Annotated in this window: 100 protein-coding genes and 2 riboswitches (2 of these 102 running past the window's edge); of the genes, 60 read left to right on the plus strand and 40 right to left on the minus strand. The window is 72.1% G+C overall.

The window, feature by feature from the left end; translation table 11 throughout:
- Positions 1 to 224: the end of a 30S ribosomal protein S9 gene (gene rpsI, locus C8250_RS25715; protein ID WP_138352923.1), read on the plus strand. The gene continues 325 nt to the left of window position 1, outside the view; only the last 224 of its 549 coding nucleotides appear in the window; its start codon lies beyond the left edge, outside the window; its stop codon occupies positions 222 to 224.
- A gap of 117 nt (positions 225 to 341) precedes the next feature.
- Complete coding sequence (gene glmM, locus C8250_RS25720) at positions 342 to 1,700, plus strand: phosphoglucosamine mutase (protein WP_138352924.1); 1,359 nt, start codon at positions 342 to 344, stop codon at positions 1,698 to 1,700.
- A 71-nt stretch (positions 1,701 to 1,771) separates the two neighbouring features.
- Here the strand turns inward: glmM and coaA are convergent, their stop codons facing one another.
- Positions 1,772 to 2,758 (minus strand): type I pantothenate kinase, encoded by a 987-nt coding sequence (coaA, locus tag C8250_RS25725; protein WP_244809352.1) that lies wholly within the window; start codon positions 2,756 to 2,758, stop codon positions 1,772 to 1,774.
- Positions 2,759 to 2,864: 106 nt separating this feature from the next.
- Between coaA and glmS the strand changes: the two genes are divergently transcribed.
- The 7 genes from glmS (at position 2,865) to C8250_RS25760 (ending at position 10,182) form a co-directional block, all read left to right on the plus strand.
- Positions 2,865 to 4,712, plus strand: coding sequence for a glutamine--fructose-6-phosphate transaminase (isomerizing) (gene glmS, locus C8250_RS25730; protein ID WP_138352925.1), 1,848 nt, complete (start codon positions 2,865 to 2,867; stop codon positions 4,710 to 4,712).
- Entirely contained in the window at positions 4,709 to 5,077 is a 369-nt protein-coding gene (locus C8250_RS25735; RefSeq protein WP_138352926.1) for a holo-ACP synthase, read from the plus strand. Before glmS ends, C8250_RS25735 begins: the two co-directional genes overlap by 4 nt.
- A gap of 37 nt (positions 5,078 to 5,114) precedes the next feature.
- Positions 5,115 to 6,578 (plus strand): NAD(P)H-hydrate dehydratase, encoded by a 1,464-nt coding sequence (locus C8250_RS25740; RefSeq protein WP_138352927.1) that lies wholly within the window; start codon positions 5,115 to 5,117, stop codon positions 6,576 to 6,578.
- A gap of 103 nt (positions 6,579 to 6,681) precedes the next feature.
- Positions 6,682 to 7,839, plus strand: a complete 1,158-nt coding sequence (gene alr / locus C8250_RS25745) for an alanine racemase (protein WP_138352928.1) — start codon at positions 6,682 to 6,684, stop codon at positions 7,837 to 7,839.
- A gap of 16 nt (positions 7,840 to 7,855) precedes the next feature.
- Positions 7,856 to 9,082: an alpha/beta hydrolase gene (locus tag C8250_RS25750; RefSeq protein WP_232484676.1), complete on the plus strand. Its 1,227-nt coding sequence runs from the start codon at positions 7,856 to 7,858 to the stop codon at positions 9,080 to 9,082.
- Positions 9,083 to 9,277: 195 nt separating this feature from the next.
- On the plus strand, positions 9,278 to 9,859 hold the full coding sequence (tsaE, locus tag C8250_RS25755) for a tRNA (adenosine(37)-N6)-threonylcarbamoyltransferase complex ATPase subunit type 1 TsaE (protein ID WP_138352930.1): 582 nt from the start codon (positions 9,278 to 9,280) through the stop codon (positions 9,857 to 9,859).
- Between the two features lie 119 nt (positions 9,860 to 9,978).
- Positions 9,979 to 10,182 (plus strand): hypothetical protein, encoded by a 204-nt coding sequence (locus C8250_RS25760; RefSeq protein ID WP_138352931.1) that lies wholly within the window; start codon positions 9,979 to 9,981, stop codon positions 10,180 to 10,182.
- A 52-nt stretch (positions 10,183 to 10,234) separates the two neighbouring features.
- Here the strand turns inward: C8250_RS25760 and C8250_RS25765 are convergent, their stop codons facing one another.
- Positions 10,235 to 10,792, minus strand: coding sequence for a hypothetical protein (locus C8250_RS25765; RefSeq protein ID WP_138352932.1), 558 nt, complete (start codon positions 10,790 to 10,792; stop codon positions 10,235 to 10,237).
- A gap of 185 nt (positions 10,793 to 10,977) precedes the next feature.
- On the opposite strand from C8250_RS25765, the gene tsaB reads away from it, so the two are divergent.
- From tsaB to C8250_RS25790, 5 genes are read left to right on the plus strand one after another with little or no spacing between them, the layout of a single operon-like run.
- On the plus strand, positions 10,978 to 11,640 hold the full coding sequence (gene tsaB / locus C8250_RS25770) for a tRNA (adenosine(37)-N6)-threonylcarbamoyltransferase complex dimerization subunit type 1 TsaB (RefSeq protein WP_138352933.1): 663 nt from the start codon (positions 10,978 to 10,980) through the stop codon (positions 11,638 to 11,640).
- Positions 11,637 to 12,173 carry a ribosomal protein S18-alanine N-acetyltransferase gene (gene rimI / locus C8250_RS25775; RefSeq protein WP_331284067.1) on the plus strand — a complete coding sequence of 179 codons (537 nt, stop codon included), beginning with the start codon at positions 11,637 to 11,639 and terminating at the stop codon, positions 12,171 to 12,173. Before tsaB ends, rimI begins: the two co-directional genes overlap by 4 nt.
- On the plus strand, positions 12,166 to 13,284 hold the full coding sequence (gene tsaD, locus C8250_RS25780) for a tRNA (adenosine(37)-N6)-threonylcarbamoyltransferase complex transferase subunit TsaD (RefSeq protein ID WP_138352934.1): 1,119 nt from the start codon (positions 12,166 to 12,168) through the stop codon (positions 13,282 to 13,284). The genes rimI and tsaD overlap by 8 nt, the downstream gene beginning before the upstream one ends.
- Entirely contained in the window at positions 13,284 to 13,535 is a 252-nt protein-coding gene (locus C8250_RS25785; protein WP_138352935.1) for a hypothetical protein, read from the plus strand. Before tsaD ends, C8250_RS25785 begins: the two co-directional genes overlap by 1 nt.
- 9 nt (positions 13,536 to 13,544) lie before the next feature.
- Positions 13,545 to 14,387: a polysaccharide deacetylase family protein gene (locus C8250_RS25790; protein WP_138352936.1), complete on the plus strand. Its 843-nt coding sequence runs from the start codon at positions 13,545 to 13,547 to the stop codon at positions 14,385 to 14,387.
- Positions 14,388 to 14,391: 4 nt separating this feature from the next.
- On the opposite strand, the gene C8250_RS43700 is transcribed toward C8250_RS25790, so the two are convergent.
- Both C8250_RS43700 and C8250_RS25800 read right to left on the minus strand, forming a co-directional pair.
- A complete protein-coding gene (locus C8250_RS43700) occupies positions 14,392 to 15,954 on the minus strand; it encodes a serine/threonine-protein kinase (RefSeq protein ID WP_138352937.1) in 1,563 nt (520 codons plus the stop codon).
- 94 nt (positions 15,955 to 16,048) lie between these two features.
- On the minus strand, positions 16,049 to 17,278 hold the full coding sequence (locus C8250_RS25800; protein WP_138352938.1) for a class I SAM-dependent methyltransferase: 1,230 nt from the start codon (positions 17,276 to 17,278) through the stop codon (positions 16,049 to 16,051).
- Between the two features lie 228 nt (positions 17,279 to 17,506).
- On the opposite strand from C8250_RS25800, the gene groES reads away from it, so the two are divergent.
- On the plus strand, positions 17,507 to 17,815 hold the full coding sequence (groES, locus tag C8250_RS25805) for a co-chaperone GroES (RefSeq protein WP_138352939.1): 309 nt from the start codon (positions 17,507 to 17,509) through the stop codon (positions 17,813 to 17,815).
- Positions 17,816 to 17,922: 107 nt separating this feature from the next.
- Positions 17,923 to 19,548 carry a chaperonin GroEL gene (gene groL, locus C8250_RS25810; protein WP_138352940.1) on the plus strand — a complete coding sequence of 542 codons (1,626 nt, stop codon included), beginning with the start codon at positions 17,923 to 17,925 and terminating at the stop codon, positions 19,546 to 19,548.
- A gap of 80 nt (positions 19,549 to 19,628) precedes the next feature.
- On the opposite strand, the gene C8250_RS25815 is transcribed toward groL, so the two are convergent.
- The 5 genes from C8250_RS25815 to C8250_RS25835 all read right to left on the minus strand — a co-directional run bounded on the left by C8250_RS25815 (position 19,629) and on the right by C8250_RS25835 (position 23,866).
- A complete protein-coding gene (locus C8250_RS25815; protein WP_138352941.1) occupies positions 19,629 to 20,330 on the minus strand; it encodes an ester cyclase in 702 nt (233 codons plus the stop codon).
- Between the two features lie 77 nt (positions 20,331 to 20,407).
- A complete protein-coding gene (locus C8250_RS25820; RefSeq protein WP_138352942.1) occupies positions 20,408 to 21,181 on the minus strand; it encodes an SDR family oxidoreductase in 774 nt (257 codons plus the stop codon).
- A gap of 9 nt (positions 21,182 to 21,190) precedes the next feature.
- A complete protein-coding gene (locus C8250_RS25825; RefSeq protein WP_138352943.1) occupies positions 21,191 to 21,841 on the minus strand; it encodes an MOSC domain-containing protein in 651 nt (216 codons plus the stop codon).
- Between the two features lie 10 nt (positions 21,842 to 21,851).
- On the minus strand, positions 21,852 to 22,517 hold the full coding sequence (locus C8250_RS25830; protein ID WP_138352944.1) for an MOSC domain-containing protein: 666 nt from the start codon (positions 22,515 to 22,517) through the stop codon (positions 21,852 to 21,854).
- 269 nt (positions 22,518 to 22,786) lie between these two features.
- Positions 22,787 to 23,866: an aminotransferase class V-fold PLP-dependent enzyme gene (locus C8250_RS25835; RefSeq protein WP_138352945.1), complete on the minus strand. Its 1,080-nt coding sequence runs from the start codon at positions 23,864 to 23,866 to the stop codon at positions 22,787 to 22,789.
- 84 nt (positions 23,867 to 23,950) lie between these two features.
- Between C8250_RS25835 and C8250_RS25840 the strand changes: the two genes are divergently transcribed.
- A complete protein-coding gene (locus C8250_RS25840) occupies positions 23,951 to 24,856 on the plus strand; it encodes a LysR family transcriptional regulator (RefSeq protein ID WP_138352946.1) in 906 nt (301 codons plus the stop codon).
- Positions 24,857 to 25,049: 193 nt separating this feature from the next.
- Here C8250_RS25840 and C8250_RS25845 read toward each other — a convergent pair whose 3' ends face one another.
- On the minus strand, positions 25,050 to 25,358 hold the full coding sequence (locus tag C8250_RS25845; RefSeq protein WP_138352947.1) for a WhiB family transcriptional regulator: 309 nt from the start codon (positions 25,356 to 25,358) through the stop codon (positions 25,050 to 25,052).
- Between the two features lie 508 nt (positions 25,359 to 25,866).
- On the opposite strand from C8250_RS25845, the gene C8250_RS25850 reads away from it, so the two are divergent.
- The 4 genes from C8250_RS25850 (at position 25,867) to C8250_RS25865 (ending at position 30,347) form a co-directional block, all read left to right on the plus strand.
- Positions 25,867 to 26,478, plus strand: a complete 612-nt coding sequence (locus C8250_RS25850; RefSeq protein WP_003948568.1) for a response regulator transcription factor — start codon at positions 25,867 to 25,869, stop codon at positions 26,476 to 26,478.
- A 397-nt stretch (positions 26,479 to 26,875) separates the two neighbouring features.
- Entirely contained in the window at positions 26,876 to 27,505 is a 630-nt protein-coding gene (locus tag C8250_RS25855) for a sigma-70 family RNA polymerase sigma factor (RefSeq protein WP_232484674.1), read from the plus strand.
- 113 nt (positions 27,506 to 27,618) lie between these two features.
- On the plus strand, positions 27,619 to 29,121 hold the full coding sequence (gene guaB, locus C8250_RS25860; RefSeq protein WP_138352949.1) for an IMP dehydrogenase: 1,503 nt from the start codon (positions 27,619 to 27,621) through the stop codon (positions 29,119 to 29,121).
- A gap of 104 nt (positions 29,122 to 29,225) precedes the next feature.
- Entirely contained in the window at positions 29,226 to 30,347 is a 1,122-nt protein-coding gene (locus C8250_RS25865) for a GuaB3 family IMP dehydrogenase-related protein (protein WP_138352950.1), read from the plus strand.
- A gap of 416 nt (positions 30,348 to 30,763) precedes the next feature.
- Here the strand turns inward: C8250_RS25865 and C8250_RS25870 are convergent, their stop codons facing one another.
- Positions 30,764 to 31,330, minus strand: coding sequence for a hypothetical protein (locus C8250_RS25870; protein WP_138352951.1), 567 nt, complete (start codon positions 31,328 to 31,330; stop codon positions 30,764 to 30,766).
- A 137-nt stretch (positions 31,331 to 31,467) separates the two neighbouring features.
- On the minus strand, positions 31,468 to 32,724 hold the full coding sequence (locus C8250_RS25875; RefSeq protein WP_138352952.1) for a nucleotide sugar dehydrogenase: 1,257 nt from the start codon (positions 32,722 to 32,724) through the stop codon (positions 31,468 to 31,470).
- A gap of 221 nt (positions 32,725 to 32,945) precedes the next feature.
- On the opposite strand from C8250_RS25875, the gene C8250_RS25880 reads away from it, so the two are divergent.
- From C8250_RS25880 to C8250_RS25915, 8 genes are all read left to right on the plus strand, one after another.
- On the plus strand, positions 32,946 to 34,652 hold the full coding sequence (locus tag C8250_RS25880) for a glycerol-3-phosphate dehydrogenase/oxidase (RefSeq protein WP_138352953.1): 1,707 nt from the start codon (positions 32,946 to 32,948) through the stop codon (positions 34,650 to 34,652).
- A gap of 26 nt (positions 34,653 to 34,678) precedes the next feature.
- Positions 34,679 to 36,325, plus strand: coding sequence for a serine/threonine-protein kinase (locus C8250_RS25885; RefSeq protein WP_138352954.1), 1,647 nt, complete (start codon positions 34,679 to 34,681; stop codon positions 36,323 to 36,325).
- Between the two features lie 71 nt (positions 36,326 to 36,396).
- Positions 36,397 to 38,160, plus strand: a complete 1,764-nt coding sequence (locus tag C8250_RS25890; protein ID WP_138352955.1) for a serine/threonine-protein kinase — start codon at positions 36,397 to 36,399, stop codon at positions 38,158 to 38,160.
- A gap of 116 nt (positions 38,161 to 38,276) precedes the next feature.
- Complete coding sequence (locus C8250_RS25895; RefSeq protein ID WP_138352956.1) at positions 38,277 to 40,235, plus strand: protein kinase; 1,959 nt, start codon at positions 38,277 to 38,279, stop codon at positions 40,233 to 40,235.
- A 2-nt stretch (positions 40,236 to 40,237) separates the two neighbouring features.
- The gene (locus C8250_RS25900; protein ID WP_138352957.1) at positions 40,238 to 40,585 is read left to right on the plus strand and encodes a hypothetical protein; all 348 of its coding nucleotides are present in this window, start codon (positions 40,238 to 40,240) and stop codon (positions 40,583 to 40,585) included.
- A gap of 49 nt (positions 40,586 to 40,634) precedes the next feature.
- The gene (locus C8250_RS25905; RefSeq protein WP_244809354.1) at positions 40,635 to 42,260 is read left to right on the plus strand and encodes a serine/threonine-protein kinase; all 1,626 of its coding nucleotides are present in this window, start codon (positions 40,635 to 40,637) and stop codon (positions 42,258 to 42,260) included.
- Between the two features lie 131 nt (positions 42,261 to 42,391).
- Positions 42,392 to 44,002: a succinic semialdehyde dehydrogenase gene (locus C8250_RS25910; RefSeq protein ID WP_138352958.1), complete on the plus strand. Its 1,611-nt coding sequence runs from the start codon at positions 42,392 to 42,394 to the stop codon at positions 44,000 to 44,002.
- A gap of 27 nt (positions 44,003 to 44,029) precedes the next feature.
- On the plus strand, positions 44,030 to 45,910 hold the full coding sequence (locus C8250_RS25915) for a GMC family oxidoreductase (RefSeq protein WP_138352959.1): 1,881 nt from the start codon (positions 44,030 to 44,032) through the stop codon (positions 45,908 to 45,910).
- Between the two features lie 534 nt (positions 45,911 to 46,444).
- Here the strand turns inward: C8250_RS25915 and C8250_RS25920 are convergent.
- Positions 46,445 to 46,756 carry a chorismate mutase gene (locus tag C8250_RS25920; RefSeq protein WP_138352960.1) on the minus strand — a complete coding sequence of 104 codons (312 nt, stop codon included), beginning with the start codon at positions 46,754 to 46,756 and terminating at the stop codon, positions 46,445 to 46,447.
- 307 nt (positions 46,757 to 47,063) lie between these two features.
- On the opposite strand from C8250_RS25920, the gene guaA reads away from it, so the two are divergent.
- The 3 genes from guaA to C8250_RS25935 all read left to right on the plus strand — a co-directional run bounded on the left by guaA (position 47,064) and on the right by C8250_RS25935 (position 50,320).
- Positions 47,064 to 48,659: a glutamine-hydrolyzing GMP synthase gene (guaA, locus tag C8250_RS25925; RefSeq protein WP_138352961.1), complete on the plus strand. Its 1,596-nt coding sequence runs from the start codon at positions 47,064 to 47,066 to the stop codon at positions 48,657 to 48,659.
- 137 nt (positions 48,660 to 48,796) lie between these two features.
- Positions 48,797 to 49,615, plus strand: coding sequence for a class II aldolase/adducin family protein (locus C8250_RS25930; RefSeq protein WP_138352962.1), 819 nt, complete (start codon positions 48,797 to 48,799; stop codon positions 49,613 to 49,615).
- Between the two features lie 159 nt (positions 49,616 to 49,774).
- A complete protein-coding gene (locus tag C8250_RS25935) occupies positions 49,775 to 50,320 on the plus strand; it encodes a DoxX family protein (protein ID WP_138352963.1) in 546 nt (181 codons plus the stop codon).
- 119 nt (positions 50,321 to 50,439) lie between these two features.
- On the opposite strand, the gene C8250_RS25940 is transcribed toward C8250_RS25935, so the two are convergent.
- Entirely contained in the window at positions 50,440 to 51,744 is a 1,305-nt protein-coding gene (locus C8250_RS25940) for a PspC domain-containing protein (protein WP_138352964.1), read from the minus strand.
- Positions 51,745 to 51,975: 231 nt separating this feature from the next.
- On the opposite strand from C8250_RS25940, the gene C8250_RS25945 reads away from it, so the two are divergent.
- Positions 51,976 to 53,256, plus strand: coding sequence for an ATP-binding protein (locus tag C8250_RS25945; RefSeq protein WP_138352965.1), 1,281 nt, complete (start codon positions 51,976 to 51,978; stop codon positions 53,254 to 53,256).
- On the plus strand, positions 53,253 to 53,924 hold the full coding sequence (locus tag C8250_RS25950; protein ID WP_138352966.1) for a response regulator transcription factor: 672 nt from the start codon (positions 53,253 to 53,255) through the stop codon (positions 53,922 to 53,924). Before C8250_RS25945 ends, C8250_RS25950 begins: the two co-directional genes overlap by 4 nt.
- 307 nt (positions 53,925 to 54,231) lie before the next feature.
- Here C8250_RS25950 and C8250_RS25955 read toward each other — a convergent pair whose 3' ends face one another.
- The 8 genes from C8250_RS25955 to C8250_RS25990 all read right to left on the minus strand — a co-directional run bounded on the left by C8250_RS25955 (position 54,232) and on the right by C8250_RS25990 (position 62,931).
- Positions 54,232 to 55,305: a C40 family peptidase gene (locus tag C8250_RS25955; protein WP_138352967.1), complete on the minus strand. Its 1,074-nt coding sequence runs from the start codon at positions 55,303 to 55,305 to the stop codon at positions 54,232 to 54,234.
- Positions 55,306 to 55,597: 292 nt separating this feature from the next.
- Entirely contained in the window at positions 55,598 to 56,227 is a 630-nt protein-coding gene (locus tag C8250_RS25960; protein WP_138352968.1) for a hypothetical protein, read from the minus strand.
- Complete coding sequence (locus C8250_RS25965) at positions 56,224 to 57,639, minus strand: DUF58 domain-containing protein (protein ID WP_346268772.1); 1,416 nt, start codon at positions 57,637 to 57,639, stop codon at positions 56,224 to 56,226. The genes C8250_RS25960 and C8250_RS25965 overlap by 4 nt, the downstream gene beginning before the upstream one ends.
- Positions 57,636 to 58,655: a MoxR family ATPase gene (locus C8250_RS25970; RefSeq protein WP_138352998.1), complete on the minus strand. Its 1,020-nt coding sequence runs from the start codon at positions 58,653 to 58,655 to the stop codon at positions 57,636 to 57,638. The genes C8250_RS25965 and C8250_RS25970 overlap by 4 nt, the downstream gene beginning before the upstream one ends.
- Before the next feature lie 220 nt (positions 58,656 to 58,875).
- Positions 58,876 to 59,361 (minus strand): hypothetical protein, encoded by a 486-nt coding sequence (locus tag C8250_RS25975; RefSeq protein WP_138352969.1) that lies wholly within the window; start codon positions 59,359 to 59,361, stop codon positions 58,876 to 58,878.
- Positions 59,358 to 60,353 (minus strand): DUF4129 domain-containing protein, encoded by a 996-nt coding sequence (locus C8250_RS25980; protein ID WP_138352970.1) that lies wholly within the window; start codon positions 60,351 to 60,353, stop codon positions 59,358 to 59,360. The genes C8250_RS25975 and C8250_RS25980 overlap by 4 nt, the downstream gene beginning before the upstream one ends.
- 4 nt (positions 60,354 to 60,357) lie before the next feature.
- Entirely contained in the window at positions 60,358 to 61,410 is a 1,053-nt protein-coding gene (locus C8250_RS25985) for a C40 family peptidase (RefSeq protein WP_306664929.1), read from the minus strand.
- Positions 61,408 to 61,573: riboswitch (cyclic di-AMP (ydaO/yuaA leader) on the minus strand. Its footprint overlaps the gene before it by 3 nt.
- A gap of 203 nt (positions 61,574 to 61,776) precedes the next feature.
- Complete coding sequence (locus C8250_RS25990; RefSeq protein WP_138352972.1) at positions 61,777 to 62,931, minus strand: C40 family peptidase; 1,155 nt, start codon at positions 62,929 to 62,931, stop codon at positions 61,777 to 61,779.
- Between the two features lie 6 nt (positions 62,932 to 62,937).
- Positions 62,938 to 63,111: riboswitch (cyclic di-AMP (ydaO/yuaA leader) on the minus strand.
- A gap of 233 nt (positions 63,112 to 63,344) precedes the next feature.
- Here C8250_RS25990 and pcrA point away from each other — a divergent pair.
- Positions 63,345 to 65,798, plus strand: a complete 2,454-nt coding sequence (gene pcrA / locus C8250_RS25995) for a DNA helicase PcrA (protein WP_138352973.1) — start codon at positions 63,345 to 63,347, stop codon at positions 65,796 to 65,798.
- Positions 65,799 to 65,852: 54 nt separating this feature from the next.
- On the opposite strand, the gene C8250_RS26000 is transcribed toward pcrA, so the two are convergent.
- Together C8250_RS26000 and C8250_RS26005 are read right to left on the minus strand one after the other, a co-directional pair.
- The gene (locus C8250_RS26000) at positions 65,853 to 67,376 is read right to left on the minus strand and encodes a M23 family metallopeptidase (RefSeq protein ID WP_138352974.1); all 1,524 of its coding nucleotides are present in this window, start codon (positions 67,374 to 67,376) and stop codon (positions 65,853 to 65,855) included.
- 128 nt (positions 67,377 to 67,504) lie between these two features.
- Positions 67,505 to 68,398 (minus strand): alpha/beta fold hydrolase, encoded by an 894-nt coding sequence (locus C8250_RS26005; RefSeq protein ID WP_138352975.1) that lies wholly within the window; start codon positions 68,396 to 68,398, stop codon positions 67,505 to 67,507.
- A gap of 302 nt (positions 68,399 to 68,700) precedes the next feature.
- On the opposite strand from C8250_RS26005, the gene C8250_RS26010 reads away from it, so the two are divergent.
- Positions 68,701 to 69,114 carry a cobalamin B12-binding domain-containing protein gene (locus C8250_RS26010; RefSeq protein WP_138352976.1) on the plus strand — a complete coding sequence of 138 codons (414 nt, stop codon included), beginning with the start codon at positions 68,701 to 68,703 and terminating at the stop codon, positions 69,112 to 69,114.
- A 67-nt stretch (positions 69,115 to 69,181) separates the two neighbouring features.
- On the opposite strand, the gene C8250_RS26015 is transcribed toward C8250_RS26010, so the two are convergent.
- Together C8250_RS26015 and C8250_RS26020 are read right to left on the minus strand one after the other, a co-directional pair.
- Complete coding sequence (locus tag C8250_RS26015; RefSeq protein ID WP_138352977.1) at positions 69,182 to 70,798, minus strand: DUF5691 domain-containing protein; 1,617 nt, start codon at positions 70,796 to 70,798, stop codon at positions 69,182 to 69,184.
- Positions 70,799 to 70,852: 54 nt separating this feature from the next.
- Positions 70,853 to 72,169 (minus strand): SWIM zinc finger family protein, encoded by a 1,317-nt coding sequence (locus C8250_RS26020; RefSeq protein WP_138352978.1) that lies wholly within the window; start codon positions 72,167 to 72,169, stop codon positions 70,853 to 70,855.
- Between the two features lie 127 nt (positions 72,170 to 72,296).
- Here C8250_RS26020 and C8250_RS26025 point away from each other — a divergent pair, with 127 nt between their 5' ends.
- The 5 genes from C8250_RS26025 to sucD all read left to right on the plus strand — a co-directional run bounded on the left by C8250_RS26025 (position 72,297) and on the right by sucD (position 79,378).
- Positions 72,297 to 73,439 carry an AAA family ATPase gene (locus tag C8250_RS26025; RefSeq protein WP_138352979.1) on the plus strand — a complete coding sequence of 381 codons (1,143 nt, stop codon included), beginning with the start codon at positions 72,297 to 72,299 and terminating at the stop codon, positions 73,437 to 73,439.
- Positions 73,440 to 73,453: 14 nt separating this feature from the next.
- Positions 73,454 to 75,916, plus strand: coding sequence for a DUF5682 family protein (locus tag C8250_RS26030; protein ID WP_232484753.1), 2,463 nt, complete (start codon positions 73,454 to 73,456; stop codon positions 75,914 to 75,916).
- Positions 75,913 to 77,088, plus strand: coding sequence for a VWA domain-containing protein (locus C8250_RS26035; protein WP_138352980.1), 1,176 nt, complete (start codon positions 75,913 to 75,915; stop codon positions 77,086 to 77,088). The genes C8250_RS26030 and C8250_RS26035 overlap by 4 nt, the downstream gene beginning before the upstream one ends.
- 210 nt (positions 77,089 to 77,298) lie before the next feature.
- Positions 77,299 to 78,474 (plus strand): ADP-forming succinate--CoA ligase subunit beta, encoded by a 1,176-nt coding sequence (gene sucC / locus C8250_RS26040; protein ID WP_138352981.1) that lies wholly within the window; start codon positions 77,299 to 77,301, stop codon positions 78,472 to 78,474.
- A 19-nt stretch (positions 78,475 to 78,493) separates the two neighbouring features.
- Positions 78,494 to 79,378: a succinate--CoA ligase subunit alpha gene (sucD, locus tag C8250_RS26045; RefSeq protein WP_138352982.1), complete on the plus strand. Its 885-nt coding sequence runs from the start codon at positions 78,494 to 78,496 to the stop codon at positions 79,376 to 79,378.
- 131 nt (positions 79,379 to 79,509) lie between these two features.
- Here sucD and C8250_RS26050 read toward each other — a convergent pair whose 3' ends face one another.
- Positions 79,510 to 80,382: an RNA polymerase subunit sigma-70 gene (locus tag C8250_RS26050; RefSeq protein ID WP_138352983.1), complete on the minus strand. Its 873-nt coding sequence runs from the start codon at positions 80,380 to 80,382 to the stop codon at positions 79,510 to 79,512.
- Between the two features lie 767 nt (positions 80,383 to 81,149).
- Between C8250_RS26050 and C8250_RS26055 the strand changes: the two genes are divergently transcribed.
- The 3 genes from C8250_RS26055 (at position 81,150) to purH (ending at position 86,360) form a co-directional block, all read left to right on the plus strand.
- Entirely contained in the window at positions 81,150 to 82,628 is a 1,479-nt protein-coding gene (locus tag C8250_RS26055) for a DUF6350 family protein (protein WP_244809840.1), read from the plus strand.
- A gap of 1,549 nt (positions 82,629 to 84,177) precedes the next feature.
- The gene (gene purN, locus C8250_RS26060; RefSeq protein WP_138359403.1) at positions 84,178 to 84,801 is read left to right on the plus strand and encodes a phosphoribosylglycinamide formyltransferase; all 624 of its coding nucleotides are present in this window, start codon (positions 84,178 to 84,180) and stop codon (positions 84,799 to 84,801) included.
- On the plus strand, positions 84,798 to 86,360 hold the full coding sequence (gene purH / locus C8250_RS26065) for a bifunctional phosphoribosylaminoimidazolecarboxamide formyltransferase/IMP cyclohydrolase (RefSeq protein ID WP_138359405.1): 1,563 nt from the start codon (positions 84,798 to 84,800) through the stop codon (positions 86,358 to 86,360). The genes purN and purH overlap by 4 nt, the downstream gene beginning before the upstream one ends.
- A 58-nt stretch (positions 86,361 to 86,418) precedes the next feature.
- Here the strand turns inward: purH and C8250_RS26070 are convergent, their stop codons facing one another.
- A complete protein-coding gene (locus tag C8250_RS26070) occupies positions 86,419 to 87,051 on the minus strand; it encodes an RDD family protein (protein ID WP_138359407.1) in 633 nt (210 codons plus the stop codon).
- A 206-nt stretch (positions 87,052 to 87,257) separates the two neighbouring features.
- Between C8250_RS26070 and C8250_RS26075 the strand changes: the two genes are divergently transcribed.
- The 5 genes from C8250_RS26075 to C8250_RS26095 all read left to right on the plus strand — a co-directional run bounded on the left by C8250_RS26075 (position 87,258) and on the right by C8250_RS26095 (position 91,272).
- Entirely contained in the window at positions 87,258 to 88,124 is an 867-nt protein-coding gene (locus tag C8250_RS26075; protein ID WP_138359409.1) for a bifunctional methylenetetrahydrofolate dehydrogenase/methenyltetrahydrofolate cyclohydrolase, read from the plus strand.
- A complete protein-coding gene (locus tag C8250_RS26080) occupies positions 88,114 to 88,551 on the plus strand; it encodes a DUF3017 domain-containing protein (RefSeq protein ID WP_138359411.1) in 438 nt (145 codons plus the stop codon). Before C8250_RS26075 ends, C8250_RS26080 begins: the two co-directional genes overlap by 11 nt.
- Positions 88,552 to 88,732: 181 nt before the next feature.
- Positions 88,733 to 89,722 (plus strand): malate dehydrogenase, encoded by a 990-nt coding sequence (locus C8250_RS26085; RefSeq protein ID WP_138359413.1) that lies wholly within the window; start codon positions 88,733 to 88,735, stop codon positions 89,720 to 89,722.
- Between the two features lie 183 nt (positions 89,723 to 89,905).
- Entirely contained in the window at positions 89,906 to 90,271 is a 366-nt protein-coding gene (locus C8250_RS26090) for a hypothetical protein (protein ID WP_138359415.1), read from the plus strand.
- 284 nt (positions 90,272 to 90,555) lie between these two features.
- Positions 90,556 to 91,272 (plus strand): hypothetical protein, encoded by a 717-nt coding sequence (locus C8250_RS26095; protein WP_187144985.1) that lies wholly within the window; start codon positions 90,556 to 90,558, stop codon positions 91,270 to 91,272.
- On the opposite strand, the gene C8250_RS26100 is transcribed toward C8250_RS26095, so the two are convergent.
- A complete protein-coding gene (locus tag C8250_RS26100; RefSeq protein ID WP_138352267.1) occupies positions 91,273 to 92,724 on the minus strand; it encodes a PLP-dependent aminotransferase family protein in 1,452 nt (483 codons plus the stop codon).
- 49 nt (positions 92,725 to 92,773) lie between these two features.
- Here C8250_RS26100 and C8250_RS26105 point away from each other — a divergent pair, with 49 nt between their 5' ends.
- Positions 92,774 to 93,247, plus strand: coding sequence for a carboxymuconolactone decarboxylase family protein (locus C8250_RS26105; protein WP_138352266.1), 474 nt, complete (start codon positions 92,774 to 92,776; stop codon positions 93,245 to 93,247).
- On the opposite strand, the gene C8250_RS26110 is transcribed toward C8250_RS26105, so the two are convergent.
- Positions 93,244 to 94,089, minus strand: coding sequence for a hypothetical protein (locus C8250_RS26110; protein WP_187144986.1), 846 nt, complete (start codon positions 94,087 to 94,089; stop codon positions 93,244 to 93,246). The two genes, C8250_RS26105 and C8250_RS26110, sit on opposite strands and share 4 nt — an antisense overlap.
- 270 nt (positions 94,090 to 94,359) lie before the next feature.
- A complete protein-coding gene (gene rocD / locus C8250_RS26115; protein WP_138352265.1) occupies positions 94,360 to 95,565 on the minus strand; it encodes an ornithine--oxo-acid transaminase in 1,206 nt (401 codons plus the stop codon).
- Positions 95,566 to 95,744: 179 nt separating this feature from the next.
- On the opposite strand from rocD, the gene trpS reads away from it, so the two are divergent.
- Together trpS and C8250_RS26125 are read left to right on the plus strand one after the other, a co-directional pair.
- The gene (gene trpS / locus C8250_RS26120; RefSeq protein ID WP_138352264.1) at positions 95,745 to 96,812 is read left to right on the plus strand and encodes a tryptophan--tRNA ligase; all 1,068 of its coding nucleotides are present in this window, start codon (positions 95,745 to 95,747) and stop codon (positions 96,810 to 96,812) included.
- A 184-nt stretch (positions 96,813 to 96,996) separates the two neighbouring features.
- Positions 96,997 to 97,581, plus strand: a complete 585-nt coding sequence (locus C8250_RS26125) for a 2'-5' RNA ligase family protein (RefSeq protein WP_138352263.1) — start codon at positions 96,997 to 96,999, stop codon at positions 97,579 to 97,581.
- Between the two features lie 38 nt (positions 97,582 to 97,619).
- On the opposite strand, the gene C8250_RS26130 is transcribed toward C8250_RS26125, so the two are convergent.
- Both C8250_RS26130 and C8250_RS26135 read right to left on the minus strand, forming a co-directional pair.
- A complete protein-coding gene (locus C8250_RS26130) occupies positions 97,620 to 98,375 on the minus strand; it encodes a decaprenylphospho-beta-D-erythro-pentofuranosid-2-ulose 2-reductase (protein WP_138352262.1) in 756 nt (251 codons plus the stop codon).
- A gap of 94 nt (positions 98,376 to 98,469) precedes the next feature.
- Positions 98,470 to 99,834: an FAD-binding oxidoreductase gene (locus C8250_RS26135; RefSeq protein ID WP_138352261.1), complete on the minus strand. Its 1,365-nt coding sequence runs from the start codon at positions 99,832 to 99,834 to the stop codon at positions 98,470 to 98,472.
- A 161-nt stretch (positions 99,835 to 99,995) separates the two neighbouring features.
- On the opposite strand from C8250_RS26135, the gene C8250_RS26140 reads away from it, so the two are divergent.
- The 4 genes from C8250_RS26140 to C8250_RS26155 all read left to right on the plus strand — a co-directional run bounded on the left by C8250_RS26140 (position 99,996) and on the right by C8250_RS26155 (position 102,978).
- Positions 99,996 to 100,556, plus strand: coding sequence for a phosphatase PAP2 family protein (locus C8250_RS26140; protein ID WP_244809356.1), 561 nt, complete (start codon positions 99,996 to 99,998; stop codon positions 100,554 to 100,556).
- 61 nt (positions 100,557 to 100,617) lie between these two features.
- Positions 100,618 to 101,520: a decaprenyl-phosphate phosphoribosyltransferase gene (locus C8250_RS26145; RefSeq protein ID WP_232484748.1), complete on the plus strand. Its 903-nt coding sequence runs from the start codon at positions 100,618 to 100,620 to the stop codon at positions 101,518 to 101,520.
- A 56-nt stretch (positions 101,521 to 101,576) separates the two neighbouring features.
- Entirely contained in the window at positions 101,577 to 102,017 is a 441-nt protein-coding gene (locus C8250_RS26150; protein WP_244809842.1) for a GtrA family protein, read from the plus strand.
- 34 nt (positions 102,018 to 102,051) lie between these two features.
- Complete coding sequence (locus C8250_RS26155) at positions 102,052 to 102,978, plus strand: YihY/virulence factor BrkB family protein (protein ID WP_138352258.1); 927 nt, start codon at positions 102,052 to 102,054, stop codon at positions 102,976 to 102,978.
- A gap of 24 nt (positions 102,979 to 103,002) precedes the next feature.
- On the opposite strand, the gene C8250_RS26160 is transcribed toward C8250_RS26155, so the two are convergent.
- Positions 103,003 to 104,277, minus strand: a complete 1,275-nt coding sequence (locus C8250_RS26160; RefSeq protein ID WP_244809358.1) for a D-alanyl-D-alanine carboxypeptidase — start codon at positions 104,275 to 104,277, stop codon at positions 103,003 to 103,005.
- 138 nt (positions 104,278 to 104,415) lie between these two features.
- On the opposite strand from C8250_RS26160, the gene C8250_RS26165 reads away from it, so the two are divergent.
- Complete coding sequence (locus C8250_RS26165) at positions 104,416 to 104,760, plus strand: hypothetical protein (protein ID WP_232484671.1); 345 nt, start codon at positions 104,416 to 104,418, stop codon at positions 104,758 to 104,760.
- Positions 104,760 to 106,028, plus strand: a complete 1,269-nt coding sequence (locus C8250_RS26170) for a metallophosphoesterase (RefSeq protein WP_138352256.1) — start codon at positions 104,760 to 104,762, stop codon at positions 106,026 to 106,028. Before C8250_RS26165 ends, C8250_RS26170 begins: the two co-directional genes overlap by 1 nt.
- On the opposite strand, the gene C8250_RS26175 is transcribed toward C8250_RS26170, so the two are convergent.
- The 4 genes from C8250_RS26175 to C8250_RS26190 all read right to left on the minus strand — a co-directional run bounded on the left by C8250_RS26175 (position 106,014) and on the right by C8250_RS26190 (position 110,899).
- Positions 106,014 to 106,928, minus strand: a complete 915-nt coding sequence (locus C8250_RS26175) for a TetR family transcriptional regulator (protein WP_244809360.1) — start codon at positions 106,926 to 106,928, stop codon at positions 106,014 to 106,016. The two genes, C8250_RS26170 and C8250_RS26175, sit on opposite strands and share 15 nt — an antisense overlap.
- A gap of 10 nt (positions 106,929 to 106,938) precedes the next feature.
- Complete coding sequence (locus C8250_RS26180; RefSeq protein WP_232484743.1) at positions 106,939 to 107,454, minus strand: DCC1-like thiol-disulfide oxidoreductase family protein; 516 nt, start codon at positions 107,452 to 107,454, stop codon at positions 106,939 to 106,941.
- Between the two features lie 119 nt (positions 107,455 to 107,573).
- The gene (locus C8250_RS26185; RefSeq protein WP_138352253.1) at positions 107,574 to 107,984 is read right to left on the minus strand and encodes a hypothetical protein; all 411 of its coding nucleotides are present in this window, start codon (positions 107,982 to 107,984) and stop codon (positions 107,574 to 107,576) included.
- A 194-nt stretch (positions 107,985 to 108,178) separates the two neighbouring features.
- Positions 108,179 to 110,899: an MMPL family transporter gene (locus C8250_RS26190; protein WP_187144987.1), complete on the minus strand. Its 2,721-nt coding sequence runs from the start codon at positions 110,897 to 110,899 to the stop codon at positions 108,179 to 108,181.
- Between the two features lie 171 nt (positions 110,900 to 111,070).
- Here C8250_RS26190 and C8250_RS26195 point away from each other — a divergent pair, with 171 nt between their 5' ends.
- Positions 111,071 to 111,772: a response regulator transcription factor gene (locus C8250_RS26195; RefSeq protein WP_138352252.1), complete on the plus strand. Its 702-nt coding sequence runs from the start codon at positions 111,071 to 111,073 to the stop codon at positions 111,770 to 111,772.
- On the opposite strand, the gene C8250_RS26200 is transcribed toward C8250_RS26195, so the two are convergent.
- The gene (locus C8250_RS26200; protein WP_187144988.1) at positions 111,748 to 111,930 is read right to left on the minus strand and encodes a hypothetical protein; all 183 of its coding nucleotides are present in this window, start codon (positions 111,928 to 111,930) and stop codon (positions 111,748 to 111,750) included. The genes C8250_RS26195 and C8250_RS26200 overlap by 25 nt on opposite strands.
- 75 nt (positions 111,931 to 112,005) lie before the next feature.
- Between C8250_RS26200 and C8250_RS26205 the strand changes: the two genes are divergently transcribed.
- On the plus strand, positions 112,006 to 113,451 hold the full coding sequence (locus tag C8250_RS26205) for a HAMP domain-containing sensor histidine kinase (protein ID WP_138352251.1): 1,446 nt from the start codon (positions 112,006 to 112,008) through the stop codon (positions 113,449 to 113,451).
- Positions 113,452 to 113,478: 27 nt separating this feature from the next.
- On the opposite strand, the gene C8250_RS26210 is transcribed toward C8250_RS26205, so the two are convergent.
- A protein-coding gene (locus C8250_RS26210; RefSeq protein WP_138352250.1) for an MFS transporter crosses the window boundary here: on the minus strand, positions 113,479 to 114,694 show its 3' portion. Its footprint extends 29 nt past the window's final position; only the last 1,216 of its 1,245 coding nucleotides appear in the window; its start codon lies beyond the right edge, outside the window; it ends in the stop codon at positions 113,479 to 113,481.

Below are 114,694 nucleotides of genomic sequence, written 5' to 3' on the forward strand. Positions count from 1 at the left end.
ACAACCGCTACGACGTCATCGCGCGTATCGGTGGCGGCGGCATCTCCGGCCAGGCCGGTGCGCTGCGCCTGGGTGTTGCCCGTGCGCTGAACGAGGCGGACACGGACAACAACCGCGCCGCCCTCAAGAAGGCCGGATTCCTGACGCGTGACGACCGTGCGGTCGAGCGCAAGAAGGCCGGTCTGAAGAAGGCCCGTAAGGCGCCGCAGTTCAGCAAGCGCTAATCACGCTCGGCGTTCGCCCCGGAGGCACTTTGTGCGCCTCCGGGGCGTTCGCTTTTTAGTGCCCAGGGCGTATATCTGTCGGTAACGCCCATGGTTCCCATACTCGGAGGAATAACAGTGGGACGACTCTTCGGCACGGACGGCGTGCGCGGCGTCGCCAACGCGGACCTGACCGCCGAGCTGGCGCTCGGCCTGTCCGTCGCGGCGGCTCATGTGCTCGCTGAGGCGGGCTCGTTCCAGGGTCATCGGCCGGTGGCCGTGGTCGGACGCGATCCGCGTGCTTCGGGGGAGTTTCTGGAGGCCGCCATCGTGGCGGGCCTCGCGAGCGCGGGCGTGGACGTCCTGCGGGTCGGTGTGCTGCCCACCCCAGCGGTGGCGTATCTCACCGGTGCGCTGGGTGCCGACCTCGGCGTGATGCTCTCCGCCAGCCACAACGCGATGCCGGACAACGGCATCAAGATCCTGGCCCGCGGCGGCCACAAGCTCGACGACGAGCTCGAAGAGCGCATCGAGAAGACCTACGAGGAGCACCGCGCGGGCGAGCCCTGGGACCGGCCGACCGGTTCCGGCGTCGGCCGCGTGAAGGACTACACCGAGGGCTTCGACCAGTACGTCGCGCACCTCATGGGGGTGCTGCCGAACCGCCTCGACGGACTGAAGATCGTCCTGGACGAGGCGCACGGCGCCGCCGCCTGGGTGTCGCCCGAGGCGTTCTCCCGGGCCGGCGCCGAGATCATCACGATCGGCGCCCAGCCCGACGGCCTGAACATCAACGACGGCTGCGGCTCCACGCACCTCGAACTGCTCAAGGCCGCCGTCGTCGAGCACGGCGCGGACTTCGGCATCGCCCATGACGGCGACGCGGACCGCTGCCTGGCCATCGACGCCGACGGCGACGAGGTCGACGGCGACCAGATCCTGGCCGTGCTGGCCCTGGACCTGCGCGAGCGGGGCGGGCTGCGGGAGAACACCGTGGTCGGCACCGTCATGTCCAACCTCGGCTTCAAGCTGGCGATGGAACGCGAGGGCATCCACCTCGTCGAGACGGCGGTCGGTGACCGCTATGTGCTGGAGTCGATGAAGGAGCACGGCTACGCGCTGGGCGGCGAGCAGTCCGGCCACGTCATCATCCTGGACCACGCCACGACCGGCGACGGCACGCTGACCGGCCTCATGCTGGCCGCCCGCGTCGCCGCCACCGGCCGCACGCTGGCCGATCTGGCCGGCGTCATGCAGCGGCTCCCGCAGGTGCTGGTGAACGTTCCGGACGTCGACAAGAGCCGGGTCAACACCGCTCCCGAGCTGGCGGCCGCGGTCGCCGAGGCCGAGCGCGAACTGGGCACCACCGGACGGGTCCTGCTGCGTTCCTCCGGCACCGAGCCGCTGGTCCGCGTCATGGTCGAGGCCGCCGACATCGACCACGCCCGCGCGGTCGCGGGCCGGCTGGCCGACGTCGTGAAGTCCGTCCTCGGCTAGGGCGTGTCGCGAAAGTAGCGCCGCCCGCCCGGATTCCCGGGCGGGCGGCGCGCGTTCGGTGCGCGGTGAGTTCAGAGCTTGCGCAGCGACAGCCGCTGGACCTTGTGCTGCGGGCCCTTGCGGAGCACCAGCGTGGCGCGGCTGCGCGTCGGCAGCACATTCTGCTGCAGGTTGGGCTTGTTGACGGTCCGCCACATCAGCCGGGCGTACTCCATCGCCTCCGCCTCCGAGACCTGCGTGTACTTGCGGAAGTACGAGAACGGGTTCTGGAACGCCGTCTCACGGAGCTTGCGGAACCGGCCGAGGTACCACTGCTCGATGTCCTCGGTACGCGCGTCGACGTACACGCTGAAGTCGAAGAAGTCGGCGAGGCCGACACGGGTGCGGCCGTCCTTGCCGGGTAGCGCCGGCTGCAGCACGTTCAGGCCCTCGACGATGAGGATGTCGGGCCGGCGCACCGTCAGGCGCTCCCCGGGGACGATGTCGTAGATCAGGTGCGAGTAGACGGGTGCGGTCACCTCGTCCTTGCCCGCCTTCACATCGGCGACGAAGCGGGTCAGCGCGCGCCGGTCGTAGGACTCCGGGAAGCCCTTGCGCGACATCAGGTCGCGGCGGTGCAGTTCGGCGTTGGGCAGCAGGAAACCGTCGGTGGTCACCAGCTCGACCCGCGGGTGCTCGGGCCAGCGGGCCAGCAGCGCGCGCAGGATACGGGCGGTGGTCGACTTCCCGACGGCGACGCTCCCCGCCACCCCGATGACGAACGGGGTGCCGGGCTGTTCGCCCTGCCCGTTGCCCGCGTCGCCCAGGAAGGTGTTCAGGGCGCCCCGCAGGCCGCTGTGGGCGGCCACGTACAGATTGAGCAGCCGGGACAGCGGCAGATACACGTCCACGACCTCGTCCAGGTCGATGACGTCGCCCAGGCCCCGCAGCCGCTCCACCTCGTCGGCGGTCAGCGGCAGTGGCGTCCGCTCCCGCAGCGCGCTCCACTCCGCGCGGCTGAGGTCCACGTACGGGCTGATCTCGGCGCGTCGGCGCTGCTGCTGATCGGTGGTCGGCACACGCCCCATTGTGCTGCCGCGCCGCGCCCGGCTCACCTCGGGGGGCGCCGGGCGCCCCCGGAGGGCCTCTGGGACGGCGGGGCGGTACGGCCATAGGGTGGCGGGCATGTGCGGAATCGTGGGGTATGTGGGCGGCCGGTCCGCTCTCGAGGTCGTTGTCGCCGGGCTGCGGCGGCTGGAGTACCGGGGCTACGACTCGGCGGGTATCGCCGTGCTGGCCGACGGCGGTCTGGCCGCCGCCAAGAAAGCCGGCAAGCTCGCCAATCTGGAGGCGCTGCTGGAACGGCAGCCGCTGCCGGCCGGCGGAACCGGGATCGGGCACACGCGGTGGGCGACCCACGGCGGCCCGACGGATGTGAACGCGCATCCGCACCTGGACAACGCCGGACGGGTCGCGGTGGTGCACAACGGCATCATCGAGAACTTCGCCGCGCTGCGGGCGGAGCTGGCCGAGCGCGGCCACGCGCTGGAGTCCGAGACCGACACCGAGGTCGTGGCGCATCTGCTCGCCGAGCACTTCTCCTCGTCGGCGGACCTGGCCGAGGCGATGCGGCAGGTGTGCCGGCAGCTGGACGGGGCGTTCACGCTGGTCGCGGTGCACGCGGACGAGCCGGACGTGGTGGTCGGGGCGCGCCGCAACTCACCGCTGGTGGTGGGCGTCGGGGAGGGCGAGAACTTCCTGGCGTCGGACGTCGCCGCGTTCATCGCGTACACCCGTGAGGCGATCGAACTGGGCCAGGACCAGGTCGTCGAGCTGCGCCGGGAGAGCGTCACCGTCACCGACTTCGAGGGCAAGCCGGCCGAGGTGCGGCCCTATCACGTCGACTGGGACGTCTCGGCCGCCGAGAAGGGCGGCTACGACTACTTCATGCTCAAGGAGATCGCCGAGCAGCCGAAGGCGGTCGCCGACACGCTGCTGGGGCGGATCGGCACGGACGGCCGGCTGACCCTCGACGAGCTGCGGATGCCCGACCGGATGCTGCGCGAGATCGACAAGGTCGTGATCGTCGCGTGCGGGACGGCGTTCCACGCCGGGATGATCGCCAAGTACGCGATCGAGCACTGGACGCGGATGCCGTGCGAGGTGGAGCTCGCGAGCGAGTTCCGGTACCGGGACCCGATCCTGGACCAGCGGACGCTCGTCGTCGCGATCAGCCAGTCCGGCGAGACGATGGACACCCTGATGGCGCTGCGGCACGCCCGTGAGCAGGGCTCCAAGGTGCTCGCCATCTGCAACACCAACGGTTCGACGATCCCGCGTGAGTCCGACGCCGTGCTGTACACGCACGCCGGGCCCGAGGTCGCCGTCGCCTCGACGAAGGCGTTCCTGACGCAGGTCGTCGCCTGCTATTTGGTCGCGCTGTACCTGGGGCAGGTACGCGGCACCAAGTGGGGCGACGAGATCACCGGGGTGATCCGTGAGCTGTCGGAGATCTCCACCCAGGTGGGGCAGGTGCTGGAGACGATGGAGCCGGTGCGGGCGCTCGCGCGGTCGCTGAAGGACAAGAACACCGTGCTGTTCCTGGGCCGGCACGTCGGCTACCCGGTCGCCCTGGAGGGCGCGCTGAAGCTCAAGGAGCTGGCGTACATGCACGCTGAGGGCTTCGCGGCGGGTGAGCTCAAGCACGGGCCGATCGCGCTCATCGAGAAGGACCTGCCGGTGGTCGTGGTGGTGCCGTCGCCGCGCGGCCGGTCGGTGCTGCACGACAAGATCGTCTCCAACATCCAGGAGATCCGGGCCCGCGGCGCCCGCACCATCGTCATCGCCGAGGAGGGCGACGAGGCGGTCGTCCCGTACGCGGACCACATCATCCGCATCCCGCGCACCCCGGTGCTGCTGCAGCCGCTGGTGGCCACCGTGCCGCTGCAGGTCTTCGCGTGCGAGCTGGCCACCGCCCGCGGCAACGAGGTCGACCAGCCGCGGAACCTCGCCAAGTCGGTGACCGTCGAATGATCATCGGGGTCGGGATCGACGTCGCCGAGATCGAGCGCTTCGCCGCGTCCCTGGAGCGCACCCCGGGCCTGGCCGACCGGCTCTTCACCAGGAACGAGCGGCTGCTGCCCGGCGGCGAACCCCGTGGCATCGCCTCGCTCGCCGCCCGCTTCGCCGCCAAGGAAGCCCTCGCCAAGGCGCTCGGCGCCCCGGCGGGGCTGGTCTGGCTGGACGCCGAGGTGACCACCGAGGACACCGGCCAGCCACGGCTCACCGTGACCGGCTCGGTGGCCCGGCGGGCGGCGGAACTGGGGGTGCGGGGGTGGCACGTCTCGCTCAGCCATGACGCGGGGATCGCTTCCGCTGTGGTGATCGCGGAGGGTTGAACCGCCCGCCCGCGGGCGGGAAACGAGAGGACAACGGATGCGGCACGCACACACCGTCGAGACCGTACGGGCGGCGGAGCGCGCTCTTATGGCGCGGTTGCCCGAGGGGGCGCTCATGCAGCGGGCGGCCGCCGGGCTGGCGGCTGCCTGTGCCGGGCTGCTCGGGCGGGTGTACGGCGCCCGTGTCGTTCTGCTCGTCGGCAGCGGTGACAACGGGGGCGACGCGCTGTACGCGGGGGCCAGGCTCGCGCGGCGCGGCGCCGCCGTCACCGCTGTGCTGCTCGCGCCGGACCGTACGCACGGCGGCGGGCTGGCGGACCTGCGGGCCGCGGGCGGGCGTACGGTGACCGCCGACGCGGCGCTGCCGCTGATCGGCCGCGCCGACCTCGTCCTGGACGGGATCGTCGGCATCGGCGGGAAGGGCGGTCTGCGGCCGGCGGCCGTGCCGCTCGCGCGGGCCGCGCGCGACTCCCGCGCCACGGTCGTCGCCGTGGACCTGCCGAGCGGTGTCGATGCCGACACCGGTGAGGTCACCGGCCCGGTCGTGCACGCCGATGTCACCGTCACCTTCGGCACCTACAAGCCGGGCCTGCTGATCGACCCGGCCGCCGGTCACGTCGGAGCCCCGCGCCTGATCGACATCGGCCTCGGCCCCGGTCTGCCGGCCCCGGCGCTCGAAGCCCTGCAGTTCGCGGAGGTCGCCGCGCTGCTGCCGGTGCCGGCCACCGAGAGCGACAAGTACCGGCGCGGTGTCGTCGGCGTGGTCGCCGGGTCCGACCGCTACCCGGGCGCGGCCGTCCTCGCGGTGGCGGGCGCGCTGCGCGGCGGCGCGGGCGCCGTGCGGTACGCCGGGCACGGAGGGGAGGCCGTGCTGGCCCGCTTCCCCGAGACGCTCGTCACGACCGGCCCGCCGTCCGAAGCGGGTCGCGTCCAGGCGTGGGTGGTCGGTCCTGGTCTCGGCGACGGTACGGAGGCGCGGCGGTCGGTCGACGACGTCCTCGCGTCCGGGGTGCCCGTCCTCGTCGACGCGGACGGGCTGCGTCTGATCACCCGCGAGCAGGTCAGGGCGCGCACCGCGGCCACCGTCCTCACCCCGCACGCGGGGGAGGCGGCGGCGCTGCTGGGGCGGTCCCGGGAGGAGGTCGAGGCGGCCCGGCTGGCGTCCGTGCGGGAGCTCGCCGAGCAGTACGGCGCCACGGTGCTCCTCAAGGGCTCGACGACGCTGGTGGCCGACCCCGACCGGGCCGTACCGGTGCGGGTCAACCCGACCGGCACGTCGTGGCTCGCCACCGCGGGCAGCGGCGACGTCCTGTCCGGCCTCACCGGCTCCCTGCTGGCCGCCGGCCTCGCCCCCCGCGACGCCGCGTCCGTCGGCGCCCACCTCCACGGCCTGGCCGCCCGGCTGGCCTCCGGCTCCGCCGCCGGTGTCGGCGCGCCCGTCTCGGCCCAGGACATCGCGGCCACCCTTCCGGCCGCGTGGCGTCAGGTGACGGGCGGCTGAACCCCGTCCTCGCGCCGGAGGACGGCCTGGTTGCGGGCCCGTTCCGCCGGTCGCGCGGGGCGGAGGCGCGGGGCGGAGCCACAGGCCTGAGAGACTGGGCTCGATGGACAACACTGCGATGCGTGCCTGGGCGGAGATCGATCTGACCGCGCTCCGGGCGAATGTGACGGCGCTGCGGGCCTGTGCCCCCGGCGCCGGGCTGATGGCCGTGGTCAAGGCGGACGCCTACGGGCACGGCATGGTGCCGTGCGCGCGGGCCGCGCTGGAGGCCGGGGCGACCTGGCTCGGCACCGCCACGCCCGAGGAGGCGCTGGCGTTGCGCGCGGCCGGGGTGGGCGGCCGGCTGCTGTGCTGGCTGTGGACGCCCGGCGGCCCGTGGCGCGCCGCGGTCGAGGCCGACATCGATGTGACGGTGAGCGCCCTGTGGGCGCTGCGCGAGGTGTGCGCGGCGGCCCGCGAGGCGGGCCGCACGGCCAGGGTGCAGCTGAAGGCGGACACCGGCCTGGGCCGCAACGGCTGCCAGCCGGCCGACTGGCCGGAGCTGACCGCCGCGGCGCGGGCGGCCGAGACCGACGGGCTGATCAAGGTCACCGGCATCTGGTCGCACTTCTCGTGCGCCGACGAGCCGGGCCATCCGTCGATCGCCGCCGAGCTGGCGGCCTTCCACACCGCCCTGGCGGGCGCGGCGGCCGCCGGCCTCGACCCCGAGGTGCGGCACATGGCGAACTCGCCGGGCACCCTGACCCTTCCGGAGTCGCACTTCGACCTGGTGCGCCCCGGCGTCGCGATGTACGGGATCTCGCCGGTGCCGCAGGTCGGCGGCCCCGCCGACTTCGGGCTGCGGCCGGTGATGACGCTGGCCGCGCGGCTGGCGTCGGTGAAGCGGGTGCCGGGCGGGCACGGGGTCAGCTACGGCCATCACTACATCACCCCGGGTGAGACGACCCTGGCGCTCGTCCCGCTGGGCTACGCGGACGGCGTCCCCCGGCACGCTTCGGGCTCGGGGCCCGCCCTGGTCGCCGGGAAGTGGCGGACGGTCGCCGGCCGGGTCGCGATGGACCAGTTCGTCGTCGACCTCGGGGGCGACGCGGCCCAACCGGGCGACGAGGCAGTACTGTTCGGGCCGGGTGACCGGGGCGAGCCGACCGCGGAGGACTGGGCGCTGGCCGCGGGCACCATCGCCTACGAGATCGTCACGCGGATCGGGACCCGGGTGCCGCGCGTCTATGTCGACAACGGGAGACGCGTACCAGGGGAGTAGCGGGAACACGATGACCATGGACAGCGGAGCGAAGTGGGAGCGGGCCGGCAAGAGCGCCGGCTTCGTCGGTGCGGCGATCGGCGTGGTGGCGGCGGGCGCCGCCGCTGGCGTCGCGCTGGAGCGGCTCACGGTCGGCCGGGGCATCCGCAGGAAGGCGCGGCTCGCGCTGGACGCGGCCGGGCCGTACGGAGCGTTGCGCGGCACACCGGGTTCGGTGGCCGCGGAGGACGGCACCGAGCTGTACTACGAGGTCGAGGACGTCGTGGAGCAGCCGGTGGCGGTGCCGCGGCGCGGCTGGACGGGCCTCTTCAAGCGGGGCGGCGGGGCCGAGCCGCAGCCGCTCACCGTCGTCTTCTGCCATGGCTACTGCCTCAACCAGGACGCCTGGCACTTCCAGCGCGCGGCCCTGCGCGGCAGCGTCCGGGCCGTCTACTGGGACCAGCGCAGCCACGGGCGCTCCGAGCGCGGCCGGGACCAGCTCGCGGGTGAGCCCGCCACGATCGACCAGCTCGGCCGCGACCTCAAGGCGGTGCTGGACGCCGCCGCGCCGAACGGCCCGCTGGTGCTCGTCGGGCACTCGATGGGCGGCATGACGATCATGGCGCTGGCCGACCAGTTCCCCGATCTGGTGACGGAACGGGTGGCCGGGGTCGCCTTCATCGGCACGTCAGCGGGGAAGCTGGCGGCGATGACGATGGGGCTGCCGGCCGCCGGGGCACGGGCGTTCCGGGCGCTGGCGCCCGGCGTGCTGCGGATCCTCGGCACGCAGGTGGATCTGGTGGAACGCGGGCGGCGGGCCACCGCGGACCTCTTCGCGGGCATCGTGAAGCGGTACTCGTTCGCCTCGGACGTCGACGCGTCGGTGGGCCGGTTCGCCGAGCGGCTGATCGAGGGGACGCCGATCGACGTCGTCGCCGAGTTCTACCCGGCGTTCATCCAGCACGAGAAGGCGGACGCGCTGGCCGTCCTGGACGGCAAGCCCGCGCTCGTACTGGCCGGGGACAAGGACCTGCTCACCCCGAGCGACCACAGCGCCGACATCGCGGAGCGGCTGCCGGCCGCGGAACTGGTGATCGTCGAGAACGCCGGTCACCTGGTGATGCTGGAGTACCCGGAACTGGTGAACGCCCATCTGGCCGCCCTGCTGGCCCGCGCGGCGGACGCCGTCCAGGCCCCGCTGCCGCAGACGGTCAGAGAACTGGGGCTCTCTCAAGAGGTGCAGCAGGCGGCACAGGAGGCATAGGGCCTGGCCGGCCGATCACGAGCGGCCCTTTCGCCGCCTGGCACGGCCCCTCGCGGCGTTGCCGAAACACCTGAATACAAACCGGTATGCAGGTGCTCCGGCGCCTTGCGAGGCACCGCACCAGACGACGCCTTGCCCACCCATGATCGGCCGGCCAGGCCCTCGCCTCCGCCACGCCGCGTAGCATTCGCGGACATGGAACCGCTGCACGGTCAGCACACCGCTGACGACCCCGTATCCGTCCGTCTCACGGTCAGGACCCCCGACCGTATGCGGGAGTTGGGCCGGGCTCTCGCCGGTCTGCTGCTCCCCGGTGACCTGGTGCTGCTCAGTGGCGAACTGGGCGCGGGCAAGACGACGCTGACCCGCGGCCTGGGGGAGGGCCTCGGGGTGCGGGGGGCGGTGACCTCGCCGACCTTCGTGATCGCCCGGGTGCATCCGTCGCTGAGCGGCGGGCCCGCCCTGGTGCACGTGGACGCGTACCGGCTGGGCGGCGGGCTCGACGAGATGGAGGACCTGGACCTCGACGTCTCGCTGCCGGAATCGGTGGTGGTCGTCGAATGGGGCGAGGGCAAGGTCGAGGAGCTGTCCGAGGCCCGGCTGCAGGTCGTCATCTCCCGGACGCTCGGCACGGCCGGGCAGCACGACGCCGGCGCTGACGCGGATCCCGGCGCCGACGTCGACGCCGAGAGCGATGTCGACGACGTGCGCGAGGTGACCGTCACCGGTATCGGCCGACGCTGGGTCAACCAGGACCTTTCACCGCTCGGGGCCTAGCCCGGCGGGGAGGCGTTCCGACAGCGTGTCGGGAAGATGTTGCGCGCGGGTGGCCCGGCGTGGTCGCATGGGAGTGCAGATGTTGGTCGAGGCTGCCTACATTCCCTCAGGAGGCACGCATGCCGGCTCATGGCACTTCGGACGCGCCGAAGCCCGCCGCAGTCCCCGCGGTCCCGGCTGCCCCCGTGGTCCCCGGAGTTCCCACCGGTCCCGCGATCCCCGCACTGCCGTCGATGAGCGAGCTGCTGGCCGCGGGTGCGGCGGCGACGGCTGTGTCCACCCCGCCCGACGAGAACGACGGGGAACGCCGCGACGCGGCGTAACAGCCGGCCGCCCTTCACTCGAACGGTGGAATTCGCGTCCTTGATCGCTGGATCAGCGGACGACGACGATCTTGGTGTCGATCACCGCGAGCTTCCACAGCTCGTCACCGTCGGCGGGCGTCTCACGGATACCGCCGGTCTTCTTCTGCGGGTCCGGGCTGGGCATCGAGGCGTCCACCGCCGCGCTGAAGCCGATGACGGTGGCGCCGACGGTCGCGAACCGCACGACGTGCTCGATCGCGATCCCGTCACCGCCGGTGCCGCGCGCGGTGCGCGAGGTGACCTTGTAGCGGCCGGGGGCCGGATCGACGCTGCCCGGCGCGACGACGTAGGTGCGCACCACCTTGTTGGCGCCGTTCACCAGCCAGACCCGCTTGGCCGCCAGCCCGTAGACCACGTGCTTGCCGCTGCCGGTGTTCGCGGGCAGCACCGGCACCTGGGTGACCGGCGGCACCTTGGCCGTGGGCGCGGTGGCGGCCGGGCTCGAGGGGCGGGCCGTCACGGGGTGGTCCGCCGCGGAACCGGAGGCCTGGACGGCCAGTACGGCGATGACGGCGAGCGCGGCAGCGGTGAGGCCTGTCACGAGGGTCCCCGACCCGATCCTTGGCACGGTTGGTTCGCTCCTCCGGAGGGGTTTGCGGGCTGTGGTCGACGTTAGCAGCCGGGGCCCGCCCGATGACCGCGCGAGCGGGCGCCGGGCGGCCGGGTGTTGTGCCCGGTGTGGCGGCCTGGGCCACCGCCCCCACCGCCACCGCGGCCGACCCGGGGGATGGGGCGGGGCCGTAGGGTGTCACCGTGCTTCTGCTTGCTTTTGACACCGCTACGCCCGCTGTGACCGCCGCGCTCCACGACGGCGGGCGGGTGCTCGCCGAATCGACGGTCGTCGACGCCCGGCGGCACGGAGAACTCCTCATGCCGGCCGTCGACCGGGTGCTGGGCGAGGCCGGGGCGGCGATCGGCGATGTGACCGGCATCGTCGTCGGGACCGGCCCCGGGCCGTACACGGGGCTGCGGGTCGGCCTGGTGACCGCCGCCGCGTTCGGCGACGCGCTCGGGGTGCCGGTGCACGGCATCTGCACCCTGGACGGGATCGCGTACGCGGCCGGTCTGGCCGGCGTCGAGGGCCCCTTCGTGGTGGCCACCGACGCCCGCCGCAAAGAGGTCTACTGGGCCCGCTACGACAGCCCCCGCGAGCCTGTGACCGAGCCCGCCGTCGACCGTCCCGCCGATATCGCGCAGGCGGTCGCGGGGCTGCCCGCCGTCGGCGCCGGGGCCGCGCTGTACCCGGAGGTCTTCACGGACGTACGGGCGCCTGAGCACCAGTCCGCCGGCGCGCTGGCCGCGCTCGGTGCCCTGCGGCTCGCGGAGGGCGCGGAGTTCGCGCCCCCGCTGCCGCTGTACCTGCGGCGGCCCGACGCGCAGGTGCCGGCCGGCTACAAGGCGGTCCTGCCCAAGTGACGGTGACACTGCGCGAGATGCGCTGGTGGGACCTGGACCGGGTGATGGAGCTGGAACTGGAGCTCTTCCCCGAGGACGCCTGGTCGCGCGGCATGTTCTGGTCCGAGCTGGCCGACGCGCGGCACCCGCTGGCCACCAGGCACTACATCGTGGCCGAGGACGTCGCTGAAGACGTCGCCGAGGACGCTGCCGCCGTCACCGGCGGTGGGGGCCGGCTGGTCGGCTACGCGGGACTCGCGGCGATCGCCGGGACCGGCGACGTGCAGACCATCGCCGCCGCCCGCGACCAGTGGGGCACCGGCCTGGGCGCCCGGCTGCTCGCCGACCTGATGCACCAGGCCACGGCCTTCGAGTGCCACGAGGTGCTGCTCGAGGTCCGGGTCGACAACCTCCGCGCCCAACGGCTCTACGAGCGCTTCGGCTTCGAGCCGATCGGCTTCCGCAAGGGTTACTACCAACCGGGCAACGTCGACGCCCTCGTGATGCGTATGACCGAACCCTCCTCCGTACAAGGAACCACTACTGATGGCTGACGAGCCGCTTGTCCTCGGCATCGAGACCTCCTGCGACGAGACCGGTGTCGGCATCGTCCGGGGGCACACCCTGCTCGCCGACGCGGTGGCGTCCAGCGTCGACGACCACGCGCGCTACGGCGGCGTGGTGCCCGAGATCGCCAGCCGGGCGCATCTGGAGGCGATGGTCCCCACGATCCAGCGCGCCCTGAAGGAGGCGGGGGTCGCCGCGAGCGACCTCGACGGCATCGCCGTCACCGCGGGCCCCGGGCTCGCGGGCGCGCTGCTGGTGGGCGTGAGCGCCGCCAAGGCGTACGCCTACGCGCTCGGCAAGCCGCTCTACGGCGTCAACCACCTCGCGTCGCACATCTGCGTGGACCAGCTGGAGCACGGCGCGCTGCCCGAGCCGACGATGGCGCTGCTGGTCTCCGGCGGGCACTCGTCGCTGCTGCTCGCCCCGGACATCACCAGTGATGTGCGGCCGCTGGGCTCGACGATCGACGACGCGGCGGGCGAGGCGTTCGACAAGGTCGCCCGGGTGCTGGGCCTCGGCTTCCCCGGCGGCCCGGCCGTCGACCGGCACGCCCGCGACGGCGACCCGAAGGCCATCAGGTTCCCGCGCGGCCTGACCGGCCCGCGCGACGCGCCGTACGACTTCTCGTTCTCCGGCCTGAAGACGGCCGTCGCGCGCTGGGTCGAGGCGCAGCGCCGGGACGGCTTGGACGTGCCGGTGGCGGATGTCGCCGCGTCCTTCCAGGAGGCCGTGGTGGACGTGCTGACCCGTAAGGCGATCCGGGCCTGCAAGGAGCACGGCGTGGACCACCTGATGATCGGCGGCGGGGTCGCGGCGAACTCACGGCTGCGGTCTCTGGCACTGGAGCGCTGCGAGGACGCTGGCATCGTGCTGCGGGTGCCGCGCCGGGCACTGTGCACGGACAACGGCGCCATGGTCGCGGCGCTCGGCGCGGAGATGGTGGCGCGCAACCGGCCGTCCTCGACCTGGGACCTGCCGGCCGACTCCTCCCTGCCCGTCACCGAGGTCTCCGTACCGGGCCACTCGCACCCGCACCCGGAGGAGCACACCCACTCGCACGACCATGTGCACGAGCTGAGCAAGGACAACCTGTACTGATGACCGTCGCCCTGATGTGGGAGGCGCGGGCCGCCGAGGGGCGCGGTGCCGAGCTGCTGGAATGGGTCCGCGCCCAGGAGCTGGCACCGGCCCCGCTGCGCCGCGAGCACTTCTCCGCACCTGGTGACCGGGTGCTCGTCATCACCTGGTGGGACGCGCCCTACGAGGCCGAGTTGCCCGAGCTGGCGGAACCCCCGGCCGCTTTTCTGCATCGTTCAGTACACAGATGGCGTTTTGAACGAACAGCATAGGGTTCACATATGCACATAAAAGCGGCGGGACTGATCGTTTCCGGTCTCCTGCTCGTCACCGGGTGCTCGACGGCTTCGTCCACGCCGAAGGCCGCGCCGGCGACTTCCGGGACCGGACCTTCCGCCGCCCCGTCGTCCGACGGGAGCACCGCCCCCGGCGACGGTGCGGACACCGCCGCCGCGTTCCGCAAGTGGAAGATCAAGCCGATGGCACCGGCCCCGGCCCCGCCGAAGGTGAAGCCGGTGAAGACCGGTTCCGGTACGCCGCCGGTGGTCAGCGACATCCCCACCAAGGAGAAGATCGTCTTCGTCACCTTCGACGACGGCGCGGAGAAGGACCCGAAGTTCGTCACCATGATGGGCGAGCTGAAGATCCCCTTCACGATGTTCCTGACCGACGACATCATCCGGAGCGACTACGGCTACTTCAAGCCGCTCCAGAAGCTCGGCAACCCGATACAGAACCACACGCTGACGCACCCGAACCTGCGGACCGAGTCGGAGTCCGCCCAGCGTCACGAGATATGCACCCAGCAGACGAAGCTGAAGGCCGAGTACGGCACCACGCCCCGCCTCTTCCGGCCGCCCTACGGCAACCTGAACGAGGCCACCAAGACCGCCGCGAAGTCCTGCGGACTCCAGGCGCTCATCCTGTGGCGCGAGTCCATGCAGATCAAGGGCATGCAGTACCAGCGCGCCGACAAGAAACTGCACCCCGGCGACATCATCCTGGCCCACTTCCGCGGCCCGTCCGAGCTCAAGGGCACCTCCATGACGGAGATGACCGCCAACATGCTGCGCATGATCTCCGAGCAGGGCTTCACCGTGGCGCGCCTCGAGGACTACGTCTGAGCCGTCAGCCCTTGCTCTCCGGCTCGGGCCGGTAGGCGCGGCTCGCGTACCGCCGCAGCGCCGTGGACAGCTCCCGCGCCTCGGCGGGGTCCAGCCGCAGGGTGAGCCCCGCGCTGCGCCGCGCCGCCGCGACGGTGACGCCCGCGGCCCCGGAATCCACACCGAACTCCTTGGGCGGGACGGCCCGCAGGCTGCCGGCCGGAACGGTCGCCCGCAGGAGGAAGCCGGCGCGCCGGCCCACCGTGGCCCGGGTACGGACGAGCGCGACCTCCTGCACCTCGGTCCACGGCCGGGACCATTCGGCCCTGCCGTGCCGCAGTCGCAGCCCGGCCGCGTCCAGGCCGACCGAGACGGCGGCCGTGCGCCGAGCCCTGACCAGGGCGCGCAGCGCCCACGTCAGGACCGTGGTGAGCAGCGCGACCACGATGAGGCTCATCATGGTCACCTGGTTGCCGATCAACCCCACCTCGGCCACCGAGGACAGGACCAGCGCGATCGTGAAGATCCCCGCGTTGCCGGCCAGGCCCGGTCCGCCGGACACCGGTGCCTGCTGCGCGAGTTCATACCTGCCCGGAGCCGGCGTCTTGGCCCGGGCGCGGACCGGCCCGGCTTTGCGCTCGGCGACCTGTGGCGCGGTGGCGGTCGGCGCGGCGGCGGCTGGGGCGACCGAGGGTACGACGACGGGTGCGACGACGGCGGGTGGGGTGGCGGGTGGGGTGGCGGCCGGTGCCACGACGGTCGGCCGGTGTGCCGGCGGGGCTTCGCGGGCGGCGGTCAGCGTGTCGATCAGGGAATCCGTTCCCGGGCGCTCCCGGGGGTCCTTGGTGAGGCAGGCGGCGACCACCGGCCGCAGGGCGTCCGGCACCCCGCTGAGATCCGGCTCGTCGTGCACCACCCGGTACAGCAGCGCCGGAACCGTCCCCGTCCCGAAGGGCGCCCGGCCGGTGGCCGCGAACACCAGGACCGAGCCGAGCGAGAAGACATCGCTCTCCGCGCCCACCCGGCCGCCGGTGGCCTGCTCGGGGGACATGAACCCCGGCGTGCCGATCACCGCGCCCGTCCCGGTGAGCATCGTGGCGCCCTCCAGCGCCTTGGAGATCCCGAAGTCGATGACCCGCGGTCCGTCGTCGACCATCAGCACGTTGCCCGGCTTGAGGTCGCGGTGCACCAGGCCGGCCGCGTGCACCGAGGCCAGCGCCTCCGTCAGCCCCGCGCCCAGCGCCCGGAGTTCGGCCTCCGGCAGCGGTCCGTCCCGCTGCACCAGGACGCCGAGGTCGGGCGCCTCCAGATACTGGCTGGCCACCCAGGGCCGTTCCGCCTCCGGATCGGCGTCCACGACCGACGCCGTCCAGAAGCCGGACACCGCGCGTGCCGCGTCCACCTCCCGGCGGAACCGGCTGCGGAAGCCGGGATCCGCGGCGATCTCGGCCCGGACGAGCTTGACGGCGACCGCCCGGCCGCTGCGCGACCGGCCGAGATACACCTCGCCCATGCCCCCCGCGCCGAGCCGCTTCTGCAGCTCGTACGGTCCGACCCTGCGCGGGTCGCCCGGCCTCAGTTCATCCATCCCGGCCCCCCGGTTCATCAGCAGTCGGCTGCAGGCTACCGGCGCGGATGATGCCGCGTCAGGCGATGCCCGGTGCCGCCCGACACCGGTCGGCCTACGGCTCGTTCACCGGCCGTCCCAGCAGCATCGACGGTGCGCCCGCCACGCGGGTGAGGAAGACCGTGACGGAGTGCGGGCCCTCCAGCTTCAGCTTCTTGCGCAGGTCCTCCGGCTCGATGGCGGAGCCGCGCTTCTTGATGACGGCGACGCCCACACCGCGCTGCCGCAGCAGCGCCTTCAGCTTCTTCAGGCCGAACGGCAGCACGTCGGTGATCTCGTACGCCGTCGCGAACGGTGTCGGGCGCAGCTCGTCGGCGGTGATGTACGCGATCGTCTCGTCGATCAGCCGGCCGCCGACCTGTTCCGCGACCTCGGCGACCAGGTGCGCGCGGATCACCGCGCCGTCCGGCTCGTGGAGGTACCGGCCGACCGGGCCGGCCGGCGGGTCGGGGAGCGGGGCGCCGGTCCACAGGGTGCCCGCGGACGGCAGCAGGGTCGCGCTCACCGAGCCGGGGTTCTTCCCGAACCACAGCACGGCCTCCTTCACATCACCGCGGTAGGAGATCCACTCCGCCCCGGCGTCGTCGGGTACGGCCTCGTGCGGGATGCCCGGCGCGACCTTCAGGGCCGCCACCGGCACCTCGCGGGCCGCCCCGATCGCCCAGGACAGCGACGGCGAGTACGACTCAGGGTCGAAGATCCGCCCACCCGTCGCCCGGCCACCACCCCTCACCGACTGGCTGCGCGAGACCCCTCCTGATCTGCCTCCCCTCCGGGCAGGATCCACGAAGACGGCGTCGTAGCCGCTGGTGGCGATCTCGGTCACATCGGCGCAGCGCACCTCGATGAGGTCGGCGAGGCCCAGCGACTCCGCGTTGGCCCGTGCGACCGCGCAGGTCAGCGGGTCCCGGTCGACCGCCAGCACCGCCACGCCGGCCCGGGCGAGCGCGATGGCGTCCCCGCCGATCCCGCAGCACAGATCGGCCAGCCGCCGTACGCCCAGCGCTGTGAAGCACTCCGCCCGGTACTCCGCCACCTCGGTGCGGGTGGCCTGTTCCACTCCGTCGGGGGTGAAGTACATCCGGTACGCGTCCGCCCCGAACTTCGCCTCCGCGCGCTGCCGCAGCCGGGCCTGGCCGAGCGCCGCCGACACCAGTTCCGCGGGGTGTTCACGCCGCAGCCGGGTCGCCTCCGCCAGTTCGCGGGCGGGGTCGTAGTCGCGCAGCGACCCCAGCAGGGCCTGCCCGGCGGGGGTCAGCAGGTAGGAGAACGCGTCAAGATCCACGCTTCGATTGTCCTCCAGTCCGGAGGCGTCCGGCACCGTTCCGGCGGCGCTCCGTTGGCACTCCGCTTGACCGAGTGCTAAAGCCGTCCTAGTCTCGGTGCTGGCACTCAGCACTGCCGAGTGCCAGCACAACAGCGACGGGCAGGTCCGGCACCCGCGACGACGGGCCTACCAGGTCGCCACCCAGACAGACACTCCCGTTAGCCCTTTGAAGGGGGAGGTCGGAACGTGACGACCGCCAGCAGCAAGGTTGCCATCAAGCCGCTCGAGGACCGCATCGTGGTCCAGGCGCTCGAGGCTGAGCAGACCACGGCCTCCGGCCTGGTCATCCCGGACACCGCCAAGGAGAAGCCCCAGGAGGGCGTCGTCCTGGCCGTGGGCCCGGGCCGCTTCGAGGACGGTAACCGTCTTCCGCTCGACGTTTCCGTCGGCGACGTCGTGCTGTACAGCAAGTACGGCGGCACCGAGGTGAAGTACAACGGCGAGGAGTACCTCGTCCTCTCGGCCCGCGACGTTCTCGCGGTCATCGAGAAGTAGGTCTGCTTCACCACTAGCAGCAGCCGTGACCTTCCCCGGGTATCCGTGTCTACTGACCCGGCGCCCGGGGTTTGGTCTTTGACGAGGAAAAGACGAGGTAGGACGCAGTGCCGAAGATCCTTAAGTTTGACGAGGACGCCCGTCGCGCCCTTGAGCGTGGCGTCAACAAGCTTGCCGACACCGTGAAGGTGACGATCGGTCCCAAGGGCCGCAACGTCGTCATCGACAAGAAGTTCGGCGCGCCGACCATCACCAACGACGGTGTCACCATCGCCCGTGAGGTCGAGCTCGACGACCCGTACGAGAACCTTGGCGCCCAGCTCGTGAAGGAGGTGGCGACCAAGACCAACGACATCGCGGGTGACGGCACCACCACCGCCACCGTGCTGGCCCAGGCACTGGTCCGCGAGGGCCTGCGCAACGTCGCCGCCGGCGCTTCCCCCGCCTCCCTGAAGAAGGGCATCGACGCCGCGGTCAAGGCTGTCTCCGAGGAGCTGCTGAAGACCGCCCGCGCGATCGAGGGCAAGGAAGACATCGCGGCCGTCGCCGGGCTGTCCGCCCAGGACAAGCAGGTCGGCGAGCTCATCGCCGAGGCGATGGACAAGGTCGGCAAGGACGGTGTCATCACCGTCGAAGAGTCCAACACCTTCGGCCTGGAGCTGGACTTCACCGAGGGCATGGCCTTCGACAAGGGCTACCTGTCGCCCTACTTCGTCAGCGACCAGGAGCGTATGGAGGCCGTCCTCGACGACCCGTACATCCTGATCCACCAGGGCAAGATCTCCTCGATCCAGGACCTGCTGCCGCTGCTGGAGAAGGTCATCCAGGCCGGCGCGTCCAAGCCCCTGCTGATCATCGCCGAGGACGTCGAGGGCGAGGCGCTCTCCACCCTCGTCGTCAACAAGATCCGCGGCACCTTCAACGCCGTCGCGGTGAAGGCCCCGGGCTTCGGTGACCGCCGCAAGGCCATGCTCGGCGACATCGCCACCCTCACCGGTGCGACCGTCATCGCCGAAGAGGTCGGCCTCAAGCTCGACCAGGCCGGTCTCGACCTGCTGGGCACCGCCCGCCGCGTGACCATCTCCAAGGACGACACCACCATCGTCGATGGTGCCGGTGACAAGGCCGAGATCGACGGCCGTGTCGGCCAGATCAAGGCCGAGATCGCCGCCACCGACTCCGACTGGGACCGCGAGAAGCTCCAGGAGCGCCTCGCGAAGCTCGCCGGCGGCGTCTGCGTCATCAAGGTCGGCGCGGCCACCGAGGTGGAGCTCAAGGAGAAGAAGCACCGTCTCGAGGACGCCATCTCGGCGACCCGCGCCGCGGTCGAGGAGGGCATCGTCTCCGGCGGTGGCTCCGCTCTCGTCCACGCCGTCAAGGTCCTTGAGGGCAACCTCGGCCTGTCCGGCGACGAGGCCACGGGTGTCGCGGTCGTCCGCCGCGCCGCCGTCGAGCCGCTTCGCTGGATCGCGGAGAACGCGGGCCTCGAGGGCTACGTCATCACCGCCAAGGTCGCGGAGCTGGAGGCCGGTCACGGCTTCAACGCCGCCACCAACGAGTACGGCGACCTCGTGAAGGCCGGCGTCATCGACCCGGTCAAGGTCACCCGCTCCGCGCTGGAGAACGCCGCTTCCATCGCGGCCCTGCTGCTCACGACCGAGACCCTGGTCGTCGAGAAGCCGGCCGAGGACGAGGGCGACGCCGGCCACGGCGGCCACGGCCACTCGCACTGACGTCGTAGCCGCGCTCTGTCGCACGAAGGCCCCTGCTCCCGCCGCCCGGCGGGAGCAGGGGCCTTTCGCCGTACCGGGCGCTAGTGAGGCATCTCGATCACGCCGAGCTTGGTCAGCAGGCCGAGCATGTCGTGGTTCCACCAGGCTTCCACGATCATCCCGTCCTGGAACCGGAAGACCGTCTGGCCGGTCATCCGGGCCTGCCGGTCGGTGGCCGGCATGCCGCGGAACTCCGCGACGTGCGTGGCGGTCCAGGTCCACCGGTTCGCCACGCGGTCCCCTTCGGCGAGCTGGTCGTCGATCGTGAACCGGAAGTCGAATCCCGCCCGGTATCCGGCGACTTCCTCGCGCAGGGCGGCGGTTCCCATGGTGGGCGTCTCGTTGTTGGGGTCGTGATCGCGGTAGTCGGCCGCGAAGATCTCCTCGATGGCGTCCAGATTGCCGTCATTGGCGATCTCTTCGAAGAACCGGCGGCAGGCCGCCTTGTTGAGCTGCTCGTCCCGGACCACGTCCAGGTCCGTGAACGTGGGCATCCCGTCGCAGAGCGCCACCATCTCCTGGAAGATCCGCTCCGTCTCCGGGAGCTGGGAATTCTTCATCGCCTCTTCGTACGACGGGAATTCCACGATCTCGACGTAGTGGGACGCGTCGGCGCGGTCCTTGCCGATGACGCTGTGGCTCGCGGTCCGCTTGCCCTTGGTCTGTTCGACCCAGCGGTCCATGAGCTGGTTCATGTCGTCGAACTGGTCGGTCTTGAAGTCGATGATCTGCGTGAAGTGCATGGCGTACCTCCCGAGCCGGGTGGGATACGTCCATTTTAGTGAGAAATGCGCCTTCCGCAGATACCGCCGGGCAGCGGCTACTGCGGCCCGTACTTGCGGCCCGTCCTGGAGGTGACCCCGCCGAGCAGGCCGCGCGGCGCCAGCTTCACCAGGCCCATCAGCGTCTTGTACCTCGGGTCCGGCACGGACAGCGTCTTCCCGCGGGCCAGGTCCTTGAGCGCCGTCGCGACCAGCTTGTCCGCGTCCAGCCACATCCAGCCCGGGATGTTGTCCGTCCCCATCCCGGCACGCTCATGGAATTCGGTCCGCACGAAGCCGGGGCAGAGCGCCATCAGCCGTACGCCGGTCCCCGCCAGATCCTTCGACGCGCCCTGCGTGAACTGCACGACCCACGCCTTGCTCGCCCCGTACGTCCCGCGCGGCACGAAGGCGGCGACCGACGCGACGTTCACCACGCCGCCACGTCCCCGCTCCCGCATGCCGTCCGCCGCCGCGCTCGTCAGCCGCAGCACCGCCTCGCAGTGCACCTTGAGCATGGTCAGCTCATCGGCCATCGAGACCTCGAGATAGCGCCCCTTGTTGCCGAACCCGGCGTTGTTGATGAGCAGATCCACCGCATCGGACCGGTCCGCGAGCCGTGACTCGACGGCCGCGATCCCGTCGTCCCGCGACAGGTCGGCGGAGAGCACCTCCGCCTCGATGCCGTGCCGATCGTGCAGTTCGGCCGCCTGCTTCCGCAGCCGCTCGGCGTCCCGGGCCACCAGCACCAGGTTGTGCCCATCGGCCGCCAGCCGGCGCGCGAAGGCGGCGCCGATCCCTGCCGTCGAGCCGGTGATCAGTGAAGTCGTCATGCCATGAAGTTAGCCGAGCCGCTTGCGGATCGATTCCGCGTACGACCTGTTGATCAGGTCGATCGCCACCAGCGTCCGCGGCAGCAGCTCCGACTCCGTCGTCATCGCCCGGAACAGGAACTCGACGGTCACCTCGTGATCGGGTCGCGACAGCACGGTGATCCCGTCACCCGCCCGCACCGAACCCGGCTCGACGACCCGCAGAAAGGCACCGGGCCTGCGGTCCTGGGTGAAGCGCTTGACCCACCCCTTCTCGTCCAACCACCCGGCGAAGGTGCGGCACGGTATCCGCGGCGAGGTCACCTCCAGCACCACCTCACCGACGCGCCAGCGCTCCCCGATCACCGCGGAGTTGACCTCCACCCCGGCCGTCGTGAAGTTCTCCCCGAACACCCCGCTGGGCAGCTCCCGCCCGAGCACCCGCTCCCACCGGTCCAGGTCCTCCCGCGCGAACGCGTACACGGCCTGGTCGTCCCCGCCGTGGAACCGCCGGTCGATGATGTCGTCCCCCGCCAGCCCGCTGCCCGCCACTCCCTGCGGCCCGGGGTCGGCCACCGCCACCGGGCCGTCGACGGGCCGTTTGTCGATCCCGGTCGTCCCACGATCCGAGTAGCCGACGGCCATCAGGCGGCCGATATTGAGTGACAGGAGTCGCGACATGCAAAGCACCTTACGTTCGCGGCCCCCGTCCGGCGACCCTCCTGCGGATCCGCTCGAGATCCCCGGCGGGCAGCGCGTCCGCGACGACCAGCCGCGGCAGCAGCTCCGGCTCTCCGGTCAGCGCCCGGAACGCCAGCGCGACCGTCACCTCGTGCTCCGGCCGCCCGACGACCTCCACCGCGTCCCCCGCGCAGATCTCGCCCGCCGTGACCACCCGCAGATACGCCCCGGGCACCGCGGCCGCGGTGAACCGCTTGAGCCATCCCGGCCGGTCCAGCCAGCCCTCGAACGTCACACACGGAATCCGCGGACACGACACCTCCAGCACCACCCCGGCCCCCACCCGCCACCGCTCCCCGATGAGCGCGCCGTTCACATCCACCCCGGATGTCGTGAGGTTCTCCCCGAACACCCCGTTGGGCAGCTTCCGCCCGAGCTCGCCCTCCCACCCGTCGAGGCCCTCCCGTGCGTAGGCGTACACGGCCTGATCGTTCCCACCGTGATGCTTCACGTCATGGACGCGGTCCCCGGCGAGCCCCACGGCCCCGGTGCCTTTCGCCCCGGGCGCCGCCACGGCCACCGGGCCGGTCACGGGACGCTTGTCGATGCCGGTCGCGGCGATTCCCTTCCAGGGATTGGCCTGCGGCCGGCCCACATTGACAGATAGCAGCAGCATGCTTCGACGATAGGCGTCGGGGGCGCGGGTACGTCAGCCCTCGCCCCGCCGTTGCGCCACACGCCTGCCGGCGGGGTGCGGGTACGTCGGCGCCTGTCCCGCCGTTGCGCCTGCGGCGGGCTTTCTCCACCCCCCCGCCCCTTGCTCGTATGGGCGGATGCGCGTCGGCACCCGTCCGCAGACTCGGCGCGCAGGCGCAAGGGACCCGAGGGCGGTGTTCCCGCCCACGACCCGCACAGACGGGCTGTGACGTGAGGCCCCCGACTCCGTCACCCCGCCCGCAGAACGCCCAACACCCGCTCCACATCCGCAGACCCGTTGTACAGATGAAACGCGAACCGCAGATTCCCCGCCCGCGCCGCCAACTCCACCCCCGCCTCCTCCAACCGCCCCGCCACCCAACCCGGCAACCCCGGAACCGACACGATCGCCGACCCACCCTCCCCGATCGCCGGGAACCCCAACTCCGCCATCCCGTCCCGGAACGCCGTAGCCAGCGACACGTCATGCGCGTGGATCGCCTCCACCCCCGCCTCCTCGATCAGCGCCAGCGACTCCGCCACCGCCACGAACCCCAGATACGCCGGCGACGCGTCGAACTGCCGCGCCGTCGTCGCCAGTCGGGCGATCGGGCCGTAGCACTCCGCCCAGGGGTCGTCCCCCGCGTACCAGCCGGCGAACGCGGGGGAGAGGCCGTCCTCGGTGCCGGGGCGGACGGTGAGGAAGGAGACGCCGTGCGCGCCGAGGAGCCACTTGAAGGAGCCGCAGACGAGGTAGTCGTAGTCGTCGGCGCGCAGGGGGAGCCAGCCGGCCGCCTGGGTGGCGTCGACGAGGGTGCGGGCGCCGTGCGCGGCGGCCGCGGCGCGGATCGCCGGGAGGTCGGCGACGCGGCCGTCGGCCGACTGGACGGCGCTGACGGCGACGAGCGCCGTCCCCGGCCGCACCTCGGCCGCCAGGCCGGCCAGCGGGACGGAGCGCAGGGCCAGGTCACCGCGGCCGGCGAACGGGTTCACCAGGGAGCTGAAGTCGCCGTCGGCGACGAGCACTTCGGAGCCCGTCGGCAGCGCCGCGGCGATCTTGCCGACGCTCGTGGAGACGGTCGAGCCGATGGCGACCCGGTCGACGGAGGTGGACAGCAGCCGGGCGAACGACGCGCGGGCGGCGCCGACGGCGGCCTCGTACCGGTCGAGGGGCGGCCGCCCGGCGGCCCAGTCGTCGATGGCGGTACGCAGGGCTTCGGCCGTCCGGGTGGGCGGCAGCCCCATGGTGGCGGTGTTCAGGTACGTGATGCCCGGCGCGATCGAGGAGAACGCGCCGCCGGCCGGCCCGGAGTTCGGTAGGGAGTCCATGCCTCCTGAGCCTGCCGCGCCCCGCTCTCAAAGTCCACGACCAATAACTTCGAAGTATCCCCAAGCATCGCTTATGGTTGAAGCATGATCGAGGCACGTCATCTCAGGGTGCTCCGCGCCGTGGCCAGGACCGGTTCGTTCTCCGCCGCCGCCCGGGAGCTGGGCTGTACCCAGCCCGCAGTCAGTCAGCAGATGAAGGCCCTGGAGCTGTCCGCCGGGACCACCCTGCTGATCAGGACCGGCCGGGAGATGCGGCTGACGGAGGCCGGCGAGGCGCTGGTCCGGCACGCGGCCGGGATCCTGGCGGGCCTGACGGCCGCCGAGGAGGAGGTCGCGGCCATCGCGGGGCTGCGCGCCGGACGGGTGCGGCTGTCGTCGTTCCCGTCGGGCAGCTCGACGCTGGTGCCCACCGCGGTCGCGGGGATGCGCGCCGCGCACCCCGGCACGAAGATCTCGCTGGTGGAGGCGGAGCCGCCGAAGTCGGTGGAGATGCTCCGTGCGGGGGACTGCGACATCACGCTGGCGTTCCGCTACGTGGATCTGCCGACCCCGGCGGAGGAGCAGTGGGACGACCTGGTCGTCCGGCCGCTGCTGACCGACCGGCTGGTCGGCCTGGTGCCCGCCGGGCACCGGCTCGCGGCCGGGGACCGGCCGGTGCGCATCGAGGAGCTGGCGGAGGAGGAGTGGATCGCGGGCTGCCCGCGCTGCCGCCGCCATCTGGTGGAGGTGTGCGAGCGCGCGGGCTTCACCCCGCGCATCGACTTCGCGACGGACGACTATCCGGCGGTGGTGGGCCTGGTCGCGGCCGGGCTCGGGGTGGCGGTGCTGCCGGAGCTGGCGCTGGAGGCGGTGCGCCCCAAGGGCGTCGCGGTGCTGGAGGTGCTTCCGGCCGTGCAGCGTGAGGTGGTGGCCCTCACACTGCCCGACCTGGCCCATGTGCCGGCCGTGGACATGATGCTCGGCCGCCTCGCGCGGGCGGGCCTGCGGTAGGTCAGGGCGTCACACCCGCCCGGGCCTGGCAGGCACGGCTGTGCCCGTAGCCGCGCGGAGAACCGCGGAAGCCGCGCGGACGAGTGCGGAAGCCGGCCACAGGCGACGAAGCCGCGCGCCGGAGGCGCCGACGTCGCGCACGGGACGTGCCGAACCCGCGCGGGACGCGCATACGCGTCGAAGAAACGATTCTTCAGTTCGTCGGCTGCATGGTGAGCAGCCGGTGCCGCGAGCGGCCCATCATCTCTTCGCGCTCATCCTCCGTCAGCCCGCCCCACACTCCGTAGGGCTCCCGTACGGCCAGCGCGTGCGTCGCGCACTCCGCGCGTACCGGGCACCGCATGCAGACCTCCTTGGCGGAGGCCTCGCGGGCGCTTCGGGCGGCGCCGCGCTCGCCTTCTGGGTGGAAGAACAGGGAGCTGTCGACGCCGCGGCAAGCCGCGACGAGCTGCCAGTCCCATAGATCGGCGTTCGGGCCCGGAAGGCGGGAGAAGTCTGCCATTGCTCATCCCCTCGAAGGGTGTGTTGAGGAGCCAGGGTCCTGTCCGGTCGCTGCCCGGACCGTCCGAGTCCGGTCGCTGCCGGCTGGACACGCTCCAGGTGCTCTCGACCGTACATCTACTGTCTAAGTAGATGTAAATATGACTCATCACAAATTTAGCCGCGAACACCGTGCAATGCGCCAAAGAGCATCCAAATAGTGCAAACTCCGACATAAGACCCGTTCGGCGGGATGCATGTCCGGCAAGTGGGCGCGCGAAGTGCTTCCGGGCCCGATCCCAGTGCGCCCTCTGGACCTGCGATGCGGCTGATCCGTATTCGTTCCCTCACGTAGAGTGCTGGCTACGGCAGCCAAACTCCGTAACTCTTTCGAGTGAGGGTCGTTGAGAGTGCGGAAGTGGTTGGCGGACGAACGATTCGGGCAGGTGCCCGACGCCGTCAGCCCCAACGGTGAAGTTTCGTACAGCCTGGAGGCTCAACGTGACGCGGTTCAGCTGCGGAGGGCGGGCATGACTTCCGTCCTCGTCTGTGACGACTCCCCGCTCGCCCGAGAGGCCCTGCGCCGCGCGGTCGCGACCGTGCCCGGCGTCGAGCGTGTAACGACCGCGGCCAACGGCGAGGAAGTCCTCCGCCGCTGGGGCGCCGACCGCTCGGACCTCATTCTCATGGATGTCCGGATGCCCGGCCTCGGCGGTGTCGAGACCGTGCGCCGGCTGCTCTCGGCGGACCCGGGCGCCCGCATCATCATGCTCACCGTCGCCGAGGACCTGGACGGCGTGGCGCTCGCCGTCGCGGCCGGTGCCCGGGGGTACCTGCACAAGGACGCCTCGCGCGCCGAACTGCGGGCCACCGTCACCCAGGCGCTCGCCGACCCGACCTGGCGGCTGGCCCCGCGCCGGCTGCGCTCCGCCGAGATGGGCGCCGCGCCGACCCTGACCGCGCGCGAGATCCAGGTGCTCGAGGGCATGAGCCATGGACGGTCCAACGCCGAGATCGGCCGCGAGCTGTTCCTCTCCGAGGACACCGTCAAGACGCACGCCCGGCGGCTGTTCAAGAAACTCGGTGCGTCGGACCGGGCCCACGCCGTGGCGCTCGGGTTCCGCTGGGGCCTGGTCCGCTAGGCCGTGTCTGACAAATCCCGCCTGGCCCGGGACGCCTGGTACGCACGCTCGCTGCGTTGTCGGGCTCATCCACGTACCCCGGTACGAGGACGACCCTCCGCCTTGCGATCGCACGCACCAGACGCCCCGGGCCCCGCCCTTCGGGCGGACGCCGCTATTTGTCAGACCCGGCCTAGGAACCAGGGCCATGGGCGGTGGGCTTACGGGTGGAGCCGCCCCGCTCGTACCGGTTTCCCGAGCGAGGACGCATGCTTGACGTATGGACTTCCTCGGGGATCGGCGGGCGGGGCAGCGGGGGGACGCCGTGAAGGCGGCCGACGCCCCCGCGCATAACGCTTCGGTGCACAAGGACTCACGCGATGCGGCAGAACGTCCTGCGGCCATGCACCATGGACCGATGCGAGACGAGGCCAACGGCGACAACGCAGCCTTCGGCGCCCTCGTCCGCCGTGCGGTCGATGGTGACGAGCAGGCGACCCATGATCTGCTGGCCCTGGTGCACCCGCTGGCCGAGCGGTATTGCCGCGGCCGTTTGTCCCGGTTGCCCGGTGATGCTCGTCACTTCGTGGACGACCTCGCCCAGGAGGTCTGCCTCGCCGTGCTGTGCGCGCTGCCGCGCTATCGCGACCAGGGGCGGCCGTTCGAGGCATTCGTCTTCGCCATCGCCGCCCACAAGGTCGCGGATCTGCAGCGGGCCGCCATGCGCGGCCCGGGCAGCACCGCCGTGCCCTCCGACGAGATGCCGGAGAAGCCGGACGACTCGCTCGGCCCCGAGGAGCGCGCACTGCTCAGCAGCGACGCGGCCTGGGCCAAGAAGCTGCTCGCCAACCTTCCCGAGCACCAGCGGGAACTGGTGCTGCTGCGGGTCGCGGTCGGCCTCAGCGCCGAGGAGACCGGGCAGGTGCTGGGGATGTCGCCCGGAGCCGTCCGGGTCGCCCAGCACCGTGCCCTCAGCAGGCTGCGCGCCATCGCGGAGGAGTCCGCGGAGGCGTCGACCGGCGGCGATCCCCGAGGTCTCAGCGCGTAGGACCTGTCCCAGCGCCGGTGGTGCTCCCCGGGGTCCCGGCTTCGGCGCCGGGAATGCCCGCGGAGTCCACTAGCATTGAACAACTCGCCGGGCAAGACCATTGGGAAGGTGTCATGACTCTGAACGCCGCAGGGGTACCCGAGAAATTCGCGATGCTCGGCCTCACGTACGACGACGTGCTGCTGCTGCCGGGCGCCTCCGAGGTGCTCCCGAACCAGGTCGACACCGCCTCCCGGATCTCCCGCAACGTCCGGGTCAACATCCCGCTGCTGTCCGCCGCCATGGACAAGGTCACCGAGGCGCGGATGGCCATCGCCATGGCGCGGCAGGGCGGCGTGGGCGTGCTGCACCGCAACCTGTCCATCGAGGACCAGGTCAACCAGGTCGACCTCGTGAAGCGCTCCGAGTCCGGCATGGTCACCGACCCGATCACCGTGCACCCGGACGCGACGCTCGCCGAGGCGGACGCGCTCTGTGCCAAGTTCCGCATCAGCGGTGTCCCGGTCACCGACGCCGCGGGCAAGCTGCTCGGCATCGTCACCAACCGAGACATGGCCTTCGAGAGCGACCGCTCGCGCCAGGTGCGCGAGGTCATGACGCCGATGCCGCTGGTCACCGGCAAGGTCGGCATCTCCGGCGTGGACGCGATCGGCCTGCTGCGCCGCCACAAGATCGAGAAGCTTCCGCTGGTCGACGACGAGGGCCGGCTCAAGGGCCTGATCACCGTCAAGGACTTCGTCAAGGCCGAGAAGTACCCGCTCGCCGCCAAGGACGCCGAGGGCCGGCTGCTGGTCGGCGCGGCCGTCGGCGCCAGCCCGGAGGCGCTGGAGCGCGCCCAGGGCCTGGTCGCGGCCGGTGTGGACTTCCTGATCGTGGACACCTCGCACGGGCACAACAGCAACGCGCTGAGCTGGATCTCCAAGATCAAGTCGAGCGTCTCGGTGGATGTCATCGGCGGCAACATCGCCACCCGTGACGGTGCCCAGGCCCTGATCGACGCGGGCGCCGACGGCGTCAAGGTCGGCGTCGGCCCCGGCTCCATCTGCACCACCCGCGTGGTCGCCGGCATCGGCGTCCCGCAGGTCACCGCGATCTACGAGGCGGCGGTGGCCTGCCAGGCCGCGGGCGTCCCGGTCATCGGCGACGGCGGCCTGCAGTACTCCGGCGACATCGGCAAGGCCCTCGCGGCCGGCGCCGACACCGTGATGCTCGGCAGCCTGCTGGCCGGCTGTGAGGAGAGCCCCGGCGAGCTGCTCTTCATCAACGGCAAGCAGTTCAAGTCGTACCGCGGCATGGGTTCGCTCGGCGCGATGCAGTCCCGCGGCCAGGGCATGTCGTACTCCAAGGACCGCTACTTCCAGGCCGAGGTCTCCTCGGACGACAAGCTGGTCCCCGAGGGCATCGAGGGCCAGGTCCCGTACCGCGGCCCGCTCTCCGCGGTGCTGCACCAGCTGGTCGGCGGTCTGCGCCAGACCATGGGCTACGTGGGCGCCGCCAGCATCGACGAGATGGCGACCAAGGGGCGCTTCGTGCGGATCACCTCCGCCGGCCTCAAGGAGTCCCACCCGCACGACATCCAGATGACCGTCGAGGCGCCGAACTATCACGGGCGCTGACCTGCGGGAGAACGTCAGCGGAAGCCCGCAGACCGATGGTCTGCGGGCTTCCGCTTGCCCGCTCGGGGATACTGGGCGGGTAGACCAGCGAAGAAGGGCCAACAGTGACTGAGATCGAGATCGGGCGGGGCAAGCGCGGCCGCAGGGCGTACGCATTCGACGACATCGCCGTCGTCCCCAGCCGCCGCACCCGGGACCCGAAGGAGGTCTCGATCGCCTGGCAGATCGACGCCTACCGCTTCGAGCTCCCCTTCCTCGCCGCCCCGATGGACTCCGTGGTCTCGCCCGAGACCGCGATCCGCATCGGAAACCTGGGCGGCCTGGGCGTGCTCAACCTCGAGGGTCTGTGGACCCGGTACGACGACCCGGAGCCGCTGCTCGCCGAGATCGCCGAACTGGACGAGACGGCCGCGACCGCCCGCCTCCAGGAGATCTACTCGGCGCCGATCCGGGAAGAGCTGATCGGGCAGCGCATCAAGGAGGTGCGTGACGCCGGTGTCGTGACCGCCGCCGCGCTCTCCCCGCAGCGCACCGCGCAGTTCTCCAAGGCCGTCGTGGACGCGGGCGTGGACATCTTCGTGATCCGCGGCACCACCGTGTCGGCCGAGCATGTCTCGGGCTCGCACGAGCCGCTCAACCTGAAGCAGTTCATCTACGAGCTGGACGTGCCGGTCATCGTCGGCGGCTGCGCCACGTACACCGCGGCGCTGCACCTGATGCGGACCGGCGCCGCCGGTGTGCTGGTCGGCTTCGGCGGCGGCGCCGCGCACACCACGCGCGCCGTGCTCGGCATCCAGGTGCCGATGGCGACCGCGGTCGCCGATGTCGCGGCCGCCCGCCGCGACTACATGGACGAGTCCGGCGGCCGGTACGTGCACGTCATCGCGGACGGCGGCTTCGGCTCCAGCGGCGACCTGCCGAAGGCGGTCGCCTGCGGCGCCGACGCCGTGATGATGGGCTCCCCGCTGGCCCGCGCCACGGACGCGCCGGGGCGCGGCTTCCACTGGGGCATGGAGGCGGTCAACCCGGAGCTGCCGCGCGGCAAGCGCATGAACCTCGGCACCGCCGGCACCACCGAGGAGATCCTGCTCGGTCCGTCGCACGCGCCGAACGGGTCGATGAACTTCTTCGGGGCGCTGCGCCGTTCGATGGCCACGACGGGTTACTCGGACCTGAAGGAGTTCCAGCGGGTCGAGGTGACGGTGTCGCCTGCGCATCGTCGCTGACGCGCTGACGCGCTGACGCGCTGACGCGCTGACGCGCTGACGCGCTGACGCGCTGACGCGCTGACGCGCTGACGCGCTGACGCGCTGACGTTGTGACGCGCTGACGTTGTGACGTGAAGGGGCCCGGATCGCTGTGGTGCAGCGGTCCGGGCCCCTTTGCGTTTGTGGTGCGGTCGGGGGACGGGGCCTCCGGGGTGGGGCTTCGAAATCGACTATTTAGGGCCTGGCGGCCCTCAAATAGCTCGGCAGCATTTCGAAACCCCACCCCTGCGGCCCCGTCCCCCTCACGTCCAAGCGTGCCTGTGCGGGAGGGGAGGGGGACGGTCCCGGCCCCCTCACGTCACCACATCCTGTGCGGGAGGGTGAGGGGGGACGGTCCCGGCCCCCTTGCGTCACATCTGCTGCTGCGGGCTGCGTCAGCTCGCTACGCGCTTGGCGATGACGAAGCCCTCGAGGCCGGCGATGCCGAAGAACAGGATGTCCATGCCGCCGAGGGACTCCTTCCAGGCCTGCTGCACGATGTCGTAGTGATCCGTGAGGATCGTCATGACGCCGGGGGCGCCCGGGGAGTCGGCGAGCAGCAGGGTGATGCCGAAGACCTGGCCGAGGTAGACGCCGAGCAGGGCGAGCGGGATGCCGATGACCGGCAGGACCGGGTTGCGGCCGCCGACCTTGCCGAGTGCGGCACCGACCAGCGCGCCGACACCCAGGGCCGCGTAGCCGATCTCGTGCTCGGTCACCTTGATGAGCCCGCCGTACGCCAGGGCGCCGACGATCATCGCGAGGATGCCGACGAGGATGCCGAGGCCCACGTTGTTGGTGGCCGGCGGCAGCGGGGCGGGCGGCGGGTAGCCGCCGAAGCCGCCCGGCTGCTGCGGCTGCTGGCCGAACGGGTTGCCGCCCTGCGGCGGGACGACGCCCGGCTGCTGGCCGTAGGGGTTGCCGCCCTGCGGCGGCTGCGGCGGTGGGTACGACTGGCTCATGGTGGGGTCCCCCGGGGATGGAAGGTTTGCATCGCACAGAAGTGTGGCGTGCGAACAATGGCCCCGAAGGCTAGCAGCCGGATATGACAGTGCGACAAGACGTTTCAGCGGGCCGTTACGCGACCGCTACCGGTCCGCTACAAGCGGGCCGCGGCTCCTACCGGGGTGGCGCCGCGGGTGTCGAGGAGCAACTGGGCCTTGACGGCGAGGCCTTGGAGATCGTAGGTGCGGTGATGCTGCAGCAGGAGGGTCAGATCGGCGTCGGCGGCGGCTTCCCAGAGGGAGTCGGCGCGGGGGATGGGGCGGTCCAGGACGCGCCATTCGGGGACGTACGGGTCGTGGTAGCAGATCTGGGCGCCCAGTTCGATGAGGCGGGAGCCGATCTCGCGGGCGGGGGCGTTCTCCTGGTCGGCCAGATCGGCCTTGTACGTGACGCCGAGCAGCAGGACGCGGGCGCCGCGCAGTGACTTGCCGTGCTCGTTCAGCAGGGCGGCCGCGCGCTGGACGACGTAGCGCGGCATCCGCCCGTTGACCTCCTGGGCCAGTTCGACGATGCGCAGCGGGTAGCCGGGGGTGCGGGCCCGGGTGGCGACGTAGTTGGGGTCGAGGGCGACGCCCGGTCCGCCGACGCCGGGGCCGGGGCGGAAGGCCTGGAAGCCGAACGGCTTGGTCTCGGCGCAGCGGATGACGTCCCACAGGTCGACGCCGACGTCGTGGCAGAAGACCGCCATCTCGTTGGCGAAGGCGATGTTGACGTGCCGGTAGTTGGTCTCCAGCAGCTTGACGGTCTCGGCCTCGCGCAGCCCGCGGGCGCGGACGACGCGTTCGACGAAGCGCCCGTAGAACGCGGCGGCGGCCTCGGTGCAGGCGGAGGTGTAACCGCCGATGACCTTGGGGGTGTTGGGGATGTGGTGGTCGCGGCTGCCGGGGTCGACGCGGCTGGGGGAGTAGGCGAGATGGAAGTCGCGGCCGGCCCGCAGGCCGGACTCCTCCAGGATCGGGAGGAGGAATTCCTCGGTGGTGCCGGGGTAGGCGGTGGATTCGAGCACCACGGTGGTGTGCGCCCGCAGATGCGTGGCGAGCGCCCGTGCGGCGGCCGCCACGGCGCTGAGGTCGAGGGCGCGGTCGGCGCCGAGCGGGGTCGGGGCGCAGATCACGGCGGTCCTGACCCGGCCGAGCACGGAGGGGTCGGAGGTGGCGCGGAATCCGGTGGCGAGCATCCGGCGGATGTCGGCGGCGGCGAGGGAGCCGGCCGGTACGCGGCCGGCGTTGATGTCCGCGGCGGTGTTCTCGTCGGCGTCGTATCCGATGACGCCGATTCCGGCGGCGGCTGCCGCTTGGGCGAGGAGGATCCCGGCGCGGCCGAGTCCGATGACGGCGAGGTCTGCGGGCATGGGGGTCAGTCCTCTCCCTAGCAGCCACGAATGGCTTCAAAACAGGCTAACCAGACATAAGGCTGATATGACCGCACGGCGCGCCGGTACTGCGGGGTACTCGTCCACGGATCCGGCGCCGGTCCGGGGGCGCCCGGGCGTGCAAAGGTGGCTGTCGGCCCCTGTGGCGGTCACTATCGAGTGACGGGGCGCACGCACCTGCTCCACAACAGGAGGCACGAATGCGGACGACAACACTGGGCCCGGCCGAGCGCGAGGCGGCACTCGCCCGGATGGCGGACGAGGAGCTCGACATCCTGGTCGTGGGCGGCGGCGTCGTCGGGGCCGGTACGGCGCTCGACGCGGCGACCCGCGGGCTGTCGACCGGCCTGGTCGAGGCGCGGGACTGGGCGTCCGGCACCTCCAGCCGCTCCAGCAAGCTGATCCACGGCGGTCTGCGCTATCTGGAGATGCTCGACTTCGCCCTGGTGCGTGAGGCGCTCAAGGAGCGCGGCCTGCTGCTGGAGCGGCTCGCACCGCACCTGGTGAAGCCGGTGCCGTTCCTGTACCCGCTGCAGCACAAGGGCTGGGAGCGGTTCTACGCCGGCTCGGGCGTCGCCCTGTACGACGCCATGTCGTTCTCGTCGGGCCACGGCCGCGGGCTGCCCGTGCACCGCCATCTGACACGTAAGCACGCGCTGCGGGTCGCCCCCGCCCTCAAGAAGGACGCCCTGGTCGGCGCGTTGCAGTACTACGACGCCCAGATGGACGACGCGCGCTATGTCACGACGCTGGTCAGGACCGCCTCGGCGTACGGCGCCCAGGTCGCCAACCGGGCGCGGGTGGTCGGCTTCCTGCGGGAGGGCGAACGCGTGGTCGGCGCCCGGGTGCAGGACGTGGAGGGCGGCCGCGAGTACCAGGTGCGGGCCAAGCAGGTCGTGAACGCGACCGGGGTCTGGACGGACGACACCCAGGCGCTGATCGGCGAGCGCGGACAGTTCCACGTCAGGGCGTCCAAGGGGATCCACCTGGTCGTGCCGAAGGACCGCATCCACTCCTCGTCCGGGCTGATCCTGCGGACCGAGAAGAGCGTGCTCTTCGTGATTCCGTGGGGACGGCACTGGATCATCGGCACCACCGACACCGACTGGGACCTCGACAAGGCGCACCCGGCCGCGTCCAGCGCCGATATCGACTATCTGCTCGAACACGTCAACTCGGTGCTCTCCGTCCCGCTGACCAGGGACGACGTCCAGGGTGTGTACGCCGGGCTGCGGCCGCTGCTGGCCGGTGAGTCGGACGCGACGAGCAAGCTCTCACGCGAGCACACCGTGGCGCACCCGCTGCCGGGGCTGGTCGTCGTCGCGGGCGGCAAGTACACGACGTACCGGGTGATGGCGAAGGACGCGGTGGACGAGGCCGTCCACGGGCTCGACCACCGGGTCGCGGAGTGCATCACCGAGGAGGTGCCGCTGGTCGGCGCCGAGGGCTACCACGCGCTGTGGAACGCCCGGGCCCGGCTCGCGGCCCGTACGGGGCTGCACGTCGCCCGGATCGAGCACCTGCTCAACCGGTACGGCGCGCTCGCCGAGGAGGTCCTGCAGCTCATCGTGGAGGATCCGTCGCTGGGCGACGCGCTGCCCGCCGCCGAGGACTATCTGCGGGCCGAGATCGTGTACGCGGCGTCGCACGAGAGCGCCCGGCACCTCGACGACGTGCTGACCCGCAGAACCCGTATCTCGATCGAGACGTTCGACCGCGGCACCCTCAGCGCGCGCGAGGCCGCCGAGCTCATGGCGCCCGTCCTGGGCTGGGACAAGGAGCAGATCGAGAAGGAGGTCGAGCACTACCAGAAGCGCGTCGAGGCGGAGCGCGAGTCGCAGCGGCAGCCCGACGACACGACCGCGGACGCGGCACGGCTGGGCGCGCCGGATATCGTGCCTCTCTAGGGACCAACGGGGGAGCAGAGGGGCGCATGGTGTCTGATCACGCGGAGGCGGGGCGACTCGTCGCCGGCCGGTACCGGCTCGTGGAGCGGATAGGCCGCGGGGGCATGGGCACGGTGTGGCGCGCGGAGGACGAACTGCTCGGCCGCCAGGTCGCGGTCAAGAAGCTGCACCCCCCGCAGCCCCATCTGCACGAGGACGAACTGGCCACCATCTTCGAGCGCACCCGCCGGGAGGCCCGCGCCGCCGCCCGGATCAGCCACCCGAACGTCATCGTCGTGCACGACGTGGTGGACGACGAGGGCCTGCCGTCCATCGTCATGGAGTACGTACCGTCCATGACGCTGGGCGAAGCGCTGAAGAAGCACGGCGCGCTGCCGCCCGTGGAGGCCGCGCGGATCGGCCGCGGCATGGTCGCCGCACTGCGGGCCGCGCACCGCGCCGGGGTGCTGCACCGCGACGTGAAGCCGGGCAACGTCCTGCTCGGCGGGGACGGCCGGGTGGTGCTGACCGACTTCGGCATCGCCCAGGCGTCCGGCACCTCGACGCTCACCCGCACCGGCGAGCTGATCGGCTCCATCGACTTCCTGTCGCCGGAACGCATCAAGGGCCAGTCGCCCGGCCCGGAGGCCGACCTGTGGGCGCTGGGTGCGACGCTCTATCAGGCGGTGGAGGGGAACTCGCCGTTCCGCCGGGACACCGCGATCGAGACCGCGTACGCCATCTCCGAGGACCCGGTGCTGCCCGCCGCCAACGCAGGGCCGCTGGAACACGTCATCGCCGGGCTGCTCGCCAAGGATCCGCGCGAGCGGATGTCGGCGGAGGAGGCCGAACGGCTGCTGCGGCTGCCGGCGGCCGAGGCGGACACCACGCGCTTCGAGCGCGGCGGAACCGCGTCGACCACCGTCCCGCCCGCCGGGTCCGGATCCGCCCGGCCGGCCGAACCCGCCCGCCCCACCGCCCAGGTGACGGTCGGCCACGGCGCCGAGCCGGTCCCCGACGCCTCCACGGCCGGCCCCGGTGGCACGCCAACCGCCGCTCCCCGGCCGCGGCGCCGGGCCCGGTGGGTCGTCGCGGCGCTCACCGCCGCCGCCGTCGCGGGCGGCGGGACCGCGGCCTTCGCGTACTTCCGGGACGACGGCGGCAGTCCCACCGCGTCCAAGAAGCACACCGCGCCGCCGGTGACCACGACGCCCAGCCCCTCGACGTCCACGACCGCGGAGCCGCCGCCGCTCCCGAAGAACTACCGGCTGGCCACCGAGGCCGCCAAGGGCTTCACCGTGCCGGTGCCGAAGGGCTGGCGGCGCTCGGTGGCGGACGGTGAGGTCAACTACATCGATCCCACCGGGCTCGTGGGGCTCAAGTTCAGCGTCCTGGACTACGCCGGTCCCGACCACCTCGCGCACTTCAAGTCCCTGGAGACCAAGGTGCGCGACACCCTGGCCGGCTATCACCAGGAGCGCATGCAGCCGACGACCGTATTCGGACAGAACGCCGCCATTTGGCAGTTCACGTTCAAAGGCAGTAAACGCGACTATCGGGCCATAGATCTGGGATTCGGCAAGGAAGGCGAACGCGAGTTCGCCATCTACCTTTCCGCTCCCAAGTCCCAATGGGACGAGTACAAGCCGGTGTTCGACAACGCCGTGGCCGGTTTCCGGCCGTCCGCGCAGTAAGCCGGGTTCGCTTCCGAGGCCTCCGGTCGGCGATGATGGGACCCACATCACCAGTGACCGCAGGGGAATTCATGGGCCAGGCGCAAGGCACCGACGGACGTCTCCTCGCCGACCGGTACCGGCTCGGCGAGGTCCTCGGCAAGGGCGGCATGGGAACGGTCTGGCGCGCGGAGGACGAAACCCTCGGCCGGACCGTCGCCGTCAAGGAGTTGCGCTTCCCCGGAAATGTCGACGAGGACGAGAAGCGCCGGCTGGTCACCCGGACCCTGCGCGAGGCCAAGGCCACCGCGCGGATCCGCGGCACCGGCGCGGTCACCGTGTTCGATGTCGTCGAGGAGGACGACCGGCCGTGGATCGTCATGGAACTGGTCGAGGGCCGCTCGCTGTCCGACGCCATCCGTGAGGACGGCCCGCTGACGCCCAAGCGCGCCGCCGAGGTGGCCCTGGTCGTGCTCGACGTGCTGAAGGCCGCGCACAAGGAGGGCATCCTCCACCGCGACGTCAAGCCGTCCAACGTCCTCATCGCCGACGACGGCCGCGTGGTGCTCAGCGACTTCGGCATCGCGCAGATCGACGGCGACCCCTCCGTCACCTCGACCGGCATGCTCGTCGGCGCCCCCTCGTACATCTCGCCGGAGCGCGCCCGCGGCCAGAAGCCGGGCCCGCCGGCGGACCTGTGGTCGCTCGGCGCCCTGCTCTACGCATCGGTCGAGGGCCGCCCGCCCTACGACAAGGGCTCGGCCATCGCCACCCTGACCGCCGTCATGACCGAGCCGGTCGGCCCCATGGAGAACGCGGGCGCGCTCGCGGACGCCATCCACGGCCTGCTCATCAAGGACCCGGCGGAGCGCCTGGACGACGCGGGCGTCCGCACCCTGCTCACCCGCGTCGCCAACGCGCTGCGCTCGGTGCGCGGCGCCGCCACGGCCGCCGGTACCGCCACCGCAGCCAAGGCGACAAAGGCGGCGAAGGCGGCGAAGGCAGCGAAGCCGAGACCGGCGGCCGAGCCGGGGGAGCCCGGCACCAAGCCGAAGGCGCCGCGCGCGCCGATCACCGACGTCGTACCGCGCCGGGTGCTGCTCATCGCCCTCGTCGCCGTCGCCCTCGCCGTCATCGGCACCGCGATCGGCTTCGCACTGGCCAACGGCGGGGACGGCGACAACGCGCCCGACTCCAAGCCGGGTTCCGCGTCCTCCGCCCCGGGCAAGACGGGCGACGGCAAGACGGCGCCGACCACCCCGAAGGGGAGCACCGGCGGCACCGGACAGCAGCCGTCGACCAACCCGGGCGCGGCGACGAGCGCGGGCACCACGGCCGGCACGAGCGCGGGTACCACCGCGGGCACGGGCGGCGCGAACCCGCCGGCGGGCACGGACAACAAGGTGCCGGCCGGCTACAACGTCGTGACCGCGGGCCACTTCTCCATCGCGCTGCCCGCGGGCTGGAAGAAGACCGGCAGCGCGGGCGCCGACAGCTTCATATTCAGCGCCGACGGCGGTTTCCCGCGCGTGCAGATCGACTTCACCGACGAGCCGGGCAACAACGCGGCGGCCGACTGGTTCGCGCACGAGTCCGCGGTGGCTTCCGCCAGCAGCGGCTACCACCGGGTGTCGATCGGCAACGTCGCCTTCAACGGCTACCCCAGCGCCGCCGACTGGGACTTCCTGCGGACCGAGAAGGGCGGCCTCAAGGGCCGGGTCCTGAACCGCGGGTTCGTCGTCAACGATCACCAGGGCTTCGCCATCATGTTCTCCGCGCCCGCCGACCAGTGGGACACCCCCGCCATCGTGCAGATGCGCCAGACGTTCTTCGCCACCTTCAAGCCGTCCAACTGATCTGCGCAGAGCGGGTCACGGGGCATGCCTCCGGCACGTATCGTGAAAGCTCGCGGACTGTCCGCAGCCAGATTCCATCCGGACCGGACCGGATCTGACGCTTTTGGGGAGGCGTCGTGGACGAATACGCGGGTCGCGTACTCGCCGACCGCTACCGCCTGCCCCGGCCACCCGCGGACGAGTACGAACTGGTCGAAACGCGCGCCTTCGACACGTACAGCGGCCAGGAGGTCCTGGTCCGCCAGGTGCTGCTGCCGGAGATCGTCAGCGCGGAACTGATGGGGCCGGGGCCGTACGGTGACCAGCCGGGCCACGGCCAGGACCGCACGAGCGACAGCGCGCAGCGCGCGCTGGACGCCGCGCGGGCCGCCGCCGCGATACCCGATCACCCGCGCCTGGTGCAGGTCTTCGACATCTTCGTCGAGGACGGCAGCCTCTGGATCGCCAGCGAGCTCGTCAACGCCCGGCCGCTCGCGTCGTTACTCGTCGACAAGCGGCTCGGCCACTACCGCGCCGCCGAGGTCGCCTCGGACGTGCTGGTGGCGCTGCGCGTCCTGCACGCCTACGGCTGGACCCACCGCAACGTCACCGCCAGCACCGTCCTGGTCTGCGACGACGGCCGCGCCATGCTGTCCGGCCTGGCGGCCGGTGCCGCGCAGGAGGCGCTCTGCGGCTACGACCCGGTCCCGGCCGAGGTGATGGCCGGCGGGAACGGCGCCGGCTGGGGCGGACCCGACTCCGCGCTGGAGCAGGAGCGGGCCCGGCAGGCCCGCATCACCGTCGTCGGCCCGGTCACCGAGCGCTGGGCACCGGAACAGGCCACCCCCGTCCATGAGAACTGGCAGCTGGCGCCGCCCGTCGGCCCCGCGGCCGACCTGTGGGCGCTGGGCTCGCTGCTCTTCCGCAGCGTCCAGGGCCACCCGCCGTTCCCCGAGGAGAGCACCCCGGAGCTCGTCCAGCTGGTCTGCGCGGAACCGCCCGCCTTCGCCGAGGAGAGCGGACCGCTGCGGCCCATCGTCGAGTCGCTGTTGCGCCCCGATCCCGAGGAGCGCCCGGACTTCGACGAACTGGAGGGCTGGCTGCGCTCCTTGATCCGGTCCGCGCCCGAACCCGACCTGGGCCTGCGGACGGTGCCGGTCCCGACGGATCCCCGCAAGCTGCCGATCGTCCGGCGCCGGGGCGAGCTGGTCCGCCGCCGCAGGTCCGCGGCGGCCGCGGCCGCCTCCGCCGAGGGGCTGTCCGGGACGACCCACCGGCGCCATGCGCGGGCGAAGCAGGAGCGGTCCGCCCGGCAGGTGAACCAGGCGCAGCCGACCCGGACGAAGGGGCCGCAGCAGAAGACGTCGAAGGAGCGGGCCCCGCGCAGCCTGGGCGCGCGGCTGCTCATCCTCGTGCTGCTCCTGCTGGTCGCGGTGGTGGCGTACGCGCTGGTGATGATGCCGCACAACACCACCGACGACGGCAGCCAGGCCGGTGCGACGACCCGGACCGTCCCGGCGCAGATGCCGGGCTCCGGCTCGGACGGCAAGACCGGCAGCAAGGCGCCGACCACCGCACCGACGTCCGCGAAGCCGCCGCCCAGCACCCGGCCCCCGGCGACGAGCGCCCCGCCGGCCACCGATCTCGGCGGCGACTTCGTGCTGCGCACGGACGACGCGGGCTTCACGGTCGCCGTGCACACCGGCTGGCAGCGGCAGGGCAAGAACGCCCAGGACCAGATCCGGTACACCGGCGGTGACTTCCAGCTGATCGTGGTCCCCGGCCGCGACGCGGCGTCCGACGCGGGCAGCGACCCGATGGCGTACCAGTCGAACGAACCCGAACTGGCCCCGTTCCGCGCCTCGCAATGGGCCTCGGCCGGCGCGCTCCGGACGCTCGACGTGGGCGGATCGCCCGCGGCGGAGGGCGAGTACAGCTGGCGCGACGGCAGCGGCCACCAGGTCTACGCCCGCAATCTCGCGCTGCTCCAGGACGGCAAGTACCACCTGGTCCTGGTGATCGGCCCGGACGACCAGCGGGCCGACGTCCAGCGGATCTTCGACAAGGCCGCCGAGACGTACCGCCCGGCGGGCTGAACGTGCAGGAGTTCGACTCGGGTCAGGTGGAGCAGCTGCTGGCCGGGGCGCGGTTCGTCGACGATCCTGCCGAGCGGGTCTGTCCCGCGTGCGGGCAGCAGGCGGTGCGCACGTATGTCGACCGCCGGGGAGCGCCGGCGCGGCCGGTGCTGATCACCTACAGCTGGTGTGCCTCCTGCCGCCGGCACAAGGGGTGGACCGGGCCGGATCTCGGGGACCTCGGCTTCGACGATCCGCTCCAGGAGCTGTCCGCGACGGAGCGGGACGCCCTGTCGCGGGATTTCGACGCGTTTCTGCGCAGGCTGGACGCGTTGTGGGAGGAAGGCCGGCTGCCGCAGCGGTTCCGTTGACCTGTCGGTCCGCGGACAAGGCCGCGGGCCCGTGCGGCATGATGGGCGCATGGCGAGCGACGGGGGACACGGCATGTCCCCGTATCGGTCCGGCCTGCCGGGACCCGTCGCCGGCCGGTACCGGATCACCGGGCGGCTGGGCCGCGGCGGTATGGGCACCGTGTGGCGGGCGACCGACGAGCTGCTGGACCGGCAGGTCGCGGTCAAGGAGCTGCACTTCAACGAGGATCTGTCCGAGGCCGAGCAGCAGCTGTACCGGGACCGCGCGCTGCGCGAGGCCCGGAGTGTGGCGCAGATCCGGCATCCGCATGTCGTCGTCCTGCACGACGTGGTCGAGCAGGACGGCCGGCCGTGGATCGTGATGGAGCTGATCGACGGCCGCTCGCTGTCCGACGTGCTCGCCAAGGACGGTCCGGTGGATGCGCGCGAGGCGGCCCGGATCGGCGCCGCGGTGGCGGGCGCGCTGCATGCCGCGCACGAACGCGGGGTGCTGCACCGGGACATCAAGCCGGCCAACGTCCTGATCGAGCGGGACACCGGGCGGGTCGTGCTCACCGACTTCGGGATCGCGCGGGTGTCGGGAACGACGACGCTGACCGAGACCGGGGTGTTCGTCGGTTCGCCCGAGTACACCTCGCCGGAGCGGATGTCCGGGGCGGTGGCGGGGCCGGAGTCCGACCTGTGGTCGGTGGGCGTGCTGCTGTGCGCGTCCGTCGACGGGCACTCGCCGTTCCGCCGCGATTCGATCGGCGGGGTGCTGCACGCCGTCGTCTACGACGAGATCCGCCCGCCCGCCAGCGCCGGCCCGCTGCTGCCGGTGGTCTCCGCGCTGCTGGAGCGCGACACCGGCCGCCGGATGGGAGCGCTCGCGGCGGAGCTGTGGCTGCGCACGTACGCCGAGACCGGCGAGGCGACCGACACGGGACACGTCCCGACCGTCGCCCAGGACACCGTGGTCCCGCCGGATCCCGGCATGGAACCGGCTCAGGACCCGACCCCGCCCCTGACCCCCTCCCCGTTCCCTGTCGCGTCCGAGCTCGCGTCCTCCACGGGCCGGAAGTCCCGCAGGGGAGTGCTGGTGGGCGCGCTGCTCGCGCTGGTCGTCGGGGGTGGCGTGGCCGCCGCCGTGCTGACGATGAACGGTGCCGACGGCAGCGCGGACACCGCGACGCGACCCTCCTCGCCCCCTCCGACGTCCGCGCACACCACGCCGCCCGTCACACCGACCCCCACCCCGGTCCCGGCCGGATTCCGTACCGTCACCGACTCGTCGGGTTTCTCCGTCGTGCTCCCCGACGGCTACGACCGGTCGGTCGATCCGCCGCGGATCTACTACTACTCGCCCGGCAAGGAGTTCCGGTTCGGCGTCCGCAACGAGAAGCCGGACCCGAGCGGCCCGATGGCGGTGATGACCGCGCAGCACCGCTCGGGCGCGGCCGCGTACAAGGGGTACCGGGACGGCTTCGTCACCGGGACGACGAAGGACGGCGGACCCGCCGCGCTCTGGGAGTTCACCTGGGACGGCTACCCGGGCGGCGGCGCGCGCCGTACGTTCGACCTGTGCTGGACCGAGAACGGGCGGCAGTACGACATGTGGGTCTCGTCGCCGGTGGAGAAGTCGGAACAGGGACGGCAGACCTTCGACACGGCGCGGAACACCTTCACCCCGCGCTGAGCGGGCGCGGCATGCTCTGAGCTGCGGAAATCAAGATCGCGCCAGCGATTGCTGGCTTAATTGTGCTCGTCAGGTGAAAAGTAGCTACTGATGGGTACCCAGCGGCGCCCATCAGCCGTAATCTCGCCGATATGACGGACTCGCTCGGCACCACGCGCCCCACCGACGGCAACCCGGCGGCCCCCACCACCGCCAGAGGAGCCCAGGACGTCGTCACCCCCGACCTCGTCGCGCGGCTCACGCGTGGCGTCATCGGCAGCGGCCGGACCAGCAACCACACCCCGCTCACCGGCGAGAAGCTCGCCGACCTCCCGGAGGCCACTCCGGACGAGGTCGCCACCGCCTTCGAGCGGGCCCGCGCCGCCCAGCACGCCTGGGCCGCCACGCCGGTACGGCAGCGCGCCGCCGTGCTGCTGCGCTTCCACGACCTGGTGCTCAGCCGGCAGAGCGAGGTCCTCGACCTCATCCAGCTGGAGACCGGCAAGGCCCGGCTGCACGCCCACGAAGAGGTCCAGGCCGTCGTCATGTCCGCCCGCCACTACGGGCGCCGGGCCCCCGCGTACCTCAAGCCCAAGGGTCACGGCGGTGCCGTTCCCGTCCTGACCAAGGTGGTCGAGCTGCGCCAGCCGCGCGGCGTCGTCGGGCAGATCGCGCCCTGGAACTACCCGTTCGAGCTGTCGGTCGGTGACGCGCTCCCCGCCTTCGCCGCGGGCAACGCCGTCGTGATGAAGCCCGACACCGAGACCGCGCTCACCGCCCTGTGGGCGCGCGAGCAGCTCATCGAGGCCGGACTGCCCGCCGACGTCTGGCAGATCGTGATCGGCGAGGGCCCGGTCATCGGCCCGGCCCTCGTCGAGCACGCCGACTACGTCTCCTTCACCGGTTCCACCCGTACCGGCCGCGAGGTCGCCCAGCGCGCCGCCGCCCGGCTGATCGGCGTCTCCCTCGAACTCGGGGGCAAGAACGCCATGCTCGTGCTGCGCGACGCCGACCTCGACAAGGCCGCCGAAGGCGCCGTCCGCGCCTGCTTCGCCTCCGCCGGTCAGCTCTGCGTCTCCATCGAGCGGCTCTTCGTCGACGAGACCGTCGCCGACGCCTTCCTGGAGAAGTTCGCCGCCCGCACCAAGGCGCTCAAGCTCGGCACGGCCCTCGCCTTCGGCGCGGGCATGGGCTCGCTGGCCGGCGAGCGCCAGCTGGAGACCGTCAGCCGGCACGTCGACGAGGCCCGCTCCAAAGGCGCCACCGTCGTGACCGGTGGCCAGGCCCGCCCGGACATCGGCCCCTACGTCTACGAGCCGACGATCCTGGACGGGGTCGAGGCGCCGATGTCGGTCTGCACCGAGGAGACCTTCGGCCCGGTCGTCTCCATCTACCGCTTCCGCGACGAGGACGAGGCCGTCGAGCGCGCCAACGCGACCCCGTACGGCCTCAACTCGGCCGTCTGGACCAAGGACACCCGCCGCGGCGGCCGCATCGCCGCGCGGCTGCGCTCCGGAACCGTCAACGTCAACGAGGGCTACGCCCCCGCGTACGGCAGCGTCCAGGCGCCGATGGGCGGCATGAAGGATTCCGGACTCGGCCGCCGGCACGGCTCCGAGGGCATCCTCAAGTTCACCGAGGCGCAGACCGTCGCGACGCAGCGGCTGCTGCCGATGGCGCCGTCGATGGGCATGGACGACGAGAAGTACGCCGCCTTCATGAGCCGTTCGCTGCGCGCGATGAAGGTGTTCCGGCTGCGCTGACCCACCGAGTGCGGCGCCGGCGACGGCATGGGGCCGGTCTGTGTGAGGGCCCTGTGCGACGGCCTGTGTGACGGCATTTCTGACGGCAGTTCGAAGGCAACATCCGCTACGGAGGAACCTGTGTCGCGTGACCTGCCCGGCTACGACTACGACGTCATCGTCATCGGCTCCGGCTTCGGGGGCTCGGTGTCCGCGCTGCGCCTCACGGAGAAGGGCTACCGCGTCGGCGTACTCGAAGCCGGGCGCCGCTTCACGCGCGAGACGCTGCCCAAGAACTCCTGGGACGTCCGCAACTTCCTCTGGGCGCCGTCGCTCGGCCTCTACGGCATCCAGCGCATCCACCTGCTGAACAACGTCCTCGTGCTGGCCGGCGCGGGCGTCGGCGGCGGATCGCTGAACTACGCCAACACCCTGTACGTGCCGCCGAAGGCGTTCTTCGACGACCGCCAGTGGGGCCACATCACGGACTGGCAGGCGGAGCTCAAGCCGTACTACGACCAGGCCCAGCGCATGCTCGGCGTCCGGCTCAACCCCACGCTCACCCCTTCCGACGTGCACCTGAAGGCCGCCGCCGAGAAGATGGGCGTCGGTGACACCTTCCACATGGCGCCGGTCGGCGTCTTCTTCGGGGACGGCCAGGACGCCGGCGGAGAGGCGAAGGCCGAGCCGGGCGGCGAGGTCGCCGACCCGTACTTCGGCGGCGCGGGCCCGTCCCGGCGCGCGTGCACCGAGTGCGGTGAGTGCATGACCGGCTGCCGGCACGGCGCCAAGAACACCCTCAACGAGAACTACCTGCACCTCGCCGAACAGGCCGGCGCCGTCATCCACCCCATGACGACGGTCGTCGGCCTCTCCGAGGACCCCGCGGGCGGCTACCGTGTCGCGACCGCGCCCACCGACAAGAAGCGCAAGGGCAAGCGAACCGTGCTGCGCGCCCGGCAGATCGTCGTCGCCGCCGGCACGTACGGCACCCAGACGCTGCTGCACACCATGCGCGACGCGGGCGAACTCCCGGGCATCTCCGCGAGGCTCGGCGAGCTCACCCGCACCAACTCCGAGGCCCTGGTCGGCGCCCAGACCGACAACCGCCGCTACCGCAAGGCGCACGGCGCGGCGAAGGTCGACTTCACCAAGGGCGTCGCGATCACGTCCTCGATCCACCCCAACGACAACACCCACATCGAGCCGGTCCGCTACGGCAAGGGCTCCAACTCCATGGGCGCCCTCACCATCCTGCAGGTCCCGCACGGCACCCGCGCCCCCAAGGGGATCGCCTTCGCCGCGGCCTGCGCGCGCCACCCGATGCTCACGCTCCGCTCGCTGTCCAACCGCCGCTGGTCGGAGCGCACCATCATCGGCCTGGTCATGCAGTCGCTGGACAACTCGCTGACCACGTACCGCAAGCCCAAGGGCCTGGGCAAGGGACTGCTCACGGCCAAGCAGGGCCACGGCGCGCCCAACCCCGAGCACATCCCCGAGGGCGCCGAGGCGGCGCGGCTCATCGCCGAGGAGATCAACGGCTTCGCGGGCAGCAACGTGGGCGAGCTCATGGGGACGCCGCTGACCGCCCACTTCCTCGGCGGCTGCGCCATCGGCGAGGACGCCGAGCACGGCGTGATCGACCCGTACCACCGGCTCTACGGGCACCCGGGCATTCATGTCGTCGACGGCGCCGCCGTCTCCGCCAACCTCGGGGTGAACCCTTCGCTCACGATCACCGCGCAGGCCGAGCGGGCGATGTCGTTCTGGCCCAACAACGGGGACGAGGACACCCGCCCGACGCAGGGCGAGGCCTACGTCCGCCTGCCGGCGGTGGAGCCGCGGACCCCGGCCGTCCCGGAGGACGCGTTCGCCGCGCTGCGACTGCCGCTGCTGCCCGTGCCGCCGATCCCGCCGAAGAACGTCTGAGCGGAAGAGGGTCCGAGGGGGAAGGGTCCGAGTGGAGAAGGGTTCGAGTGGAGACGTCCGGGCGCAGCAGGTCCGGGCGCAGCAGGTCCGGGCGCGACCTGTGGCGGCGTGAGGTATGTCACCGGACGGGGACGCCGGACACCGCGCCGGCCGGGGAGGACAGGCCGTACTCCGATCGGGCGTCGGTACTCCGTTCCCGGGGGCGCGGATGAGTAGGGTGGGTTTCGCAGAGCGGCCGGATCCCAGCGTCCTGGGAGCCGACCGCCTCTTTGGAGTTGCGACCGAGCAGCTGTCCCCTGCTGCCCGGTCACGGAGCCCGGAGCGAGGTCCCACGGCCTGCCGCACGAATGGGCAGGCCTCATCGCTCCGAATTGATACCCCGCCCAGCTGCGTCTGAGCGGCATCCTGTTCGTCCACGCGTGGTTGTGGTCGACCGCCCCTGGCTGGCACGGACACCCCATCCAACGAAGGGGCCCCCGGGCCGGTCACGTGCCGTACGGGTGATGCCGCCCGAACGGGCGATCCGCAGAAACGTCACACGCGGCCGCGGCACAGCTCCAGCAGGGTCATCGCGAGGGTCGTCCCGGGCCGGCCCAGCTCATCGCTGAAGTGGTTCAGCACCTCCATCTCGCGGGACAGGCTCACCCGCCGGCCGCCCGACGCGATGCGGGCCCGCTGGATCTCCGCCGAGACCGCCATCCGTTCCGTGACCAGCGCGATGATCCGGGTGTCGAGATCGTCGATCCGGCCGCGCGCCCCCGTGATCAGGGCCACCGCCTCGTCCGTGCGTGCTCCGGTCCCGGCGGGAGCGGGGGCCGTGGTGACTGCTGCCGTCTGGGTGCTCATCGTGATGTCTCCTGTGATGACTGGGCCGGACCGGGCCCGGAGACGACAGACGCCCCGGACCGAAAGGTCCGGGGCGCCTGGGAAGTCGCTTGTCAGTAGCTCAAGCAGCACGACCATGGCAGCCGGACCAGCCGGTGCCATAGGTAAACGCGAAGATCGCGTAGTGCGTGTTCGAGGACATGCGGACCAGTATGGCGACGAGCACGCCGGGTAGCCAGCCGGCGACCGGATGGTGAGACGGGAGCGCCCTCGTGGAAACGGTAGAATCAGGGTCCGATCCCTCGTACATAACGCCGGAAGGCCGCCCGTGGCATCAGCGACCCCAGCCGCCCCCGACCACACCCCGGACGTCGTCCTGGTAGTGGACTTCGGAGCGCAGTACGCCCAGCTCATCGCCCGACGCGTCCGCGAGGCCCGGGTCTACAGCGAGATCGTCCCCAGCACCATGCCGGTGGCCGAGATGCTCGCGAAGAACCCGAAGGCGATCATCCTCTCCGGCGGTCCGTCGTCGGTCTACGCCGAGGGCGCCCCCTCGCTCGACACGGCGATCTTCAAGGCCGGGGTCCCGGTCTTCGGCATGTGCTACGGCTTCCAGCTGATGGCGGTGGCGCTCGGCGGCACCGTCGACGATAACGGTGCCCGTGAGTACGGCCGCACCGCGCTGACCGTCAGCAAGCCCGGCTCGACGCTCTTCGAGGGCACCCCCACCGAGCAGTCGGTGTGGATGTCGCACGGCGACGCGTGCTCGGCGGCGCCCGCCGGCTTCGCCGTCACCGCCTCCACCGACGTGGTACCGGTCGCCGCCTTCGAGGACGACGCCCGCAAGCTGTACGGCGTCCAGTACCACCCCGAGGTGCTGCACTCCACGCACGGCCAGCAGATCCTGGAGCACTTCCTGTACCGCGGTGCGGGCATCGCGCCGGACTGGACGACGACGAACGTCGTCGAGGAGCAGGTCGCGGCGATCCGCGCCCAGGTCGGCACCAAGCGCGCGATCTGCGGGCTCTCCGGCGGCGTGGACTCCTCGGTGGCTGCGGCCATCGTGCAGAAGGCCATCGGCTCCCAGCTGACCTGCGTGTACGTCGACCACGGGCTGCAGCGCAAGGGCGAGTCCGAGCAGGTCGAGAAGGACTTCGTCGCGGCCACCGGCGTCCAGCTGAAGGTCGTCGACGCGGAGGAGCGCTTCCTGACCGCGCTCGCCGGCGTCACCGACCCGGAGACCAAGCGGAAGATCATCGGCCGTGAGTTCATCCGCGTCTTCGAGCAGGCCCAGGCCGAGCTCGTCGCCGAGGCGGGCGCGGCCGGCGAGGACGTCGCCTTCCTGGTGCAGGGCACCCTGTACCCGGACGTCGTCGAGTCCGGCGGTGGTACCGGCACCGCCAACATCAAGTCGCACCACAACGTGGGCGGGCTCCCCGACGACATCGAGTTCGAGCTGATCGAGCCGCTGCGCAAGCTCTTCAAGGACGAGGTCCGGATGGTCGGCCAGGAGCTGGGCCTGCCGGAGGAGATCGTCCAGCGCCAGCCGTTCCCCGGTCCCGGCCTCGGCATCCGCATCGTCGGCGAGGTCACCAAGGAGCGCCTGGACCTGCTGCGCGAGGCGGACTTCATCGCCCGCGAGGAGCTCACCGCGGCCGGCCTGGACCGGGAGATCTGGCAGTGCCCGGTCGTGCTGCTCGCCGACGTCCGCTCGGTCGGCGTCCAGGGCGACGGCCGCACCTACGGTCACCCGATCGTGCTGCGCCCGGTCTCCTCCGAGGACGCCATGACCGCCGACTGGTCGCGGCTGCCGTACGACGTCCTCGCCAAGATCTCCACCCGCATCACGAACGAGGTCGCCGACGTCAACCGCGTCGTCCTCGACGTGACGAGCAAGCCGCCGGGCACCATCGAGTGGGAGTGACCTCCCGCTGAGCCCTGGACCGTGTCCCGCACGGCCGCCGCGCCGCCCCTCCTGCCTGCTGGGAGGGGCGGCGCCGTCGTTCCCTGACCCGCTCCGCACTCTGTTCTTCTCGCTTACCGCGCGGTAGCTTCCGCTGCATGGCCGACTTCCTCCCGCAGCCCTCGCAAGGGCGCACGCCGCCGCAGCCGATACCCACCGAGCAGCTGCACTTCGCGCTGCCGCAGACGTTCACCAACACCGACGACGAGCGGCAGCACCGCAAGGAACGGCTGGTGGCCGCGCTACGGCTGTTCGGGCGGTTCGGGTTCGAGGAGGGCGTGGCCGGGCACATCACGGCGCGCGACCCGGAGTTCACCGACCATTTCTGGGTCAATCCGTTCGGGATGAGCTTCAAGCTCGTCACCGTCAGCGATCTGATCCTGGTCAACCACGCGGGCCAGGTCGTCGAGGGCCGCTTCCACGTCAATCAGGCGGCCTTCGCGATCCACGCGCAGGTGCACCAGGCACGCCCGGACGTGATCGCCGCCGCGCACAGCCACTCGACGTACGGGCGGGCGCTGTCGTCGCTCGGGGAGCTGCTGGACCCGATCACCCAGGACGTCTGCGCGTTCTACGAGGACCACGCGCTGTTCGACGACTACACGGGCGTCGTGGTCGACGAGGAGGAGGGCCGCCGCATCGCGGAGGCGCTCGGGCCGCACAAGGCCGTCATCCTGCGCAACCACGGGCTGCTGACGGTCGGCGACTCGGTCGACGCGGCGGCGTGGTGGTTCATCACGATGGAGCGCTCCTGCCAGGTGCAGCTGACCGCCCGGGCGGCCGGGAAGCCGGTGCTGATCGACCACGAGAGCGCCGTCCACACCCGTGGCCAGCTGGGCAACGATCTCGTCGCCTGGATCAACTATCAGCCGCTCTACCAGCAGATCTCGCGCAGCGAGCCCGATCTCTTCGGCTAGCCGCGGGGCCGGCCGCGGTGGGACCGGGCGGGGATCCGGCCGGATTCGCCGGGAACTGAGTCGGATCCTTGCGGTCTACGTACCACCCGGTGAGAGAGTCGTACGTGAAGAATCGTTTCCATTCCTGGGGGGCGCGTACGACGGGAGAGGCGGGACAGCATGCTCCGAATCTGGCGGGAGACCGCGTCGCGCTATGCGTTGATGCCGCTGCGGATCTTCCTCGGCGTCACCTTCGTCTACGCGTCGCTCGACAAGCTCACCGGCTCCGTGTTCCTCACCGATTCCGCGCCGGGATCGCTGGTCGGCACCCTGCACGCGGTGCGTGACAGCGCGGCGATCCCGCAGATGGTCGATCTCGCGCTCAAGGCGCCGCACGCCTTCGGGTACGCCATCGCCTTCGGTGAGCTGGCCGTCGGCATCGGCATACTGATCGGCCTGTTCGGCCGCCTCGCCGCGCTCGGCGGCGCAGCGATCTCGCTCAGCCTGTGGCTGACGGTCAGCTGGGCCACCGATCCCTATTACTACGGCAACGACCTGGTGTACCTGATGGCCTGGCTGCCGCTGATCCTCGCCGGCACCCCGCTGCTGTCCGCCGACGGGCTCATCGCCTCACGCCGCCGGTCCGGTGTCGCCCCGCTGCCGCCGTCGGACCAGGCGGCTGATCACCGACGTCACCGCGGCGCAGGCCAGACCGCCCGCCGCTAGGGCCACCGTCAGCGGCCGGGAGGGATCCCAGCCGCCGGCGGCGTCCAGCAGGAACACCGCCGCGAGGCCCAGCAGTACCAGTCCCATCACGAGGGACGCGGGCTCGAATCCATGCCGTTTCACCGGACCACCCTCATCTGTCCCGCGCCCACCTCGACGTCGAGTTCGATCGTGCCGGTCGACGGGATGCCCGCGTCCGGTTCGAAGACCACCTGGCTGCGCGTGTCCGAGCTGAGGTCCACACCGTGGTTGACCTTGCCCGGCAGCTGCACCTCGCCGAAGCCCATCTGGTAGTTGAGCCGCACGGTGGCGTTCCTCGGCAGCCGGACCTCGGCCCGGCCGGCGCCGACCTCCAGCTTGGTCGTGACGGTCTTCCCGCCGAGCGGCAGCGCGGTCAGATCGAGCAGGCCGTGTCCGGTGCCCTGCTCGTAGTGCGGCTGGAGGTCAGAGACGGCCACCGGCCGCCAGTCCGTCGTCGCCCACTCGGTGGTCATGCTCTTGGGAACCGCGGCGGCACCCACCAGCAGCGCGATCGTCAGCACGGCCCAGAAGGCCGTACCGCCCCTCGCCCGGCCGGTCCAGGCGCTCAGGACGAACGCCAGCCCGAAGACGGCCAGCGCGGACGCCAGCCCGATCTCCAGGGCCGTCCCGAGCGGGTGCCCGTGCCAGGCCGCCGCCGTACCGACCGCGCCCGCCATCAGCGCAACGAAGAACGCCAGCACTCCCAGCCAGGACGACTCCCGCCGGGCGGCGGACTTCCTGGCCCGCCAGGCCTTGCGGTCCTGCTCCTGGTACGGGCCGTCGTCCGGCCCCCACAGGTAGCCCGTGGAGCTGCTCACGCCGGCCGAGAAGTCCTTGGTCAGCGGATCGCGCCACCACGAAGGGGTCACGGGGCTCGGCGGCGCCTGCGCGGCCGGCGGGGCGTCGGCGGCCGGACCGGCCGCCACCGCGCTCGCCTCGCCGTCGAGCTGGGCCCGGCGGCGCTGCTGCGACCAGTAGACGGCGCCCACCACGGCCGCCAGCAGCAGGATCGAGAACCCCTGGTCGGTGCCGTTGCCGAGCATCGACGCGTACAGGCCGCAGCCGACCAGCGCGACGAGCACGGCGGTCAGCGCCGTCCCCTCGACCCGGCCGGACAGCAGTCGGTGCGCCTCGCTCTGGTCCTCGCCCTCCTGCGGGATGACCAGCCAGGCCATGCCGTAGACGATCAGGCCGATACCGCCGGTGAGCGACAGCACGGCGAGCACGATCCGGAAGATCACCGGATCGAGCTCGAAGTAGCGGCCCGCGCCGTCGCACACACCCGCGACCACCCGGCGGCGGCTGCGAACGATGCGGCGCCGGGCCGGGGGCTCCGGTGAGTCCGGAAGATCCGGGGTGGCGTCGGCCTCGGCCTCGAAGGCCGGCCTGCTGTCCTGCGTCATGCCTCCATGGTGGCGGCCGCGGGCACTCTCCGGCACCAGGTACAACCCTGGCCGATCCCTGAGCCGGCCCCCAGGGGCCGGGCTTCCGACCCATCACCCGGTCCGGGTGGGGCCTGGGGCACCCGGGCCCCTGGGCACCTGGCCACCCGGGCCCCTGGTCCCAGGGGGTCAGGGTGACCTCCGGGAGGAACCCTGATGCCCCGGGCGGCCCCGGCGTGTGACGATCGGGGTATGCCAGCCACCACCCCTGCTCCTGCGACGGGCGCGTCCTACCTAAAACCGCCCGACCCGGCGGACCCGCTGGCGCGCAAGCTCTACCGCAGCTCCGAGGGCCGGATGATCGGCGGAGTGGCGCGCGGGCTCGCCGGGCACCTCGGGCTGCCGGTGTCGTGGGTGCGTGTGGTGTTCGTGGTGCTCGCGACGTTCAACGGCCTCGGCATCCTGCTCTACGCGCTCTTCTGGTTCTTCGTGCCGCTCGGCGTCGGCGGGGTGAGCGAGGCCAAGGAGCCGCGCGACGCCAAGTCCTGGCTGGCCGGACGGCGGCCCGACAAGGGCCAGATCCTCGCGCTCATCGCGCTGTTCATCGGCCTCGGCGTCCTCGTCAGCAATCTGAACCTGGGCGCGGCCAACGCCGCGATCTGGCCGCTGCTCGTCATCGGCCTCGGCGTCGCCCTCGTCTGGCGGCAGGCCGACAACGCCCGCCGCAGCCGCTGGGTCGAGATGAGCCAGGGCAAACGGTTCTGGCCGATCGCCCGTGGCGCCGCCGGTGTGCTGCTGGTCGGGGCCGGGGTCACCGGCTTCCTCGTGGTGCGCAGTTCCGGCAGCCACCTCGGCGGCATCCTGCAGGCGGCGCTCGCCGTGCTGGTCGGGGTGGCACTGATCGCCGGGCCCTACCTCGTACGTCTGACCCAGGACCTGTCCGCCGAGCGGCTGATGCGTATCCGGGCCCAGGAGCGTGCCGAAGTCGCCGCGCACGTCCACGACTCCGTACTGCACACCCTCACCCTCATCCAACGCAACGCCGAGGACCCGCGCGAGGTCGCCCGCCTCGCCCGCGCCCAGGAGCGCGAGCTGCGGGCCTGGCTGTACCGGCCGGAGGGCACCGGCAAGGAGGACGAGCCGACGAACTTCGCCGACGCCGTACGCAAGGCCGCCGCCGAGGTGGAGGACGCCCACGGGGTGCCCGTCGAGGTGGTCTGCGTCGGTGACTGCCCGCTGGACGACAATCTGGTCGCACAGATGGCAGCCGCACGCGAGGCAATGGTGAACGCGGCCAAGTACGGTGGCGACGAGGCGGTTCAGGTGTACGCCGAGGTCGAGGAGCGCAAGGTCTTCGTGTCCGTACGGGACCGGGGGCCCGGATTCGACCTCGACCAGGTGCCGGACGACCGCATGGGCGTCCGGCAGTCGATCATCGGCCGGATGCAGCGGAACGGCGGCGAGGCGCGCCTGCGCAGCGCACCGGGCGGGGGCACGGAAGTGGAACTCGAAATGGAGAGGGTGGCGTCATGACTGAGGACCGACGCGTAAGGGTCGTGCTCGTCGACGACCACCGGATGTTCAGGACCGGTGTACAGGCCGAGATCGGCGAGACCGAACGAACGGGTGTCGAGGTCGTCGGCGAGGCCGCCGACGTGGACCAGGCCGTCACGGTCATCACCGCGACCCGTCCCGAGGTCGTCCTCCTGGACGTGCACCTCCCCGGCGGCGGCGGTGTCGAAGTGCTGCGGCGCTGCGCACCGCTCATGGGCGACGCGGAGCGGCCGGTCCGCTTCCTGGCGCTGTCGGTCTCCGACGCCGCCGACGACGTCATCGGCGTCATCCGCGGCGGCGCGCGTGGCTACGTCACCAAGACCATCACCGGGCCGGATCTCGTGTCGTCCATCTTCCGGGTCTCCGACGGCGACGCCGTCTTCTCCCCGCGGCTGGCCGGCTTCGTCCTCGACGCCTTCGCCTCGACGGACGCCCCGCCGGTCGACGAGGACCTGGACCGCCTCACCCAGCGGGAACGGGAAGTGCTGCGGCTCATCGCGCGCGGCTACGCGTACAAGGAGATCGCCAAGCAGCTCTTCATCTCGGTGAAGACGGTCGAGTCCCATGTCTCGGCGGTGCTCAGAAAGCTGCAGCTCTCCAACCGGCACGAGCTGACGCGGTGGGCGACGGCACGGCGCCTGGTCTGAGGGCCGGCGGGTCCGAGGCCGTCGGGTTCAACGGCCTCGGCGCGGACGCGGCCCTACGGCTCAGGCGGCCGGGGCCGGGTCCGCGAGGCCGTCGATGACCAGGTCGGAGAGCCGGACCTGGTACCAAGACGGTCTGGCTGGTGCTGTCGGCCCAGTTCTCGGCCCATGGGAAGAACGGTTTCCGCGCACCCCAGGCTGATCCGCCGTCAGAACCACCCGAGCGGCCGGTGGTACGGGACGAACGCGCCCACGCCGCGCCGCCCCACCTGCCGCACCTGACCCCGAGCAGCGTTCGCAGGGGCCGTACTCACGACGGGCGGCTCGCGCCCGCGAAGGGCATTTCGTTGATCGGGGCGATGCGGATCGGGGCGCCCGGGTGGGGGGCGTGGATCATTTGGCCGTTGCCGATGTAGAGGCCGACGTGGCTGATGCCGGAGTAGAAGAACACCAGGTCGCCGGGTTGGAGTTGGGACTCGGAGACGCGTTGGCCGGCGTTGATCTGGGTGTACGTGGTGCGGGGGAGCGAGACGCCCGCGGCCTTCCAGGCGGCCTGGGTGAGGCCGGAGCAGTCGTAGGAGGACGGTCCGGTGGCGCCCCAGACGTACGGGAGGCCGAGGGCGCTGTAGGCGAAGGCGACGGCCTGGGCGGCGCGGGCGGAGGGTGCCTGGACGGCGCCGGGGGCGATCGGGACGCGGTCGGTGGAGCGGTCGGCGTGCTGAGTGCCGGATGTCGTCCCGGTGTCGTCGCCGCCGTCGTCCACACTGGCCCGCTGGGCGGCCGTGAGGCGGTCCAGGAGGACCTGGGCGTCGTGCAGCTTGGTCTCGATGGTGAGCTTGTGCTCCGCGAGCTTCGTCTGGGCGTCGCTGAGGGCGGCGAGTTTGGCGTCCGCCGCGTCGTGCGTCGTGGTGATCTCCCGCTGCTGCTCGCCGAGGGTGCGCAGGATGTCGGCCTCCCGGCCGCTCACCTGGTCGATGAGGGCGGCACGTTCGAGATATGTGTCGGGGGTGGAGTCCAGGGCGAGCTGCATGGCCGGGTCGATGCCGCCCGAGCGGTACTGCGCGGCGGCGATGGCGCCGATCTGGTCGCGGGTGGCGTTGAACCGGGCGGTCTTGCGGGCCATCTCGTCCTGGAGCCTGCCCACGTCGGCGCGGGCGGTGTCGGCCGCCTCCTTGGCGCCGTTGTACTGCTCGGTGGCCTGTTCCGCCTGCTCGTACAGGGCGTCGACCCGGGTCTTGACCTCGCCGACGCTGAGCTGCGGGTCGGCGTGGCCGGTCTCGCCGAAGGCGCTGACCGACGCGGCTCCCGCCATGGCGAGGGTGGCCGCGGTTCGTGCGGTGGTTCCGGTGAGTGAGCGCTGCTTGGGCTTTCTGTGCGACGCCACGCGGCCGTCACTCCTTTGTGCCTAGCTGGTGCCCGCCTGCTGAGACCTCGATCCGGCGGCGTCCGCACGGGGAAGCGGAACACCGCCGGATCTTCGGCGGGGGTGGCCGTGCCGTCGGGTCCGACGGCAGTGGGGTTCGGCCACCTGGAGGAGGACGCTAAACCTGGGGGGTACGGAGGAGTACGGCGTAGAGCAGGTCTGGTCCCAATCGGCCGTTGGGTGATCGTCATTGATCAGTGTTCGACGGGTGACATGGCCACTTGCAGAACGGCCTTGACCGATGGGGCAGTTGTCACTCCGTGGGCGACTCGTCCCTGCTATGGGGCGTGGCCGATCTCCGCGGCCTGCGCGGCCACAGAGCCGTTCCGACCGCGTACGCCGCGGCGCACACGGCGGACACCGCGACCGCCGGGCCCCAGGCACTGCCGTCGGAGGGGGCGAACGCGGCGAAGAGGACCAGGCCGCTCGCGCCGTACGCGGTCAGCGGGATGTGGCGCGAGCGCAGCTGGCGGATGCCCGCCGGGCCGGCGGCGCAGGCGTCGACGATGAGGAGATAGGTCAGCAGCAGGGCCGTGACGCACGACGCCAGCCAGACGGGCGGCGCGCTGAACGCGGCGAGGACGACGCAGCCGACGGCGAAGACCGTGTTGCGGTGCTGGGACAGCAGCGCGGCTTTACGGGCCGAGTACTGGACCGGGCGCCGGACGAGCGGCGGGGCCGCCCACCAGGCCAGCACGACCGCGGCGAGCGGCGTCAGTACGTCGCCCATCGTGGGGGAGCCGGTGACGGCCGGATCGCAGGCCGCGAGCGCCAGTGCGACGCCGAGGCCGCGCACCGGCCGGACCGGGACCTGGGGGAGGGTCATGGCGGAGGACGGGGACGAGGACACCGTGGCGGGTTCCGGGGACAGGAAGGGAGTCATCGGGTCCTGCCCTGGATTCGGGTGCGGAGCAACGGTGCGAGGGCGAGGTCGAGGCTCTTGCCGGCCGACTGGGCGACGACCGGGATGCCGCGTTCCCGCAGCGCGAACCGCATCGCCGCCCGGTCGGCGAGCCAGAGCCGCCGGGCCAGGTGTCCGACGGTGTCGCCGGGCGCGATGTACGGGGCGCCGGTCGGGATCTCGATGACGACGAGAGGGTTGCCGCGTTGCGCGAGATCGCCCAGCACTTCGAGGATCCGCTCGTCGGCGAGCTGGGTGATCGCGTAGACGAGGGCGCCGCGGGGCAGCGCGGGCGGCGGCAGGCGCTGGAGGGCGGGGACGGAGTAGCCGAGGTCCTTGCGGACCTCCAGCACGCTCTCGACGATCCGGTAGAAGTAGCCCCCGCCGGAGCCCGGTTGCAGCCAGCGCAGCGTGCCGCCGATCGACACCAGGCCGACCCGGTCGTGGCTGCGCAGATAGGCGCGGGTGAGGCCGGCCGCGGCGCGCACCGTCTCGTCGAGTCCTGAGGCCCTGGTCGCGGGGTCGATGAAGTCGACGAGCGCGTCGACCAGCACGACGGTGTCGGCGGTGCGTTCGGCGGCGAACTGGTTGATCTGGATGCTGCCGCGCCGGGTGGTCGAGGGCCAGTGGATGCGCCGCTGCCGTTCGCCCCAGATGTGCGGGCGCACCCCGACGACCTCGATGCCGTCGCCGTTCTGCCGGGCGGTGTGCTCGCCGAGGCGGTCCGGCAGCCGGACCGGGATGGGGGTGAGAGAGGCCTGGGTGGGCACCGGGAAGACCTGGATCTCACCGAGTTCGGCCCGCACGGTGCGACGGGCGAGCCCGCCGGTGTCGTAGACGTCCACATCGACGGTGCCCAGGCTCCAGCGACCCCAGCGGCGGGCGGTGAGGGCGAGTTCGACGACGGGGCCGGCCACGGCGAGCGAGGTCAGCTCGACGCCCGGCCCGAGGGTGATGCCCGGGTCGATCCAGCCCGCGGCGCCGTCGAAGTCCAGCCGGATGCGGACGGCGATGTCCTCGTTCTCGAAGCAGCGGCCCGGCCCGGTCTCGACGGCGGCGCTCAGCCGGCTCGGCCGGCCGGACGTCAGCACAGCTCCCCCCACCGCTCCCGGCCCGGCGAGTACGAGCAGGACGACCGGGCCCGCGGCCAGCGCCAGCAGCCACGGGTGGCCGGTGAGGAGCGCGGCGGCGGCCGCCACGGCGGCCACCGTGAGCAGCCGCAGGGCGCGCTCGCCGGCCCGCCAGCCGGGCGGCGGCGGGGACGGCGGTTCGGCCGGTTCCGCCGCCTCGCCGGCGGTGGCGTCCGGGGAGCCGCCCAGTGCCCGCGCGATGTGCGTGGGGACCGCGACCGGGCGGGCTGCGGGCCGGCCCGGCGGCTGTCGGTCCGCGGTCACGGCCGCGCTGCCGGGCGCCGGAACGCGCCGGGCCTGTCCTCGGCGCCGTCGGAGCGCTTGTCCTCGGGCAGGGTCTGCGGCGCCGGTACGGACCGCGCGAGTTCGGCGATGACGTCGTCGGCGTTGATCTGCCGCACCCACAACTCGGGCCGCAGCGTGACGCGGTGCGCGAGGGCCGGGACGACCAGCGCCTTCACGTCCTCCGGGGTGACGTAGTCGCGGCCGTCGAGCACCGCGCGGGCGCGGGCCAGCTGTACGAGCGCGAGTCCGCCGCGCGGCGAGGCGCCGACCTGGATCTGCGGATGGGCACGGGTCGCGCCGATGAGGGCGACGACGTACGCGATCAGATCGTCGTCCACCTCGACGCTCTCCAGGCTGGAGCGCATGGCGAGCACCTCGGCGGGCGTGCTGAGGGTGTTCAGTACGGCTTCGGGGGCGGCCCGGTCGAGCCGGATGCGGAGCATCGACGCCTCGTCGCGGGGCGGCAGGTAACCCATCCTGACCCGCAGCAGGAAGCGGTCCAACTGGGCCTCAGGCAGGCTGTACGTGCCCTCGTACTCGATCGGGTTGGCGGTGGCGATGACCACGAACGGCTCGGGCAGCCGCCGGGTGACGCCGTCGACCGAGACCTGCGCCTCGGCCATCGCCTCCAGCAGCGCCGCCTGGGTCTTGGGGGGTGTGCGGTTGATCTCGTCGGCGAGCAGCAGATGGGTGAAGAGCGGTCCTGGCCGGAAGACCATCTCGCCGCTGCGCTGGTCGTAGAAGGGCGCTCCGGACACGTCGGAGGGCAGCAGGTCGGGGGTGAACTGGACCCGGCGGAAGTCGAGTCCGAGCGCGGTGGCGAAGGAGCGGGCGAGCAGGGTCTTGCCGAGTCCCGGCAGGTCCTCGATGAGGATGTGGCCGCCGGCGAGGACGCCGAGCATGACCAGTTCGAGGGAGTCGGGCTTGCCGACCACGGCGCGTTCGATCTCGGTGAGCACCTGGCGGGCGCGTTCTCCGGCCTCGCGCGGCGTCAGGGCGGCCGGGGACGCGGCGGCGGACCGAGCGGCGGATGCCTGAGCAGGAACCTTGGTGGCGGGGGCCGGGGCGGAAGTGGCCTGGGCGGAACTGGGCTGAGCGGAAGGGGCCTGGGCGGAACTGGGCTGAGCGGCGGGCTGGGCCGGCTGAATGGTCGTCACGGTGCTCCTGGGAGGACGTTCGGCGGTTCAGTGGTTCCGAGGGGGTCGGCGGTCACCGTCACAGCTCGTCGAGGCGGTCGACGACGGCCCGCAGGACCTGTGCCGGGATGGTGCCCTCCGGGGCGGGCCGGTGGGGATCGATCCAGGGCCACAGCTCGGGGCCGACGACGGCGGCGGCCCGGTCGGGCTGGGCGCGCAGCGAGATCCCGTGCCGTTCGGCGAGCCGGGCCGCGTACAGGCGTTGGAGGCCGGGTCTCAGGGTGTGGGTGAAACCGTCCTCGGACGACATCCCCTGGGCGACCGCACGGCCCCAGTCGCCCAGCCGGGGTGTTCTGCTGCCCAGCAGCCGGACCGGTCTGCGGTAGCCGTGGTCCTGGGAGTCGAAGCCCGTCGCGTAGCGGGCGGTGAGCAGGGCGACCGCCGCGATGAGCACGGCGCCGGTGCCGGCCGCGGCGAATCCGCCGGCCAGGGCGAGGGCGGCCTCGGTGCCGGCCGCGACCGTGCCGAGCACGAGCAGCGTGTGGCGCGTGGAGCCGGGGGTCACCGGTCGCCCGCCGGGGCCCGGTCGCCGGTGGTCGCTACTCCTACGGCTGGCACGGCCTCCGGGGCTTCCACGGCGGCCAGTTGGGCCGCGATCGTGTCGAGGGCGGTGCCGGCCCGCCGCAGATGGCCGTCGTCCATCGGGTGGCTGGAGTACCGCGCCTCGCGGAAGAGCTGGGTCAGGTCCCCGGCCGCGGTCCCGGTCAGCGTCCCGCCGGCGACCGCGCGGTGCAGCAGGTCCGTCGGGCTGTCGGATTCGAGCCGGGCGATCCCTGACCGGGCGAGGGTGGTCTCCATCGCCGCGTAGCAGGCGATCACCGCGGCACGGGCGTCCTCACCGTGCAGGGCCCGGCGGCCGGAGTCGACGGCGCCGGCCAGCGCGCTCTCGGCGCTGTCCGGGTTGCCGGGGATCAGTTGGAGGCCGGGTCCGGCCTTGCCCGCCAGGTACCAGCGCAGCCAGCGGACGAGCGCGACGACGACCACGACCGCGGCCAGTACCGCTCCGACGACGAGCAGCAGATGGAACAGATCGAAGGACGATCCGGCGGTCGCCTGCCCGGTGGAGGACGGCGGCTGTGTCGGTGCCTCGGTGACGGGCGGCCCGCTCGCCGTCTCCGTGGGGAGGCTCTGGTCGGTCCGCGGCTCCGTGCCGGCCGGGCTGCTCCGGTGGCTCAGCAGCACGGCGACGGGCACCACCGCGGTGGCGGCGGTCAGCAGCAGGAGCGCCGCGTCCTTGAGCCGTTCGGCCACCGGGTCCGGGCTGTCGATGTGCTGCACGGCCCGGCGGTAGCGCGCGGCGAGCAGCGCGCCGCCCACCACGCACGCCAGGGCCAGCAGCAGCAGATACCCGCCGTGGTACGAGAGCGGGCCCGAGCCGTCCGGCGGATCGAGCACCGACCGGCCGCCACCCGCTCGCAGCGCACCGGCCGCGAGGACCAGACCGCCGATCGCGGCGGTGGCGAGCAGGAGGACCGGCCGACCGGTGATCCGGGCCAAGGTGTCAGGCGAGTCGCACAGCGCCGGCGAACGGCATCCAGCTCATCTTGCCGACCTCGACGACACCACCGGGGTGCGGGGCGTGCACGATCTCGCCGTTGCCCAGGTAGATGGCCACGTGGCTGATGCCGGAGTAGAAGAACACCAGGTCGCCGGGGCGCAGCTCGGACTGCGAGACGCGCGTGCCGTCGTTGATCTGGGTGTACGTGGTGCGGCTGATGCTGATGCCGGCCGAGCGGTACGCGGCCTGGGTCAGTCCCGAGCAGTCGTACGAGTTCGGGCCGGTGGCGCCGGAGACGTACGGCTTGCCGCGCGCGGCGAGGGCGAAGGCGATGGCCTGCGCGGCGCGGCCGCTGGCGGGGCCGTTGTACGTGTAGGACGCGCTGTTGGCGCTGCCGGACTGCTGGGTGTCCAGCGCGGCGACCTTCTTGCGGTCCTCGGCGGTGAGGCTGGTCAGCAGCTTCTGCGCGTCGGCGAGCTTGGCCGCGGCGGTCTTCTTCTCGGCGGCCAGCTTGGTCTGCGCGGCGGCCAGGTCCGCGACGCTCGCGGCGGCCTTGGCGCGCTCGGTCGTCGCGGCCGTCTGCTGGGTGCGGAATTCCTTGATGGCCTCTTCCTGCGTGGCCGACACACGGTCCACGAGGTGGGACTGCTCAAGGTACTTCTCCGGGTTGTCGGAGAGCAGCAGGGCGGTGGTCTGGTCGACGCCGCCTTCGCGGTACTGGGCGGCGGCGAACTGGCCCAGGGTCTCCCGCGCGTCGTTCAGCTTCTGGGTCTTCTTCGCGACCTCGGCGAGCAGCAGATCGGCCTTCGCGCGCTGCTGGTCGGTCTTCTCCTTCGCCGCGTTGACGTGCTCCGTGGCGGCTTCGGCCTTTTCGCGGAGGTCGTCGACCTGCGCCTTGACCTCGGTGATGGAGGGCTTCGCGGGCGCGGCGCTCGCGGACTCGCTCAGCAGAGTCACAGTGGCCAGCGCCACCGTCGTCAGGCCCACCACGGCACGCGGGCCGGTGGAGGCGAGTATTCGCGGGCGCGGTTTGCGGTGCGACGCCAAGGCAGACATTCCTTCCGTGGACCGCTTACCGGGTTAGCTGACGGGTTCGGGCGATGGAAGGCCGCCCTACGGTGCTCGCGTCCGTTGTGCGGACGTTCGCCCCGATTCACCCCAAGTCGTGCGCGTGGGTCCCCGGTTCCGGCCTTGCGGTCGGATTCAGCGGAGGCAGCTCGCCGTCGGCACTGCGCCGGCTTGTGGAACGAGCTGCCTAGCGGGCCACCGTAGTCAACTTGAGTGACTCTTGGGAAGTTTCCATCAGAAGGTGAGCGAAATCGCTTCGTTACCTTACCTATTGTGACCGTCCGTCCGAATGGCGGGCCGACAGCCGGGACCTGTCGGTCCGTCTGTCGATCCGTGACATTCGGGACGGGGGACTCAGGAAGGGCGGGAAGCGCCGTAAACCGGCATTTGGGTGATCGGTGCGATCTTGACGACCGTGCCGGTGTGCGGGGCGTGGATCATGTTGCCGCCGCCTATGTAGAGGCCGACATGGCTGATGTCGTCGTAGAAGAAGATCAGGTCGCCGGGCCGCAGGTCCGACATCGAGACGCGCTCGCCGGCCTTCACCTGGTCCCAGGTGGTGCGCGGCAGGGAGACGCCGGCCGCCTTCCAGGCCGCTTGGGTGAGCCCTGAGCAGTCGTACGAGTTCGGACCCGTCGCGCCCCACACGTACGGCTTGCCGATCGCGTTGCGGGCGAAGGCGATGGCCTTCTCCGCCTGCGACGCGGTGCTGTGCGAACCGGTTCCGCCGGTCCCCGGCGTCGTCCCGGAGCCGGTCTTCGCGGCCTCCTTGGCGGCGGCGTCCCGTGCGGCCTTCTCCTTCGCGGCGATCGCCGCGGCGCGCTTGCGGTCCTCCTCCGCCTTCTTGGCCGCCAGCGCCGCCAGCCGCGCCTTCTCCTGCGTGGTGAGGGTGTTGAGGAGGGTCTGCGCCGCCGCGAGCTTCTCCTTGACGGTCTCCTTCTCCGTCGCCAGCTTCGTCCGCGACGCGTTCAGCGCGTCGAGGCCCTTCACGGCCTCGGAGCGCTTCTGCGTCGTCGTGGCCTGCTGGGTGCGGAAGTTCTCGACGGCTTCCTTCTGGTTGCTGGTCATCCGCTTCATCTGGTGCGTCTGGTCGAAGAACTGCTGCGGATCGGCGGAGAGCAGGAACGTACTCGTCGTGTCGACGCCGCCGCTGCGGTACTGGGCGGCCGCGTACTGGCCCAGGACGCGCCGCGCGTCGTTGAGCGACTCGGTCCGCTGCGCGACCTGGCTCAGCAGCGCCTCGACCTTGGAGCTCTGCTGGTCGGCCTGCTCCTTCGCGCCGTTGTAGCGCTCGGTGGCGACCTCGGCGTCGTGGTTGAGCGCGTCGACCTTCGCCTGGACCTCTTCGATGGAGGGCGGCTGCGGCTGCGCGGGTGCCGCGCTCGCGGTCTCGCCGAGCAGGGTGACGGTGGCCAGTGCCGCCGCCGTGAGACCGACGGCCGCGCGGGGGCCGGTCGTGGTGAGCAGGCCGGCGCGTATGCCGGGGCGGGGTTTGCGGTGCGACGCCAAGGCGGGAAGTCCTTCCGTAAACCGCTTACCGGGTTAGCTGTCGGGTTCGGGCTGTCGGAAGGTCGCCCTACGGTTCGTGCGGAACGTCCTCTGCGGAACATCCGTGCGGACCGATTCACCCCAGTGGTTCCAGTGGGTCCCCGGCTGCGGCCTCTCGGCCGCACTCAGCGGAGACGGTCCGTGACGGCGTGTTGCCGAGGTGGAGGACGGACCGCCTGGCCGGCACGGTAGCCAACTCTCGTGTCCGGTGGGAAGACCGGTGTCCGATAGGCCCGAAACCATTTCGTGATCTGTGCGCAGCGGTCGGATCCGGTCGCGGAGAGTGACGACTCTTTCAGGATCGGTCCACGTCCGGACGGACTCCGCCAAGCGGAGTGTGAGGTGTCAGTGGGGGCGCCTAGACTCGGGAAGCGATGAGCAGCCTCTTTGACGACAGCTTCCTGGCCGACCTCCAGGCCCCCGACCACGCGTCGGAATCCGTCCCGCCGCCCCCGGAGCACGGGTCCGCGCACCGGCCGGACGATGCCGCGGACGACCTCTTCGGCGGGCGCTTCAACGAGCCCCCGCAGGGTGGCCGGGACGCGTACTACCGGGACGGGGCCGCCCGCCCCGTCGTCGACCCCGCGCAGCTCCTGGAGGGGCTGAACGAGCAGCAGCGCGCCGCCGTCGTGCACGCGGGCGGGCCGCTGCTCATCGTCGCGGGCGCCGGATCCGGCAAGACGCGGGTGCTGACGCACCGCATCGCGCATCTGCTGGGTACCCGCGGGGCGCACCCGGGCGAGATCCTCGCGATCACGTTCACCAACAAGGCCGCGGGCGAGATGAAGGAACGCGTCGGCGACCTCGTCGGCGCGCGCGCCAACGCGATGTGGGTCATGACCTTCCACAGCGCGTGCGTGCGGATCCTGCGCCGCGAGAGCAAGAAGCTCGGCTTCACCTCCAGCTTCTCGATCTACGACGCCGCTGACTCCAAGCGGCTCATGGCGCTCGTCTGCCGGGACCTGGACCTCGACCCCAAGCAGTTCCCGCCGAAGGCGTTCAGCGCGAAGGTCTCGAACCTCAAGAACGAGCTGATCGACGAGGAGGACTACGCCCGGCAGGCGGAGAACCCCTTCGAGAAGCACGTCGCCGAGGCGTACGCGCTCTACCAGGCGAGGCTGCGCGAGGCCAACGCCCTGGACTTCGACGACATCATCATGACCACGGTGCACCTGCTCCAGGCGTTCCCCGACGTCGCCGAGCACTACCGGCGCCGGTTCCGCCACGTCCTCGTGGACGAGTACCAGGACACCAACCACGCCCAGTACACGCTGGTCCGCGAGCTGGTCGGCACCGGCGAGCACACCGCCGAGCTGTGCGTGGTGGGTGACGCGGACCAGAGCATCTACGCCTTCCGCGGTGCCACCATCCGCAACATCCTGCAGTTCGAAGAGGACTACCCGCAGGCGACGACGATCCTGCTGGAGCAGAACTACCGCTCCACGCAGACGATCCTCACGGCCGCCAACGCCGTCATCGAGCGCAACGCCGGCCGCCGCGCCAAGAACCTGTGGACCGACGCTGGCGACGGCCCGATCATCACCGGCTACGTCGCCGACCACGAGCACGACGAGGCGCAGTACATCGCCGAGGAGATCGACCGGCTGACGGACGCGGGCGACTCCCGCCCCGGTGACGTCGCCGTCTTCTACCGGACCAACGCCCAGTCCCGTGTCTTCGAAGAGGTCTTCATCCGCGTCGGGCTGCCGTACAAGGTCGTCGGCGGGGTGCGCTTCTACGAGCGCAAGGAGGTCCGCGACATCCTCGCGTACCTGCGCGTGCTGTCGAACCCCGAGGACACCGTCCCGCTCCGCCGGATCCTGAACGTGCCCAAGCGCGGTATCGGCGACCGGGCCGAGGCGATGATCGACGCCCTGTCGCTGCGCGAGAAGATCTCCTTCTCGCAGGCGCTGCGCCGGGTCGACGAGGCGTACGGCATGGCCGCCCGCTCCTCCAACGCGGTCAGGAAGTTCAACGAGCTGCTGGAGGAGCTGCGCACCATTGTCGAGTCGGGTGCCGGTCCCGCGACCGTCCTCGAAGCGGTGATGGAGCGCACGGGCTATCTGGCGGAGCTCCAGGCCTCCACGGACCCGCAGGACGAGACCCGTATCGAGAACCTTCAGGAACTCGCCGCCGTGGCCCTGGAGTTCGAGCAGGAGCGGGCCGCCGCCGAGGACGCGGAGCCCGGCACCCTCTCCGGGTTCCTGGAGCGCGTCGCGCTGGTCGCCGACTCGGACCAGATCCCGGACGACGAGGAGGGGGGCGGCGTCATAACGCTGATGACGCTGCACACCGCCAAGGGCCTCGAGTTCCCGGTGGTCTTCCTCACCGGCATGGAGGACGGGGTCTTCCCGCACATGCGGGCCCTGGGCCAGGCCAAGGAGCTGGAGGAGGAGCGGCGACTGGCGTACGTCGGCATCACACGGGCGCGCGAGCGGCTGTACGTGACGCGGTCGACGATGCGCAGTGCGTGGGGCCAGCCCTCGTACAACCCGGCCTCGCGCTTCCTGGAGGAGATCCCGCCCACGCTGATCGACTGGAAGCGGACCGGCCCGGTGGCCGCGCCGGGGGCCGCGATGTCGGCCGCCGCGTCGTCGCTGTCGTCCTCGCGCGCCAAGGCGGGCCCGAAGGGCTTCGCGACCCGGCGTGCCACGGACCGGCCGGTGATCGCGCTGACGGTCGGGGACCGGGTCACGCACGACCAGTTCGGCCTCGGAACCGTCGTCGGGGTCAGCGGTACCGGGTCCGACGCGCAGGCGACGGTCGACTTCGGCGAGGAGAAGCCGAAACGGCTGCTGCTGCGGTACGCGCCGGTCGAGAAGCTCTGACGGGGGGCCTCGCGCGCCTCCGGCGAGGGCCGGAGGCGGGTCGGGTGAGTGCGGTCAGCGGGGGTCGAGCCCGTGGGCCAGCAGCCACGGCAGCGGGTCGATCGGCGTACCGCCGTGCGGCCGGACCTCGAGGTGCAGGTGCGGGCCGGTGGTGTTGCCGGTGTTGCCCGAGTACGCGATGACCTGGCCGGCCTTGACCGAGCCGGAGCGGATCTTGGTGCTGCTGAGGTGGCAGTACCAGGTCTCGGTGCCGTCGGCGGCGGTCACTATGGCCATGTTGCCGTAGGAGCTGTTCCACTGCGTGCGGATGGTGCCGTCGGTCACGGACGACACGGGAGTGCCGGTGTCGACCGGGAAGTCGATGCCGGTGTGCAGCGCCATCCAGTTGACGCCGGACTGGCCGTAGTACGCGCTCAGTCCGCGCTCCGACACCGGCAGCAGGAACTTCGGCCGCAGGGCCTCCTTGCGCGCCGCCGCGTCGGCCTTCGCCTTCTTCGCTGCGGCCTCGCGGTCCTTGAGGTCGATCCGCTCCTGCGTACGGCTGGCGCGGGTCGCGAAGTCGTCCGCGTCGGAGGTGACTCCGGCGAGCTGCGTGTCGAGCTTCGAGACGGGCGCGTTCGTGGCGGTCTTGCCGGAGGCCTCGGTCTGCGTCGTCGCATGGGCGCCGGGCACGTCGCTGATGGCCGCGGCGGCACAGGCCGCCACACCCATGACCGCGACGGACGGCACCGCGATGGTCAGGAGCGCGGAGCGCTTCGCGGGCCGCTTGCGGCGGCAGCCGCTCCCGCCGCCGCGCGGGGCCGCCGGGACGTGGACCACATCGGTCTCGGTCTCGGACTCGGACCCGGTCTCGGACCCGGTCTCGGCGTCGAGGTCGAGTGCGGGGTCCAGGTCGTGATCGAGGTGGAGGTCGGCGTCGGGTCCGGACTCGTGCGCGGGCGCCGTTTCCGGCTCGTACGCGAACTGAGTGGTGTAGTCGGCGCCGTACCCGTTCTCGTACTCGTTCCCGTTCCCGTAGTGCGGTGCTTCGGCCGACGGGCCGGCGTATCCGGGTACGGGCTCCGGTGCGTAGGTGTGCTCGACGGGCGCGGCCTGCGCGGGCACGGTGTAGACGCCGGTGTCCCAGGACATCGCGTCGTAGGTGCCGGTCGGGTAGCTGCCGGTGTCCTGACCAGGGGCGTTGTAGCCGTACGCCGGGTACTGGCCGGAGTCCCAGTTCTGCTGCGGCTGCTGCTGTTCCTGCTGGTGGAACTGCGGCTGCGGCTGGGCCGGGACGTGGGGCTGCTGCTGGGACTGCTCGGGGTACGTGGGGTAGTTGCCGGTCTGGGCCTGCCAGAAGCCGCTCGCGTCGTAGCTGCCCGTCTCGGAGACGGACGCGTCGTAGCCGTGCTGCGCCGGCTGCGGGACGAACGCATAGCTGCCCGTGGCGCCCGTGTCCGCGGTGCCGGTCATCGCTCCGAAGAGCGGATCGCCGTCCGCGAAGGTGGTGCCGATGTTCTGGTACGAGCCCGTTGAATAAGGGTCGTAGCCGTAAGCACCGTAGTCGGGGGCGTACCCCGACGGGTGACGATCGTTCACCGCCTACTTCTCTTTCGCCTCGGCAGCAGGAGAATTAGCGGTGACTGTAGCCCCCTACCCCCGACGGCGACAATCTTCGGCAGGCTCCGGATCCGGACAATGCCTTGTGTTCGAATTGAATTCGACGGCTATGCCGCGTTCTCGGCCCCCACCGCGAGCTCCTCGCCGGTCAGGGACTGCCGGATTCCGGCGGCCACGGCGGCGTGCACCGGCAGTGCGAGATGCCCGATTCCCGCGACTTGCACATTGTGTACCAGCAGGTCGGGATGGTCGATGCGGGCGGTTTCCACCGGGATCATCAATTGGTCCAGGTCGCTCCAGAAGGCGACGAAATGCGTGCGGCAACCGGGGGCCGGTTCCGTCAATTCGTTCATGAGATCGGAACCGGGGCGCATTTGCCGCACGATCGGGTGCGGCGTCAGCAGCGGGACGGCGCGGGTGCCGGAGTGCGGCGTTCCCAGCGTCACCACCGTGCGTACCCGGCTGTCACCACCGAGACGCTGTACGTAATAGCGGGCGATCAGACCGCCCAGGCTGTGGCCGACGATGTCCACCTGCCGCTGCCCGGTCTGTTCGCAGATCTGCTCGACATGACGGCCGAGCAACGCGGCGGCCGTACGGATGTCGCAGCTCAGCGGGGAGTAATTCAGAGCCTGGACGTGCGTCCAGCCGTGCTTTCGCAGGGAGCGGCGGAGAAGGGTGAATACCGAACGATTATCGACGAAGCCGTGCAGCAGCAGAACGGGAGGGTGTGCGGCCGCGACGGCCCGCAGTCGTGCCGTACCGGAATCCGCGTCCGTTTCCGTGTACGAGCCGCTGTGCGAGTCCGTGTGGGGGTCGTGGTCCGGGTCGGCGGAGGGGCCGATGCCGGCGTCGGGCCGGTCGCGCTCGGGGAGGATGCCGGTCGGATAGAGGAAGAGATGGCCGGTCAGGATGACGAGCTCGAGAACCGCGGCGCGAATGGCCACCGCGCTGCGCAGCCAGCGGCCCGTGGCGACGGCTCCGAACGACAGGGCGCTCATGGCCCACCTCCCGTGCGGCACGACGGGAGACAGCTCCGTCCCCCGTGTGCCCTAGTCCGGAGAGCCGTACAGCGGACCCCGGCTCCCCGGGAACCCATCGGGCCCGCTGGCCACCTCCGGTGGAACGGAGGGCGGCGGCAGGCCCAACGTGTTGCGAACGTGTCCCACCGTGTGATTTCCCCCTCGCTCCGCACCGCGAAACTGTCGGGTGCGGGATGCTGGAGATAACGTTCGTTCACACTCGGTCCCACTTGAGGTCCCGCTCGGCCGGCGATGGCGCCGGCAATGTCATGGAGGCAGTGATGGGAGTGTCCGGTCCGATCCGCGTGGTGGTGGCCAAGCCGGGTCTCGACGGTCATGATCGCGGGGCCAAGGTCATCGCCAGAGCGCTGCGTGATGCCGGTATGGAGGTCATCTACACCGGCCTGCACCAGACCCCCGAACAAGTGGTCGACACCGCGATCCAGGAGGACGCCGACGCGATCGGGCTCTCCATCCTCTCGGGAGCGCACATGACGCTCTTCGCGAAGGTCCTGGACCTGCTGAAGGACCGTGACGCCCTGGACATCAAGGTCTTCGGCGGCGGCATCATCCCCGAGGCGGACATCGCCCCCCTCAAGGAACTCGGCGTCGCCGAGATCTTCACCCCCGGCACGCCCACCACGGACGCGGTGGCCTGGGTCCGGGCCAATGTCCGCCAGGGCGCCGAAGCCTGATCCCTCCCGGGAGCCGCCTCCCGGGAGGCGGCTCCCGGAAAGCCCGCCGCTCCGCCCCCCGGCCGGATCATGAGGCCGGGGCGGCCGGCGCCGGCGGTTCGAGCTCCGCGAGCATCACGGCCCGCAGCCGCAGCGTGCCGACCAGCCGCTGGAACGCCTCCGCCCAGTAGCTGCCCGCTCCGGGCGACCCGTCGTCCGGCTCTTCGGTCGCGGCGGTCAGGACGGTGAGCCGCTCGGCCTCCGCCGGGTCCAGACACCGTTCGGCCAGGCCCATCACCCCGCTGAAACTCCATGGATAGCTGCCGGCGTCCCGCGCGATGTCGAGCGCGTCGACCACGGCCCGGCCCAGCGGCCCGGCCCAGGGGACGGCGCACACGCCGAGCATCTGGAACGCCTCGGACAGCCCATGGGTGGCGATGAACCGGGCCACCCACTCCGCGCGCTCCTCCTCCGGCAGGATGGAGAGCAGCTTGGCCGGGTCGCCGACCGCCGCGACCGGTGACGCGGGCGCCGGCGGGGGGCCGAGCAGGGCGCGGGCCCAGGCGGGGTCGCGCTGGCGCACCGCGGCCCGGCACCAGGCGGCGTGCAGATCGGGCTGCCAGTCGTCCGCCACGGGCAGCGCGATGATCTCCTCGGGATCGCGGCCGCCGAAACGGGCCGTCCAGGTGGCCAGCGGCGCCGCCTCCACCAGCTGACCGAACCACCAGGCGCGCTCGCCGCGACCGGTGGGCGGATGCGGGGCGACGCCGTCCCGCTCCATCGCGGCGTCGCACTCGTACGGCGCCTCCACGAGGATGCCGATCCCCGCCACGTTCTCCCCGGTGCCGAGCGAGACGCAGCTGCGGGCCCGTTCGGCCATCCGGGCGGCCAGCGCGGAGCCGGGCAGCGCGGACAGCAGCTCGGCCGCGGTCGCCCGGACATTGCGGCTGCGGTCGGTCAGCGCCTGTTCCAGGAACGGCTCGTCGGCCGGTGACAGCCCGGCGCGCAGCGAATCGAGGAACATCAGCCGGTCCTCGGCCCGCTCACCGGTCCACGTCGACCGCAGCAGCGCGAGTGCGGCCGATGCGTCCTGGCCGCGCAGCCGGGTCAGCAGCGCCACCCTTTCGGCGAACAGGCCCTCGTCCCACAGCTGCCGGATCGCCGCGGGATCCCCGGCCGCCGGCTCCAGGCCCCTGACCCCGGCCCGCAAAGCGAACCGCCACTCCGGATTCAGCTCCGCCAGCCACAGCGCGCGGGGCCCGGCCAGCGCCAGGGCGTCGGCCCGCAGATCCGTTCTGGCGCGGGCGGCGTCCAGCAGGTCCGGGAGCAGGGCGGGCGGCGCGGCATAGCCGTACCGACCCGCCGCGGCGAGCCACTGCGGGAGCAGCTCGGCGAGGTTCGGGGCCGTGCCACGCCTTCCGGACGAGCCGCCGCCCGCCGAACGGTCCGCCAGCAGCAGCCCCAGCCTGCGGCGTGCCGCCTCGGGCAGCACCGGCCGCCCGTCCGGCGCGGCGGGCGCCGGCCGCTCCCGTGCCGCGGCCGGCCGTAGACCCGCACGACGGCTCACAGTGCCGATCGCCGCCGCGTCGAGCAGCTCGGTCGCCGGGTCCAGGGCCGGGTGCGGGCCGCCGGACGCCGGCGGTCTGCGGCGGTCCGTGCCGAGCAGTGCGCTCCCGACCAGGTCGGTCCAGCTGGCGTTCATCATTCCTCCGCGTTCCTCCTCGATGGCGCCCGCCGTGGGCCCGGACCGGGTCAGGCCCTACAACGGGACGGGGGTGGCGTCCGGGCCCCAGGCGGTGAGGGGGCGGACGCCGGTGTGGCCGAGCTCGGCGAAGAGCGTGACGGGGTGGCCGCCGGACACGGCGGCGAGCCGCCAGGGGCCGCGGCCGGCGATCGGCAGCGCGTCCTGGCCGTCGGCGTCGGCGAGCTGCCAGCCGCCGGCATCGGAGCCGGGTATGGGGACGACACCGGACAGGACGACCGGCCAGGCGTCGAGCCACGGGTCGTCCGCGAGGGCGGCCCCGTAGGCGGCGAGGGCGGGGCCGACCGGGACCCCGGCCGGCACCGGGCCGGGTGCGGCCGGGCCGTGGCTCTCGCCGAGCACGGCACGCAGCGGCCGGGCCGACGGGTGGAAGGCGAGCTCGGCGTCAAGGCTCAGCCCGAGCGGGAGCGCCAGTTCCGGTGCGCGGCCCGCGGCGCCGAAGGAGAGAAGCATCGCGACCCGGCCGGACCGGGCGCCGTGCAGCCAGATCCGACGGGTGGTCAGCCGGTCGTCCGACGTGTCGAGTTGGGAGAGCACCAGCCAGCGGTCCCGGACGGTAGGCCCGGCCAGCAGCTCGGCCGCGTCCGTGGTGAACCCGACGCGGGTGCGCACCGTGGCGGCCAGCGGGCCGGGCAGCCGCTGCTCGCCGAGGTAGCCCCGGGTGAGCAGATGGAGCAACGCGGACTCCTCCAGCAGCCGCGAGGGCCAGTCACCGCCACCGGCGGCGACGGCGCCCAACTCCCTGACCCGGGTGGCCAGTCCCGGTGCCTGGGCGTCCACCATCCGGGCCGCGATCTCGTCCCACTTCTGATAGCCCTCCCGGTCGGCGCCGGCCAGGCCGCCGCGCAGCAGGTCGGTCAGCCGCTGCTCCAGCTCCGTCACGCCCGCCGTCACCCGCTGGGCGCGCCGCTCGGCACGCCGCCGCGCGGCCTCCGGGTCGGCGGGTTTCGCCGGCCCGGAGGCGGCGGCCCTGGTCCGTTCCTGCCGGCTGTCGAGCCATTCGGTCACCCAGTCCGGCGCCACCGCCGGCCCGACGGCGCCGCCCGCCGCCTCGGACCACAGGAGCAGCAGCCCGAGCGCGTGCTTGCACGGGAACTTGCGGCTCGGACAAGCACACTGGTAGCCGGGGCCCTTCGTGTCCACGACCGTCCGGTACGGCTTGCTGCCGCTGCCTGCGCACAGACCCCACACCGCGGCCTCCGCCGTACCCGTACCGGACCAGGACGCGGGCATCGCGAGCCTGGCCCCGGCCTTCTGTGACGCTGCGTCAGGAGCGAGCGCCAGCACCTGATCCGTAGTCCACCGTTCCTCCATGACACGACCGTAGGTGCCGCCACTGACAATGCGTCCGACCTGCGGCTTCACCCGTTGTCAGTGGCGTGGTGCATGGTGGAAATCACCGCGGGACCGAGGGGTTCCGCGGGACTGGACAGGGGGATTCATGGCAGTCATGCCCACCGACATCGAGGATGCTCCGGAAGGTGCTCTGCGGCCGCACGCGGAGGAGGCCTTCGCCCATGAACTGAAGGCCCTCGCGGCGGCCGACGACCGTCCGCGGCCGTCCCGTTGGAATCTCTCGCCGTGGGCGGTGGCTTTGTACATCCTCGGTGGGACGCTGCCTGGGGGCACCTCCCGGACGAAGTCTGGGGGAGGCACCGTCATCACGCCCAAGTACGTCGGTCCCCGGCGCATCGTCGAGGTCGCCGTCACCACCCTCGCCACCGACCGGGCGCTGCTGCTGCTCGGTGTGCCGGGCACCGCCAAGACGTGGGTGTCAGAACATCTCGCCGCGGCGATCAGCGGTGACTCCACCCTGCTGGTCCAGGGCACGGCCGGCACGCCGGAGGAGGCCATCCGCTACGGCTGGAACTATGCGGAGCTGCTCACCAACGGCCCGAGCCGCAGAGCCCTGGTGTCCAGCCCGGTGATGCGGGCGATGGCCGAGGGGAGGATCGCCCGGGTCGAGGAGCTGACCCGGATACCGGCCGATGTGCAGGACTCCCTCATCACGATCCTTTCCGAGAAGACACTGCCGATACCGGAGTTGGGGTCGGAGACCCAGGCCGTCAGGGGCTTCAACCTGATCGCGACCGCCAACGACCGCGACCGTGGCGTCAACGAGCTGTCCAGCGCGCTGCGCCGCCGGTTCAACACCGTCGTGCTGCCGCTGCCCGCCTCGGCGGAGGACGAGATCGACATCGTCACCCGCCGGGTCGACCAGCTCGGCCGCGGACTCGACCTCCCGGCCGTCCCCGAGGGCGCCGACGAGATCCGCCGGGTCGTCACCGTCTTCCGGGAGCTGCGCGCCGGTGTGACCGCCGACGGCCGGACGAAGGTGAAGTCGCCGTCCGGCACGCTGTCGACGGCCGAGGCCATCTCGGTGGTGACCAACGGCCTGGCGCTCGCGGCGCACTTCGGCGACGGGGTGCTGCGGGCGGGCGATGTCGCGGCAGGCATCCTCGGCGCGGTCGTCCGCGATCCGGCCGCCGACCGGGTGATCTGGCAGGAGTACCTGGAGACGGTCGTGCGCGAGCGCGAGGGCTGGAAGGACTTCTACCGCGCCTGCCGGGAGGCGAGCGCATGAGTGCGCCGGACGTCATGACATCCGGCGCACCACTTGCGGTGCCGCCCGCCGCCGGGCCGTCCGGGGTCGCCCTGCTCGGGGTGCGGCACCACGGACCGGGCTCCGCGCGGGCGGTGCGCGCCGCGCTCGACGCGTACCGGCCGGGGACGGTGCTGATCGAGGGGCCGCCGGAGGCCGATCCGCTCGTCGGGCTCGCCGCCGAGGACGGCATGCGGCCGCCCGTCGCGCTGCTCGCGCACGTCCTGGACGACCCGGCGCGGGCCGCGTTCTGGCCCTTCGCGGAGTTCTCGCCGGAATGGGTGGCGATCCGGTGGGCCGCCGGGCACGGCGTACCGGTCACCTTCATCGACCTGCCCGCCGCACATTCCCTCGCCCTGCGCACGACACCGGACGAGCAGGACGAACCCCCCGGCGAGGGATCCCCGGACGACGGATCCCCGGATGACGGATCCTCGGACGGCGACGAGGCGGTCCAGGCGCTGCGTATCGACCCGCTGGCCGTGCTCGCGGAAACCGCCGGGTACGACGACCCGGAGCGCTGGTGGGAGGACGCGGTCGAACACCGGAGCAGCAGCGGTGCCGACCCACTGGCACCGTTCGCCGCGCTCGCCGAGGCGATGGGCGCGCTGCGCGAGCTGTACGGCGACGGCGGCCATGCGGACGACCCGGCGCGCGAGGCCCATATGCGGCTGCGGATCCGGGACGCCCGGCGGACGCACGACCGTGTCGCCGTGGTCTGCGGAGCCTGGCACGTCCCGGCGCTCGCCCGGCCGGTGACCGCCACCGCGGACCGCCAGCTGCTCAGGGGGCTGCCCAAGGTGAAGGTCGAGATGACGTGGGTGCCGTGGACGCACCGACGGCTGTCGCGGCACAGCGGATACGGCGCGGGGATCGACTCGCCCGGCTGGTACGGGCATCTGTTCGGGGCACGGGACCGGCCTGTCACCCGGTGGATGACCAAGGTCGCGGGGCTGCTCCGTGCCGAGGACCTGCCGGTCTCCTCCGCGCATGTCATCGAGGCGGTGCGGCTCGCCGACACCCTCGCGGCCATGCGGGGCCGCCCGCTCGCCGGCCTGAGCGAGACGACGGACGCGATACGGGCGGTGATGTGCGACGGCTCGGACGTACCGCTCGCCCTCATCAGGGACCGCCTCGTCGTGGGGGACGTCCTCGGCGAAGTGCCGGACAGCGCGCCCGCCGTGCCGCTGGCCAGGGATCTGACCCGGGAGCAGCGCAGGCTCCGGCTCAAGCCCGAGGCGCTGGAACGCGAGCTGGAACTGGACCTGCGCAAGGAGACCGACGCGGGCCGCAGCCGGCTGCTGCACCGGCTGCGGCTGCTGGGCATCGACTGGGGGGAGCAGGTCCGTTCGCGCGCCGGGACCGGGACGTTCCGGGAGAGCTGGCGGCTGCGCTGGGAGCCGGAACTGGCGATCCGGGTCGCCGAGGCCGGGGTCTGGGGCACGACGCTGCTCTCCGCGGCGACGGCGAAGGCCGAGGAAGGGGCGGTGCACGCCGCCGCACTCGCCGACGTGACCGCGCTCGCCGAACGCTGCCTGGTCGCGGGGCTACCGGACGCGCTGCCGGTCGTGATGCGGGTGCTGGCCGACCGCGCCGCCCTGGAGACCGACGTCGGCCATCTCGCCCAGGCGCTGCCCGCCCTCGTACGGTCCGCCCGCTACGGCGATGTGCGCGGTACGGACTCCGCGGCGCTCCACAAGGTCGCCGAGGGGCTGGCGGAACGGGTCTGCATCGGGCTGCCGCCCGCCTGCGTCGGGCTGGACGCGGACGGCGCCGCCGAGATGCGCGGCCACGCCGAGGCGGCGCACCGGGCGATCGGCCTCTTGCAGGCCGACGGCCTCCTCGACCGGTGGGCGGTGATGCTGCGGGGCATCGCCGAGCGCGACGGGGCGATACCGGGGCTGCTGCGTGGCAGCGCCACCCGGCTGTTGACGGACGACGGACGGCTCGACGAGGAGGCCGCCGCCCGGCTGATGGCGCTCGCCCTGTCACCGGGGACGCCGTCGGCCGAGGCCGCGGCGTGGCTGGAGGGCTTCCTCGCGGGCGGCGGCATGCTCCTCATCCACGACGAGCGGCTGCTCGCGCTGGTCGACAGCTGGCTCGCCGCGGTACCGACCGCCGCGTTCAACGACGTACTGCCGCTGCTGCGGCGCACGTTCGGCGAGTTCGAGTCCGGCGTCCGCCGCACCGTCGGCGAGCTGGTCAGACGCGGCGGCTCCGCGGGCCGGTCCGCGGCCGCCGCGGGGGAGGCGGTGCCGGGCTTCGGCGCCGGGTTCGACGAGGAGCGGGTCGCGGCGGCACTGCCGGTGCTGCGGCTGCTGCTGGGGCACACGGACGAAGGGCTCGCAGACGATGCCGGGCGGTCCGACCGGTCCGGCACGACGGGGTCCGGCACGACGGGATCCGACACGACGGGATCCGGCACGACGGGGTCCGGCACGACGGGGGAGAACGGATGACCGACGACACGACGACCGGTGGGACGACGGCCGCCGATGAACGGCTGCGCCGCTGGCGGCTGGTGCTCGGTGGAGGGGCCGCCGACGGGACCGGCCGCGACCTCACCGGACGGGACGCGGCGATGGACCGCACTCTCGGCGCGCTCTACGGCGGGGACAGCGGCGGCGCGGACGGCAAGGCCGGCCGGACGGCCGGTCTCGGCGGCTCCGCGCCGCAGGTCGCCCGGTGGCTCGGCGACATCCGTACGTACTTCCCGTCCTCCGTCGTCCAGGTGATGCAGCGGGACGCGATCGACCGGCTCGGGCTGGCGGCGCTGCTTCTGGAGCCGGAGATGCTGGAGGCCGTCGAGGCGGACGTGCATCTCGTCGGCACGCTGCTGTCGCTGAACAAGGCGATGCCGGAGACGACGAAGGAGACGGCGCGGGCCGTGGTCCGCAAGGTCGTCGAGGACCTGGAGAAGAAGCTCGCCACCCGCACCCGCGCGACCCTGACCGGCGCCCTCGACCGGTCCGCGCGGATCAGCCGCCCCCGGCACCGTGACATCGACTGGGACCGCACCATCCGCGCCAACCTCAAGCACTACCTCCCCGAGCACGGCACGATCGTGCCCGAGCGGCTGATCGGGTACGGCAGGGCGTCGCAGGCGGTGAAGAAGGACGTGGTGCTCTGCATCGACCAGTCCGGTTCGATGGCCGCCTCCGTCGTCTACGCCTCCGTGTTCGGGGCCGTGCTGGCCTCGATGCGGAGCATCGACACCAAGCTGGTCGTCTTCGACACCGCGGTGGTCGACCTGACGGACCAGTTGGACGATCCGGTGGATGTGCTCTTCGGCACACAACTCGGTGGCGGCACCGACATCAACCGCGCTCTGGCGTACTGCCAGTCCCTGATCACCCGGCCGGCGGACACGGTGGTCGTCCTCATCAGCGATCTCTACGAGGGCGGGATCCGGGACGAGATGCTCAAACGGGTGGCAGCCATGAAGGGCGCGGGAGTGCAGTTCGTGGCCCTGCTGGCGCTGTCGGACGAGGGCGCGCCGTCCTACGACCGCGAGCACGCGGCCGCGCTGGCCGCGCTCGGAGCCCCCGCTTTCGCCTGCACACCGGACCTGTTTCCCGAGGTGATGGCCGCCGCGATAGAGAAACGGGCGCTGCCCGTACCAGAAGCCTGACGCGAGCCTGACAACGCGCTCTGTGACCGTTCTCACCGCTCACATGTGACCTGCGATTTAGGGACCTACGTCCCACGGGGATAACCTGCGAGACGGACATGCCGCGTACTTCGGTGACCGTGTGCGCCCTCCTTGTGACCGCGTAGTCACGCTTCCCGTATCGGCACGTTCGCGTAGAAAACAAACCGCGATCACCAAGGACGGACGCGCGTGGACCTGTTCGAGTACCAGGCGAGGGATCTCTTCGCCAAGCACGGTGTACCGGTGCTGGCCGGTGAAGTCATCGAGACGCCCGAGGCGGCTCGTGAGGTGACCGAACGTCTGGGTGGCCGTGCGGTCGTCAAGGCGCAGGTCAAGGTCGGTGGCCGAGGCAAGGCCGGCGGCGTGAAGCTCGCCTCCGACCCCGCAGACGCGGTCGCGAAGGCCGACGCCATCCTCGGCATGGACATCAAGGGCCACACGGTCCACAAGGTGATGCTTGCCGAGACCGCGGACATCGCGGAGGAGTACTACGTCTCCTTCCTGCTGGACCGCACCAACCGCACCTTCCTCGCCATGGCGTCCGTAGAGGGCGGCGTGGAGATCGAGATCGTTGCGGAGGAGAACCCGGACGCGCTGGCCAAGATTCCGGTCGACGCCAACGAGGGCTGCACCCCGGAGAAGGCCGCCGAGATCGTCGCCGCGGCCAAGTTCCCGGCCGAGATCGCCGACCAGGTGGCCGACGTTCTGCAGAAGCTGTGGACCGTCTTCATCAAGGAGGACGCCCTCCTCGTCGAGGTCAACCCGCTGATCAAGTCCGGTGACGGCAAGATCATCGCGCTCGACGGCAAGGTCTCGCTCGACGAGAACGCCGAGTTCCGCCAGCCGGACCACGCGGCCCTTGAGGACAAGGACGCCGCCAACCCGCTGGAGGCCGCGGCCAAGGCCAAGAACCTCAACTACGTCAAGCTCGACGGTGAGGTCGGCATCATCGGCAACGGCGCGGGTCTCGTCATGAGCACCCTCGACGTCGTCGCGTACGCCGGTGAGAAGCACGGCGGCGTCAAGCCCGCCAACTTCCTCGACATCGGTGGCGGCGCCTCCGCCGAGGTCATGGCGAACGGCCTGGAGATCATCCTCGGCGACCCGGACGTCAAGTCCGTCTTCGTCAACGTCTTCGGTGGCATCACCGCGTGCGACGAGGTCGCCAACGGCATCGTCCAGGCCCTGGAGCTGCTCAAGTCCAAGGGTGAGGTCGTCAGCAAGCCGCTGGTCGTCCGCCTGGACGGCAACAACGCGGAGCTGGGTCGCAAGATCCTGACCGACGCCAACCACCCGCTCGTGCAGCGTGTGGACACCATGGACGGCGCGGCCGACAAGGCCGCCGAGCTCGCGGCTGCGAAGTAAGGGACAAGGTCACCACACCATGGCTATTTTCCTGACCAAGGAAAGCAAGGTCATCGTCCAGGGGATGACCGGCGCCACGGGCATGAAGCACACCAAGCTCATGCTTGCGGACGGCACCAACATCGTTGGCGGCGTCAACCCGCGCAAGGCCGGCACGAACGTCGAGTTCGACGGCACCGAGGTGCCCGTGTTCGGTTCCGTCGCCGAGGCGATCGAGAAGACCGGTGCCGATGTCACCGTCATCTTCGTGCCGCCGAAGTTCGCGAAGGACGCCGTCGTCGAGGCGATCGACGCCGAGATCCCGCTGGCCGTCGTGATCACCGAGGGCATCACGGTGCACGACTCCGCCTCGTTCTGGGCGCACGCCGGCGCCAAGGGCAACAAGACCCGCATCATCGGCCCGAACTGCCCCGGTCTCATCACCCCGGGTCAGTCCAACGCCGGCATCATCCCGGGCGACATCACGAAGCCGGGCCGTATCGGCCTGGTCTCGAAGTCCGGCACGCTCACGTACCAGATGATGTACGAGCTCCGTGACCTCGGCTTCTCGTCCGCCGTCGGCATCGGTGGCGACCCGATCATCGGCACCACCCACATCGACGCGCTGGCCGCGTTCGAGGCGGACGCCGACACCGACCTGATCGTCATGATCGGTGAGATCGGTGGCGACGCCGAGGAGCGGGCCGCGGACTACATCAAGGCCCACGTGACGAAGCCGGTCGTCGGCTATGTCGCGGGCTTCACCGCCCCCGAGGGCAAGACCATGGGCCACGCGGGCGCCATCGTCTCCGGTTCGTCGGGCACCGCCCAGGCGAAGAAGGAGGCCCTCGAGGCCGCCGGCGTCCAGGTCGGCAAGACCCCGTCGGAGACGGCTCGCCTGGCGCGCGCCATCCTCGCGGGCTGACGTTCGTCTGCTGACGGCTGAGAGGCCGTCACGCGTGACGACGCGGGCCCGTCCCCTTCGGGGGGCGGGCCCGCGTTTGCTTTGTGCGGCCGGTGCCGCCGCCGGTGCGACCCTGTGCGGCCCTGGGCGGCTCAGCGCTCAGGGGGCAAACGGGGGGCTTGTGCGGGAGATTCGGCCGGTTTGTTGGGCTTGGTGGGCTTGACGGGTTTGCTGGGTGCGGTCGTCTGCTGGGTGGGCTTGGCGGGGCCCGGTCGGCCGATGCGGCCCGCCTCCGGTACGCCCTGCCCCGGAGTGGCGGAGGGCGGTGCGGTCACCGGCGTCGGCTGGGTACGGTGCGGCAGTTCGCCGACGCGGTCGTACGTCACCACCAGCGCGGCGCCCGTCGCCCCGGCGATCAGCGCGGTCAGTGCCACCGCGGACAGCGTCCTGCGGCGCACGCCCCGCTCGCTCGCAACGCGTACCCGGGCCGCCGGGACCTCTTGGGTGCCAGCCGTTCCCGTACCCGTCTTCGGGTCTGGTTCCGCGTCCTGCTCCGGCTCCGTGAGGATGGCCTTCAGCCGTGCCGGTGCCTGGTCGCCCAGCTCCGGGACGGCCGCGCTCAGCGCCGCCCGCGCCTGAGTGATCCGGCTCGCCGTCGCGACCGTGCTCGCCTCGCTCTCGGCCGCGGCCACGGGCAGATCGAGCCCCAGCCCGTCGTAGAGCACGAGTGCCTGCCGCTGCGAAGGCGACAGCCGCAGCACCGCCGCCCGCACCGCGCCGTCCCGTTCGGAGCCGCGCAGCGTCCGCGCGGCGGCCCGTGGATGCGTACGGTGCCCCGGCACCCACTGCTGCCACGGCGCGAGCGCGTACTCGTACGCCGCCGCGCGCACCCAGCCGACCGGATCCGGATCCGCCGCGACCTCCGGCCACCGCTGCCACGCGAGATCGAACGCGCGGCGCACGGCATGCCGCGCGAAGCCCGGATTCCCGGTGATCAGGTCCACCTGCCGCACGAGGCCGCTCACGCTGTGCGTGTACAGACTGTCGAAGGCGGCCTCGGGATACAGGGCTGGTGAGGTCGGTGCGGTCGGGGCCGGTGGGATCGGTGTGGTCGGTGCCCTCGGAGCGGTAGGTACGGGTGGCGGGGGTGGTGATGGCTTGGGCTTCGGCGTCCGCGGTGGTGCCGGCGGTGGCGGAGGCGTCGGGTCGGCGGCCACAGGGATCGCCGGTGGGCGCGCCTTCGCACGCCGTTGGGGGGTGTTGGCCGGCTTGGGAGCGCGCTTGACGGCGACTTCCGGGCGCTCGGGGAGGGGCGCGATGGGCGCCGGCTCGGCAGGGGAAACGGCGGGCCGGGCCGCGCGGGTGACGAGGTGTGAAGACTCGGGAGCATTCGTCCTGGGTGCGGAGGGGGGTGGAGACGGGGACGGGGAGGCGGGCTGGGACGGGGACTGTCGGGACTGGGACTCGGGCTGGGGATCCGGCTTGGGCTGGGGTTTTGGTTGGGGCTTGGGCGCCGGTGAGCCGGCGCGTGTGCGGGTCCTGGCGCGCTGGGGACGTTCTTCGGCCGAGGTCTTCACCGTCTTCGCGGCCTTCTTGGCGGTAGAGGCCTGCTTCGCCGCCTTCCGCGCCGTCACGTGCCCGACCTCACACAGCCGCTCCGACCGCCTTCGAATCCCCGTACGCACGATTGTGTGAAAAGACGCATAAAGTCATATTGCGCGACACGGCGGGCGTTCGCCCGCTACCGCCTCAAATCGGTGTGTTCTTGGCACCATGGGTCGACGTGACCCACATGACGGACCACCTTCCCGGCCTGCCCGAGCGTGCCGCGAACTCCCGCCGCGCATCCGCGGCGGCCGCCGCGTTCGGTGGCGGGGTGGTCGCGGCCGGTCTCGGTCTCGGGGCCCTCGCCGTCACTGTTCTCTTCCTGTGGATCAGCGCACCGTTCCCGGACAGCGGACTCGACGGCGCTCTGCGCATCGCCGCGGATCTGTGGCTGCTGGCCCACGGCGCGAGCCTGTCGCGGACCGACACGCTGTCCGGGCTGCCCGCCCCGATCGGCGTCACGCCCCTGCTGCTCACCGTGCTGCCCGGGTGGCTGCTGTACCGGGCCGCGGCGCATGCGGCTGCTCCTCCCGAGGGGTCGGGGGAGGGTGACGTCGGTGACGGTTCCGGTGCGCGGACGGAGCCTCGGGTCGCGGCTGCCGCCGCGGGCTGGCTCGTCGCCGGATATCTGCTGGTCGGCGTCGCCGCCGTGCTCTACACGTCCTACGGGCAGGTGCGCAGCGTTCCGCTCAGCGCGCTGCTCCATCTGCCGGTCGTGGCCGCGTTGGCGGCCGGGGCCGGCGCGTGGTCCGGGTGCGGGCGACCTGCGGTCGCGCTTCCCCGGGCGGTACGCCGTTGGCTCGACGAACTCTCGCTGCCGCGGTGGCTGACCCTTCCGGAAGGCGGCCTGCCGGCCGCCCTCCGCGCCGCCGCGGCTTCCACCGCCGTGCTCGTCGGGGGTGGCGCGGTGCTCGGCGGGGCCTCGCTCGTCTGGCATGAACGATTGGTCGGACATTCGTTCGCGCAGCTCAGCGCTCCGCTCTCGGGGCGGTGTGCGGTGCTGCTGGTCGCTCTGGCGCTGGTGCCGAACATGGCTGTGTGGGGTGCGTCGTATGCGCTGGGGCCGGGGTTCGCCGTGGGCGCCGGGAGTGTGGTGGCTCCAGCCGGATTGGGCGCGTCCCGGTTCGGCGCGCTCGGGCCGGGGCCCGGATCCGGGCCTGACGTTCTGCCGAACTTTCCGCTGCTGGCGGCGCTTCCGGCGCCCGGCGCGACGCCGCTGAGCTGGGCGGTGTTCGGTCTTCCTGTGCTGGCCGGGGTCTGTGCGGCCTGGCTCGTCGGCGGCGCCGCCGCGGCGGGCTCCTGGCGCCCCGCCCGCACCGCGCTGGTCGCCGCCCTCGCCGCGCTCGGCTGCGGCGCGGCCACCGCGTTGCTCGCCGGCTGGTCGGCGGGCCGGATGGGCTCGGCCGTCCTTGCGGACTTCGGGCCGCGGTGGTGGGCGGCGGGGGGTGCGGCGCTCGGGTGGACGCTGGTGGTGGGGGCGGCGGGGGCGGTGGGGGTGCGGTGGTGGCATGTGCGGGATCCGGCGGAGCCGGTGTCTTGGGGGGAGCGGTGGGGGAGCGTGCGGGGGGTTTTCCGGTGGCGGTGGTCGTGGTCGCGGTCTGAGCCGGAGGTTGCGGCCGAGGTGGCGGAGGTTCCGCCTATGCCGCTGGTACCGCCGGCGGAGTAGCTGGGTCGGTGCCCGGGCCCTGCGGGGCGGCGGTTCGAAATCGACTGTTCAGGGCCTGGCGGCCCACAAATAGCTCGGCAGCATTTCGAAGTACCCCTCCCCCAACCTCCGGCCGGGGGTGCCCCCAACGGCCCCGGTCCCCTCGCGTCACAGGCCCGGGGCGGGCGGGAAGTCCGCTTCGACCGCGGGCCCGCAGCAGTCCGGCCCCGCCGGTAGGCGAAGGGGTGGGTGGGAAAAGCCCGCCGCAGGCGCAACGGTGCTGCGGGTGCCCGAGGGCCCGCGCCTCCGCCGGTAGGCGAAGGGGTGGGTGGGGGCAAAGCCCGCCGCGGGCGCAACGGCGGGGCGGGTGTCGACGTGCCCCAATCCCCGCTTAACGACGCGTTTCGGGGCGCAGGGCCTGCACCCCCCGCCGGTAGGCGAAAGGGCGGGTGGTGGGGAAGAGCCCGCCGCAGGCGCAACGGTGCTGTGGGGGTCCGCGGCCCGCACCCCCGCCGGTAGGCGAAAAGCCCGCCGCAGGCGTGACGGGGCGGGGGGGTTCACGGGCCCGCGCCCCCGCCGGCAGGCATTCCGCCCGTCCGGAGGACTACCCGTCGTTGCCCAGGAAGGAGCGGACCGGCTTCGGGAGGAGGTCCTTGCAGGATTCGCTCGACGGGGTGGTGAGGGCGTCGCGTTTGCAGGTGTAGTAGTCGTTGTAGACGAACTGGAGGGTGAAGCTCGCGGCGACGATCGCCAGGGCGACCGCGCTCGTGATGATGCCGCTCCAGGCCGCCGCCGCGAAGGACCGCTGGGAGGCGGGGTTCGCGGAGGGGTTGGGGCGGGGTGTCGGCGCCGGATGCGGCGGGGGCCGCGGCCGCTTCGGCGCGGGCGGCGGCGCGGGTCTCTCGGCTTCATGCGCAGGGCGCTGATGCCCCAGTAGAGGGCGAGGGCGCCGAGCAGGAGGCCGAGCTCGGTCCAGTGGAGGATCGCGAAGATCAGCGCCCAGCCGCCGCAGACCAGCGCGTAGCGGGAGCGGCGCTGGGCGGGGTCGGTGGGGTCGAAGCGTGAGCCGTTGGGCTGCGGCGGGGTTTCGGGGCCGCTGGGGCGATGGCCGAAGCCGTCCTGGCGGCCGGGCTGCTGGTTGCTCCACTGGCCGCCCCAGCCGGGCGGCGGCGGAGGCGGCGGGGTGCTGTCGCCGTCCTCGGGCGTGCCTTCGGGGCGCCGGGGCTGCCAGGGCTGTTCGGGGGCGCCTTCGGGCGGCGGGGCGAACGGGTTGTCCTGCTGATCGCCCTCGGGCGCACGCAGCGCGATAGTGATCTGTCGGCTGCTCATGATTGGTAGCGCCATCCCCTTGCCGTCGACTCCTCATGTCGTATGCGTCACGCGCAGGGCGCGCGATTGCTGTTCCTCCGGAAGACGCTACCGTCCGCGCGCTCCCCCGTCCCGTGGGGGGACCTTCGCGTGCCGGTATCGTTGCTGACGGTCGACGGCCTCGTAGGGTTCCCCGAATCGTGGGATCCGTCGGCTCATACGATCCTCCAAATCCGCACGGTCTCGAGAGAGAGCCCCGCCAGTGGCTGCGCAAACCCCGGCTCGTCTAGTCGTCCTCGTCTCCGGTTCGGGGACGAATCTGCAGGCGCTGCTCGATGTCATCGAGAGCGATCCCGCGTACGGCGCGCGGATCGTGGCGGTCGGTGCCGACCGGGACGGCATCGCCGGTCTGGAGCGGGCGGAGCGGGCCGGGCTGCCGGTTTTCGTGGTGAAGGTGAAGGACTACGCCGACCGGGCGGGATGGGACCTCGCGCTCGCGGAGGCGACGGCGGAACACCGGCCGGACCTGGTGGTCTCGGCCGGCTTCATGAAGATCGTGGGGAAGGAGTTCCTCGCGCGGTTCGGGGGACGGTTCGTCAATACGCATCCCGCGCTGCTGCCGAGCTTCCCGGGCGCCCACGGCGTCAGGGACGCGCTCGCGTACGGCGCGAAGGTGACGGGCTGCACCGTGCACTTCGTCGACGACGGCGTCGATACCGGCCCGATCATCGCCCAGGGGGTGGTGGCCATCGAGCCGGATGACACGGAGGAAGCGCTCCATGAGCGCATCAAGGAAGTCGAGCGAGGGCTGCTCGTCGACGTCGTGGGGCGGCTGGCTCGCGACGGGTATCGCATTGAGGGACGAAAGGTATTGATTCCGGCATGAGCGCCGAAGGTACGAAGCGGCCGATCCGCCGCGCGCTGGTGAGTGTGTACGACAAGACCGGGCTGGAGGAGCTGGCGCGCGGACTGCACGAGGCGGGCGTCGAACTGGTGTCGACCGGGTCGACCGCCGCGCGCATCGCCGCCGCCGGGGTGCCCGTCACGCCGGTCCAGGACGTCACCGGCTTCCCGGAGTGCCTGGACGGCCGGGTCAAGACCCTGCACCCCAAGCTGCACGCCGGGATCCTCGCGGACCTGCGTCTTGAGGACCACCAGCGGCAGCTGGCCGAGCTCGGCATCGAGCCGTTCGAGCTGGTGGTCGTGAATCTGTACCCGTTCAAGGAGACGGTCGCCTCAGGCGCGTCGCCCGACGAGTGTGTCGAGCAGATCGACATCGGCGGTCCTTCGATGGTGCGCGCCGCCGCCAAGAACCACCCCTCGGTCGCGGTCGTCACCAGCCCCGGGCACTACGCCGACGTCATCGCGGCCGTCAAGGACGGCGGGTTCGACCTGACGCAGCGCAAGCGGCTCGCCGCCGAGGCGTTCCAGCACACCGCCTCGTACGACCTGGCGGTGGCGATCTGGTTCGCCGAGGGGTACGCGGCCGACGAGAGCCCGTTCCCGGACTTCACCGGCGTCGCCCTCACCCGGCAGCACGTGCTGCGCTACGGCGAGAACCCGCACCAGCCCGCCGCGCTCTACAGCGACGGCAGCGGCAAGGGCCTCGCGGGCGCCGAGCAGTTGCACGGCAAGGAGATGTCGTACAACAACTACACGGACACCGAGGCCGCGCGCCGGGCCGCGTACGACCACACGGAGCCGTGCGTCGCGATCATCAAGCACGCCAACCCGTGCGGGATCGCGGTCGGCGCGGATGTCGCGGAGGCGCACCGCAAGGCGCACGCCTGCGACCCGCTGTCGGCGTTCGGCGGGGTCATCGCGGTCAACCGCCCGGTGAGCGTGGAGCTCGCCGAGCAGGTCGCGGAGATCTTCACCGAGGTCATCGTCGCGCCGGCGTACGAGGACGGCGCCGTCGAGGTGCTGGCCCGCAAGAAGAACATCCGGGTGCTGCGCTGCGCGGACGCGCCGATCGGCTCGGGCGAGTACCGGCCGATCGAGGGCGGGGCGCTGGTCCAGGTCAAGGACCTGCTGCAGGCCGAGGGCGACGACCCGGCGAACTGGACGCTGGCGACCGGTGAGGCGCTGGACGCCGCCGAGCTGGCGGACCTGGCCTTCGCCTGGCGCGCCTGCCGCGCCGTGAAGTCCAACGCGATCCTGCTCGCCAAGGGCGGCGCCAGCGTCGGCGTCGGCATGGGGCAGGTCAACCGGGTGGACTCGGCGAAGCTCGCGGTGGAGCGGGCGGGCGAGGAGCGGGCGCGGGGTTCCTACGCGGCCTCCGACGCCTTCTTCCCGTTCCCCGACGGGCTGGAGATCCTGCTGGCGGCGGGCGTCAAGGCCGTGGTCCAGCCGGGCGGTTCGGTCCGTGACGAGCTGGTCGTCGAGGCGGCGGAGAAGGCCGGCGTGACGATGTACCTCACCGGGACCCGGCACTTCTTCCACTGACGCAGACGCAGAGCCGAACGCGGCCCGCACCCCCGAGGGGGTGCGGGCCGTCGCCGGTCTACGGGCGCTTCACCACGACGGTGTGCATGATCTTGTCGGCGAAGGTCTGGTTCTTCTCGTCCCACAGCGGCCACAGGTAGCCGATGTAGCAGGCCATCCCGTCGAGGGCGTGGCACAGCCGGCGGACGAACGCCATCCCGAAGCCCAGCACCTGGCCGTCGGCCTCGCGCAGCAGGTGGATCCCGGCGATCTTCTTGCCCGGGGTCTGGCCGGTGGAGCCTTCCCGGTAGCAGAGCCACAGGGTGCCGGCGAGGCTCAGCATGCCGCCGATGGCGATCATCGCGAGGGCGCCGCCCGGCATCGAGGGGGTGGGGCAGGTGCTGGTGCCGCTGGTGTTGCACCGGTCGGCCGCGTCGAAGAGCACCTTGGCGAGCTGGACGTAGCCGACGATGATCAGGATGAACGGCACCAGGCTGACGATCAGGAAGTCCAGCAGCGTGGCGCCGGCGCGCGCGCCCCAGCTCGCCAGCGGGGGCATCCCCGGCGGCAGGCCGCCCTGCGGGTACCCGTACGGGCCCTGGTTCTGCTGCGGGAACTGCGGCTGCTGCTGCGGGTAGCCGTACCCCTGCGGGGACTGGGGCGGCTGCTGCGGCTGGTCGTAAGGGTTGTTGGGGCCGGGCGGATAGCTCACGTGCGGTTTCCTCCGAGCGGGGACGTGGAGCGTGGGGACGCAGGGGCACATCGTCGTGGCCACGGTGGTGGCAGCGCAAGGCGCGCGGTGGCGGCGGATCGGCCACGGAGTCAAGGGCGCGTCAAGGCGCGGCCGAGTGCGGGCATCGGGTAACGATCCGAGGCCCGGATTCGTCGGCGGGACCCCCCATCCGGAAAGATGGGGTCATGACCGCCCAGATTCTCGATGGCAAGGCCACCGCAGCCGCGATCAAGTCCGATCTCACGTCCCGCGTGGCGTCGCTCAAGGCCCGGGGCATCGTGCCCGGTCTTGGCACCCTGCTGGTCGGTGAGGACCCGGGCAGCAAATGGTATGTCGCGGGCAAGCACCGCGACTGCGCGCAGGTCGGCATCGGCTCGATCCAGCGCGAACTGCCCGACACCGCCACCCAGGAGGAGATCGAGGCGGTCGTCCGGGAGCTGAACGCGAACCCGGAGTGCACCGGCTACATCGTCCAGCTCCCGCTGCCCAAGGGCATCGACACCAACCGGGTCCTGGAGCTGATGGACCCGGAGAAGGACGCCGACGGCCTGCACCCGATGAGCCTCGGCCGCCTCGTGCTCAACGAGACCGGTCCGCTGCCGTGCACCCCGAACGGCATCGTCCAGCTGCTGCGCCACCACAAGGTGGAGATCAACGGCGCGCATGTGGTCGTCGTCGGCCGCGGTATCACCGTGGGCCGCTCGATCGGGCTGCTGCTGACCCGCCGCAGCGAGAACGCCACCGTGACGCTGTGCCACACCGGCACCCGTGACCTGAGCGGGCTGCTGCGCCAGGCGGACATCATCGTGGCGGCGGCGGGGGTCGGGCACCTGGTCAAGCCGGAGGACGTCAAGCCCGGCGCGGCCGTGCTGGACGTCGGTGTCAGCCGCGACGGCGAAGGCAAGATCGTCGGCGATGTGGACCCGGGGGTGGCCGAGGTCGCCGCCTGGATCTCCCCGAACCCCGGCGGCGTCGGCCCGATGACCCGCGCGCTGCTGCTGGCCAATGTCGTCGAGGCTGCCGAGCGCGCGGCTGCGGGCCATGGCGGCTGAGCCGGAGCCCGGAGAGGTGGCGGCGGGCGAGGCGGCCGCTCCCCGGCCGCACCGGTACGCGCTGTGGACGCGGACCACCGCCCGCCCCGAGGGCGGCGGCCGGGCGGCCGGCCGGGACGCCTCCGCGCCGGCCCGGCAGTGGCCCATCCTGGTGGTGCTCGGCGGGGTCGCGCTCGGCCTGGTGCTGACCGCGGCCGACCACTTCCGGGCGGGAACGGTGATCGTCGGGGCGGCGCTGCTGGTGGGCGGTGCGATGCGGTTCACGCTGCCGTCGGTCGGCATGCTGGCCGTGCGCAGCCGGTTCACCGACGTCATCACGTACCTGGTGCTCGGTACCGCCATCGTGCTGCTGGCGCTGATGGTGCAGCCGGATCCGATCCTGGACGTGCCGTTCCTCGAGGACATCATCCGCTTCTCGGTGCGCTGATCCCGCCGCCGGCCCGGAAATCGCGAAGCGGTGACCGGGGCCACACCGGGGCGGGTCAACTGTTCCGCCGTGGCGCGATAGCCTGACGGCGGGTCTCTTGATGCCGAGAGACCCACGTTCCGGGGCTAGGGACGCTGCCGGGGCGGCCAGATTTCCCGCAGGAAAAGGCCAGGAGAAGGCAATGACTCGCACCCCCGTCAACGTCACCGTCACCGGAGCGGCGGGCCAGATCGGCTACGCGCTGCTCTTCCGCATCGCGTCGGGCCATCTGCTCGGCTCGGACGTGCCGGTGAACCTCCGCCTCCTGGAGATCCCGCAGGGTCTCAAGGCCGCTGAGGGCACCGCCATGGAGCTCGACGACTGCGCGTTCCCGCTGCTGCGCGGCATCGAGATCACCGACGACCCGAACGTCGCCTTCGCCGGTGCGAACGTCGCCCTGCTCGTCGGCGCCCGCCCGCGGACCGCCGGCATGGAGCGCGGTGACCTGCTCTCCGCCAACGGCGGCATCTTCAAGCCGCAGGGCAAGGCGATCAACGACAACGCCGCGGACGACATCAAGGTCCTCGTCGTCGGCAACCCGGCGAACACCAACGCGCTCATCGCGCAGGCCGCGGCCCCGGACGTACCGGCCGAGCGCTTCACCGCGATGACCCGCCTGGACCACAACCGGGCGCTCTCGCAGCTGGCGAAGAAGACCGGCACCACGGTCTCCGACATCAAGCGCCTGACGATCTGGGGCAACCACTCGGCGACCCAGTACCCGGACATCTTCCACGCCGAGGTCGTCGGCAAGAACGCCGCCGAGGTCGTCAACGACGAGCAGTGGCTGGCCGACACCTTCATCCCGACCGTCGCCAAGCGCGGCGCCGCGATCATCGAGGCCCGTGGCGCCTCCTCGGCCGCCTCGGCCGCGAACGCCGCGATCGACCACGTGCACACCTGGGTCAACGGCACCGCGGCCGGCGACTGGACCTCGATGGGCATCGTCTCCGACGGTTCCTACGGCGTTCCGGCCGGTCTGATCTCGTCCTTCCCGGTCACCACCAAGGACGGCGCCTTCGAGATCGTCCAGGGCCTGGACATCAACGAGTTCTCCCGCGCCCGCATCGACGCTTCGGTGAAGGAGCTCGAGGAGGAGCGCGACGCGGTCCGCGCCCTCGGCCTCATCTGAGCCCCGCGCACAGCGCACGACGGCCCGCCGCCGGTCCCCGAGAGGGGCCGGCGGCGGGCCGTTGCCGTGTACAGGAATATGACGCCGGAACCATCCGGGCAGCGGGCGTGTCCTTTATCCTGAGAACTCCGGATTACGTTCAACTCGCGTTGATCGGACGTGAGTTCGACGATCGGGGGGCGAATGTCCGGTCCCGTGCGCCGTGGCTCCCGCACGGAGGCCACCCGCCTGCTGTGCGCGGGTGTGTACCCCGACATCGACTTCCGCGGCCAGGTCATCGAGCAGCTGGTCTTCGCGTCCCCCGAACTGATGACGGCCGTCAGACTCCTGCGCGCGCAACTGCCGCTGCCGGCACGGTCGGAGGACGATGGTCTCGACGAGGTCGAGGGGGAGCTCGCGGACGTCGCGGGCGAGATCGACCGGACCGGGCGGGCCGAGCGCGGCCGGCTGGAGCGGCTGCGGTCGCTGCTGATCAGCGGCAGCACCGCGGCCGGCGGACTGGCGTCGGCCTTCGCCGTCGTCCAGGCCATCGCCCAGCCGCTCGGATGAGGAGGGGGCCGACATGAGCCATTGGGACGCGGACCGGCAGCAGTGGGTGCGGGGCCCACAGACCGGACAGGCACCGGAGGAGCCGTACGAGCCCCCGGTGTACCCGCCGGAGGAGCCCTACGAGCCTCCGGTGTACCCGCCACCGCCGGCCTACCGGCCGACGATGCACGGCATGACGCACGACGCGACACGGTACGAACCGGTCCTGGGGCCCGCGTTCGGCCCCCGCCGGCCCGCCCCCCGGGCCCGCCCCGGGACCGCCGCAGCGCTGGTCGCGCGCGACCGTGCTGACGGCCGTCGTCGCGTCGGTGGTGCTCGTGGCCGGGCTCGGATTCGGCGGCTGGGCGCTGCTGCGCCACCACGATGGGAACAAGGACGCCCGGCCCGGGTCGAGTTCGCCGCCCTTCGACCAGCCGTCGACCGACAGCACGACCGACAGCACGACCGACAGCACGACCGACGGTACGACCGATACGGGGGCCCCGTCGGAGTCGACCGCCGACTCGCCCTCGTACAGCCCGAGCACCGAAGGACCGAGCCCGGCGCCGTCCGGCTACGTCCGGACGTCCGACCCGGCCGGTTTCTCCCTGGACGTTCCCGAGGGCTGGCAGCGCAGCACGGAGGGCGACAGCGTCTTCTACAGGACGGCGGACGGCAACAGCCTGATCCAGGTGTTCGCGCTGCGGGGTCCCGAGACGACGCCGTACGAGTCCCTGGTGGTGACCGAGCAGACGGTGTCGAAGAACACCGGGTACCACCGGATCCGGTTGGTGCAGCTCGGTTCCGGCGCCGGTGACGCCGCCGAACTCGAGTACACCTACGTCCGCACCGACGGCACCGTCCGGCACGTCGTCGTCCAGGCCTTCACCGACCCCAGCACCGTCCAGTACGCGCTGCTGGTGGCGGGCCCGGACGGTGACTGGACCGCGCACCAGGAGGTCTTCAGGAACCTGCTCTCGTCGTTCTGCACGACCGGCCACTGCCCGTCCGACAGCGGCTGATCAGCGGCCGTTGCCGGTTGCCTCGGCGAGCAGCGCGCACAGTGCGTCGAGCGCGCCGTTGAAGGCGTGTTCCGGCGGCGTGCCGAAGCCGACGACCAGGGCGCCGGGACCGTCCGCCGGGCCGTTGTAGGCGTCGAGACCCGCGAGGGCGAGGCCCGCCCGGCCCGCGCGGGCGACGAGGTCGCTCATCGGGGCTGAGCCGGGCGGCAGTTCGAGGACGGCGTGCAGCCCGGCCGCGATGCCCGACACCCGCACCTGGGGGGCGTGGGCGGCGAGCGCCGCGACCAGCCGGTCGCGGCGCCTGCGGTAGTGCAGCCGCATCCGCCGCACATGGCGGTCGTAGGTGCCCGAGCGGATCAGTTCGGCGAGCGTGAGCTGGTCCATGACGGGGGAGTGGCGGTCGGCGGACCGCTTCTCGGCGACCACCGCGTCGAGGAGGGCCGGCGGGAGGACGAGCCAGGCGAGCCGTATGCCGGGCGCCAGGCTCTTGCTGGCGGTACCGGCGTAGACGACCTGGCCGGGGGCGAGCCCCTGGAGCGCGCCGACGGGCTGGCGGTCGTAGCGGAACTCGCCGTCGTAGTCGTCCTCGATCACGGTCCCGCCGGTGGCCCGCGCCCACTCCACCACCGCGGTGCGCCGCTCGGGCGAGAGCGACGCCCCGGCCGGGAACTGGTGCGCCGGCGTCAGCAGCACCGCGTCCGCCGCGGGGCGGTGGTGCGGGCCGAGCCCTTCGAGCCGGGCGCCGCTGCAGTCCACGGGCAGTTCGACGGTGCTGAGGCCCGCCGAGCGCAGGATCCGGCGGGTGTCGGGGAAGCCGAGCGCCTCGACGCCGATCCGGCGGGCGCCGCGGTCGCGCAGCGCGCGGGCCAGCAGCCCGGTCCCCTGGACGAACCCCGAGCAGACCAGGATCAGCTCGGGGTCGGCCCGCACCCCGCGCACCCGCGCCAGGTACTCCGCGAGCGCCTCCCGCAGCTCGGGGCGCCCGCGCGGGTCCGAGTAGCCGAAGGCCTCGTTGGGCGCGGCGGCCATGGCGCGGCGGGCCGCCGCGAGCCAGGCGCCGCGCGGGAACGCCGACAGGTCGGAGGAGCCGGGCCGCAGATCGTAGGGGTAGCCGTCGGCGGCCGGATTCCCCAGCAGCAGCCCGGTCTGCTCGGGCACGGCCCGGCGGCGGGCCGGGCGGGGCGGCGGCGCACTGCCCGCCACCTGCGTGCCGGAGCCCTGCCGGGCGGCCAGCCAGCCCTCCGCGACCAGCTGGCCGTACGCGTCGGCGACCGTGTTGCGGGCCAGGCCGAGGTCCTTGGCCAGCGCCCGCGACGACGGCAGCCGGGTCCCCGCGGTGAGCCGGCCGTCCCGTACCGCCTCGCGCAGCGCCCGCTCCAGACCGGCCCTCGCACCGGTGCCGGCGGTCAGGTCGAGATGGAGGTCGACCCCGGAAATGGCCCAGTCGTTCATCTCTCAAGTGGACCATGCGACGGGGCCACTGTCCGCTTAGCGTGGAGCCATGACTTCGAACGACCAGACCCTTGTCCCCGCTCCCGCCCAGCGCATCAACCTGATGAAGGCCGCCCCTGACGTCTACGAGGCGATCCTGGCGCTCAACAAGGCCGCCGCCCACGGCCTCGACCCGGTCGTCGCCGAGCTGGTCAAGATCCGCGCGTCCCAGCTCAACGGCTGTGCCTTCTGCCTGGACATGCACACCCACGACGCGAGCAAGCTCGGTCTGTCCGAGCAGAAGCTCCACGGCATCGGGGCCTGGCGCGAGACGCCCTTCTTCACCGCCCGTGAGCGTGCCGCCCTCGCCCTCTCCGAGGCCGTCACCCGCCTCGGCGAGCACGGCGTCCCCGACGACGTCTTCGACGAGGCCGCCCGGCACTTCGACGAGGCCGAGCTGGCACGTCTGATCGCCATGTGCATCACCATCAACGCCTGGAACCGGGTCGGCGTCACCACCCGGCTCTCGCCCGCCGCCCGCTAAGCGCTCTCCGGCGGCGCGCCGCCCTCCCCGAACCGGGCCAGCACCAGCGCGCCGAGCACCGCCAGGGCGAAGCCCGCGAACGCCAGGGGCTCCAGCCCCGGCCGGGTGCGGTCGCCGAGCGCGATCACCCCGACCAGGGCGGGCCCGACGGTCTCGCCGATCACCATCCCGGCGGTGGCGGCGGTGACCGAGCCGCGCTGCAGGGCCGAGGTCAGCAGCAGGAAGGCGGCGCCGCCGCCGATGAGCAGCGCGTAGGCCGCCGGATTGGCGAGCACGGCGCCGGGCGACAGATCGTCGACCAGCCGCACGGCGACCTCGACGACCCCGAACCCGATCCCCGCGCCGAACCCCAGCGCGGCGGCCCGCGCCCGGTCCGGCAGCCGCCCGGCGAGCACGCCGAGCCCCAGCACCGCGAACGAGGTGGCCAGCACGCCCCACCGCAGCGCGGTGCTCCCGACTCCGTCGCCCTCCGGCCCGGACGCGAGCCCCAGCATCCCCAGCCCGCCGCACACGGCGGCCACCGCGCCCCACTCGACGCCCTTCAGCCGCACCTTCAGCGTCCGCGCGGCGGCGACCGCGGTGACGGCCAGGCTGGCCGCCAGCGCGGCGCCGACGGCGTAGATCGGCAGCACCCGCAGCGCCACGAGCTCGAGCGCGAACCCGGCGGTGTCGAGCCCGAGCCCGGCCACGTACCGCCACTGCCGCAGCGCCCGCACGAACAGCCGGGCATCCACCCCGGACCCGCTCCCCGGCGTAGCGGCCCGCGCCGCGACCGCCTGGAACACCGAAGCAACCCCGAAACACACGGCTGCGCCGAGCGCGCAGAGCATTCCCACGACCATGCGCCGACCTTAGGTCCGCCGGACGGGATACGACGGGAGGACCCGGCCCCGCCCGGACCGGCCTCAATCGCCGGCCGGGCTGAAAGATCGCCTCAAACGCCGGCGGGCTGAACGACACCCGCCCATGCCGTCCGGACGTGAGGGGGACGGGTCCGCAGGGGTGGGGTTTCGAAATGCTGCCGAGCTATTTGTGGGCGGCCACGCCCGTAAATAGTCGATTTCGAAGCCCCGCCCCGGAGGGCCCGGCCCCCGACCCCCACGCCCTGGCGGTCAGCCCGCGAGCACCGCTCGCAACTGCTCCAGCCCCCAGTCCAGATCCTCCTTCGAGATCACCAGCGGCGGCGCCAGCCGGATCGTCGACCCGTGCGTGTCCTTCACCAGCACCCGCCGGTCCATCAGCCGCTCCGACACCTCGCGCCCCGTCCCGTGCCCCGGCGCGATGTCGATCCCCGCCCACAGCCCGCGCCCCCGCACCGCCGCGACCGGCCCGGAGCCCGTGAGGAGGCCGAGCTCGTGGTGCAGGTGGTCGCCGAGTTCGGTGGCGCGCTGCTGGTACTCGCCGGTGCGCAGCATCGCGATGACCTCCAGCGCCACCGCGCAGGCCAGCGGGTTCCCACCGAAGGTGGACCCGTGTTCGCCGGGCCGGTAGACGCCCAGCACCGCCGCGGACGACACGACCGCCGACACCGGCACCACACCGCCCCCCAGCGCCTTCCCGAGGACGTACATGTCCGGCACGACACCCTCGTGCTCGCACGCGAAGGTGCGGCCGGTCCGCCCGAGCCCCGACTGGATCTCGTCGGCGATGAACAGCACGTTCCGGTCCCGGGTGAGCGCCCGCACTCCCGCCAGATAGCCCGGCGGCGGCACCAGCACCCCCGCCTCCCCCTGGATCGGCTCCAGCAGGACGGCGACCGTGTGCTCGTCGACGGCCGCCTCGATCGCGGCGAGGTCGCCGTACGGAACGATCTCGAACCCGGGCGTGTACGGCCCGAAGTCGGCCCGTGCCTCCTGGTCCGTGGAGAAGCTGATGATCGTGGTGGTGCGCCCGTGGAAGTTGCCGTCCGCGACGACGATCTTCGCGCGCCCGTCCGGGACGCCCTTGACCTTGTAGCCCCACTTCCGGGCGGTCTTGACCGCCGTCTCGACCGCCTCGGCGCCGGTGTTCATCGGCAGCACCATCTCCATGCCGCACAGCTCGGCGAGCTGCGTACAGAAGTCGGCGAACCGGTCGTGGTGGAAGGCGCGGGAGGTCAGCGTCACACGGTCGAGCTGGGCCCTGGCGGCGTCGAGCAGCCGCCGGTTGCCGTGGCCGAAGTTGAGGGCCGAGTAGCCGGCCAGCATGTCCAGGTACCGGCGGCCTTCGACGTCCGTCATCCACGCGCCTTCCGCGGTGGCGACGACGACCGGCAGCGGATGGTAGTTGTGCGCGCTGTGGGCCTCTGCGGCGGCGATGCTGGTGTCCGTTGTCGTCACGTACGTGCTCCGTTCGTGGTGCGTCGGGAGTTGTTGCCTCGGGGCGGGGTGACGCCCCTTTCTATCGTCGGTCGGCCGCAATGCGATGAAACCTTGCGGCATCCGCTGTTCGGGGCGCACCCCCGCAGCGGTGCCGGGGAGGGGGTGATCGGGGCCGGGGGACCTGAGAGAATGACGGCATGGCCAACGACCGCCCGCCCGTCACCCACCACCACCCTCAACCGAGGGACTTCGCCCCGCCCCTTACACCGCGCGCCCTCTCCGGTATCCAGCCCACCGCAGGCTCCTTCCACCTGGGGAACTACCTGGGTGCGATCCGCCAGTACGTGGCGCTCCAGGAGACCCACGACGCGTTCTACATGGTTGTGGACCTGCACGCCATCACGGTGCCGCAGGACCCCGCCGAGCTGCGCTCCAACACCCGCCTCGCGGCGGCGCAGCTGCTGGCCGCGGGCCTGGACCCGGACCGCTGTACGCTCTTCATCCAGAGCCACGTGCCGGAGCACGCGCAGCTCGGCTGGGTGATGAACTGCCTGACCGGGTTCGGCGAGGCCGGCCGGATGACGCAGTTCAAGGACAAGTCGGCGAAGCAGGGGGCGGACCGGGCGACCGTCGGCCTGTTCACGTACCCGATCCTGCAGGTCGCGGACATCCTGCTGTACCAGGCGAACGCCGTGCCGGTCGGTGAGGACCAGCGCCAGCACGTCGAGCTGACCCGCGATCTGGCGGGGCGGTTCAACAGCCGCTACGGCGACACGTTCACCATCCCGGCGCCGCATATCGTCAAGGAGACCGGGAAGATCTACGACCTCCAGGACCCGACGGCGAAGATGAGCAAGTCGGCGTCGTCCCCGAAGGGCCTGATCAACCTTCTCGACGAGCCGAAGGTCTCGGCGAAGAAGATCAGGAGCGCGGTCACCGACACGGACACCGTGGTGCGCTTCGACGAGAAGGACAAGCCGGGCATCAGCAATCTCCTCACCATCTACTCCACTCTCACCGGTACCGGAATCCCGGAACTGGAGCAGCGGTACGCGGGCAAGGGCTACGGTGCGCTGAAGACGGACCTCGCGGAGCAGTTTGTGGAGTGGGTCACACCGTTCCGGGAGCGCACGCAGGAATACCTGGGCGACCCGGAGACGTTGGACGCTGTCCTGGCCAAGGGTGCGGAGAAGGCGCGCGCCGTGGCCGCCGAGACCCTGGCCAGCGCGTATGACCGGATCGGCTTCCTGCCCGCGAAGCACTGAAACGCACCGGAGCACCGGCGCAGCGCCGCACAGGGAGGGCCCGGCCGGGGCGGTACCAGAGTCAGAGGTCCCGGCAGAGTGTGTCCGACGACGCTCGCGGCGCGACCCGCGCACGCGTCACACTGAGAGCAGACCGAACAGCGCCCGCGAGGCGCCCGTGATCCGGGGAAGAGGGGTGAACGCAGTGGGGACCAGCACGATCGGAGTCTCGATCGCGGTCCCGGAGCCCTACGGCCGCCTGCTCCAGGAGGCGCGCGCCGGCTTCGGTGACCCGGCCGCGTACGCCATCCCCACGCACGTCACGCTGCTGCCGCCGACCGAGATCGACTCCGGTGACCTCCCCGCGCTGCGCCGCCACCTCGCGAAGGTCGCGGCGGCCGGCCGGCCGTTCCCGATGCGGCTGGACGGCACGGACACCTTCCGCCCGCTGTCCCCGGTGGTCTACGTGCACCTGGCGGACGGCACCCGTGAGTGCACCGAGCTGCAGGGCGAAGTGCGCTCGGGACCGGTCGTGCGTGAGCTGCAGTTCCCGTACCACCCGCATGTGACCGTCGCCCACGGCATCGCCGAGGAGGCGATGGACCGGGCCTACGCGGCGCTCGCGGACTTCAAGGCGACCTGGACGGCCACCGGGTTCGCCCTGTACGAGCAGGGCGGGGACGGGGTCTGGCGGAAGATGCGTGAGTACCCTTTCGGCGTCGACACCTGTGGTGCCGTTCCGCACCAGCAGGGCGCCCGCGCCACCCATGACGCCCCGCTGATTCCCTGAAGAGGTCGCCGGCCCTCGGATGAAGCGGCCGCCGGCCCTCAGACCGGCAGCTTCCTGAAGAGCGCGCGCGGCACGTGCCGCAGTGCCGACATGACGAAGCGCAGCGCGCCCGGCACCCACACCGTCTCCGCGTGCCGCCGCAGGCCCGTCTCGATGGCCTCCGCGACCGCTTCGGGAGTGGTGGCCAGCGGCGCCTCCGGCAGCCCCGCCGTCATCTTCGTGCGGACGAAGCCGGGCCGGACGACCATCACGTGCACGCCCGAGCCGTGCAGCGCGTCGCCGAGGCCCTGGGTGAAGGCGTCCAGGCCCGCCTTGCTCGACCCGTAGATGAAGTTGCTCCGCCGGGCCCGCTCGCCGGCCACCGAGGAGAGCACGACCAGCGAGCCGTGCCCCTGTCGTTGCAGCGCGCTCGCGCACACCAGCGACGCGGACACCGCCCCGGTGTAGTTGACCTGCGCGACATGGACGGCCGACAGCGGCTCCTGCTCGTCGCGCGTCTGGTCGCCCAGTACGCCGAAGGCGAGCAGCACCATGTCGAGGTCGCCCTCCGCGAAGAGCTTGCCGAGCACCTCCTCGTGGGACGCGGTGTCCAGCGCGTCGAAGGGCACCGCGTGCGCGTCCGCGCCCAGCGACCGCAGGTGCTCGGCGGCGGCGTCGAGGGCGGGGGAGGGGCGGCCCGCCAGATGGACGGTCCTGGTGCGGCGGCCGATGAGGCGGCGGGCGGTGGCGAGCGCGATCTCGGAGGTGCCGCCGAGGATCAGCAGGGACTGGGGGGTGCCGAAGGCGTCTTTCACTGCGGAGCTCCTGGTGGGCCTAGGGGGCCTAGGGGGCCTGGGGGGCCTGGGGCGGTCTGACGGGCCCCGCTGCGGGGGCCCGCCCGGGACCGTCCTAGAGGGCGAGGCGGCGGGCGAGGTCCGAGGTGAAGACCCCGCGGGGGTCGAGCTCGGCGCGCAGCCGCCGGAAGGCGTCGAGCCGCGGGTACATACCGGGCAGCAGTTCGGGGCGCAGCCGCGAGTCCTTGGCGAGGTAGACGCGGCCGTCGGCGGCGGCGACCTCGTCGTCCAGGACGTCGAGGAAGGTGGCCAGCCCCGGCATGGTCGCGGGGATGTCGAGGGCGAGGGTCCAGCCGGCCATCGGGAAGGACAGCCAGCCCGGGTCGGCCTCGCCGAACCGCTTGAGCACGGCGAGGAACGACGGGATGCCGCGGCGGCTGATCCGCTCCACGATGCGGCGCAGCGCGCTCTCCTGCCCGTTGCCGATGACGAACTGGTACTGGACGAAACCGCTGCGCCCGTAGATCCGGTTCCAGTCCGGCACCCCGTCGAGCGGGTGGAAGAACGTCGAGATCTTCTGCAGCTCGCCGTGCCGTTCGCGGGGCGCCTTGTGGTACCAGAGGGCGTTGAACAGCCCGACGCTGCCGCGGCCGAGCAGCCCTTCCGGTACGAAGTTCGGGGCGCCCGGCAGCCGGCCGGGCCGGAAGTCGAGCGGGTCGCGGCGGGCGCGCGGCGGCAGGGCGTCGAGCGGGGCGTGGTCGCCGCGGGTCAGGACGGCGCGGCCGGTCCTCGCGCCGCGCGCGAGCAGGTCGATCCAGGCGACCGAGTAGCGGTAGCGGTGGTCGTCGGCGGTCAGCCGGGCCATCAGGTCGTCGAGGTCGGTGGCCCGTTCGGTGTCGACGCTCATCAGCGAGGTCTCCACGGGCAGCAGCTGGATCGTCGCGGCGAGCACGACGCCGGTCAGTCCCATGCCGCCGGCCGTCGCCCAGAACAGCTCGGGCTCGTCCTCGGGGGTGACGAGGCGGGTGCCGCCGTCGGCCGTCAGCAGCTCGATGGCGCGTACGTGGCGGGTGAACGACCCGGAGAGGTGGTGGTTCTTGCCGTGGATGTCCGTGCCGATGGCCCCGCCGACCGTGACGTAACGGGTCCCGGGGCTGACGGGGACGAACCAGCCGAGCGGCAGCAGGACCTGCATCAGCCGGTGCAGGCTCACCCCGGCGTCGCAGACCACCAGGCCGTTGATGGCGTCGATCTCGTGGATCCGGTCCAGGCCCGTCATGTCGAGGACGGCGCCGCCGGCGTTCTGCGCGGCGTCGCCGTACGCCCGGCCGAGCCCGCGGGCGATGGCGCCGCGGCCCCCGCAGTCCCGGACCGCCTCGGCGGCCTCCTCGTAGGTGCGCGGGCGGAGCACATGCGCGGTGGTGGGCGCGGTGCGGCCCCAGCCGGAGACGGGGGTGGTCAGGGCGGAGGGAGCAGGCATACGGGTGACGTTATCGCCCGAGAGGTGTTGATTGCCCGTATATGCCGGTTCTCTCACTGAAACGGGTGACTGATGGTGAGTCAAAAGTCAATAGTGGGCATATTAACTCATTGTCCCTTTTGTTCTGGAAGGGCGAACCACGAACGAAGGAGAACCCGCCGGTGCGAACTCCGGACTCCGCCGCGTCACGTGTGTCAGAAGTGGACCGCCGGCTGCTCACCGCGCTGCGCCGGTGCGGCGACGGACCGCACGTCGCCCGCACCGCGCGGGCCCTGTCCTGGAGCGGTGAGCACGCCGCGCTGTGGCTCGCCGCCGGGGTCGCGGGCGCGTCCGTGGACCGGCGGCGCCGCCGCGCCTGGCTGCGCGCCACCGCCCTGGTCGGCGCCGCGCACGTCGCGAGCATGGGCGTCAAGCGGGTCGTCCGCCGGCCCCGTCCCCGACTGCCCGGCGCGCGGCCCCTGGTGAACACCGCGGGCCGGCACAGCTTCCCCAGCTCCCACGCGGCGTCGTCGGCCGCCGCGGCCGTCGCCTTCGGGGCGCTGCTGCCGGGACCGTTCCGGCTGTTCGGCCCGTTCCCGCCGCTGGCCGCCGGGATGTGCGCGGCACGGCTGGTCGTGGGCGTGCACTACCCGAGCGATGTCGCCGCCGGCGCGATGCTGGGCGCCGCCACCGCCCGGATGGGCCGGGCCTGGTCGCTGCGGGGCGGAGGACTCGATGGCTGAGCCCACCTCGGCGGTACTCGACGACGTACCCAGGCCACCGCGCGCCGTCCCCGCCGCCGGGATGCTCCGTACCGTCGCGGGCCTGCCGGGCGGTCTGGTCCGAACGGCCCGGCCGAGGCAGTGGGTCAAGAACGCCCTGGTGCTCGCCGCCCCCGTCGCCGCCGGGCGGCTGCTCTCCCATCACGGGCTGGTCCAGCTCGGCATCGTCTTCGTGCTCTTCACCGCCTGCGCGTCCGCCGTCTACCTCGTCAACGACGCACGCGACGCCGACGCCGACCGGGCGCACCCCGTCAAGTGCCACCGCCCCGTCGCCAGCGGCCGGCTCCCGGTGCCGGTCGCCTACGCGGCGGGCGCGCTGCTCGGCGTCCTCGCGCCGGTCGCCGCGTACGTGCTGTGCAACGCGGCGACCGCCGGGCTGCTCGCCGCGTACCTCGTCATGCAGCTCGCGTACTGCCTGCGGCTCAAGCACGTCCTCGTCGTGGACCTCGTCGTCGTCACCACCGGCTTCCTCATGCGCGCCATGGCCGGCGGTTTCGCCCTCGACATCGACCTGTCCCGCTGGTTCCTGATCACCTCGGGGTTCGGCGCGCTCTTCATGGTCGCCGCCAAGCGCTACTCCGAACTGATCCTGATGTCCGGCACCGAGGGCGAGGCCGGCGCCTCACGGTCCCTGCTCACCGCGTACACCACCGGCTATCTGCGGTTCGTCTGGCAACTGGCGGCCGGCGTCGCGGTCCTCGCGTACGGCATGTGGGCGATGGAGACCGGCGCCGCCGCCACCGGCTCGCTGCCCTGGCGGCAACTGTCCATGATCCCCTTCATCCTCTCCGTGCTCCGCTACGCCGTCTTCGCGGACGCGGGTGCGGCCGGCGCGCCGGAGGACGTGGTGCTGCACGACCGCCCGATGCTCGTCATCGCCCTGGGCTGGGCGGCGCTCTACGCCCTCGCGGTGGCCGAGCTGTGACGGACGGGCCGCGGCGCGGAGCGGAGCACGGCACCGAGCGCGGCACCGGTTCCGTCCTGCGCTCCGAGATCCTCGGATTCGCGCTGGCCGGCGCCGCCGCCTACGCCGTCGACCTCGGGCTGTTCATCTGGCTGCGCGGCCCCGGCGGCTTCGGCCCGCTCACCGCCAAGGCGCTGTCCTTCCTCGCCGGTTGCACGGTCGCCTACGCCGGCAACGCGCTGGGCACCTACCGCAGCCGCCCGCCGTCCGTGAGCCGCGCCCGGCAGTACGGCATCTTCTTCGCGTTCAACGTGGCGGGCGCGGTGGTACAGCTCCTGTGCCTGGCCCTGTCGCACTACGTCCTCGGGCTCACCACCCCGCGCGCGGACGTGATCTCGGGCGCCGGCATCGGCATGGCACTGGCCACCGCGCTGCGTTTCTGGGGGACGCGGACCTTCGTCTTCGGACGGCCGGGACCGTCCGCGGCCCCGGCCCCGTCCCGGGAATGCGCGCGCTGACGGAGGGTAGGCGCGCAGACATGGAGTGGATCACATGGAGTGGCTGACGAAACTGCGGTGGATCGGCCCGTGGATCGCCCGGCTGATGCGCACCCACGCCTGGCGTTCCTTCGAGCACCTCCAGGAGGTGCACTGGAGCCGGCTGGCCGCGGCCGTCACGTTCACCAGCTTCCTCTCCCTCTTCCCGCTGATCACCGTCGCCGCGGCGATCGGCGCGGCCCTGCTCTCCGACCAGCAGCTCCAGGACCTCCAGAAGCAGGTCTCCGAGCAGGTCCCGGGCATCTCCGACCAGCTGAACATCAACGGCCTGGTCGAGAACGCCGCCACCGTCGGCCTCATCGCGGGCGCGCTGCTGCTCTTCACCGGCCTCGGCTGGGTCGCGTCGCTCCGCGACTGCCTGCGCGCGGTCTGGGAGAAGGACGACGAGGACGAGAACCCGGTCATCGGCCGGCTCAAGGACGGCGGGATCCTGCTCGGCCTCGGCGCCGCCGCCATCGTGTCGCTGGCCTCCTCCGCCTTCGCGACCGCCGCCGTCGGGTGGGCCGCCGACGCGCTCGGTCTCGAACACAGCAGCCCCGGCCGGTTCCTCCTCACCGCCGCGGGCTTCTGCATCGCCGTCGTCGCGGACTTCGTGCTCATCGTCGTCCTGCTCACCCTGCTGCCCGGCGTCGAACCCCCGCGCCGCCGGGTCGTCGTCGCGGGTCTCATCGGCGCCTTCGGCTTCGAGATCCTCAAGCTGGTCCTCAGCGGCTATCTGCAGAACGTCGCCGCCAAGAGCATGTACGGCGCCTTCGGCGTCCCCGTCGCGCTGCTCCTCTGGTTCAACTTCATGGCCAAACTGCTCCTCTTCTGCGCCTCCTGGACAGCCGTCCCGCCCAAGGACGACCCCGCGACGGCGCCGGAGCCCGCCACCGAGCCGAAGCCCACGGAAGACCACCCCGGAGCCGTCCACCCCGCCTGAACCCGGACGGTGGTCCGGGTTCGGTCAGTCGGTGGTTCCGTCGCGCGACTTGCGGCGGGAGGGGCGGGAGTCGTCCGGGAGGGTCAGGGCCGGGGTGGCGCGGCGGCGGCGTACCAGGAGGACGGCGGCGGCGATCAGGGCCAGCGCGCCGGCGGCGATGCCGGCGAAGGTCCACATGCCGTGCGAGCTGGACGTGCCGGCGACCGTGGCCTGCGCGGGGCCCTTCGTGTCCGGGTCCGGGGCGGGGGCGTTGGCCTTGGCGGCGCTCCGCGTCGGGACCAGGGTGCCGACCGGCTTCACGGTGGGGGCGGCCTTGAAGCCCCAGTCCAGCAGGGCGGCCGTCTCCTTGTAGACCTCGTTGCTGCCCGCGGCCGGGTGCATCACGGTGACCAGCAGGGTGCGCCCGTCGCGTTCGGCGGCGCCGGTGAAGGTGTTGCCCGCGTTGGTGGTGAATCCGTTCTTCACCCCGAGCAGGCCCGGGTAGCGGCGGACGCCCAGGCCGGTCAGCAGGCGGTCGGTGTTCTGTATGTCGAAGGTCGAGCGCGTCTTCGACGGCTTGCCCGTCTTGAGGTCCTTGTACTCGCCGGGGAACTTGGCGACGGCCGTCGCGCAGTACTCGCGGAAGTCCGGGTTCTTCAGCCCCGACCGGGCGAAGAGCGTGAGGTCGTAGGCGCTGCTGACCTGCCCCGGCATGTCGTAGCCGTCGGGCGACACGACATGCGTGTCGTCGGCCTGCAACTCCTTGGCCTGGGCGTTCATCTCCTGCACGGTCTTGTCGACGCCGCCGTTCATGGTGGCGAGGACGTGCACGGCGTCGTTGCCCGAGTGCAGGAAGACCCCGAGCCACAGGTCGTGGACCGTGTAGCTGAGCTTCTCCTTGATGCCGACGAGGCTGCTGCCCTCGCCCATGCCGCTCAGGTCGGAGTCGGCGACCGTGTGCACCTGGGTCTTCTCGAATTTGGGCAGCACGGTGTCGGCGAACAGCATCTTCAGGGTGCTGGCGGGAGCCAGTTGCCAGTGCGCGTTGTGCGCGGCGAGCACCTCACCGGTCTTCGCGTCCGCGACGATCCACGAACGGGCGGTGAGCTTCGGCAGCGGCGGGCTGCCGGCGTCCGGTTCCACCTGGGTGCCGGGCACCCCGAGCCGGTCGCCGCCGACCTTCGACATAGTGGCAGGAGGCACCGGCTCCTTCGTTCTGCCGTCCGCGTGGGCAGGGGACGCGAGGAGCGGGCCGGACACCAGCGCGGCGGCGCACAGGACCAGCAGGGAACGGCGGAAGGCGGGTGCAGGCTTGGACACCAGGCGAACGTACAGTCCTGGTGGCGGAACGCGCGCCCTTCGGTTGTCCTGCGGACGGGTGAGGATTCGCACGCCCCTGACGTGGAACCATCCGGACCCCGTCGGCCGTTGCCGTGCGGGAGTCTCCATACTGGGTGTATGAAGCTCAACCGCCCCGTCTCCTGGTTCCTGGTCGCCTTCGGCGTGTGGTCCTGGATCGTCTGGACCACCTTCGTCAAGAACCTGTGGAAGGACGTCAGCGGGCTCGCCTTCGACAACGGCTCCCCGACCGCGTACTTCTGGGTGCATCTGACGCTCGCGATCACCTCGTTCCTGCTGGGAACGGCGATCGGCGCGCTCGGGCTGCGGTCGCTGCGGATCCTGAAGCGCGAAGCCGCCGGGACCACGGCCGGGACCGATGCCGGTACGGCCGCCGGGACCGATGTGGGTACGGCCGCCGGGTCCGATGCCGGGCGGCACCCCTCCGACACGGCCGCCGTTTAGTGATCGTCGTCTTCGTCCTGGGCGGGCTGGCCGTCCTGGCGCTCTTCGCCGCCCTGCACCGTTACCTGTGGCGGCGCCTGGTCCGCGATGTGTCGGCACCCCGCGGCCGGTACCGGCGGATCGGGACGGTGCTCGCCTTCGTCCTCCCGCTGACCAGCCTGGGCGCGCTGATCGGCGGCCGCGCCCTGCCGCTGGCGGGCGAGCGGTGGCTGGCCTGGCCGGGCTATCTGTGGCTCGCGGTGCTGATCTATCTGACGTTCGCGCTGCTGGTGGGCGAGGCGGTACGGCCCCTGCTGCGGCGCGCACTCGACCACCGGGCGGCCCGGACAGCACCGGAGGAAGCGGTTCTGGTGGCGGTACCGGCAACGGCAACGGCACCAGCACCGGAAGCGACGGCCACAGCTCCACCGGCGGTCCCGGCAGCAACCGACGAGCCCGCCGCCGCCACCCGGCGGCAGTTCGTCGCCCGCACCGTCGCCGTCGCGGCCGGTGCCGCGGCCGCCGGAACGGTCGGCTACGGCACGTACGGCGTCCTGCGCGGTCCCCGGCTGAAGAACGTGACCGTACCGCTCGCGAAGCTGCCCGCACGGGCGGACGGTTACCGGATCGCGGTGGTCAGCGACATCCACCTCGGCCCGATCCTGGGGCGGGCGCACACCCAGCGGATCGTCGACACGATCAACGGCGCGCGCCCCGACCTGGTGGCGATCGTCGGCGACCTGGTCGACGGGACCGTGGCCGACCTGGGGCCGGCCGCCGAGCCGCTCGCCCAGCTGCGGGCCCGGCACGGCTCGTTCTTCGTCACCGGCAACCACGAGTACTTCTCTGGCGCGGCACCGTGGGTCGACTTCGTCCGGGAACTGGGCGTGCACCCGCTGGAGAACGCCCGGGTGGAGCTGCCCGGCTTCGACCTCGCGGGCGTCAACGACATCTCCGGCGCGGACCACCACGCCGCGCCGGACTACGGCAAGGCGCTCGGTGACCGGGACCGCACCCGGGCCGCCGTCCTGCTGGCGCACCAGCCGGTGATGATCCACGAAGCGGTGAAGCACGGCGTGGACCTGCAGCTCTCGGGACACACGCACGGCGGCCAGCTCTGGCCCGGCAACTACATCGCGGAGCTGGCGAACCCCACGGTGGCGGGGCTCGACCGGTACGGCGACACCCAGTTGTACGTGACCCGCGGCGCGGGCGCCTGGGGCCCGCCGGTACGGGTCGGGGCGCCGTCGGACATCACCATCGTGAAGCTGGTGTCACTGCGCGCGTGACGCCCGCTTCGCGGCGCGCTTCGCCGCCCGCTTGACGGGTGCCTTCGCGACGGGTTCGGCGGCTGCGGGTCCGGTGCCGGCCGCGGGAGCTTCGGTGCCGGCCGTACCGGAGGTCTTCGCGTCCCCGCCGCCTCCCGACGACTTCTGGGCCGAGATGAACGTCGGCAGGATGAAGTCGTGGATGAGCCCCTTGGCGTCCCTGACCAGCGGCCGGAACACCCGGTAGCGCGAGAGGCTGACGACCTTCGCCACCAGCGGGGTGCACCGCTTGACGAAGTTCCGGGTGCGTTCGGTGTCGTCGGTGCGGTCGAAGACCCAGTACAGCACCACGATCATGAGGTGCAGCCACAGCAGGTCCGGGAGGAGTTCGGCCAGTTCGGCGTCGAGCTTGGGGGCCAGGTCCGAACCGTTCAGCACCTCGTCGAAGATGGCGACGGCGGTGGCGCGGGCCGGGTGCGACTCGTTCGAGAACGGGCTGAGCGGGCTGTCCGGGTCGGCCGCCGTGCGGAAGAACTGCGACGCGAACTCGTGGTACGGCGCCGCGCAGTCCACCCACGAGGTGAGGGCGATCTCCAGGCGCTTGGAGAAGTCGGTGACGCCGGCCATCTTGGCGTGGGCGTCGGCCGCGTGCTCGTGCGTCATCCGGTCGTAGAAGCCCTGGATCAGGTATTCCTTCGACGCGAAGTAGTAGTAGGCGTTGCCGACCGACACCCCGGCCTCGGTCGCGATCGCCCGCATCGTCGTCTTGTTGTAGCCCCGCTCCTGGAACATCCGCATCGCGGTGTCCAGGATGAGCGCCCGGGTCAGCTCGCTCTTGTCGGTCTTCGGTCGCGCCCGGCCGCCTGGCAGTTCGGCGGCCGGGGCGGCGTCGTCGGACGGGCGGCGGTCAGTTTCTTCCACGAGGGTGAGCCTAACCGCCGTGCCGGCACGCATCGCCGCAGTCCTCGTGGGCCGGCATGACCGGCCTTCCGGTGCTGGGGTTCCGGGCCCGCCCCCAGTCCGTCCTGGGCGGTGCCCAGGCGGTCCTGGCCGGTCCCCAGCCGTTCTGGGCAGGGCCCGGGCCGTTCTGGGCAGGTCCCCAACCGGCGTACGGGCTGGTCGCCGCCCGGTACTTGGCGGCCGCCAGGACCGCGGCCCGGGCGAGCGGCGCCCCGACCGGGGTGCTGAAGCGGTGCGCCATCGGCCGGTACTCGGAGAGCGCCCACAGGATGACGATCCAGGCGGCGTCGCCGGTGTAGAGCTGCCCCTGGTCACCGATGACGGTGATCCGGCTCAGGGTCGAGGCGTGGTCGAGGTCCGGGTACCGGCCGCGCGCCTCGGGGGAGCAGGCCGGGACGAGGTCCAGCGGGACGAGCTGCCGCTGCCGTACGAGCCAGCCCCGTACGAAGGTGCAGAGCCTGCAGTCGGCGTCGTACAGGACGGTCAGCCGGCGGACCGGGACACGGGCGTCCCGGCGGACCGGTGCGGGGGCCGCCGCCCCTTGCGGGGCGGCTTCCGCGGCGTGGGTGGTGCGGGCGCCGTGGGTGGCGTCGGCGGTCATGGTGGTCAGAGCGCCGGGGTGGCGGGGGTGGCCCAGCCCTGCGGCGGCACCGGCGGCATCTGCTCCTTCTCCATGATGCCCCGGCGGCGCATCTTGTTGAGGATGAAGACGTTGCCGAGGTGCAGGACGCCGAGGACGAGCAGGACGACCCCGAGCTTGACCGACAGTGCCTCGAAGAGCCCGCGGGCGTCCTCGACCGCGTCGGCGCTCTTGAGGTAGAGGGCGACGAACCCGAAGTTGACGAGGTAGAAGCCGACCACCAGGAGGTGGTTGACGGCGTCGGCGAGCTTCTCGTTGCCGTGCAGCACGTCGGCGAGGAAGATCCGCCCGTTGGTGCTGAGGGTGCGCGCGACCCAGATGGTCAGCCCGATGCTGATGAGCAGGTAGACGACGTACGCGACGACCGTGAGGTCCATGGTCCATCCCTTTGCGAGAGACTTGAACGTGTTCAAAACTTCTGACAGGCATGACTGTAGACCTATTTTTGAACGTGTTCAACCGCGATTTCCGGCGCAACGAAGAACGCCGGGCGGGCCTGAGGAATCAGGCCCGCCCGGCGTTCGGCGGAGAGGTTCTGCGGAAAGGTTCTACGAGAGAGGAGAGGAGCCGGTCAGTCGCGCGAGTGGCTCAGCTCCAGGTCGAGGTTGTCGTCGCCGTCGCCGTCCGCACCACTGCCCACCGTGACCGTGGCCGGGAAGGGCGGGTAGCCCATCGTCAGCAGGGTGTAGCGGCCCGGGTAGAGGTCGGCGAAGGCGTAGCCGCCGTCCTTGCCCGTGTGCACGACGCCGACCTCCTTGCCGTCCGCGTCCTGGAGCACGACCCGCGCGTCGTCGACGGGTTCGCCGTTCGCGGTGCGCACCGTGCCGGTGAGGGTCCCGGTGCCGCTGAGCCGCAGATCGCACTCGACCGGACGGTCGGACGTCATGACGCTCGCTGTCTGCGGGTGGTGCCCCTCGGCGTTGGCGACCAGGACGTACGAACCGCTGCCGGGCGTCGACAGGCTGTACGTACCGTCCTCCTCCGCCGTGATCCGGCCGACCTGGCGGCCGTCGGCGGCGATCAGGGTGAGCTCCGAGCGCGGGATCGGCAGTCCTGAGGACCCGCGGACGGTGCCGCGCACGGACGGGCCGCCGGCCTTCTGCAGCGGGACGACGACACCCGCTCCCGGAGCGTCGGGGGCTTCGTCCGGCGCACCTTCGACCGCCAGGTGCGGCAGCCGCTTGTCGAGCCACTCCGGCAGCCACCAGTTGGCGTTGCCGAACAGGTGCATCAGGGAGGGGACGAGCACGGTCCGCAGGATGAACGCGTCGAGCGCGACCGCTCCCGCCAGGCCGACGCCGAACATCGCGATGACGCGTTCCCCGTTGAGGACGAAGGCGGTGAAGACGCAGATCATGATGACGGCCGCCGAGTTGATCACCCGGCTGGTCTCCGCCAGGCCGATGCGTACCGCGCGCGCGTTGTCCTTGGTGTGCACCCACTCCTCGTGCATCCGGCTGACCAGGAAGACCTGGTAGTCCATGGAGAGACCGAAGAGCAGCGACAGCATGATGACCGGGAGGAACGCCTCGATCGGCCCCTCGCGGCTGGCGAGCAGCAGATCACCGCCCCAGCCCCACTGGTAGGCCGCGACCAGGACACCGAAGGACGCGGCGGCCGCGGCCAGGTTCATCACCGCGGCCGTCAGGGGAACGACGAGGCTGCGGAAGGCGATCAGCAGCAGGACGAAGCCCAGCGCGATGATCACCGCGACGAAGACCGGCAGCTTGCCCATCAGCACCGAGGCGAAGTCCTTGTACATCGCCGTCTGGCCGCCGACGTACGCCTGCATCGTGCTGCCCTTCTCGGCAGCCGGTACGACGTCGTCGCGCAGATGGTCGATCAGGTCCGAGGTCGCCTTGTCCTGCGGTGACGTGTCGGGCACCGCCTGGATGACGGCGATGTCGGCGCCCGGCTGCATCGGCAGCGCCGCGGCGAAGGTGATGCCCTTGGTCGCGTTGAGCTTGCCGACCAGGGTCTGTACGGCGGCCTTGTCGGTGTCCGACTTCACTTCGGCGAGGATCGTCAGCGGACCGTTGAAGCCCGCGCCGAACCCGCCGGCGAGGAGGTCGTACGCCTTGCGGGTCGTCGTCGTGTCCTTGTTGTTGCCCTGGTCGGAGGAGCCGAGGCGCAGGGAGAGCACCGGCACGGCCAGGGCGACCATCATCGCGATCGCGATCACGGAGAGCACCCGCGGGTGCCGCTCCACGAATGACGACCAGCGGGCGGCGGCGCCGGTGGCCAGCTTCGCCTCCGGGCCGTTGGCGGCCAGCTTGCGCCGCTGGCGGCGGGAGAGCACCCGGTTGCCGAGGACGCCGAGCATCGCGGGCAGCAGGGTGATGGCCGCGGCGACGCTCAGGACGACGGTCAGCGAGGCGGCGATGGCGACGCCGTTGAGGAAACTCAGACCCATCGCGAACATGCCGAGCAGCGCGATGCAGACCGTGCCGCCCGCGAACAGCACGGCGCGCCCCGAGGTGTTGACCGCCGTCACGGCGGCCTCCTCCGGGGTCAGCCCGCGCAGGATGCCCTTGCGGTGCCGGGTGACGATGAACAGCGCGTAGTCGATGCCCACGCCCAGGCCCACGAGCATGGCCAGGACCGGTGCGAAGTCGGCGACGGCCATGCCGTGGCTGAGCAGGAGGATCGCGGACGAGGCGGTGAAGATGGCGAACAGCGCGGTGATGATCGGCATCAGCATGCCGAGGACCGAACCGAGCGCGAGGAAGAGGACGACGGCCGCGGCCGCGACACCGACCAGCTCGCTCAGCCCCTGCGGAGGCTGTTCGGCCATCTGGATCGCCTGGCCGCCGGCCTCGACCTCCAGGCCGCTGCCCCCCGCGTCGTGCACGATGTCGACGAGCTGCTTCACCTCCTCCTTGTCCAGCTCGTTGCCGAGCTTGGTGAAGGTGACGGCCGCGTAGGCGGTCCTGCCGTCCTTGCTGATCTTCGCGGCGCCCTCCGGCGCGTACGGACTCGCGATCGTGCCGACGTCGGCCACGTCGCTCTTGATCCTCTGGAGAGCGGCGGTCATCTTCTGCTGGACCGCGGCGTCCCGCACGGAGCCCTGGTCCACGTGCCAGACGATGTTGTCGGTCTCGCCCGCCTGAGCGGGGAAGGCCTTGTCCATCAGCTTCAGAACCTGCGCGGACTCGGTACCCGGCAGCTCGAAGACGTTGGCGTAGGCGCTCCCGGCGGCGCCGCCCGCGCCGCCGAAGCCGGCCATGACGAGCACCCACAACCCGATCACCAGCCACTTGCGCCTAAAGCACCATCGTGCCAATGAGGCCACGGTCCCAGCTCCTTCACTCGCTGCCGACGTCCACCGCCGGAGTTGGATCTCCCGCAGTCTGTTCAGCCTCCGTGCCGGGACCGGGCCGTTACAAGGTGAATCGGGATCTCTCAGGGAACTCCCAAGTTGTCTCCAGTGGGTCTGTGGGCCGGCACTGCTGATAATCGAGTCATGGAGAACCCCGAGAGCCCGGCCACCGTACTGATCGTCGAAGACGAGCCGGGCATCGCGGACATTCTCCGAATTACCCTGAAATACCATGGCTTTACGGTGCACACCGCGGCCACCGGCCGACAGGCCGTCATCGCCGCCCGCGAGCACCGGCCCGATCTGGTGCTGCTCGATGTGATGCTGCCGGACGGCAACGGCTGGGAGGTCTGCCGCACGCTGCGCGCCGAACGCGACGACCTCGCGGTGATCTTCGTGACCGCCCGGGACGCACCGCGCGACGTCGTCGGCGGGCTCGCCCTCGGCGGCGACGACTACATCACCAAGCCGTTCGGCGTGGACGAGGTCGTCGCCCGGGTGCACGCGGTGCTCCGCAGGACCCGGCGCGAACCGGAGGCCGTCGACCCGGTGCTGCGCCACGGCGACCTGGAGATGGACGAGGCGACGTACAGCGTCCGCCGTGCGGGCGAGCCGGTCGACCTGACCCCCACCGAGTACAACCTGCTGCGGCACCTGCTGCGCAACGCCGGGCGGATCGTCACCAAGGAGCAATTGCTGCAGCACGTCTGGCAGTACGACACGGTCGTCGAATCGACCGTCGTCGAGACGTACATCAGCTACCTGCGGCGCAAGCTCGACCGGCTCGGGCCGCCGCTGATCGAGACCCGGCGCGGCATCGGCTACGGGCTGCGGGCGCTGGCATGAGACTCGGGTTCGGGACGTTCGGGTTCGGCGCGGGCGAAGCCGGAACGCGGCGCGGATACGGCACGTACGACGGTGGAGGCGGCCGTGGGCGTGACGGTGGACGCGACGGTGGAGGTGGTGGTCACGGCGGTGGACGCGACGGTGGAGGTGGTGGTCACGACGGTGGAAAGCCGCGCCTGGACGGCAAGCGCTGCTTCTGGCCGCGCCCCCGCTCGCTGCGCGGGCGGTTCACGATGGCCAACGTCACGTTCCTGGCCATCGGCCTGGTGATGGCGGGCGCCGCCAGCCTCATCGGCATGTACACCATGCTGATCGGCGAGATAGACGACTCGCTGAAGACCTCCCGGAAGGCGCTGTCCTCCACGCCGTTCACCAGCGGCGGTCTGCAGCAGCTCTGCACGATGGCCGGCATGCTGCAGACCAACGACGGGAACAAGGTCGTCGCCCAGGCCTTCGACCAGGACCTCTTCCTGGTGCTCGACCCCCAGGGCCGGATCTCCACGGTGTGCGAGGGCAACGTGGCGAACCTCGGCGAGGAGCGCCGCAGTCTCGCGGTGGCCATGCCGGACCCGAAGGCCCTCGCGGCGTCCGGCGACGCCGCGACCGTGCACAGCGACGGCAGCTACTACCGGGTGATGGTCTCCCGGCTCGGCGACGGCACCATGGTCGTCAAGGGGATGCGGCTCAACGGGGTGCGGCGCGCGGTCGGCCATCTCCTCATCGTCGAGGTCATCGACAGCGTCGTGCTGCTGGGCCTGCTCGCCATGGGCTCGCTGACCGCCGCCCGCCGGCGGCTGCAGCCGCTGGAGGACATGGTCGAGACGGCGTCCGCCATTTCCGAGGGCGACCTCTCCCGGCGGATCGCCACCGCCTCGCACGGCAGCACCGAGGTCGAGCAGCTCAGCGCCGCCCTCAACGCGATGCTCCAGCAGATCGAGACGGCGCTCACCACCAGCGAGCGCGCCACCGCCCAGCTCCGGCAGTTCCTCGCCGACGCCTCCCATGAGCTGCGCACACCGCTCGCCTCCGTCCGCGGCTATCTCCAGCTCTACGAGAAGGGCATGCTCGACCCCGACGAGAAGGACCGTGCCCTGACCCGGGTCTCCGCCGAGGCGTTGCGGATGAGCCGTCTCGTCGACGAGCTCCTCGCCCTCGCCCGGCTGGAGGACCGGCCGGCGCTCGTGCCGCGCCCTGTCGACCTCACGCAGCTGGTCAGGGACGGTGTCGCCGACCTCGCCATGCAGCAGCCGCAGCGGCCCATCGCACTCATCCTGCCGGGCTGTGTGGAAGTGCTGGGGGACGAGGCGCAGTTGCGGCAGATCCTCGGCAACCTGCTCAGCAACGTCCGCGTGCACACCCCCGCGGACTCCCCGGTGACCGTGGAGGTCATCCGCCGGGACGAGGACGTCCTGCTGCGGATCACCGACTCCGGCCCCGGTCTGTCCCCGCAGGACGCCGCCCGGGCCTTCGACCGCTTCTTCCGCGCCGACCCCGACCGGGCCCGGGACACCGGCGGCGCCGGCCTCGGCATGTCGATCGTCCAGGCCGCCGTCGACGCCCACCACGGTTCCGTCCGCCTCGACACCGCCCCGGGCACCGGCCTCACGGTCCACGTCACCCTCCCGTCGGCCCGGCCGGCCGAACTCGTGGTGGAGAGCGAGGCGGCGCCGGGACGCTAGGTCCTGTCGCCGAAGGCCCGCTCCGGCTCACCCGGCCGTCGAAGGGACCGGCTGCACGGCCGTCGCCGGGGCCCGGCCGACCCGCCGCACCCCCGGCACCAGCGCCGTCCCCAGGCAGGCCGCCGCCACCAGGCCGGCCGCGACCGCCAGCGGGGTCGCCGTCCCCCACGCGTTGGCGGCGAGCGGCGCGGCGGCGTAGCCGACCGGCATCGCGGCCAGTGAGAGCAGCCAGTCGTAGGACGTGACGCGGGCCAGCACCCCGGCCGGCACGGCCTGCTGGACGGTGGTCTCCCAGACCGGATTGAGGAAGCCGAGCGCGCAGAGGGCGAGGCCGTAGGAGGCGATGAGCAGCGGGGCGGGCGCGGCCAGGGCGAGCAGGATCAGCGGCAGCGCGTAGGTCGCGAGGCCGAGGTTGGCCACCAGGACGGGGCGGGAGAGCTTGGCGCGGCCGGCCAGCAGGGAGCCGACGACCAGGCCCGCGGTACCCGCCTGGAGCAGATAGATCCAGACGTCGTCCCCGCCGAGCCGCTCGCGGGCGACGATCGGTCCGAGGGTGGCGAGGACGGCGGCGGCGCCGTTCCAGGTGGCGTGCGCGATCAGGCTCGTCCAGTACCAGTCACGGGACCGCACCTCGGACCAGCCCTCGACCAGGTCGGCGCGCATCGAGCGGCGGGGGATGGGCGTGCGCCGGACCCGGATCGCGGCCAGCAGCGCCGCACTGGCCGCGAAGGTCGCCGCGTCCAGGACGAAGGCCCAGCCGGGCCCCGCGGTGAACACCAGCAGCCCGGCGACGCCGGGCCCGCCGAAGAAGGCGGCGTTGCGCGCGGCGGCCATCAGGGAGTTGGCCTTCTGCCGTTCCGGTCCTTCGGTGGTGCCGGTGATCAGCGGCGACGCGGTCGGCATGGCGAACGCGGAGGCGATGCCGCCGACCACTTCGGCGGCGGCTATGTGCAGCAGCTGCGGGTCGCTGCCGATGAGTTCGGCGCCGACGAAGAGCTGGGCGGCGCACCGGACGAGGTCGGTGGTCAGCGCGACCTTGCGGACGTCGAAGCGGTCGCCGAACACGCCGCCGAGGGGGAGCAGGAGCAGCTTCGGGACCATCGAGCAGCCGAGGACGACGGCGAGCGCGGTGGCCGATCCGTCGGTCGCCCGGGTGATGGCGATGGCCAGCGCGGCGGGGACGACGGCGTCGCCGAGGGCGGACAGGGTGCGGCCGATGAAGAGCAGCCGGAAGGCGTGCAGG

Source organism: Streptomyces sp. So13.3, assembly GCF_005860785.2.
Lineage (GTDB): Bacteria > Actinomycetota > Actinomycetes > Streptomycetales > Streptomycetaceae > Actinacidiphila > Actinacidiphila fildesensis.

Excerpts from the sequence above, each read along its gene's own strand:
- glmS (WP_138352925.1), top strand. The coding sequence starts at position 2,865 with ATGTGCGGAATCGTGGGGTATGTGGGCGGCCGGTCCGCTCTCGAGGTC.
- C8250_RS25735 (WP_138352926.1), top strand. The coding sequence starts at position 4,709 with ATGATCATCGGGGTCGGGATCGACGTCGCCGAGATCGAGCGCTTCGCC.
- C8250_RS25740 (WP_138352927.1), top strand. The coding sequence starts at position 5,115 with ATGCGGCACGCACACACCGTCGAGACCGTACGGGCGGCGGAGCGCGCT.
- alr (WP_138352928.1), top strand. The coding sequence starts at position 6,682 with ATGGACAACACTGCGATGCGTGCCTGGGCGGAGATCGATCTGACCGCG.
- C8250_RS25750 (WP_232484676.1), top strand. The coding sequence starts at position 7,856 with ATGGACAGCGGAGCGAAGTGGGAGCGGGCCGGCAAGAGCGCCGGCTTC.
- tsaE (WP_138352930.1), top strand. The coding sequence starts at position 9,278 with ATGGAACCGCTGCACGGTCAGCACACCGCTGACGACCCCGTATCCGTC.
- C8250_RS25760 (WP_138352931.1), top strand. The coding sequence starts at position 9,979 with ATGCCGGCTCATGGCACTTCGGACGCGCCGAAGCCCGCCGCAGTCCCC.
- tsaD (WP_138352934.1), top strand. The coding sequence starts at position 12,166 with ATGGCTGACGAGCCGCTTGTCCTCGGCATCGAGACCTCCTGCGACGAG.
- C8250_RS25785 (WP_138352935.1), top strand. The coding sequence starts at position 13,284 with ATGACCGTCGCCCTGATGTGGGAGGCGCGGGCCGCCGAGGGGCGCGGT.
- C8250_RS25790 (WP_138352936.1), top strand. The coding sequence starts at position 13,545 with ATGCACATAAAAGCGGCGGGACTGATCGTTTCCGGTCTCCTGCTCGTC.
- C8250_RS43700 (WP_138352937.1), bottom strand. The coding sequence starts at position 15,954 with ATGGATGAACTGAGGCCGGGCGACCCGCGCAGGGTCGGACCGTACGAG.
- C8250_RS25815 (WP_138352941.1), bottom strand. The coding sequence starts at position 20,330 with ATGCACTTCACGCAGATCATCGACTTCAAGACCGACCAGTTCGACGAC.
- C8250_RS25820 (WP_138352942.1), bottom strand. The coding sequence starts at position 21,181 with ATGACGACTTCACTGATCACCGGCTCGACGGCAGGGATCGGCGCCGCC.
- C8250_RS25825 (WP_138352943.1), bottom strand. The coding sequence starts at position 21,841 with ATGTCGCGACTCCTGTCACTCAATATCGGCCGCCTGATGGCCGTCGGC.
- C8250_RS25830 (WP_138352944.1), bottom strand. The coding sequence starts at position 22,517 with ATGCTGCTGCTATCTGTCAATGTGGGCCGGCCGCAGGCCAATCCCTGG.
- C8250_RS25835 (WP_138352945.1), bottom strand. The coding sequence starts at position 23,866 with ATGGACTCCCTACCGAACTCCGGGCCGGCCGGCGGCGCGTTCTCCTCG.
- C8250_RS25840 (WP_138352946.1), top strand. The coding sequence starts at position 23,951 with ATGATCGAGGCACGTCATCTCAGGGTGCTCCGCGCCGTGGCCAGGACC.
- C8250_RS25845 (WP_138352947.1), bottom strand. The coding sequence starts at position 25,358 with ATGGCAGACTTCTCCCGCCTTCCGGGCCCGAACGCCGATCTATGGGAC.
- C8250_RS25850 (WP_003948568.1), top strand. The coding sequence starts at position 25,867 with ATGACTTCCGTCCTCGTCTGTGACGACTCCCCGCTCGCCCGAGAGGCC.
- C8250_RS25855 (WP_232484674.1), top strand. The coding sequence starts at position 26,876 with ATGCGAGACGAGGCCAACGGCGACAACGCAGCCTTCGGCGCCCTCGTC.
- guaB (WP_138352949.1), top strand. The coding sequence starts at position 27,619 with ATGACTCTGAACGCCGCAGGGGTACCCGAGAAATTCGCGATGCTCGGC.
- C8250_RS25870 (WP_138352951.1), bottom strand. The coding sequence starts at position 31,330 with ATGAGCCAGTCGTACCCACCGCCGCAGCCGCCGCAGGGCGGCAACCCC.
- C8250_RS25875 (WP_138352952.1), bottom strand. The coding sequence starts at position 32,724 with ATGCCCGCAGACCTCGCCGTCATCGGACTCGGCCGCGCCGGGATCCTC.
- C8250_RS25880 (WP_138352953.1), top strand. The coding sequence starts at position 32,946 with ATGCGGACGACAACACTGGGCCCGGCCGAGCGCGAGGCGGCACTCGCC.
- C8250_RS25885 (WP_138352954.1), top strand. The coding sequence starts at position 34,679 with ATGGTGTCTGATCACGCGGAGGCGGGGCGACTCGTCGCCGGCCGGTAC.
- C8250_RS25890 (WP_138352955.1), top strand. The coding sequence starts at position 36,397 with ATGGGCCAGGCGCAAGGCACCGACGGACGTCTCCTCGCCGACCGGTAC.
- C8250_RS25905 (WP_244809354.1), top strand. The coding sequence starts at position 40,635 with ATGGCGAGCGACGGGGGACACGGCATGTCCCCGTATCGGTCCGGCCTG.
- C8250_RS25910 (WP_138352958.1), top strand. The coding sequence starts at position 42,392 with ATGACGGACTCGCTCGGCACCACGCGCCCCACCGACGGCAACCCGGCG.
- C8250_RS25915 (WP_138352959.1), top strand. The coding sequence starts at position 44,030 with ATGGGGCCGGTCTGTGTGAGGGCCCTGTGCGACGGCCTGTGTGACGGC.
- C8250_RS25920 (WP_138352960.1), bottom strand. The coding sequence starts at position 46,756 with ATGAGCACCCAGACGGCAGCAGTCACCACGGCCCCCGCTCCCGCCGGG.
- C8250_RS25930 (WP_138352962.1), top strand. The coding sequence starts at position 48,797 with ATGGCCGACTTCCTCCCGCAGCCCTCGCAAGGGCGCACGCCGCCGCAG.
- C8250_RS25935 (WP_138352963.1), top strand. The coding sequence starts at position 49,775 with ATGCTCCGAATCTGGCGGGAGACCGCGTCGCGCTATGCGTTGATGCCG.
- C8250_RS25940 (WP_138352964.1), bottom strand. The coding sequence starts at position 51,744 with ATGACGCAGGACAGCAGGCCGGCCTTCGAGGCCGAGGCCGACGCCACC.
- C8250_RS25945 (WP_138352965.1), top strand. The coding sequence starts at position 51,976 with ATGCCAGCCACCACCCCTGCTCCTGCGACGGGCGCGTCCTACCTAAAA.
- C8250_RS25950 (WP_138352966.1), top strand. The coding sequence starts at position 53,253 with ATGACTGAGGACCGACGCGTAAGGGTCGTGCTCGTCGACGACCACCGG.
- C8250_RS25960 (WP_138352968.1), bottom strand. The coding sequence starts at position 56,227 with ATGACTCCCTTCCTGTCCCCGGAACCCGCCACGGTGTCCTCGTCCCCG.
- C8250_RS25985 (WP_306664929.1), bottom strand. The coding sequence starts at position 61,410 with ATGTCTGCCTTGGCGTCGCACCGCAAACCGCGCCCGCGAATACTCGCC.
- pcrA (WP_138352973.1), top strand. The coding sequence starts at position 63,345 with ATGAGCAGCCTCTTTGACGACAGCTTCCTGGCCGACCTCCAGGCCCCC.
- C8250_RS26005 (WP_138352975.1), bottom strand. The coding sequence starts at position 68,398 with ATGAGCGCCCTGTCGTTCGGAGCCGTCGCCACGGGCCGCTGGCTGCGC.
- C8250_RS26010 (WP_138352976.1), top strand. The coding sequence starts at position 68,701 with ATGGGAGTGTCCGGTCCGATCCGCGTGGTGGTGGCCAAGCCGGGTCTC.
- C8250_RS26015 (WP_138352977.1), bottom strand. The coding sequence starts at position 70,798 with ATGATGAACGCCAGCTGGACCGACCTGGTCGGGAGCGCACTGCTCGGC.
- C8250_RS26020 (WP_138352978.1), bottom strand. The coding sequence starts at position 72,169 with ATGGAGGAACGGTGGACTACGGATCAGGTGCTGGCGCTCGCTCCTGAC.
- C8250_RS26025 (WP_138352979.1), top strand. The coding sequence starts at position 72,297 with ATGGCAGTCATGCCCACCGACATCGAGGATGCTCCGGAAGGTGCTCTG.
- C8250_RS26030 (WP_232484753.1), top strand. The coding sequence starts at position 73,454 with ATGACATCCGGCGCACCACTTGCGGTGCCGCCCGCCGCCGGGCCGTCC.
- C8250_RS26035 (WP_138352980.1), top strand. The coding sequence starts at position 75,913 with ATGACCGACGACACGACGACCGGTGGGACGACGGCCGCCGATGAACGG.
- sucD (WP_138352982.1), top strand. The coding sequence starts at position 78,494 with ATGGCTATTTTCCTGACCAAGGAAAGCAAGGTCATCGTCCAGGGGATG.
- C8250_RS26055 (WP_244809840.1), top strand. The coding sequence starts at position 81,150 with ATGACGGACCACCTTCCCGGCCTGCCCGAGCGTGCCGCGAACTCCCGC.
- purH (WP_138359405.1), top strand. The coding sequence starts at position 84,798 with ATGAGCGCCGAAGGTACGAAGCGGCCGATCCGCCGCGCGCTGGTGAGT.
- C8250_RS26075 (WP_138359409.1), top strand. The coding sequence starts at position 87,258 with ATGACCGCCCAGATTCTCGATGGCAAGGCCACCGCAGCCGCGATCAAG.
- C8250_RS26080 (WP_138359411.1), top strand. The coding sequence starts at position 88,114 with ATGGCGGCTGAGCCGGAGCCCGGAGAGGTGGCGGCGGGCGAGGCGGCC.
- C8250_RS26085 (WP_138359413.1), top strand. The coding sequence starts at position 88,733 with ATGACTCGCACCCCCGTCAACGTCACCGTCACCGGAGCGGCGGGCCAG.
- C8250_RS26090 (WP_138359415.1), top strand. The coding sequence starts at position 89,906 with ATGTCCGGTCCCGTGCGCCGTGGCTCCCGCACGGAGGCCACCCGCCTG.
- C8250_RS26100 (WP_138352267.1), bottom strand. The coding sequence starts at position 92,724 with ATGAACGACTGGGCCATTTCCGGGGTCGACCTCCATCTCGACCTGACC.
- C8250_RS26105 (WP_138352266.1), top strand. The coding sequence starts at position 92,774 with ATGACTTCGAACGACCAGACCCTTGTCCCCGCTCCCGCCCAGCGCATC.
- C8250_RS26110 (WP_187144986.1), bottom strand. The coding sequence starts at position 94,089 with ATGGTCGTGGGAATGCTCTGCGCGCTCGGCGCAGCCGTGTGTTTCGGG.
- trpS (WP_138352264.1), top strand. The coding sequence starts at position 95,745 with ATGGCCAACGACCGCCCGCCCGTCACCCACCACCACCCTCAACCGAGG.
- C8250_RS26135 (WP_138352261.1), bottom strand. The coding sequence starts at position 99,834 with ATGCCTGCTCCCTCCGCCCTGACCACCCCCGTCTCCGGCTGGGGCCGC.
- C8250_RS26145 (WP_232484748.1), top strand. The coding sequence starts at position 100,618 with ATGCTCCGTACCGTCGCGGGCCTGCCGGGCGGTCTGGTCCGAACGGCC.
- C8250_RS26155 (WP_138352258.1), top strand. The coding sequence starts at position 102,052 with ATGGAGTGGCTGACGAAACTGCGGTGGATCGGCCCGTGGATCGCCCGG.
- C8250_RS26165 (WP_232484671.1), top strand. The coding sequence starts at position 104,416 with ATGAAGCTCAACCGCCCCGTCTCCTGGTTCCTGGTCGCCTTCGGCGTG.
- C8250_RS26185 (WP_138352253.1), bottom strand. The coding sequence starts at position 107,984 with ATGGACCTCACGGTCGTCGCGTACGTCGTCTACCTGCTCATCAGCATC.
- C8250_RS26195 (WP_138352252.1), top strand. The coding sequence starts at position 111,071 with ATGGAGAACCCCGAGAGCCCGGCCACCGTACTGATCGTCGAAGACGAG.
- C8250_RS26205 (WP_138352251.1), top strand. The coding sequence starts at position 112,006 with ATGGCCAACGTCACGTTCCTGGCCATCGGCCTGGTGATGGCGGGCGCC.